Source organism: Paenibacillus sp. FSL W8-1187 (genome assembly GCF_037965485.1).
In the GTDB taxonomy this organism is placed as follows: domain Bacteria; phylum Bacillota; class Bacilli; order Paenibacillales; family Paenibacillaceae; genus Paenibacillus_O; species Paenibacillus_O pasadenensis.
In genome coordinates this window covers 687,802-777,500 of the sequence record NZ_CP150181.1, presented here as the reverse complement: position 1 = coordinate 777,500, position 89,699 = coordinate 687,802, and the positions used below count along the sequence as shown (strand labels likewise).

The window sequence follows — 89,699 nt, the reverse complement described above, 5'->3', positions numbered from 1 at the left end:
GCGCTGACCTCTCCCCCCTCGCCTTGGAAGCTCGGCCAAGCTTCGATGGAGGTCACGACGATCATGAGGAACAGCGTCGGGATGAATGCCTTGTTGTTGGTCAAGCGGGTCTTCCAGTAGCCGACGCCCCAGGCGACGGCCGCCAGCACGATCGGCAGCGCCCAGAACAGCACCATTCCGGTCTGCTCGCGGGATTGGTACAGCACATAAACGAGGAATCCCAGCGCGAACACGGTCGTATACGCTTGCAGAGCGCTCCAGAGATAGGATTTGCGGAAAACGCTGAGGGCGATGTAATTGACGGTCAGATACGCGAAAAAGCCCATCTGGCTGAACGCGCCGATCAGCAGTCCGACGAGCACCATATTGAAGGTATTGAAGCCTGCGCCCGACCAGCCGTAGGCTCGGAGCGTCTGATCCATGAGCTGCATCGCAAGGCCGGTGACGAGCGTGGCGCCCGCTCCGATAGCCATCGTCGTCCAGAACAGGAAAAACCACTTGCGGATTGTCATTGTTGCTGCATCCTCCCAAACCGAGTTCGATCTGATCATTATCTTACCATGAACGGGTGAAAAAGCTAAGGCTTGGCCCTGATATTCCCCCGCTCCTCCGCACATACTGTACCTATCCCCGCCGGCTCCAAGCTCCACCCGGACCGGCAAGCGAAGGAAAGGAGCCTCAAGCGCATGAACGTGAAACGGGCCTTGTACGGTATTTTACTCGCTGCCTTGTCCGCAACCCTTCTCTCCGGCTGCGGCGCCGAACCGCAAAGCGGAGGCGGGCAGCAGCTGAGCTATAAAGACATGAAATCGATGGTGATCGACATCCTGAAAACCGAGGACGCGCAAAAAGCGCTTCAAGAAAGCCAAATGAGCGCCTCAGGCACGAGCGAGAGCGGCATCAAGATGCTGTCGATGCAGGACGCCGAAAGCGTGCGGATGGCGGTGAAAGAGACAATTACGTCGCCGGACTACGACAAGGTCATCAAGACGATGATGACCGATACGCGCTTTGCCGGCGAATTCGCCAAGGCGGTCAACAAGCAGAACAAGGATATCCATAAGGAGCTCATGAAGGACCCGGCATATCAGAAAGAGCTCATTGCCGCCATGAAGACGCCGGAAATGGACAAGATGATCCTTGAGGTGCTGATGAGCGGCCAGTATCGCAAGCAGGTCATGACGATCATGCAGGAGTCGATGTCCAATCCGCTCTTCCGCGTGGAGATTTTGGATCTGCTGAAAAAGGCGGTTCAGGAAGAGCTGCGCGTCAAGCCGGAGGAGAAGGTCGATACGAAGTCCTCTTCGGGAAGCGGCCAGGAAGGCGGGAGCGGCGGAGAAGAGGGCGGCGGCGAGGAAGGCAGCGAGGAGAGCAGCGAAGAATCATCGACGTAGGCTCATGCGGGCTCGAATGCAAAAGCAGTCCCCTACCCGAGGGGACTGCTTTTTTTACGATATAGGCGGGCGGGCTTACCAGGTCCGGGCGATGACCCGATCGGCCAGCTCCAGGTAGAGCTGTCCCGTTTCGGTTTCGGCTTTGTAGACGGAAGGGGAGAAGTCCCGCTCCGACACATGGTTGTCCGGAGCGCCAAGCGGAATCTGCGCCAGCAAATCGGTGTGGAGGTTTTCCGCGAGGCGGGCTCCTCCCCCTTTGCCGAACACATATTCCTTTTCGCCCGTCGATGGGCTCAAGTAATACGACATGTTCTCCACGACGCCGAGAATCTCATGCTCCGTGTGCAGCGCCATCGCGCCGGCACGGGCAGCGACGAACGCCGCTGTCGCATGCGGAGTCGTCACGATGATCTCCTTGCTCTGCGGGAGGATCTGATGCACGTCGAGAGCGACGTCGCCCGTGCCCGGCGGCAGGTCGAGCAGCAGGTAATCCAGCTCTCCCCACTCGACTTCTTGGAAAAAGTTGCGCAGCATGCGGCCGAGCATCGGCCCGCGCCATACGATCGGGCTGTTGTCCTCGACGAAAAAGCCCATCGAGATGACCTTGACGCCGAAGCGCTCGATCGGCTGAATGCGGCCGTCGACGACTTCCGGCCGCTCCTCGATGCCCATCATGTCAGGCACGCTGAAGCCGTAGATGTCGGCGTCGACGAGTCCGACGCGCTTGCCCCTGCGGGCCAGCGCCACCGCGAGGTTGACGGTGACGGTCGATTTGCCGACGCCGCCCTTGCCGCTGGCGATGGCGATGAATTCCGTGCCGCTCTCCGCGGAGAGCAGCGGCACGCCCTCCAGGCCCGCCCCGTGGCCTCGCACGGGGGCGGCGCCTGCAGCGCCTGGCGCGGCGGCAGCGCTCGGCGCCGCGCCAGGGGAGGCCCCGGCAGGGGCGGCAGGCTGCGCCGCCGCTGCCGGGGCTTCCAGGGGCCGGAACCGCAGATGCGCGGTCTCGGCCCCTGCCTGCGCGAGCGCTTCGCGCAGCGCGGCTTCCAGCGGCGCGCGCTCGGCGCCGCTCGGGACGAGGACCGTCAGCGAAGCTTGACGGTCCTTGGCCATAATGTCGCGGACGGACGTTCCGTCCGCGAAGCGAGCCGTGACAGCATTCACGGCTTCCAATACTTGTTCGCGTGTGAGCATAGTTGCGGTCTCCACCTTCCGGCATGCATCGAAGCGGCGGGACTTTCGCGCCGGCCGCTTCGAATGGGTATGCTCCTAGTATAGCATACCGGAAGCTCCGCTTTCCTTACGGCCGCGCCGCCTTGTCCGTCGTTCCGGCTGGACGCTCGCCGCTGCTGTAACGCAGGATCCCCTTGTAGATGGAGGCCGCGACCTGCCGCTGGTACGTGCCGTCGGCCAGCCGCGCCGCTTCTCCGGGATGGGAAAGGAATCCGACCTCGACAAGAGCGCTTGGAGCCGTCTTGACCGCCTTGAGGAGATAAACCGTATTCGGCGCCTTGGCCGCGGAACGATTCGTATTGGCCAGATTGAGCCTGATCTCGTCTTGGATCAGATAGGCAAGCGCCGGGTTGCCCTCATGGTTCGGATAATAGAACGTCTGCGCCCCGGACCATCTGGGCGAGGGGATGCTGTTCATGTGGATGCTGACCATGAGATCGGCCTTCTTCTCCTCCACGAAGCGCGCTCTGGCGACGAGATCTTCCGTCTTGCGGCTTTTGTATCCTTTGGTCTCCGCTCCCGCCAGATCCTGATCCCCTTCCCTCGTCACATAGACGATCGCGCCGGCTTGCTGCAAATAATCCCGCAGCTGAAGCGCGATCGCCAGATTGAGGTCTTTTTCGATCAGCCCGCTCTTGCTGACCGCCCCGCCGTCAGGACCGCCATGCCCGGCGTCAAGCACGACCGTCTTGCCGCTGAGCGGAAGCGTCCAAGTCGTTCCGATGCTGGCCGAAGGCAGCTGCGTCAGCAGCAGTCCCCCGAGAACAAGCAGCATCAGCGAGGCGAGTCCGATTCGGGACCAGCCGCGCGAGCTGATCCAGACGACGAGCCGTCGACGAGTCGGATACAGTCCATGCCTTCCTTCCCGGCCTTTTTTATCTCGAACGTCCTGCATAATAAAAAACACCCCATCCCGCGTCGATGATCGGCTCAGGCTTATCCAAGCCTATCGCTATCATCCACTATATGGGACAGGGTGCTGCTTCATGCCTCGAACAGGGGCGCTGCCGCTTTAGGAATGCGCCGGCTGCTCCTGCATGCCCTCGATCAGGATCTGCGCGACCTCGGGCCGGGAGAACTCCGGAGGCGGGCAAATGCCGGCACGCAGCATCTCGCGGACTTTGGTGCCGGACAGCGCGACATGCTCCGACTTGTCATGCGGACACGTTTTGCTGGTCGCCATGTTGCCGCATTTCCTGCAGAAGAAGCTGTGCTCGAAATAAAGCGGCGTAATGTCGAGATCCTCGGCCGCGAACGTCTTGAGCAGCTCCTGCGCCTCGTACGTGCCGTAGTAGTCGCCTACGCCCGCATGATCGCGTCCGACGATGAAATGCGTACATCCGTAATTTTTGCGCACGAGCGCATGGAAGATCGCTTCGCGCGGCCCGGCATAGCGCATCGCTGCAGGAAAGACGCCAAGGAACGTGCGGCTCTCCGGATAGTAATTTTCCAGAAGCGCCACATAGCTCTTCATACGGACGTTGGCCGGCACGTCATCCGACTTCGTCTCTCCGACGAGCGGGTTCAGGAATAGGCCGTCTACGATCTCCATCGCGCATTTTTGAATGAATTCATGGGCGCGGTGGACCGGGTTGCGGGTTTGGAAGCCGACGACGGTTTTCCAGCCTTTTTCGGCGAAGATGCGACGGGTATCGCTCGGATCGAAATAAAACTCGCCGAACTTCTCCGGCTGCGGACGGTTCAGGACGGTGATCGGACCGCCCACGTACGTGCTGGAGCGGGAGAACAGCTTTTTGACGCCGGGATGCTCCAGATCGTCCGTCTTGAACACCTGCACCGCTTCGCGGCGCTGATCGACGGTGTAGATGCTTGCCACGTCGAGCAGGCCATAAACGACGCCATCCTCGCCCTTCAGCGCGACCCGCTGGCCGATCTTCAGCTCGGCTGCCGTCTGCTCGTCGATCGGAAGCGTAATTGGAATGCTCCAGACGATGCCGCTTTCGAGCCGCATCCGTTCGACGACTGAATGGTAATCGGCCTCCGACAGGAAGCCCTCCAGCGGGGAAAAGGCTCCGACGCCGATCAGATCCAGATCGGAGACGGTCCAGCTGTCTACCGTCAGGCTTGTGAGCTGACTTGCTTCCTCGAGCAGTTGCTCCCGCTGCTCGCCGGCGGCGATCCGGTTGACGAGTACTCCGCCATGGGGCTTGATGCTAGACATGATTCCGTTATCCTCCCTTGGGCTCACTTGTGCAGGCCGCATTCGGTTTTGTCGCTGCCCGACCAGCGTCCCGCGCGCGGGTCTTCGCCCGGCGCGACCTGACGCGTGCACTGCTCGCAGCCGATGCTCGGGAAGTTGCGGTCATGGAGCGGGTTGTAGATGATGTCGTTGCTGCGGATATAGTCCCATACATCGTCCGAAGTCCAATGGGCGATCGGATTGAACTTGACGAGGCCGAATTTCGTGTCGTATTCGATCTTTTTCGCGTTGGCGCGAGTCGGAGCCTGGTCACGGCGAATGCCGGTAATCCACGCCTCGTATTGCGAAAGGATGCGCGTCAGCGGCTCGACCTTGCGAATGTTGCAGCAGGCGTTCGGATCGCTCTTCCACAGCTCCTCGCCATGCTGAGCCGCTTGCTCCTCCGGCGTGAGCACCGGCTTCACCTGGACGAAACGGATCCCGTAGCGCTGCTCCATGCGATCGCGCGTTTCATACGTTTCCTTGAAGTGGTAATCCGTATCGAGATAAAAAACATCCGTCTTCGGGCTTACTTTGTGCAGCATGTCGACCAGCACGACATCCTCCGCTCCAAAGCTGCAAGCAAACGTTATATTGGGAAACGTCTCGACGGCAAATTTCAGGATCTCCTCCGGCGATGCGGTTTCAAGCTTCACGGCTTGTTCGGCGATCAGCGCCTCTTTTTCCAGCAAGTTCAATGTCCGGTCCCCTCCCCTATGTTAAAACCAAGTAAGTCCGTATGGTTTTAATTATACGGGGTAGACCTCTAATGTTCAATTGCTTAATTGAGGGCAAAATGGCCGAATTTCCGCGTCAGATAAGGATTCTTTATCCTCTGGATAAGGCGTCCTTATACGATTCGATACACTCCGTCACGGTCGGCGCCCCGAGCCAGATCGGTCAAATAACGGAAGAAGGCCTCCGGATCGACATCGTCGACGACGGTTACGATTCGTCCGCCCTCGGAAGGGATGGTCCTTCCCTGCGATGGACCATCCGCCAGGACATCGCAAGCCACTTCATGAGAAGAGACCAGCTCGGGCTTGCCGATGATGGCGGTCGTCAGCACATCCCACAGGTAGTACGTGGAATTGGTCGCGAAATGCACGAGCGGCGGAACGGTCGCGTAGCATTGGCCGAGGAAATCGATGCCCTCGAATCGGCGCAGCTGCGCCCACTCTTTGCGCGTGTCTACTGTCAGCGGAACTTTGTTCGTGCTTTCCAGAGCGACCATCTCGATCTTGATGCCGCTATCCCATACGCGCTTGGCCGCCTCCGGATCCCAGAACGCGTTCCACTCCGCCGTTCCGTCATGCTCCGGTTCATGCACGTTCCCGTCCGGGAGGAACGTTCCGCCCATCCAGTACAGCTTCTCGATCTTGGCTTCGATCGAAGGATCGGCGTCCAGCGCGCGAGCCAGGTCGGTAAGCGGGCCGGTGAACAGCAGCGTCGCCTTTTCCGGGCACTTCGACACCTTTTCGATCAAATCCAGATGCGCCGGCTTGGCGGCTTCCTTCGTCACGACATCGGAGCGCTCGTTGAGCAGCGGCAGCGCGTCGACATAGAACGCATGCATCCTCCAGTCTTTCGGAAACGGATTTTTCCCCCTCGAATTGCTGCGCGCCACTTCAAGTCCCTTGAGCTCGGCACGCCCGTAACGGTCGATGATCTTGCGACTGGCGGAAACGGCTGGCTCGACATAACAGTCCGCATCAATGACCGACACTCCGATCAGGTCGACTTGCTCCATCTGCAGCAAAAGAAAAAGCGAGACGAGGTCGTCTACGCCTCCGTCATGGTTGAAATAAACCGGCAAAGCTTTTGTCATCGTATGTACCTCCCGTGATGTTGGTCGTTCGCAAAAGGACAAGACTGCATCCTGTCTTATTATAGCCTGCCCATAAAACCCTGTCGAAAAAGAAAAAGCCTTTCCCGATGAATCGGGAAAGGCTGTACGTTCGATTAACGTTTGGAGAACTGAGGAGCACGGCGAGCTGCTTTCAGGCCGTATTTCTTCCGTTCTTTCATACGTGGGTCGCGCGTCAGGAAACCAGCGCGCTTCAGAGATGGACGGAACTCCGGATCTGCCTTCAGCAGAGCGCGGGAGATGCCGTGACGAATCGCGCCAGCTTGGCCGGAAGTGCCTCCGCCATGCGCAAGTACGATGATGTCGTATTTGCCGACAGTTTCGGTCAGAACGAGCGGTTGCTTCACGATCAGCTTGAGCGTTTCGAGACCGAAGTACTCGTCCAGCTCGCGCTTGTTGATGATGATGCGTCCTTCACCCGGCACGAGACGTACGCGTGCTACGGAGTGTTTACGACGACCAGTGCCATAGTATTGGACTTGAGCCATTGTAGGGTCCTCCTTCGATTAACCGCGCAGCTCGTAAGCTACCGGATTTTGAGCTTGGTGCGGATGCTCCGAACCAGCGTATACTTTCAGCTTCAGCTTCATTTTGTCGCCCAGACGGTTTTTCGGCAGCATGCCGTGTACCGCATATTCCACAAGGGATTCCGGCTTCTTTTTCAGCTGATCTTTGGCAGGCGTAACTTTCAGGCCGCCCGGATGCATGGAGTGACGGTAGTAGTTCTTGTCATTCCATTTGTTGCCCGTCAGGACGATCTTCTCTGCGTTGATGACGACGACGAAATCGCCCGTGTCAACGTGAGGCGTGAATTGAGGCTTGTGCTTGCCGCGGATCAGGCTGGCGACTTCGCTGGCCAGACGGCCGAGCGTTTGGCCGGATGCGTCGACGACGTGCCAGTTGCGTTGGACTTCGTTCGTCTTCGCCATATAAGTGGTGCGCATGGGAGATCCTCCTTCAATGGTTGGCTTTCGTTTATGGTCAATCTTCGGTTACAGTTCGTAGTCATGTTGGATGCTGCTTGTCTTGCCTATTTCATGGATGTAGGTGCAATTCTTATGCGGGGCTGTGGGAGAGCCAATAAGAAAGCACAAGTTATATATTACAATAAAGGAGAGCCCAGCGCAAGGATTTTTACTTCTCCGCATCGCCATATTCGACATTGATCAACGTCAGTCCGTGAGCGACCGCAGTCGGTCCCGCCAGCAGACGATTCCGTCCCTGCAGCATGCCTGGAATCGCAGCCGGGGCAATCTTGCCTTGTCCGACATGGATGAGCGTGCCGGCTATGATCCGCACCATATTGTAAAGGAAGCCGTTGCCCGTCAAATAAAGCTCCAGCCGCTTTTCCTCTTCCTTCAGCACAGCGCTGTATATCGTCCTCACGTGAGACTTCTCGTCGGCATGATTGGTCGTGAACGAGGTGAAGTCATGCTCGCCTTGCAAATGACGGAGAGCCTCGCGCATCGCAGCGACATCCAGCTTGGGGGAAGGATGATGGAATTCGAAGTTCCGGCGAAACACGTCGTGGAACTTTCCCGTGCAGATCGAGTAGCGGTACGTCTTGCGCTTGGCCGAAAACCGGGAATGAAAAGCATCGGGAACTTCCGCCGCCGACTCCACGACCCGAATATCTTCGGGCAGACGGCTGTTGAGCGCAAGCGCCCACCGTTCGACCGCGATTCGGGAGTCGGTATGGAAATTGAAAACTTGGCCCTCCGCATGCACGCGCGCATCCGTCCTTCCGGATCCGATGATCCTCGTCCGGGTTCCGGTGAGCGTCTCGATCGCCGACTCGATGATGTCCTGGATCGTGTTGCCTCCCGGCTGCGTCTGGAATCCGTTGTAGCGAGTTCCATCGTAGGCGATCTTCATCCGAATGTTTCGCAAGCCGCATTCTCTCCTTGCTGCAATCTACTCCTTGAGCTTGTCCATGAACCCGATTATGGACAAAAGAAAAAAGGTGGCCTCATCGGTCCACCTTTTGCCTGCTGCCCGCGGGCGGCAGTCGCTGGATTAAGCGCGGTCAACCAGTTCCAGGTAGACCATAGGCGCAGAGTCGCCGCGACGAGGTCCCAGCTTGAGGATCCGGGTGTAACCGCCTGCGCGCTCCGTGTAACGGCCCGCCAGTTCGCCAAACAGCTTTTGGATTGCGTCCTGCTCTCCGTCGATCGTCTCGCGGCGCACGTAAGCGGCCACTTGACGACGAGCGTGGAGATCTCCGCGCTTTGCCTTCGTAATGAGTTTCTCTGCGATCGAACGCACTTCTTTGGCTTTCGCCTCCGTCGTTTGAATGCGCTCGTACAGGAAAAGGTCGGTCACAAGGTCACGGAACAGAGCTTTCCGAGCGCTTGCGTCGCGTCCCAGTTTCGAGTATGCCATCGATTTCCCCTCCTTGATGCTATTCTTCTGTGCGGAGGCCCAAACCGAGTTCTTCGAGCTTCTCCTGAACTTCCTCCAAAGACTTGCGGCCCAGGTTGCGGACCTTCATCATGTCTTCTTCGGTTTTCATGGTCAGCTCTTGCACGGTATTGATGCCTGCACGTTTGAGACAGTTGTAGGAACGAACGGACAGGTCCAGCTCCTCGATCGTCATCTCGAGAACCTTTTCCTTTTTGTCCTCTTCCTTCTCAACCATAATTTCCGCGTCTTTGGCTTCATCGGTCAGTCCGACGAACAAGTCCAAATGCTCGGTCAGGATCTTAGCGCCGAGGCTTACGGCCTCTTCCGGACGGATGCTGCCATCGGTCCACACTTCAAGCGTCAGCTTGTCATAGTTGGTGACTTGGCCGACGCGAGTGTTTTCGACGCTATAGTTGACACGGGTAATTGGCGTGTAGATCGAATCAACAGGAATGACGCCAATCGGCTGGTCTTCGCGTTTGTTGCGGTCGGCTTGCACATAACCGCGGCCGCGATTGGCGAAAATCCTCATATGGAGCCGTGCGCCGGAAGCTAAGGTTGCGATATGAAGATCAGGGCTGAGAATCTCGACATCGCTGTCCGCACGGATGTCGCCCGCGGTAACGTTCCCTTCGCCTTCTGCGTCAATTTCCAGTACCTTCTCTTCGTCGGAATGGATTTTGAGCGACAGGCCCTTCAGGTTCAGGATCATTTCGGTCACGTCTTCCATGACTCCTGGAACCGTGGAAAACTCGTGAAGCACTCCGTCAATCTGAACGGACGTCACTGCCGCGCCGGGAAGCGACGAGAGCAGAATGCGGCGAAGCGAGTTTCCGAGAGTCGTCCCGTAGCCCCGTTCGAGAGGCTCGACGACAAATCGGCCATATGCTCCATCGTCACTCAGCTCTACGGTTTCGATTTTCGGCTTTTCGATCTCAATCACTAGTGTACCCTCCTTCAAAACGTCGCTCCGTATCTATAACGTTCCATGGCGTCAAATCTTGTAGTATGCCAAAGCTTCACAACCATTATTCACAAGTTGTCGCAATTTGATACCACAGACTTCGACGAACTATACGCGACGGCGTTTCGGCGGACGGCAGCCGTTGTGAGGAACCGGCGTTACGTCTTTGATCAGGTTGACTTCAAGGCCAGCGGCTTGAAGGGAACGGATCGCAGCTTCGCGGCCTGCGCCCGGACCTTTAACCATAACCTCGACGGCTTTCATGCCATGCTCCATAGCGGCTTTCGCAGCGGCTTCGGCAGCCATTTGAGCGGCGAAAGGCGTGCTTTTGCGGGAGCCCTTGTAACCAAGGTTGCCGGAGCTCGCCCAGGAGATCGCATTGCCGTGCGGATCCGTGATCGTAACGATCGTATTGTTGAACGTCGAGCGGATGTGGGCAACGCCGGACTCGACGTTTTTCCGATCGCGACGTTTCGTACGTACGACTTTTTTAGCTTTAGCCATTGTTCGTTATCCCCCCTTGTTATTTCTTCTTGTTCGCTACCGTACGACGAGGACCTTTGCGCGTGCGCGCATTCGTCTTCGTGCGTTGTCCGCGAACCGGCAGGCCGCGACGGTGACGGATACCGCGATAGCATCCGATTTCGACGAGGCGCTTGATGTTGAGGGAAATCTCGCGGCGGAGATCGCCTTCCACTTTGACGGATTTGTCGATGACTTCACGCAGCTTGCTCACTTCGTCTTCCGTGAGGTCGCGTACGCGAGTCGCAGCGCTGACGCCCGTTTCGGCCAGAATTTTCTGAGCCGTCGTCTTGCCAATACCGAAGATGTATTGGAGCGCGATTTCAACGCGCTTGTCGCGCGGCAAGTCTACACCAGCAATACGTGCCATGAATCGTTTCCTCCCTTCTTAACCTTGTCTTTGTTTGTGCTTCGGATTTTCGCAGATGACCATAACGTTGCCTTTGCGACGAATGACTTTGCATTTTTCGCAGATCGGCTTAACCGAAGGTCTGACCTTCATTGTGAATTACCTCCCGAATCCTTCCTCTGCAGGCACGAGGCCTACTTCCGATAGGTGATGCGTCCTCTGGACAGATCGTAAGGCGACAACTGGATAACCACTTTGTCTCCGGTCAGAATACGGATAAAGTGCATTCTGAGCTTGCCGGATACATGAGCGAGAATCTGGTGGCCGTTCTCCAGTTCAACCTTGAACATGGCATTTGGCAACGGCTCGATTACCGTACCTTCGACTTCAATGACGTCTTCCTTGGCCATCCTCATTCTCCTTTCGGCTTGTGTACTTCTGTATGGCGAATCTTAGCTTGGCGTTGGTCACCCGGCCCGTCTCGGACATGCTGTCCGAAACTTCGCTGCTGAGAGCCGGAAGTAACTGAAGATGCTGCATGTTCTTCTTCTTCGGCGAGTCGAAGCGACGCCCGTCTCCATCCGCGATCAGGACGAATTTCTCGTCCAAGACGCCGATGATGACCGCATGGCTGCCCTCGTCCTTGCCTCGAAGCACTTTGACCAGGCGTCCGATCTGAGCAAGCGGATCCAAGACCCTACTTCGCCTCCGGCAGCTTCGTCAAAATCTCGCAACCGTTCTCCGTGACCGCTACCGTGTGCTCGTAATGAGCGCACCAGGAGCCGTCAACCGTTACAACCGTCCAATTGTCCGACAAGGTCTGGACGTAGCGCTCCCCGATGTTCACCATCGGCTCGATGGCCAGCACCATTCCAGGCTTCAGCCGGGGTCCGCGATCCGGAATGCCGTAGTTCGGAATTTGCGGCTCTTCATGAAGATCCTTTCCAATTCCGTGCCCGACATACTCGCGTACAATGGAAAAGCCCGCATCCTCCACCACTTTTTGAATGGCGTGCGAGACCGTATACAGCCGAACATCCGGTTTGACCAGCTCAAGCCCGGCGTACAGCGATCGTTCGGTCACTTCCAGCAGACGTCGAACTTCTTCCGTGACGTCGCCTACCGGATAGGTCCAAGCCGAATCTCCGTGGTAGCCCTCAAACTGGGCGCCGATATCCAGCGTGATGATATCTCCGTCCTTGAGCTTGCGGCTGCCCGGAATGCCGTGCACCAGTTCTTCGTTTACAGAAGCGCAAATGCTGCCAGGAAACTGATTGTAGCCTTTAAAAGATGGAATTGCGTCCTGACTGCGAATGTAGCGATCGGCGATGTCATCCAGCTCACGGGTCGTAACCCCGGCCCGTACCGCGTCCGCCATCAGGCGATGCGTTTCGGCCACGATGCGTCCCGCTTCTCTCATGAATCGCAGTTCGGCTTCAGACTTGCAAATTATCATTCGTTCGAACCCCGCAGACGACCGGCGATGTCGGCGGTGACTTGATCGATTTCCTGCTCTCCGTTCACTTCACGCAGCAGACCTTTGCCGCTGTAGTATTCCAGAAGCGGGGCCGTCTTGGAGATGTATTCGTCCAAGCGGGTGCCGACCTTTTCTTCCGTGTCATCCGAGCGCTGGTACAGCTCTCCGCCATCCTTGTCACAGATGCCTTCCACCTTCGGAGGATTGAACATCACATGATAGGTAGCGCCGCAGGTTTTGCAGATGCGGCGTCCGGTGAGCCGGGCGAGCAGAAGTCCGCGATCGACATGAAGATTGACGACATGATCGATGCTGCGGCCCATTTCGGCCAGCATGACATCAAGCGTTTCGGCTTGCTGAAGCGTCCGCGGAAAGCCATCCAGCAGGAAGCCCTTCTCGCAGTCGGCAAGCAGCAGTCGCTCGCGTACGATGCCATTCGTAATTTCATCCGGAACAAGCAGTCCTTGATCGACGAATTCCTTCGCTTTCTGACCAAGCGGCGTGCCCTGCTTCATCGCCAGCCGGAATGCGTCTCCGGTGGAGATGTGAGGAACGTTGAACTGTTCGACGATTCTCTCGGCCTGGGTACCCTTGCCGGCTCCCGGAGGGCCCATGAAAAGAATGTTCATCCTGTCGTCCTCGCTTTGGCACTATAGGCACGCGCGGGCTGACCTGCAGCTCCCCAAGTGGAGCCGTCAAGCCGCCCGTTCGAAGCCTCGTGTTATTTATTGATGAACCCTTTGTAGTGACGCTTGATCAGCTGGCTCTCGATCTGCTTCATCGTGTCGAGCGCGACGCCGACAACGATCAGCAGCGAAGTACCGCCGAGCTGAATCGTGCGGTCAAGACCGAACAACGAGCCGAAGAACACCGGCAGGATCGAGATGATGGCCAGGAACAGCGCCCCGAACAACGTGATTCTCGACATGACGCGGGTAATGTAGCTCGAGGTAGGCTTGCCCGGACGAACGCCAGGGATGTAGCCGCCATTCTTCTTCATCTGGTCCGCCATCTGTACAGGATTGATCTGCACGAAGGTGTAGAAGAAGGTGAAGCCGATAATCAGTATAACATAGATCACCATTCCAAGCGCCTTATCCGGTGCGAGGTGGGTGATGATCCATTGAGCCCAGTCGTGGCTGGCCCAGAACTGCGCAATTGTGGACGGGAACATCAGCAGCGAGATCGCGAAGATAACCGGGATAACGCCCGCGCCATTCACTTTGAGCGGAATGTGCGTCGATTGGCCGCCGTACATCTTGCGTCCGACAACACGCTTCGCGTATTGCACCGGGATTTTGCGAATCCCTTGCTGGACGATGATGACGCCGATAATCATGAGGATGATCCCAACCAGAATGGCCAGCACCTGGAGGACGCCCAGGAATACCTGGTCCGTCTTATCGACGAAGTACGTCGTGTAGATTTTGCGGATATGGCCCGGCAGGCCAGCGATGATACCCGCGAAGATAATCACCGAGATGCCGTTGCCGATGCCGCGTTCCGTAATCTGCTCTCCGAGCCACATCAGGAATGCCGTACCTGCCGTCAGGACAATCGCGATCATCGCGTATACCGCGAAGTTCGCGTCTTGAACCATCTGGTAGTTGTACATGCGGTTGAAACCAACTGCTGTTGCAAAACCCTGGACAAGACCCAACCCAATCGTACCGTAGCGAGTGATCTGCGCCAGCTTGCGCTTTCCGTTCTCGCCTTCTTTTGCCCATTCTGCGAACTTAGGAATGACATCCATCGAAAGCAGCTGGACAATGATCGACGCCGTAATGTACGGCATGATGCCGATCGCGAAGATCGAGAATTGGAAGAGCGCGCCGCCCGAGAACGTGTTCAGCAAGCCAAAAAGATCTGAGCCTGAGTTGTCAAGTTGGGTGAAGACGTCCTTGTCGATGTTGGGCACCGGAATGAAGGAACCGATGCGGTATACAAGCAAAATGAAAAGGGTAAAGAGGATTCTCCGCCGGAGGTCCTCCACTTTCCAAATGTTTGAAACCGTCTTGAACAATTAGATCACCTCGGTTTGACCGCCGGCAGCCTGGATTTTCTCTACCGCAGATTGAGAGAACTTGTTTGCTTTAACCGTCAGCTTAACCGTTACTTCGCCGTTGCCCAGGATCTTGATGCCGGCTTGAGGATTTTTTACGATCCCTTTAGCGACAAGAATTTCCGGAGTAACTTCGGAGCCAGCTTCAAATACATTGAGCTCTTCGATGTTGACGATCGCGTACTCTTTGCGGAAAGGATTGTTGAAACCACGCTTAGGCAGACGACGATAAAGCGGGTTTTGACCGCCTTCGAAGCCCGGACGGACGCCGCCGCCGGAACGTGCGTTTTGACCTTTGTGGCCTTTGCCTGCGGTTTTGCCGTTGCCGCTGCCGATACCGCGGCCTTTGCGGTATGGAGCTTTGCGGGAACCTTCAGCTGGTTTGAGTTCATGCAGTTTCATCGTTCGTTGCACCTCCTTGTTGCTCTTTGTAAATCTATGGATAGACGATGCTTGATCGTCTCTTATACTTCTTCCACTTTAACCAGGTGACTCACGTGGGTCACCATACCGCGAATCGCGGGGCTGTCGTTATGAACAACCGTTTGGCGGATCTTGCGAAGACCGAGCGACGCGACTGTAGCGCGTTGCTTCTCGTTGCGGCCGATCAGACTGCGGACGAGGGTGATTTGCAATTTAGCCATCGTGTTCCCTCCTTAACCCAGCAGCTCTTCAACCGTTTTTCCGCGAAGCTTGGCAACGTCCTCAGCGCGTTTCAGGCGGGAGAGCCCTTCGAGCGTTGCGTTGACCATGTTCATGGAATTGGAAGAACCGAGGGATTTGGTCAGGATGTCGCCGACTCCTGCCAGCTCGAGCACGGCACGCACAGGGCCGCCAGCGATAACGCCGGTACCTTGGGAAGCCGGTTTGAGCAGAACTTGACCAGCGCCGAAGTGACCGAGCACTTGGTGCGGGATCGTCGTGTTCACGAGCGGGATCGAGATCATGTTTTTCTTCGCATCTTCAATCCCTTTGCGGATCGCGTCTGGAACCTCTTGAGCTTTGCCGATGCCGGCGCCTACATGGCCTTTGCCGTCGCCGACAACGACCAGAGCGCTGAAGCTGAAGCGGCGTCCGCCTTTGACTACTTTCGCTACGCGGTTGATGTGAACCACTTTCTCTTGCAGTTCACCCAGCGCATTTGCATCAATACGCAAGTCGATATACCTCCCTTGTCAGAAAATTAGAATTGGAGACCAGCTTCGCGAGCTGCGTCAGCCAGTGCTTGAATCCGTCCATGGTACAGGTAGCCGCCGCGATCGAAGACAACCGCTTCGTGGCCTTTTTCCTTGGCACGTTTCGCGATCAGTTCTCCAACCAGCTTTGCGGATTCCACGTTGCCGCCGTTGCTCACTTTCTCAGCAAGCTCTTTGTCCAGCGTGGAAGCCGATGCGATCGTTACGCCAGCCACATCGTCGATCAGTTGAGCATAGATGTGCTTGGAGGAACGGTATACCGACAGACGAGGACGCTCTACCGTGCCGTTGATTTTCTTGCGGACACGCAGATGGCGTTTCAGACGGGCTTTGTTTTTGTCGCCTTTGGTGATCATTGAGGGATCCTCCCTTCTTCGTTCGTGGTGCTGCTATCGTCAGCATGCGATCATGCTTACTTTTTCTTGCCGGCCTTGCCTTCCTTGCGGATGATGCGCTCGCCTTCGTACTTGATGCCTTTGCCTTTGTAAGGCTCTGGCTCGCGTACGGCACGGATCTTAGCCGCTGTCGCGCCGACAAGCTCTTTGTCGATGCCGCGAACCGTGATCTTGTTGTTGCCCACGACTTCGAACTCGATGCCTTGTGCAGGCACGATTTCAACCGGGTGGGAGTAGCCGACGTTCAGGACGACTTTCTCGCCTTGCTTCGAAGCACGGTAGCCGACGCCGACGAGCTCGAGGTTTTTGGAGAAGCCATCCGTTACACCGCTGACCATGTTCGCGATGATGCTGCGGGTCGTTCCGTGCAAGGAGCGGTGCAGCTTGTTGTCGGAAGGACGCTCCACGAGGATCGTGCCCTCTTCCAGGTTAACTTTCATATCTTTATGGACCGGACGGCTAAGGGAACCTTTCGGTCCTTTTACCGTGATCACCGTATCGTCCAGGGAGACGTTCACTCCGCTAGGGACAGTAATGGGTTTTCGACCAATACGGGACATTGTTGCACCTCCTATCGCTGTAGCTTTAGATTACCAGACGTAGCAGACGACTTCGCCGCCAGCTTTGCCTTGACGAGCTTCCTTGTCGGTCATAACTCCCTTGGACGTGGAGATAATCGCGATGCCGAGACCGCCGAGTACGCGCGGGATTTCGCCCGATTTCGTGTAGACGCGCAGGCCAGGCTTGCTGATGCGCTTGAGGCCCGTGATGACGCGCTCGTTGTTGGAGCCGTATTTCAAGAAAATACGGATCATCCCTTGCTTGCTGTCCTCGATATATTCAGCGTCACGAATGAAGCCCTCACGCTTCAGAATATCAGCGATTTGCTTCTTGATTTTCGAAGCGGGCATTTCAACGGTTTCATGACGGACAAGATTCGCATTGCGGATACGGGTAAGCATATCTGCGATCGGATCAGACATAACCATTCTTGTGTACCTCCTTCCCTAACTAAGACGGATTACCAGCTGGCCTTCTTCACGCCAGGAATCTGGCCTTTGTATGCTAATTCACGGAAACAAATCCGGCAAATTTTAAACTTCTGCAGAACCGAGTGAGGACGTCCGCAGCGCTCGCAGCGCGTGTAGGCACGAACCTTGAACTTCGGCGTGCGTTGTTGCTTTATTTTCATCGAAGTTTTAGCCACTTTGGTATTACACCTCCTGATTGGCGATTACTTCGCGAACGGCATTCCCAGTTGGGTCAGCAGCTCACGGGATTCTTCGTCCGACTTCGCCGTCGTTACGATAACGACGTCCATGCCGCGGACTTTATCGACTTTGTCGTATTCGACCTCCGGGAAGATCAGCTGCTCTTTAAGACCGAGGGTGTAGTTGCCGCGACCGTCGAAAGCTTTGGTCGATACGCCGCGGAAGTCGCGTACGCGCGGAAGCGCGGTGTTGAACAGCTTGTCGAGGAAGTAGTACATGCGGTCGCCGCGCAGCGTTACTTTAACCCCGATCGGCATGTTCTCACGAAGCTTGAAGCCTGCGATCGACTTCTTCGCGCGCGTGATAACCGGCTTTTGACCGGAGATGAGGCGGAGATCTTCGACGGCCGTATCAAGCACTTTGGAGTTGGCGACTGCTTCGCCTACGCCCATGTTGATGACGACTTTCTCGATCTTCGGCACCTGCATTACAGTCGAGTAGTTGAACTTCTGCATCAGAGCAGGAGTCACATCGTTCAGGAAACGCTCTTTCATTCTTGCTGCCATGGTAAAGGGTCCTCCTTTCCGTAAAGAATAATTAGTCGATAACCTCGCCGGAACGCTTCGCAACGCGGACTTTCTTGCCGTTGTCCAGCACTTTGTAGCCGATGCGGGTTACGTTTCCGCTCTTCGGATCCACGTGCATCACGTTGGATACATGGATCGGAGCCTCTTGCTCGATGATGCCGCCCTGAGGGTTCGCTTGGGAAGGACGCGAATGCTTCTTCACCATGTTCACACCTTCGACCAGAACGCGGTTCTCACGAGGGTAAGCTGCGATGACGCGGCCTTTTTTGCCTTTATCTTTGCCCGTGATGACGATAACGGTATCGTCCTTTTTCACGTGCAGCTTGTTGTTGTGGGATTCCAGAACTTTTTTAACCTTTGGCATGTGTTACACCTCCTGCTCCTTGAATCACGCAGCTAGATTAGATAACTTCCGGTGCAAGCGATACGATCTTCATGAAGTCTTTTTCACGAAGTTCGCGCGCAACTGGCCCGAAGATACGGGTACCGCGAGGGGATTTGTCTTCCTTCACGACAACAGCTGCATTCTCGTCGAATGCGATGTAGGAACCGTCCTTGCGGCGAACCGTGCGCTTCGTGCGAACGATAACCGCTTTGACTACATCGCCTTTTTTGACAACGCCACCGGGTGTTGCTTGTTTGACCGAGCAAACGATCAGATCACCGATGTGTCCTACACGACGTCCCGTACCACCCAGTACGCGGATGCACATCAGTTCTTTCGCGCCGGAGTTGTCAGCAACCGCAAGGCGTGTAAAAGGTTGAATCATTGAAATGTCCTCCTTTCAAACTTGATGGTCGAATCGTATTAGAGGATTACGGCTTCTTCTACGACTTGGACCAGTCTCCAACGCTTGTCTTTCGACAGCGGGCGAGTTTCCATGATTTTAACCGTGTCACCGATTTTCGCGGTGTTGTTCTCGTCATGGGCTTTGAATTTCTTCGTGTACTTGATGCGTTTATGGTACAGATCATGTTTTTTGTAGGTTTCTACAGCCACCACGATCGTTTTATCCATTTTGTCGCTGACCACTTTGCCAATCTGAACTTTGCGGTTGTTGCGTTCGCTCATGTTCATCCTCCTTCCTCAGGCTGGGCGTGTATAAGCACGCGGCTGAATTAGCTGCTGATTCCCAGTTCTCTTTGGCGCAGTACCGTTTTGGCACGTGCGATTTCTTTCCGAACGGCGCTGATGCGCGTCGGGTTGTCCAGCTGGCCCGTAGCCAGTTGGAAGCGGAGGTTGAACAGCTCTTCTTTAAAGCCGGCAACCTTTTGGTTGAGCTCATCAGTGGTCAGGTTGCGGAATTCACTAGCTTTCATTTGCTTCACCACCCACTTCTTCGCGTTTCACAAACTTCGTTTTAACCGGGAGCTTGTGGGCCGCAAGGCGCATTGCTTCGCGAGCGATTTCCTCGGATACGCCGGCAAGCTCGAACATCACTTTGCCAGGCTTCACGACGGAAACCCATTTCTCAACGTTACCTTTACCGCTACCCATCCGCACCTCGAGAGGCTTTTGGGTGATCGGCTTGGAAGGGAAGATCTTGATCCAGACCTTACCGCCACGCTTGATGTAACGGGTCATAGCGATACGAGCGGACTCGATCTGACGGTTGGTGACCCAACCCGGTTCGAGCGCTTGCAGGCCGAATTCACCGAAGTGAACTTCCGTGCCGCCTTTAGCGCGACCTTTCATATGTCCGCGTTGTTCTTTGCGGTGTTTGACGCGTTTAGGTACCAACATGATTAGTTGCCTCCTTCCTGGACGGCTGCTTTCTTTTTAGAAGGAAGGATTTCACCGCGGTAGATCCACACTTTTACGCCGATGCGGCCGTAAGTCGTATGGGCTTCAGCCGTGCCGTAGTCGATGTCGGCGCGCAGCGTATGAAGCGGAACGGTGCCTTCGCTGTATCCTTCTTGACGAGCGATCTCTGCGCCGCCGAGACGGCCGCTGACCGAAGTCTTGATTCCTTTTGCGCCTGCGCGCATGGAACGTTGCAGAGCTTGTTTCATGGCGCGGCGGAACGAAGTCCGGCGCTCCAGCTGTTGAGCGATGCTTTCGGCAACGAGCGTTGCGTCCAGATCCGCTTGCTTGATTTCGGAGATGTTGATGTGGACTTTTTTGCCGCCCGTGATGCGAGTCAGCTCGCTGCGGAGGTTCTCCACCTCGGAGCCGCCCTTGCCGATGACCATACCCGGCTTCGCCGTGTAGATCGTGACGTTGACGCGGTTCGCCGCGCGCTCGATCTCGATGCGGGATACAGCAGCGTCTTTAAGTTTTCCTTTAAGGAATTCGCGAACTCGAACATCTTCCATGAGAAGAGTGCCGAAGTCTTTACCCGCGTACCATTTGGATTCCCAATCCCGGATGACTCCGATCCGGAGACCAACCGGATTTACCTTTTGACCCACTCGTTATCCCTCCTTATTTTTCGGATACGACCAGCGTAATGTGGCTGGTGCGCTTGTTGATGCGGCTTGCACGTCCCATAGCGCGCGGCATGAACCGTTTCATCGTCGGACCTTGGTTGACGAATACCTGGGATACGACCAGATTGTTCACGTCCAGCTGGTAGTTGTGCTCCGCGTTGGCGATTGCCGAGTTCAGCAGCTTCTCAACGATCGGGGACGCGGCGCGCGGAGTGTGGCGCAGGATCGCGATCGCTTCGCCGACTTGCTTGCCGCGGATCAGATCAACGACGAGCTGAGCCTTGCGTGGCGCGATGCGGACTTGGTTAGCATGTGCTCTTGCTTCTGCCATGACAGGTACCTCCTCTCAAACAGCTTGATTATGGAAAGGCAGCGGCTTAGCGTCTGCCCGTTTTCTTGTCGTCGTCGTGACCTTTGTAGGTACGAGTCGGTGCGAATTCGCCGAACTTATGTCCGACCATGTCTTCCGTCACATAGACCGGCACGTGCTTGCGGCCGTCGTAAACAGCCAGCGTGTGTCCGATGAATTGCGGGAAGATCGTGGAACGGCGGGACCAAGTTTTGATCACCGTCTTTTTGTTCGCAGCGTTGAGTTCTTCAACCTTTTTCAGCAGGTACCCATCGATGAAAGGACCTTTTTTCAAACTACGACCCATGAAGTGGTTCCTCCCTTCCTCGAGACGTTAGCGTGACGCAGACTTACGTCACGCGCAGTCGCTCAAGCGATTATTATTTCGTGCGGCGACGAATAATATATTGGCTCGATGCTTTCTTCTTCTTCCGCGTTTTGGCGCCGAGGGTCGGTTTGCCCCAAGGAGACATAGGCGATTTGCGTCCGATCGGAGCGCGGCCTTCACCACCACCGTGAGGGTGATCGTTCGGGTTCATGACGACGCCGCGAACTTCAGGACGCTTGCCCAGCCAACGGGAACGGCCGGCTTTACCGATTTTCACGAGCTCGTGATCCTCGTTGCCAACAGATCCGATCGTAGCGCGGCAAGTTTTCAGAATGCGGCGAACCTCGCCGGAAGTCAGACGGATAACCGCGTATGCATCCTCTTTACCGAGGAGCTGAGCTTCCGTACCGGCAGCGCGAACGAGTTGTCCGCCTTTGCCAGGCTTCATTTCGATGTTGTGGATCAGCGTACCGACCGGAATGTTTTCCAGTGGAAGCGCATTGCCCACTTTGATGTCGGCGGATGGACCGGAAACGATCTGGTCGCCGACTTTCAGGCCTTTAGGAGCGATGATGTAGCGCTTCTCGCCATCGACGTAGTGGATCAGCGCGATGTTCGAGGTGCGGTTCGGATCATACTCGATCGTCGCTACGCGTCCTACGATGCCATCCTTGTTGCGCTTGAAGTCGATGATGCGGTACTTGCGCTTATGTCCGCCGCCGTGGTGGCGAACCGTAATTTTGCCCTGGTTGTTGCGGCCGGCTTTTTTGAAAAGCGGCGCCAGGAGCGATTTCTCCGGTACGTTCGTTGTGATCTCTTCAAATGTCGAGACCGACATGCCGCGACGGGCCGGGGAAGTCGGTTTGTACTTCTTGATTGGCACTTTGTTTCCCTCCTTGTCTCGTCAGATTAGACCGACTCGAAGAATTCCAGCTCTTTGCTGTCTTCGCTCAGTTGAACGAAGGCTTTCTTCCACTCGGACGTGTAACCGGAATGACGGCCGTAGCGCTTCGGCTTAGCCGGCACGCGCAGCGTGTTTACGCTGCTGACCTTTACATTGAAGATCTGCTCGACAGCAGATTTGATCTCGGTTTTGTTCGCACGGATGTCGACTTCGAACACATAGCGTTTTGCTCCCATGAGCTCAGTCGTTTGTTCCGTGATCACCGGGCGCTTGATAATATCGCGTGGATCCTTCATTACGCAAGCACCTCCTGTACTTTCTCGACCGCATCCTTGGTGATGATGAGTTGGTCGTGCGACAGCACATCCAGAACATTGATGCCATCAGCTGCGACGAACTTCACTCCAGGAATATTGCGGGCGGACAGAGCCACGTTGTTCTCGAATTCAGCCGTAACGACAAGCGCTTTGCGGCCGACTTTGAGGTTGTTCAGCACGGCTTTGAACTCTTTCGTCTTCGGAGCTTCGAAGCTCAGTTGATCGAGAACGATCAGCTCGCTTGCGATGACTTTGGAAGACAGTGCCGAACGAATCGCCAGACGGCGAACTTTCTTAGGCAGCTTGAAGCTGTAGCTGCGCGGAGTCGGTCCGAAGACAGTGCCGCCGCCAACCCATTGCGGGGAGCGGATCGAGCCCTGACGAGCGCGGCCGGTGCCTTTTTGTTTCCAAGGCTTGCGTCCGCCGCCGCGTACTTCGGAGCGTCCTTTCGTCTTGTGCGTGCCAGCGCGCTCGGCTGCTTGCTGAAGCAGAACGGCGCTATGCAGGACATGCGAGTTAGGCTCGATGCCGAAGACATGCTCGGAAAGTTCGATGTCGCCGACTTGGGAGCCGCTCACGTTGAAGATAGCTACTTTAGGCATAGCTTGTTCCTCCTTTCTTCAGGCGGTGCTTATTTCTTCACCGTTTGTTTGATTTTTACGAAGCTGTTTCTAGGGCCCGGAATAGAGCCTTTAACCAGCAGGACATTGCGCTCTGCATCGACGCGTACGACTTCAAGCTTTTGAATCGTAATCGTCTCGTGGCCCATATGGCCTGGCAGGCGCTTGCCTTTTGGAACGCGGTTCGCTTGGATCGAGCCCATCGAACCAGGTCCGCGGTGGTAGCGGGAACCGTGCGCCATCGGGCCGCGGCTTTGTCCCCAGCGCTTGATTACGCCTTGGAAGCCTTTGCCCTTGGATACGCCAGTTACGTCAACGAATTCGCCTTCCGTGAATACGTCGGCTTTAATTTCTTGGCCAACTTCATATTCGCCCAGGTTAATGCCGCGAATTTCACGAATGTAGCGCTTAGGAGCCGTATTGGCTTTTTTCGCATGGCCGATAGCAGGTTTCGTCGCGTTTTTCTCCTTTTTGTCGGAGAAGCCGAGTTGAACCGCCTCGTAGCCGTCGTTCTCTTGGTCTTTCTTCTGCAGGATGACGCATGGACCGGCTTCGATAACCGTGACTGGCACGACGTTACCTTCAGCTGTGAACACTTGCGTCATACCGATCTTTTTGCCTAAGATACCCTTCATGTTGACACCTCTTTTCGTTCTCACTTAGCTTTCGCTTGTGGATAACTTACAGTTTGATTTCGATATCGACACCGGACGGCAGGTCCAGACGCATCAGCGCATCAACCGTTTGCGGAGTCGGGTTCACAATATCGATCAGACGCTTGTGCGTACGCTGCTCGAATTGCTCGCGCGAATCCTTGTACTTGTGTACTGCACGGAGAATGGTGATGATTTGCTTTTCCGTCGGAAGCGGAATCGGTCCAGAAACACCTGCTCCGGAACGTTTTGCGGTTTCCACGATTTTCTCTGCAGACTGGTCAAGAATGCGGTGATCGTATGCTTTCAAGCGAATACGAATCTTTTGCTTTGCCATATAAGTCCCTCCTTCTATCGCCCAATTTAGTATCGGACATACTCCGCGAGAACTCCTCCCACACGCTCCATGGCAAAGGAGCCGGGTGTGTCAGCAACCTCCCGCATCATCGCAACGTCACAGACCAACAGACAATAGTTTATCACGTTGGATGGGCGATTGCAACATGGAAATGCCAGCTTGCCGCGCTGCATTGCCTTTCCCATGCCGGAAGCCGTTTTCGCTCCATCCTCGATTCCTTCGATCGGATCGTGTTTCTTCTATAATAATGGAGTGAATCGAATCCAATCGTTCAAACAAAAATCCCCTGCCTGAGAGGCAGGGGATTTTGCAAGCTGCAGCTGACGCTGCAGAAAGCTTATTTTTGGATTGTTGCTACGGCGCCAGCGCCTACCGTACGGCCGCCTTCGCGGATCGAGAAGCGCGTGCCTTCTTCGATTGCGATTGGAGCGATCAGCTCAACCGTAACGGTGATGTTGTCGCCAGGCATAACCATTTCCGTACCTTCCGGCAGGTTGATGATGCCCGTTACGTCCGTCGTGCGGAAGTAGAACTGTGGACGGTAGCCCGTGAAGAAAGGCTTGTGGCGTCCGCCCTCTTCTTTGGTCAGGACGTAGATTTGAGCCGTGAAGTTCGTGTGCGGCTTAACGGAGCCTGGCTTGGCCAGAACTTGTCCGCGCTCGATGTCTTTACGGTCAACGCCGCGAAGCAGGGCGCCGATGTTGTCGCCAGCTTGAGCGGAGTCCATCAGCTTACGGAACATTTCAACGCCCGTAACGACGGATTTGCGGGATTCTTCAGCAAGACCGATGATTTCGACCTCGTCGGAGACTTTGACCGTACCGCGGTCGATACGGCCAGTTGCAACCGTACCGCGGCCCGTGATCGTGAACACGTCCTCGACTGGCATCAGGAAAGGCTTCGCCGTGTCGCGCTCAGGAGTCGGGATGTACGTATCAACTTGCTCGAAGAGCTCGATGATTTTATCAGCCCATGGACCGTCTGGGTTTTGCAGGGCTTCACGAGCAGCGCCGCGGATGATCGGCGTGTCGTCGCCTGGGAACTCGTACTCGTTGAGGAGGTCGCGAACTTCCATCTCAACCAGCTCGAGGAGCTCTTCGTCTTCAACCATGTCGCATTTGTTCAGGAATACGACGATGTAAGGAACGCCGACTTGGCGGGAGAGCAGGATGTGCTCGCGCGTTTGCGGCATAGGGCCGTCAGCTGCGGATACAACCAGGATCGCGCCGTCCATTTGAGCTGCGCCGGTGATCATGTTTTTAACATAGTCGGCGTGGCCTGGGCAGTCAACGTGAGCGTAGTGGCGGTTAGGCGTCTCGTACTCGACGTGTGCCGTCGAGATCGTGATGCCGCGCTCGCGCTCTTCTGGAGCTTTGTCGATTTGGTCGAACGCGATTGCCGCGCCGCCGTATTTTTTGGAAAGAACCGTCGTGATGGCAGCCGTCAGCGTCGTTTTGCCGTGGTCGACGTGACCGATGGTGCCAATGTTAACGTGGGGTTTAGTACGTTCAAATTTAGCCTTTGCCATTGAACTTAATCCTCCTTCAAGGTCAGGAAAGTTTATGTTAGGTGACAGACCGTTCACCGCTCGAGCGGCAGGCACGGCCTGTCACAGCGAACCTATCTTGAGATTACTCCGATTTGCTCTTGGAGACAATCTCTTCCTGGATCGATTTTGGAACTTCTTCATAGTGCGACAGCTCCATGGAGAACACGCCGCGTCCTTGAGTACCGGAACGCAGAGTCGTGGAGTAACCGAACATCTCGGCAAGAGGCACCTTGGCACGTACGATTTGCGCGCCACCGCGCGAATCCATGCCTTCAATGCGTCCGCGACGGGAGTTCAGCATGCCCATGACGTCGCCCATGTACTCTTCCGGAATCGTGACTTCGACCTTCATGATCGGCTCGAGAATGACAGGCTTACATTTGTCTTTCGCGGCTTTGAGGGCCATGGAGCCTGCGATCTTGAACGCCATCTCCGAGGAGTCGACGTCATGGTACGAACCGTCGAAGATCGTAGCTTTGATGTCGACGAGCGGGAAGCCGGCGAGGACACCGTTTTTCATGGCCTCTTCGATACCCGCTTGAGTCGGGCCGATGAATTCGCGAGGAACGACGCCGCCGACGACTTTGTTCTCGAAGACAAAACCGCTGCCTGGCTCGAGCGGCTCGAATTCGATCCATACGTGGCCGAATTGACCGCGGCCGCCGGATTGACGAACGAATTTGCCTTCGACTTTAGCCGCTTGACGGAAGGTCTCACGGTAAGCGACTTGCGGCTTGCCGACGTTCGTCTCTACTTTGAATTCACGGAGCATGCGGTCAACGAGGATCTCCAGGTGAAGCTCACCCATGCCCGCGATGATCGTTTGACCCGTTTCTTCGTCCGTATGAGCGCGGAACGTCGGATCCTCTTCCGAGAGCTTCTGCAGAGCGATGCCCATCTTGTCTTGGTCAGCCTTGGTTTTCGGCTCGACCGCGAGCTGGATGACAGGCTCAGGGAAGTTCATGGATTCAAGGATGACCGGATTCTTCTCGTCGCAAAGCGTGTCGCCCGTCGTCGTATCTTTAAGGCCTACGGCTGCGGCGATGTCGCCGGCGTAGACCGAGCTGATCTCCTGACGGCTGTTCGCATGCATTTGAAGAATACGGCCGACCCGCTCGCGCTTGTCCTTCGTGGCGTTGACAACGTAGGAACCGGAGTTCAATACGCCGGAGTAAACGCGGAAGAAGGTCAGTTTTCCGACGAACGGATCCGTCATGATCTTGAATGCGAGAGCCGCGAACGGCGCTTCGTCGGAAGACTCGCGAGTCGTCTCGGTTCCGTCTTCAAGGGTGCCCTTGATCGCTGGAACGTCGATCGGAGCCGGCAGGTAGTCGACTACGGCATCCAGCATCATTTGCACGCCTTTGTTACGGTAAGAGGAGCCAGCGATGACAGGGAAGATCTTCACTTCGACAACGCCCTTGCGGAGCGCTGCTTTAAGTTCTGGAACGGAAATTTCTTCGCCTTCCAGATACTTCATCATGAGTTCTTCGTCCAGCTCGGCCACTCTCTCAACCAGTTCCGCACGGAGTACTTCTGCTTGATCGACCAGATCGGCTGGGATCTCGACTTGCTCCGGATCTTTGCCGAGGTCGTCTTTGTATTTGTAGGCGACGCGTTCCACCAGGTCGACCACGCCGACGAAATCGTTCTCGGCGCCGATCGGCAGTTGGATCGCAACAGCATTGGCTTGCAGGCGTTCCCGCATGTCTTTGATGACATTCAGGAAGTCCGCGCCGATGATGTCCATTTTGTTGATGTAAGCAATCCGAGGAACGTTGTAACGGTCAGCCTGACGCCATACGGTTTCGGACTGAGGTTCTACGCCTTCTTTCGCACTGAATACACCAACCGCCCCGTCCAATACGCGCAGGGAACGCTCGACTTCAACGGTGAAGTCAACGTGTCCCGGGGTGTCGATGATATTGATGCGGTTGCCCTTCCACTGAGCAGTCGTCGCGGCAGACGTAATCGTGATGCCGCGCTCTTGTTCCTGCTCCATCCAGTCCATCGTCGCCGCGCCTTCATGCACTTCGCCGATTTTGTGGGTACGGCCTGTGTAGAACAGGATCCGTTCCGTGGTCGTGGTCTTGCCCGCATCAATATGCGCCATGATCCCGATGTTACGCGTATTTGCCAAGGAGAACTCTCTTGCCATTGGAATGTCTCCTTTCAAATTGGTACTGCTTTAGGATTCTACCAGCGGTAGTGAGCGAACGCCTTGTTCGCCTCTGCCATTTTGTGCGTATCTTCGCGCTTCTTAACCGCAGCGCCCGTGTTGTTGGATGCGTCGAGAATTTCAGCAGCCAGACGCTCTTCCATCGTTCTCTCGCCGCGATTGCGGGAGTAGTTCACGAGCCAGCGAAGACCGAGAGCGGTACGGCGCTCAGGCTTCACTTCGATCGGCACTTGGTAGTTCGAGCCGCCTACGCGGCGAGCTTTAACTTCCAGTACAGGCATGATGTTCTTCAGGGCTGCTTCGAACACTTCCATCGGATCTTTGCCGGAACGTTCTTGAATCAGTTTGAAGGCATCGTACAGCAGTGTTGCAGCAACACCGCGTTTGCCGTCGATCATGATGCGGTTAATGAGACGCGTAACGAGCTTGCTGTTGTAAATCGGATCCGGCAGTACGTCGCGTTTTGTTACAGGACCTTTGCGTGGCATGTAGCAAGTCCCCCTTTCCCTCATACTTATTGGTATAAATGAATCGAATCTTATTTCTTCACTTTCGGACGCTTCGCGCCGTACTTGGAGCGAGCTTGCTTACGGTTGTTCACGCCTGCCGTGTCGAGCGCGCCGCGAACGATGTGATAGCGTACGCCTGGAAGGTCTTTTACACGTCCGCCGCGGATCAGCACGACGCTGTGCTCCTGGAGGTTGTGACCGATACCCGGAATGTAAGCCGTTACCTCTACTTTGTTCGTCAGACGAACACGGGCATACTTACGAAGCGCGGAGTTCGGTTTTTTCGGAGTCATCGTACCTACACGGGTGCAGACACCACGTTTTTGAGGAGCGCTGATTTCCGTAGCCTCACGTTTCAGGGCGTTGAAACCCCGTTGCAGTGCTGGCGATTTGGACTTGACCACTTTAGCTTGACGGCCTTTGCGGACCAGTTGGTTGATAGTTGGCATGTCGGTTGCCACCCCCTTCCCATAATTCATGAAACGCTGAACTGCATTCTGCTCATTATTTAAGCCCACAGGTCCAGGCGGTTCATCTTTGGACAAACAAAAGTTTTTGCCTGCGCAGTCGTCCGAAATCTCGATCTTCCTGCCGGCAAAAACATCGTTCCTACTTTTCATCCAGTACGACTGCGGCCATCGCAGCGCCGACGTCGATCCCGCATTCCTTGCCGAGCTCCGCCATGCTGTCGAACCACCTGACCGGCACGCCGTCCTTCTCGCTCTGCGCGACAATGCCGCGAGTGAGCTTAGGATCCGCATCCCGAGCCACATAAACGCCGATCGCTTGACGCGATTCCAACGTCTTGGTCGTCTGTTTCGTGCCAATCTTGTAAGCCAAAGGATTCACCATCCCTAACCATGTACAAGAGTTCAGTCACAGGCACACTTCGATATACTACCACTAGTCGAATGTCCATGTCAAGAAGACTCGTCCATTCTTTCGCGCCGCATGTCAAGCCTCGCAGCAGCGGCAGCTGACCGCATGGCATGGTCAGCTGCCGCTCTGGAGAAGCTTGCCGCCTTGGGCTTAGGACTCGACCGCGACCGACTCGCCGAGCTCCTCGCCGGTCGTTTGGATTTCGTCCTCCTGGCCGACGAAGCGGATGCTGCGGTAACGGTTCATGCCCGTACCCGCCGGAATCAGCTTGCCGATGATGACGTTCTCCTTGAGTCCAAGCAGCTGGTCGACCTTGCCTTTGATAGCGGCGTCGGTAAGGACGCGGGTCGTCTCCTGGAAGGAAGCTGCGGAGAGGAAGGAGTCCGTCTCCAGCGAGGCTTTGGTGATGCCGAGCAGCACCGGCTTGGCGACCGCCGGCTCGCGGCCGGACAGAAGCACCTCGCGGTTGGCTGCCTCGTATTCATGCACGTCGACGAATGCTCCCGGCAGCAGCTTCGTGTCGCCCGCATCGACGATGCGGATCTTGCGCAGCATCTGCTTGATCATGACCTCGACGTGCTTGTCGTTGATTTCTACGCCCTGGTTCCGATAGACGCGTTGGACTTCCTGCAGAATGTAATTCTGCACTCCGCGGATGCCTTTGATGCGCAGCATTTCCTTCGGATCGATGGAGCCGTCCGTAAGCTCGTCGCCGGCTTCCAGATGCTGGCCCTCGATCACGCGGATCCGCGAGCCGTAGCTGACCGGATACACTTTCGACTCGGCTTCGCCTTGGACTTCGATCTCGCGGCGGTCCTTCGTCTCGCGGATGCTTTTGACGACGCCGTCGAGCTCGCTGATGATGGCCTGGCCTTTCGGGTTGCGCGCCTCGAACAGCTCCTGGATACGCGGCAAACCTTGCGTGATGTCGTCGCCCGCAACGCCGCCGGTATGGAATGTACGCATCGTGAGCTGGGTTCCCGGCTCGCCGATCGATTGCGCCGCGATGATGCCGACGGCTTCGCCGATCTCGACATGCTTGCCGGTCGCCAGGTTGCGGCCGTAGCAGATCTTGCAGACGCCGTGGCGGGCGCGGCAGCTCAGCACGGAGCGGATCTGCAGCTTCTCGATGCCGGCGTTCACGATCGCATCGGCTTTCGTAGCATCGATCAGGTCGTTGCGGGCAACGATGACTTCGCCGGTCTCCGGATGGCGGACGGTCTCGAACGAGTAGCGTCCCTCGATGCGGTCGAACAGGTCCTCGATGACTTCCTTGCCGTCCTGGATCTTGGAGACGGTGATGCCTTTGTCCGAGCCGCAATCGTCCTCGCGGACGATGACGTCCTGCGCGACGTCGACGAGCCGGCGGGTCAGGTAGCCGGAGTCGGCGGTACGAAGCGCCGTATCGGCAAGACCTTTACGCGCGCCGTGCGTCGAGATGTAGTACTCGAGGACGGTCAGGCCTTCGCGGAAGTTGGACTTGATCGGAAGCTCGATGATTCGGCCGGACGGGTTCGCCATCAGGCCGCGCATGCCGCCCAGCTGGGTGATCTGCGACTTGTTGCCCCGTGCCTTGGAATCGACCATGAGCATGATGGAATTGTAGCGGTCCATCGATTTCATGAGGATGTCCGTAATCTGGTCCTTGGTCTTGCTCCAGATCTCGATGACGCGGTCGTAGCGCTCTTCGTTCGTAATCAGGCCGCGGCGGTACTGATTCGTGACGATCTTGACCTTCTCGTCGGATTCCTTGAGAATCTCGACCTTCTCCGGAGGCACGATGACGTCGGAGACGGCGACCGTGATGCCCGCGCGGGTGGAGTAGGTGAAGCCGAGCTCCTTGATCTTGTCGAGGATCATGGACGTGCGCGTCGTATGGTACAGGCGGAAGCACTCGGCGATCAGCAGGCCGAGATATTCCTTGCCGACGGCGCCCATCTGCGGCACGTTGTCGAGGAACGTGTTCAGATCCGCGCCTTTTTCGTAGACGAAGTATTTATCCGGCGTTCCGTCCATCAAGTTGGTCTTGGTCGCCTCGTTGATGTACGGGAACGAGCTCGGGAAGATCTCGTTGAAGATGACCTTGCCGACCGTCGTCGAGATGAGCGAGCGGTTCTGCTCTTCCGTAAAGGCGTCCTTGCGAAGCACCTTCGCCGGAATGAAGATCCGCGCATGCAGCGAGACAATGCCGCGCTGGTAGGCGGAGATCGCTTCGTTGACCGTGCCGAACACGGAGCCGGAGCCGAGAGCTTCCTTGTTGTCCATCGTCAGATAGAAGGAGCCCAGGACCATATCCTGCGAAGGCGTGACGACCGGCTTGCCGTCCTTCGGGTTGAGGATGTTGCCGGCAGCCAGCATGAGCAGGCGCGCTTCGGCTTGGGCCTCGGCGGACAGCGGCACGTGGACGGCCATCTGGTCGCCGTCGAAGTCGGCGTTGTAGGCCGTACATACGAGCGGATGCAGCTTGATCGCCTTGCCTTCGACGAGGATCGGCTCGAACGCCTGGATGCCCAGACGGTGAAGCGTAGGAGCGCGGTTCAGCAGGACCGGATGCTCCTTGATGACTTCCTCGAGCACATCCCACACCTCGGCGCTGACGCGCTCGACCTTGCGCTTCGCACTTTTGATGTTATGCGCGAGGCCTTTGTTCACGAGCTCTTTCATGACGAAAGGCTTGAACAGCTCCAGCGCCATCTCCTTCGGAAGACCGCATTGGTACATCTTCAGGTTCGGGCCGACGACGATAACCGAACGGCCGGAGTAGTCGACGCGCTTGCCGAGCAGGTTTTGCCGGAAGCGGCCTTGCTTGCCCTTCAGCATGTGGCTGAGGGACTTCAGCGGACGGTTGCCCGGTCCGGTGACCGGACGGCCGCGGCGGCCGTTGTCGATGAGGGCATCGACGGCTTCCTGCAGCATCCGCTTCTCGTTCTGTACGATAATGTCCGGCGCGCCAAGGTCGAGCAGGCGCTTCAGACGGTTGTTGCGGTTGATGACCCGGCGATACAGGTCGTTGAGGTCGGAGGTCGCGAAGCGGCCGCCGTCGAGCTGGACCATCGGACGGAGCTCCGGCGGAATGACCGGGAGCACGTCGAGGATCATCCAATCCGGCTTGTTGCCGGAATGGCGGAACGCCTCGATGACCTCAAGACGCTTGATGGCGCGGTTGCGGCGCTGGCCTTGGGCCGTGCGCAGCTCTTCCTTCAGCTGGTCGAGCTCGCGCTCCACGTCGATGTCCTGGAGCAGCTTCTTGACCGCCTCGGCGCCCATGCCGGCATGGAAGCCGTAGCCGTACTTCTCGCGGTAGCTGCGGTATTCCTTTTCGGAGAGCAGCTGCTTCTTCTCCAGCGGCGTCTCGCCCGGATCGGTGACGACGTAGCTGGCGAAGTAGATGATTTCCTCGAGCGAGCGGGGCGACATGTCCAGCGCCAGCCCCATCCGGCTCGGGATGCCTTTGAAGTACCAGATATGGGAGACCGGAGCGGCGAGCTCGATATGGCCCATCCGCTCGCGGCGGACTTTGGCGCGAGTGACTTCTACGCCGCAGCGGTCGCAGACGACGCCTTTGTAGCGCACGCGCTTGTACTTGCCGCAATGGCACTCCCAGTCCTTGGTCGGTCCGAAGATCTTCTCGCAGAAGAGACCTTCTTTCTCCGGCTTGAGCGTCCTATAGTTAATGGTCTCGGGCTTCTTGACTTCTCCGCGGGACCAAGAGCGAATCTTTTCCGGCGATGCAAGGCCGATCTTCATGTACTCGAAGTTGTTCACGTCCAACAAGGAGCAACCCTCCTTCATTCAAGTATGGCTCTTATTCCACGCCTGCTTCGGCGCCTTCCAGGTTCAGGTTGAGCTTGTCGCCCGTGCCCTCTTCCTCGTCGTCGATTTCCTTCATCTCGATCTCGTCCTCGTTCTCGTTGAGGATCTTGACGTCCATGCCGAGGGACTGCAGCTCCTTGATGAGGACCTTGAACGACTCCGGAACGCCAGGCTCCGGCACGTTCTCGCCCTTGACGATCGACTCGTAGGTCTTGACGCGGCCGACGACGTCGTCGGACTTGACCGTCAGAATCTCCTGCAGGGTATACGCCGCGCCGTATGCCTCCAGCGCCCATACCTCCATCTCGCCGAAGCGCTGGCCGCCGAACTGGGCCTTGCCGCCGAGCGGCTGCTGCGTAACGAGGGAGTAAGGACCCGTGGAGCGGGCGTGGATCTTGTCGTCGACCATGTGCGCCAGCTTGATCATGTACATGACGCCGACCGTAACTTCGCGCTCGAAGCGCTCGCCGGTCCGCCCGTCGTACAGGACGGTCTTGCCGTTGCGCTGCATGCCGGCTTCTTCCATCGTGTCGAAGACGTCATACTCGCGCGCTCCGTCGAATACCGGCGTAGCCGCGTGGATGCCGAGGCGCTTGCACGCCATGCCGAGGTGGACTTCCAGCACCTGGCCGATATTCATCCGGGAAGGAACGCCCAGCGGGTTGAGAACGACCTCGACCGGCGTGCCGTCCGGCAGGAACGGCATGTCTTCTTCCGGCAGGATGCGGGCGATGACGCCCTTGTTGCCGTGGCGTCCGGCCATTTTGTCGCCTTCGGAAATCTTCCGCTTCTGCGCGATGTAGACGCGCACCAGCTGGTTGACGCCCGGCGGCAGCTCGTCGCCGTTCTCGCGGGTGAACACCTTGACGTCGACGACGATGCCGTCGGTGCCGTGCGGCACGCGCAGGCTCGTGTCGCGGACCTCGCGCGCCTTCTCGCCGAAGATGGCGTGCAGCAGGCGCTCTTCCGCGGTCAGCTCCGTCACGCCTTTAGGCGTTACCTTGCCGACGAGGATGTCTCCGGCGCTGATCTCCGCGCCGACGCGGATGATGCCGCGCTCGTCGAGGTTTTTAAGCGCCTCTTCGCCGACGTTCGGGATGTCGCGGGTGATCTCTTCGGGTCCGAGCTTCGTGTCGCGGGCTTCGGACTCGTATTCCTCAATGTGGATGGACGTGTATACGTCTTCCTTGACCAGCTTCTCGCTGAGCAGGATCGCATCCTCGTAGTTGTAGCCTTCCCAGGTCATGAACGCGACGACGACGTTGCGGCCGAGCGCGAGCTCGCCCTGCTCCGTGGACGGGCCGTCCGCGAGGATGTCGCCTTTTTTGACGATATCGCCTTTGCGGGCGAGCGGACGCTGGTTGATGCAGGTGCCTTGGTTGGAGCGGGTGAACTTGTGCAGCTTGTGCTTGATGAGATCTCCCGTCACCTGCTTGCCGTCGACGTTCTCGACGCGGCGCACCCAGATTTCATTGGCCGAGGCGCGCTCGATGACGCCGTCGTGCTTGGACACGATGCAGACGCCCGAGTCCTTGGCCGACTTGTGCTCCATGCCGGTGCCGACGAGCGGCGCCTTCGGAATGAGGAGCGGCACCGCTTGCCGCTGCATGTTGGAGCCCATGAGCGCGCGGTTGGAGTCATCGTTCTCGAGGAACGGAATGAGCGCCGTCGCGACCGAAACGACCTGCTTCGGCGAGACGTCCATGTAGTCGACGCGCTCGGTCGGCATCGTCAGGATGTTGTCGGCCTGCTTGTTGTAGCGGACGATGACCTGATCGTCGATGAACCGGCTGTCTTCTCCGAGCAGCGCGTTCGCCTGGGCGATGACGTAGTTGTCCTCTTCATCTGCCGTCAGATAGGCGATCTGCTCGGTGACGACGCCCGTTTTCGGATCGACCCAGCGGTACGGAGCCTCGATGAAGCCGTACTCGTTGATGCGGGCGAAGCTGGACAAGGAGTTGATCAGACCGATGTTCGGTCCCTCCGGCGTCTCGATCGGGCACATCCGGCCATAGTGGGAATGGTGGACGTCGCGGACTTCCATGCCGGCGCGCTCGCGTGTCAGACCGCCCGGTCCGAGAGCGGACAGACGGCGCTTATGCGTCAGCTCGGCCAGCGGGTTCGTCTGGTCCATGAACTGCGACAGCTGCGAGGAGCCGAAGAACTCCTTGATCGACGCGATGACCGGACGAATATTGATGAGCGCCTGCGGCGTGATGGCGTTGGCGTCCTGGATCGACATGCGCTCGCGCACGACGCGCTCCATGCGGGAGAGGCCGATGCGGAACTGGTTCTGCAGCAGCTCGCCTACGGAACGGAGGCGGCGGTTGCCGAGATGGTCGATGTCGTCCGTGCTGCCTACGCCGTGCAGCAGGTTGATGAAATAGTTGATCGACGAAATGATGTCCGCCGGCGTGATGTGCTTGACGGATTTGTCGATGACGTCGTTGGAGATGACTTTGATGATTTTGCCATCTTCGTTCGGCGCGAATACGCTGATCGTCTGGAGTGGGATACTATTCGCATCCATGACGCCGCCCGCGACCTGGTGCACCTTGCTGCTGAGCTTGTTCTCCAGATGAGGGAGCAGCTCGTCGAGCAGGCGGCGGTCGATCATCTGGCCGGCTTCGGCCAGAATCTCGCCAGTCGAGGTGTCCACAAGCGTTTCCGCCAGGCGCTGATTGAAGAGGCGGTTCTTGATATGAAGCTTTTTATTGATCTTGTACCGGCCGACGTTGGCCAGATCATAGCGTTTCGGGTCGAAGAAGCGCGCGACGAGCAAGCTCTTGGCGTTGTCCAGCGTCGGCGGCTCGCCCGGACGAAGGCGCTCGTAGATCTCGATCAGAGCTTTCTCCGTCGAGTCCGTGTTGTCCTTGTCCAGCGTATTCTTGATGTACTCGTCCTGTCCGAGCAAGTCCAGAATCTCGGCATCGGTGCCGAAGCCGAGGGCGCGAAGAAGCACCGTTACCGGAATTTTCCGGGTACGGTCGATGCGCACATAGATGATGTCCTTGGCGTCGGTCTCGAGCTCCAGCCAGGCGCCCCGGTTCGGAATGACGGTAGCCGTGTAGGTGCGCTTGCCGTTCTTGTCGACCTTCGTGCTGAAGTAGACGCTGGGTGAGCGTACCAATTGGCTGACGATGACGCGCTCCGCACCATTGATGATGAAGGTGCCCGTCTCGGTCATCAGCGGAAAATCGCCCATGAACACTTCCTGTTCCTTGACCTCGCCTGTTTCCTTGTTAAGGAGCCTTACCTTAACGCGCAGCGGCGCGGCATACGTAACGTCGCGTTCTTTCGACTCATCGACCGAATACTTCGGCTCTCCGAGACTGTAATCGATGAATTCCAACGAAAGATTTCCCGTGAAGTCCTGGATCGGCGAAATGTCCTGGAAGAGCTCCAGCAGATCGCTGTCCAAAAACTTCTCGTAAGACTTTTGTTGGATTTCAATCAAGTTCGGAACCTCGAGCACTTCGTGAATCCGGTTATAGCTCCTACGCGTGCGTCGACCATACTGAACAAGTTGTCCTGCCAACTTAACCTCACCCCTCATGTCTGCTTCTCAGCTTGATAAGCGCACTCATGACTAGACCGCACAGCCCGTTCACCATCGACTTCCTGCTTGAAATCAAGGATCGGCGTGGTAAATAAAGAAAAGCCCTTATCGAATAGGGTTCGAAAAAAGAGCATGCTTCCGGCCTGGAACCTCGGCCTCTCCACGGATGAGCCACCGCAGGAGAGACGGTCTCCTATCATGTAATTTTGCCCAAAATCTAAACATTATACGTCAAAAACCAGATTTGTATGCGCGCGGCATCAAATAAAAAATTCTTGACATTTTAGCGGACTAAAGAGATTCCGCCTATTTTAATGCTGACATTTTATAATATTAACACAACCGTTTGGGCGAGTCAAGAAAAATGAGAATAGGGTCTCTTTTCAAGTCACGCGCTTTCTGCTTGCGCCTGTCAGCCCTTGATCGCCTTGAAAATGCGGAAGCCTTTGTCCTTGCCGATCTCGACGACTTTGCCGAAAAGCTGCTGCAGCTTGGCTTCCGCCGACGGGGCTCCCTGTTTTTTCTGAATGACGACCCACATGCTTCCGCCGGGCTTCAGCAGCTCCGCCCCTTCTTCGAAAATACGGTGCACGACCGCCTTGCCCGCGCGAATCGGCGGGTTCGTCAAGATGACATCGAACTTTTCCAAGCCGGCTGCCGCTTCGTATAAATCGCTTTGCCGGATGTCGACGTTCGCAATTTCATTGCTGCGTGCATTTTCCCGCGCCAGCTCGACCGCCCGCTCGTTGATGTCGAGCAGCACCGCTTGTCCCTTCGGCGCAAGCCGGGCGGCAGTCAGTCCGATCGGCCCATAGCCGCAGCCGACGTCCAGCACCCGGTCCGCTTCTCCGATCTGCATCTGTTCGATGAGAAAGCGGCTCCCGTAATCGATGCCCCCTTTGGAAAACACGCCGTTGTCCGTCCAGAACCGGAACGAAAAGCCGCGCAGCGTCGTCTGATGCTGCTGCCGATTTTCCTTGGCATCGGGCGTTTTGGAATAGTAGTGCTCCGCCATGCCGGATGGCTCCCTTCGCGTTAATTAGAAAGAGAACCCCTTGGAGCCGGAAAGGTTCCAAGGGGTTCCGTGCTGCGCGGGGGCAGCTATTACTTCACTTCTACCGCAGCGCCAGCTTCTTCAAGCTTCGCTTTAACGGCTTCAGCGTCTTCTTTGGATACTTTTTCTTTGATTGCTTTTGGAGCGTTGTCAACGACTTCTTTCGCTTCTTTCAGGCCCAGGCCCGTCAGTTCGCGAACGACTTTGATGACGTTGATTTTGGAAGCGCCTGCGCTCGTCAGGATAACGTCGAATTCGGATTGCTCGGCAACTTCTGCAGCGCCGCCGCCAGCAGCTACAACCGTAGGTGCAGCAGCCGTTACGCCGAATTCTTCTTCGATTGCTTTAACGAGATCGTTCAGTTCCAGAACGTTCATGCCTTTGATGGCTTCAAGAATTTGCTCTTTGCTCATGGGTGAACCTCCATTGGGGTTTTATTTTTTTGGGTCTATCCGATTCCGGCTAAGCCGGCTTGCATTTGCGTTCGCTTACGCTTCCGCCTCTTGCTTTTCTGCGACTGCTTTGACCGCGAGGGCAAAGTTGCGCATAGGAGCTTGGAGGACGCTGAGGAGCATGGACAGGAGACCGTCGCGGGACGGAAGCTCAGCCAGCGCCTTGATTTGGTCCGCGCCTACGACTTGGCCTTCGAGCACGCCGCCTTTCAGTTTCAGGGCGTCGTTCTTTTTGGCGAAGTCGTTGAGAATCTTGGCCGGAGCGACAACGTCGTCGCCGCCGAAGGCGATTGCCGTCGGGCCCGTCAGAACTTCGTTCAGCGCGGCCATTTCAGCCGATTCCGTCGCACGGCGGACGAGGGAGTTTTTGAGAACCTGGAACTCGATGCCCGCTTCGCGAAGCTGCTTGCGCAGTTCCGTTACTTGAGCCACGTTCAGTCCGCGGTAGTCAGCCACAACCGTCGTCGTGCTAGCTTTCAGCTTGGAGGAGATCTCTTCCACCTGCTGCTGCTTGGACTCGATTACTTTTGCATTTGCCATTTTGGTGTACACCTCCCGTAGTAATATCTCGTGCATCCTTCGATCGGTCGACCTTCATCATGCCGGGCATGAATAAAGGCCTCCGCCAAGACAGCGAAGGCCATGATGGTCCGTTTCCGAGAAACGTTTATCATAACACCTCGGTAGGAGATTAAGCCCGGAGGGCGCCTACTGTCTTAGGCATGCGTGTTCTGAAGTTGGAATCGCAGCTCTTAGCGGAAGTTGGACACGTTGACGCGAGCGCCAGGTCCCATCGTCGAAGATACCGCGATGTTTTTCAGGTAAACCCCTTTGGCCGAAGCCGGCTTCGCACGGTTCAGCGCGTCAAGCAGCGCTTTGAGGTTCTCGTTCAGCTTTTCCGCATCGAACGATACCTTGCCGATTGGAGCATGGATTTGACCTGCACGGTCAAGGCGGTATTCGATCTTACCGGCTTTGATCTCCTGAACAGCCTTCGTCACGTCGAACGTTACCGTACCGGCTTTCGGGTTAGGCATGAGGCCCTTGCCGCCGAGGATCCGTCCGAGCTTTCCGACTTCGGCCATCATGTCAGGCGTAGCCACGCAGACATCGAATTCGAACCAGCCTTGCTGGATTTTGTTGATCATGTCCGCATCGCCGACATAGTCAGCGCCTGCAGCTTCGGCTTCCTTCGCTTTGTCGCCTTTGGCGAATACGAGGACGCGCTTCGTTTTGCCGGTACCGTGCGGAAGTACGACGACACCGCGTACGGCCTGGTCTTGTTTCCGCGGGTCTACGCCCAGGCGGACTGCCACTTCGACGGACTCGTCGAATTTGGCGGTTGCAGCTTTTTTCACGAGCTCGATCGCTTCGGCCGGCTCGTAAGTCGCTTCGCTGTCGATCAGCTTGGCGGCTTCCAGGTACTTCTTGCCATGCTTGGCCATGTTGAACTTCCTCCTTGTGTGGTAAGTAGCGGAACGCGCTGCTAGCAGGCGCTCCTCCCACAGCGAAACCGATCGTTCCGCTCAGGGCGGCGATCCGAGATCGCCGGACGCGATTAGTCGACGATCGTGACGCCCATGCTGCGGGCGGTACCTTCGACCATGCGCATTGCAGCTTCTACGGATGCAGCGTTGAGATCCTGCATTTTTTGTTCCGCGATCTCGCGAACCTTGGAACGGTTGACCGTAGCGACCTTCTTCTTGTTCGGCTCGCCGGAGCCCTTCTCGATGCCTGCTGCTACGCGGAGCAGTACGGCAGCTGGAGGAGTCTTCGTCTCGAACGTGAAGGAACGGTCTTCGAATACGGTGATGACGACCGGAATGATCAGGCCGGCTTGATCCGCCGTACGCGCGTTGAATTCCTTACAGAACGCCATGATGTTGACGCCTGCTTGACCGAGTGCAGGACCGATTGGCGGAGCCGGGTTGGCTTTGCCTGCCGGAACTTGCAGCTTGACCAGCTTGATGACCTTTTTTGCCATGAGTTACACCTCCTGCGATCCAACTATAACGCTGCGCGATCGCTCGCGCCCCGACCTCCAGAGAACCCCTGGAAAGCCGGAAACAACCGGTTCATTATACCTTCTCGACCTGCGTGTAGTCAAGTTCAACCGGGGTTTCCCGTCCGAACATGTTCACATGCACCTTGAGCTTGTTTTTGTCGAGCTGAATCTCTTCGATGACTCCGACAAAATTGGCGAACGGACCCACGGTCACGCGCACGGTTTCCTTGAGCTCGAACTCCATCTTCGGCTTCGGTTCCGACATCCCCATATGGTTGAGGATCGCGTCCACTTCCTCAGGAAGCAGCGCCGTCGGCTTGGAGCCGGATCCGGTCGAGCCTACGAATCCCGTTACGCCGGGCGTATTGCGGACGACATACCACGAATCGTCGGTCTGGATCATCTCTACCAGGACGTAGCCCGGGTAGACTTTGCGCATGACGGTCTTCTTCTTGCCGTCCTTGTTCACGATCTCTTCTTCCATCGGAACAAGCACGCGGAAGATCTTGTCCTCCATGCCCATGGATTCGACGCGGCGCTCGAGGTTGGCCTTCACCTTGTTCTCATAGCCCGAGTAAGTATGAACCACATACCATCGTTTTTCCATTCCAATCCACCTTTGGACCCTTCTTAAACGATCAGTTCAACCAATGACGAGATCCCGATGTCAAGAAGCCAAAAGTAAATCGTCACAAACACGATCGTCACGAGCACGACGAGCGTATAGCTTGTCAACTCTTTACGGTTTGGCCAGCGTACTTTCTTAAGCTCAGCCCAGCTGTCTGCGAAGAAACCGAATGTTGACCCGAAGTTCTGCTTGATCCTTGCAAGAAAAGCCATCTGGTCCCACCTCCATGACTATCTTGTCTCGCGGTGAGGAGTGTGTTCATTGCAGAACTTGCAGAACTTCCTCATCTCCATACGGTCGGGGTGATTACGCTTGTTCTTGGTGTTGGTGTAATTCCGCTGCTTGCAGCTCGTGCAAGCCAGGGTAATGATAACCCGCATTAAAGTCACCTCCCGATCGCATAAATGAATGCCGCACAACGTGCGAACGGACTCAAAGAGGCCTCAGGCCTGATCCGAGTCACTCTAAGTACCTTATCATACGGGATTCTTGCATGTCAACGCAATTCCTAGGGGCCGGCAGCGCCGGGAAGCCGCGCCGCGCGCGCGAAGTCGCCTCTCGCCCGCGCTCGCTCCGGGACCGGAAAATGAAAGCATCGGGTCTTCCGAATCCGCCCGCAGCTGTTCCTCGCCGTACCAGTATCGACAGTCTCATAGAATTCTATAACAAAAAAAGACCCCGCAGGGTCGTGCCGGCTCGAGGGCCGGCGGTTCAGATGCTGACGTCGCGCAGCTCCAAGTACTTCTCCAGCTTGCGCTTCACCCGTTGAAGGGCGTTGTCGATGGACTTGACGTGACGGTCCAGATCGACGGCGATCTCCTGGTACGAGCGTCCGTCGAGATACAGCATGAGCACCTTGCGCTCGAGATCGCTGAGAATCTCGGACATCTTGTCCTCCAGCCCGACGAACTCCTCCTGATTGATGAGGAGCTCCTCCGGATCGCTGACCCGCGTGCCGCAGATGACGTCCAGCAGCGTACGGTCGGAATCCTCGTCGTAGATGGGCTTGTCCAGAGAAACGTAGGAGTTGAGCGGAATATGCTTCTGGCGGGTCGCGGTCTTGATGGCCGTAATGATCTGCCGGGTGATGCACAGCTCGGCGAACGCCTTGAAGGAAGCGAGCTTGTCCCCGCGGAAGTCGCGGATCGACTTGTAGAGTCCGATCATGCCCTCCTGCACGATATCCTCCCGGTCGGCGCCGATGAGGAAGTACGAGCGGGCTTTGGCCCGGACAAAGTTCCGGTACTTGTTGATCAGATATTCCAGCGCTTCGCTGTCGCCTATGCGCACCGCCTCGACGACGTCCTCATCCGTTCGGCAGTCATAATCATGCGTACTCCATTCTCTGAGGTCGATGCTCACAAACAATCCCTCCGGCCTGCAAAGCGTGCACAGCTAGTCTATTGGTAGCATTTGATGGCGGTCATATTTCCCAAAAAAGAATAAGCCAAGTATACAAGACGTCTCTTGACATCGTCAACGCAAACGAGCGTTCTATAATGGATAAAAGTGGTTGGAATCGGGCTCGAATGGATTGAAACCGCTATCTCCGCGGCAATTTTATTTACATGTTTTTAACGCAATGACGATTGTCACTCTCCGCGCCTCATCCGTTCGAGCTTCATCCGGGCGTCCAGGCTGAGGTTTCCGTCGATCGTATTGCGGCTTTTGGGCGTATCGTCCTTCAGCGAGCGGGCGATCTGCCGCCGGTTCTGGTCGAGCTCCAGCTGCAGCTCCCGCGCGGACAGCCGGAGAGCGCCCTTGCCGAAGGCGACATGCTGCTCGACGGAGTCCGACGTCGCGACGTAGATGCTCCGGCTGCGCTTGCGCAGCTCCCCGGACAAGCGCTCGATGCATTCGTCAGCCGTCTCCTTTTCCTTGGTGAAGACGACCGTGATCTTATGCTGCTTGTAGGCGGAACGGCTGCCCGCAACCTGATGGGCGTCGAACACGACATAAACTTCCATGCCGGTGAAGCCCTGGTAATCGGCGAGCAGATGGAGCAGCCGCTCCCTCGCTTCCTCGAGGTTCGCTTCCTTGAGACGCTCCAGCTCCGGCCAGGCGCCGATGATGTTGTAGCCGTCCACCAGCAGGACGTCCGGCTGCCGTGCCACGGCGGACTAGACGCTCCCGCGCTGCCGCACGACCTCGTACATCAGCACGCCGGCGGCGACGGAGGCGTTGAGGGAATTGAGCTGGCCGAGCATCGGCAGCTTCACGAGGAAGTCGCATTTCTCCCGGATGAGGCGTCCCATGCCCTTCGCCTCGTTGCCGATGACGAGCGCGAGCGGCAGGTTGAAGTCGGTCCGGTACACGTCCTGGCTCGCGCTGACGTCCGCGCCCGCGATCCAGATGCCCTCCTCCTTGAGCGTCTCGATCGTCTGCGCCAGGTTGGTCACGCGCGCCACCGGCACATGCTCGGCCGCTCCGGCCGAGGTCTTCCACACGGTCGCGGTCAGGCCGGCGGAGCGGCGCTTCGGAATGATGACGCCGTGCACGCCCGTGCATTCGGCCGTACGGAGGATCGAGCCCAGGTTGTGAGGGTCCTCGATCTCGTCGAGGATGAGCAGCAGCGGCGGCCGGCCGCTCCCCTTGGCCCGCGAGAGCAGCTCGTCCACCTCCGCGTAGCGGTACGCCGCCGCCTGGGCGACGACGCCCTGATGCGCGACGCCGAGGCCAAGCTGGTCGAGCCGGCGCTTGTCGACGAACTGCACGACGATGCCGGCGTTTTTCGCTTCGGCGAGAATCGGACCGACCGACGGCTTCTGCACCGTATCGGCGATCCAGATCTTGTTGAGCTCGCGCCCGGAGCGGAGCGCCTCGAGCACAGGGTGCTTGCCGGCGATCCAGTCCTGCGCCGGCTCGGTTTCTTGATTCGGTTTGTCAGTGCTCATTCATGTTCTCCTTTTGGCGGTCCGCCTCGAGCGCTGCGAACACGGCCGCCATCAATTCCCGGAGCCTCTCGGTCCGGCCTTGATAGTATAGATAGCCGACCAGCCCTTCGAGGGCGGTGGCCAGGCGATAGTCGTGAGGATCGGCGTTGCGCGGAGGCTGGCCGGACTTGGCGTTGCGCGCGCGGCGCACGATGTCCTGCTCCTCCTCGTCGAGCATCGGCGCCCACAGCTCGAGCCAGCGGCGCTGCGCCTTGGCCGAGACGATGCCGGTCGCGGCGCGATGCAGCTGCTGCGGCTTGAGCCGGTCTCCGGCGACGAGATGCTGGCGGACGAGCAGCTCGAACACCGCATCGCCGGCATAGGCGAGCACGACGGGGTTCAGCAGCTCGGGCCGCTTGGAAGGCGCCTCATAAGGCAGCGGCTGGAACGTCTGCTCACCGAGCGGAGCGGCGCCGGCCGCCTTCGGATCGATGCCGCCGCTCATTTGCGCCGCCATCGGATGCCCTGCGGCGTATCCTCCAGCAGGATGCCCTGCTCCGCCAGCAGATCGCGGATCTCGTCCGCGCGCTTCCAGTTCTTGTCCGCGCGCGCCTGCGTACGCTCGGCGATGAGCGCGTCGACCTCGGCGTCCAGCAGTCCCGCCGCCTCGTCCGCCCGCGGCAGCAGGCCGAGCACGTCGTCCATGACGTCCATCAGGCCGAGCAGCGCGCGCAGCGCCGGGGCCGGGGCGACCGGCAGCTTGAGCAGCGCATTCGCCTCGGCGACGAGCTCGAACCAGACCGTGATCGCGTCCGGCGTGTTGAAGTCGTCGTCCAGCTTGGCGGCGAAGCGGTCGCGCAGTCCCCGCAGCCGGCCGTCGAGCGGCTCGTCTCCCGTCTGCGGCTCATAGCGCAGCGCGCCGACCGGCGCGTCCAGCCGCGCATGCCAGCCTGCTGCGCCGGAGCCGTCCGGATCGACGGCGCCGAGCCGATGCTCCAGGTTGACGCGGCAGTTGGCGATGCGCTCCACGCTGCCGAGCGCCTGCTCCACCGTGTCGTCGCTGAAGTTGAGCGGCGCGCGGTAATGGCCCGACAGCATGAAGTAGCGGATCGCCTCCGGCTTGATGCGCTTCAGCAGCTCGTTCACGGTGATGCCGTTGCCGAGCGACTTCGACATTTTCTGATTGTCGATGTTGATGAATCCGTTGTGCATCCAATAATGCGACAGCGGCTTTCCCGTCAGCGACTCCGACTGCGCGCACTCGCATTCGTGATGCGGGAACTGCAGGTCATGGCCGCCGCCGTGGATGTCCAGCGTATCGCCCAGGTATTCGCGGGCCATCGCCGAGCACTCGATATGCCAGCCCGGCCGTCCCGGTCCCCAAGGGCTTTCCCAGCTGATCTCGCCGGGCTTGGCGCCTTTCCAGAGCACGAAGTCCTGCGGGTCCTCCTTGCGCTCGTCGATGCCGATGCGGATGCCGAGCTGCAGCTCCTCGAGGTTTTGATGGGACAGCTGGCCGTATGCGGCGAACGACTTGGTGCGGAAATAGACGTCGCCGCCGCTCGGGTATGCCGCGCCCTTGTCGACCAGCTCGCCGATGAAGGCGACGATCTGCGGAATATGCTCCATGACGCGCGGATTGCGCGTCGCCCGGCGCACGCCCAGCCGCTCCGTGTCCTCGTAGAACGCCTCGATGAAGCGCTCGGCCACCTCCGGCACCGTCGTGCCGAGCTGCTCCGCCTTGCGGATCAGCTTGTCGTCGACATCGGTGAAGTTGACGAGGTAGTCGACCTCATAGCCGACCGCCTCCAGGTAGCGGCGAACGACGTCGAAAAAAATCGCCGGACGCGCGTTGCCGATATGGATATAGTCGTATACGGTCGGGCCGCACACGTACATCTTTACTTTACCCGGCTGCTGGGAGATGAACTCTTCCTGCCTCCGGCTCATCGTATTGTAGATCTGCAGACTCATCGCTGCTGCTCCCCTCCGCCTACCGGCAGCCTGACCTGCCGCTCATGATGCTCCCGGACGTCCCGCTCCGCCGCGCTCTCGCGCAGCTCGCTCACTTGCGTCCTCAGGAGATTGATCTCGTTCTGCATGCTTCGGAACATCTCGATGACCGGATCGGGCAGCTTCGCATGGTCCAGCCGATCCCCGACCTTGAGGCCGTTGCGCTTGACGATGCGCCCGGGGTTGCCGACGACGGTGCTGTTGTCCGGCACCTCTCTCAGCACGACCGAGTTGGACCCGATGTTGCAGTTGTCGCCGACCCGGAACGAGCCGAGCACCTTCGCGCCGGAGCCGATGACGACGTTGCTGCCGATCGTCGGATGACGCTTGCCCTTCTCCTTGCCCGTGCCCCCGAGCGTGACCCCCTGGTAAATGACGACATCGTCGCCGATCTCGCAGGTCTCCCCGATGACCACGCCCATGCCGTGGTCGATGAACAGCCGGTCGCCGACGCGGGCGCCGGGATGGATCTCGATGCCGGTCATGAACCGGCTCACCTGCGAGACGATGCGCGCCAGCGTGAACAGCCGGCGCTTGAACAGCGCGTGCGCGATCCGATGCGCCCAGATCGCGTGCAGGCCCGAGTACGTGAAGACGACCTCGAAAATGCTGCGCGCGGCGGGATCGTTGTCGAATACGGCCCGAATATCGGATTTGATGTGGCGAATCATGTCTCTACCCCCCATTCAGCCTTGACGACAGGACGTGCGTCAGGATGAAAAAAAGCCTCTGCAGCCCAAGGGCTGCAGAGGCGTCGATGGCGCGGTTCCACTCTGCGGTTCAGAACCGTCCGCGGCGCGGACAATCCTGACTCTCGGGCCTGTAACGAAGGCCGGACGTTGCCGCCTACCCCCGGCTCGCCTGTGTCGGCCGCGTGGCGGACCGCAGGGAGCGGGCTCGGAGCAAGGCTCGCAGGTGCAGCGGATTCGCCGCCGGGATGGACCTCTCGCAGCCGCCGCTGCACTCGGCGGCGCCGCGAAAACGGGCGGGCCGGCTGCATGGCGGAGGTCCTCTCTGCAATCCCGGGCATGGCGATCCGATCCTGTTCAAAGCCGGTCGGTATCGGTGCTTGAATTACCTTTAGTATACTCCATAAGCGGCAAAGCGCAAGGTGCCCGCTCCGGGCTCAGCCTTGCAGGCGCGCGCGCAGGCGGCTTTCCACTTTGCCGCGTCCGAGCAGCACGATCGTGCGGTTCAGGTCCGGACCGTGCGTCTGGCCGGTGACGGCGGCGCGGATCGGCATGAACAGCGCCTTGCCCTTGCAGCCGGTCTCCTTCTGCACGGACTTGATGAGCGCTTTGACGCCCTCCTCGCTCCAAGCCTCCGGCTCGATCGTCTGGATGCCCGCGAGGAACGCCGACAGCACCTGCGGCACCGTCTCCTCCGCCAGCACCTCGCGCGCCTCCGCCTCGTCCTCGTACGACTCGAGGAAGAACAGCTCGGTCAGCGGCACGATCTCCGCGCCCCAGCGCAGCTTCTCGCGGTACAGGGCGATCAGGTCGGCCGCCCACTCGCGCTCGCGCGCGTCCGGCTCGGCGCTGACGCGGCCCGCCTGCTGCAGATGCGGCAGGCACAGGTCGACGAGACGCGGCAGCTCGAGCTGCTTGATGTATTCGCCGTTCATCCAGGCGAGCTTGTTCGTGTCGAATACCGCCGGGCTCTTGCTCAGCCGGTCGGCGTCGAACGCCTCGACGAGCTGCTCGCGCGTAAACAGCTCCTGCTCGCCCTCCGGCGACCAGCCGAGCAGCGCGATGAAGTTGAACAGCGTCTCCGGCAAGTAGCCGAGCTGCTCGTACTGCTCGATGAACTGGATGATCGACTCGTCGCGCTTGCTCAGCTTCTTGCGCTGCTCGTTGACGATCAGCGTCATGTGCGCGAACAGCGGCGGCTCCCAGCCGAGCGCCTCGTAGATCATGAGCTGGCGCGGCGTGTTGGAGATATGGTCCTCGCCCCGCAGCACATGCGAGATCTTCATCCGATGGTCGTCGACCGCCACCGCGAAGTTGTACGTCGGAATGCCGTCCTTCTTGACGATGACGAAGTCGCCCGTCTCGCTCGTGTCGATGCGGATCAGGCCTTTTACCATATCGTTCCACTCGTAGGTCCGGTTCTCCGGCACGCGGAAGCGGATGCTCGCCACGCGGCCTTCCGCCTCGAAGGCGGCCTGCTGCTCCGGCGTCAGGTCGCGGTGGCGGCCCGAGTAGCGCGGCGTCTCGCCGCGCGCGGCCTGCTCCTCGCGCTCCTGCTCGAGCTCCTGCTCGGTGCAGTAGCAGCGGTACGCCAGGCCGCGGTCCAGCAGGTCCTGCCAGTATTCGCGGTAGATGTCGAGCCGCTCCGTCTGCCGATACGGGCCATAGCCGCCGCCGACATCGACGCTCTCATCCCAGGTAATGCCGAGCCAGGCCATGAACTTGAGCTGGCTCTCCTCGCCGCCGGCCACGTTGCGCTTGACGTCCGTATCCTCGATGCGCACGATGAACTTGCCGCCGTGGCGGCGGGCGTACAGGTAGTTGAACAGCGCGGTGCGCGCGTTGCCGATATGCAGATGTCCCGTCGGCGACGGCGCGTAGCGGACGCGGACTTCGTTTTGTGCCATGTCGGTTTCCCCTTTTCGTTCAGCCTCTTAAAATAAGTGCCATCATAGCACACCCTGCACGAGGCAGACAACCGCCTGCGCGGCGATGCCCTCGCCGCGTCCGGGGAAGCCGAGCTTCTCGGTCGTCGTCGCCTTGACGTTGACTTGATCCGGCTGCGCCTCGAGCGCGCGCGCGATGATCTCGACCATCGCCGGAATATGCGGCGCCATCTTGGGCGCCTGGGCGATGATCGTGCAGTCGAGGTTGCCGAGGCGCCAGCCCCGCTCCTTGATCAGCCCCCACACCTGCTCTAGCAGCTTCAGGCTGTCCGCGTCCTTGAACGCGGGGTCCGTGTCGGGAAAATGCTTGCCGATGTCGCCGAGCGCAAGCGCGCCGAGCAGCGCGTCCGCCACCGTATGCAGCAGCACGTCCGCGTCGGAGTGGCCGAGCAGCCCCTTTTCGAACGGAATCGTCACGCCGCCGATGATGCACGGACGTCCCTCCACCAGCTGATGCACGTCAAAGCCTTGTCCGATCCGAATCATGATTCCGCTCCCCTCTCCCGCCGCGCCAGCAGGAACTCCGCGTACGGGAGATCCTCCGGCGTCGTGATCTTGATGTTCGTATATTCGCCCTCGACGACCGACACCGGATCGCCGAGCCGCTCTACCGCCATCGCGTCGTCCGTGCCAAGAAAGCCGCTCGCAAGCGCCTGCTCATGGGCTTCCAGCAGCCGGACACGGCGAAAAGCCTGCGGCGTCTGGATCGCCCACAAGCTGCTTCGGTCCGGCGTGGCGACGATGACTCCGTGCTCGTCCGCTTGCTTGATCGTGTCCTTGACCGGCACGGCCAGCACGGCCGCTCCCGTCTGCTCGGCCCGTTGCAGGCAGGCCCGCACGGCGGCAGCGGTGACGAGCGGCCGCACGCCGTCGTGGACGAGCGCCCACTCCGTCCCGAGACCGCGCAGTCCGAGCCGCACGCTGTGCTGCCGCTCGCTGCCGCCCTCCAGCACCGCCGCCACCTTGGACAAGCGATAGGAGCGGCACCAGTCGCGGCACCGCTCCACATCCGAAGCTCCGGTCACGAGCACGATCTCGGCGACCTCGTCCATCCCCTGCAGCAGCTCCAGCGAATGGATCAGCAGCGGCTTGCCGCCGAGCTCGAGAAACTGCTTGCTCTCGGCCGTGCCCATCCGCGTGCCGCGGCCGGCGGCGACGACGACCGCTCCCCAGCGCGGCTCCGAAGCGTCCGGCGCTTCAGCCGCAGCCTCGCCGGCGGCCGCCCCGCTCTGCGGACGAAGCCCCGAAGCCCGCTTCGCCGGCTCCTTGCCGTCCTTCATGTTTGCTCACATCCCGCTGTAACGTTCATTTCCTTATCATACCTCGTTACAGCGCTTTTTCCAACAGCTTGGGCTTGGCGAAGATCATCCTTCCCGCCGACGTCTGCAGCACGCTCGTCACAAGCACCTCCATCGTCATGCCGATGTAGTCGCGTCCGCCCTCGACAACGATCATCGTGCCGTCGTCGAGATAGGCGACGCCTTGTCCATGCTCCTTGCCGTCCTTGATGATCTGCACGACGATCTCCTCGCCCGGCAGCACGACCGGCTTGACGGCGTTGGCGAGGTCGTTGATGTTCAGCACCGACACGCCCTGCAGCTCGCACACCTTGTTGAGGTTGAAGTCATTGGTCAGCACCTTGCCGCGCAGCAGCTTCGCCAGCTTCACAAGCTTGCTGTCCACCTCGCTCACATCCTCGAAGTCGCCCTCGTAGATGAGCACCTTGACGTCGAGCTCCTTCTGGATCTTGTTCAGGATGTCGAGGCCGCGGCGGCCGCGGTTGCGCTTGAGCAGATCCGACGAGTCGGCGATATGCTGCAGCTCCTCCAGGACGAACTCCGGGATGACGAGCGTGCCCTCGATGAAGCCGGTCTTGCAGATGTCCGCGATCCGGCCGTCGATGATGACGCTCGTGTCCATGATCTTATGCTCCTCGAAGTTGACCGGCTCGACCTTCTCCGGCTCCGGCGCCGCCTTCGGCTGCAGCAGCGCCGTCAGTCCGGCAGTCAGCTCCTCCTTCTTGCGAAGGCCGACCGTCAGCCCGACATAGCCGAGGCCGAGCGTAAGCAGCGCGGGGACGATCATCGCCGCCGACTCCGGCAGGCGCGAGACCGACGGGTAGAGCAGCGCCGACAGCACGAGGCCGCAGGTCAGTCCGGCCGCGCCGGCGAGCAGGTCGGCCGCAGGCAGCTCGGCGGCTCGCCGCGCGCCTTCCCCGAGTAGCCGCTGCGCCTGCCCGGCGAGCGCGGTCGCGAGCAGCAGGCCGCAGAACGCGCCGACCGCAAGTCCCAGGTAATAGCCCATGGAGCCGTAGCTCCCGGCCAAGGCGCTGTAGCCCATGCCAGCCGGGAGGCTGCCTCCGGCGCCGATGCCCGCCTGGGAGCCCAGCATGCCGCCAAATACAAGTCCGAGTAATTGCAGAATACGTTTTACCATAGCTTAGTCGCCACCTCCATTAGCCAGTATGTTCCAATCCGGCAAAGGCTAAACCGCCTGAGCGGCACGGCGCGCGACCGCATGGAAAAGGGAGGGCGGCAGCCGCTGCCTGACGTCATGAAGGATTTCTCATAATGGGCAAATGCTTTTTGTTTTCGGAAGGAGGCGCTGTATAATGGGGATAGCCTTTACTTCAAACGAAACCTTCGCGAAAGAGGTGGGTACGATGAGCGCACCAACGCTTCACGATTTTCAGGAGCAGGTATCGGAACTGATATTGCGCCACCGCAGCGTGCTGGACGTGCTGTCCAAGTTCGGCCAGACCGGAGCGGCGGTGAACCGCGCCGTGGCCAAGGCCGTCACGGAATGCGGCTGCATCGAGATCCAGGCGTCCAGGCAGCATTATTCCGAGGAGCCGGAGCTGGAGACGGCCAAGCGGCTGCTCGAGTCCCACATGGACGGCGCCGTATGCGAGAACTGCCGAGACGTGCTCAAGGCGGAGCTCGGCCGCAACCTGTTCTACATGTCCGCCCTCTGCAACCTGCTGGACATCGACCTGGACGAGGTCGTCAAGGCCGAATCCGACAAGTGCTCTACGCTCGGCGTCTTTAATCTCACCTAGATCCGCTTGAAAAGCAAAAAATCCAGGCCGTCCGCTTGCAGCGGATGCCTGGATTTTTTTCGTTCGAGGATCTCGCGATCCTAGACGCTGCGCCGCTTGCGGCGACGCTCCTCGAGGTCCTCGTCGCCCTGCGCGCGGCGGCGGCGGCGAAGACGTCCTTGGACATTAACGTTTTTTTTTAGGCCGTAGAGCGCGTACAGGAGCAGCGGCACGAAGATGATCTTGCTCAGCTGGTCCGGGAACGCGATGCCCAGCACGACGGCGATGCCGACGACGACCGGGATGCTCCAGATCGCGCTCTTGGGCAGGCCGATCTTCTTGAAGTTCGGGTACTTGACCGTGCTGACCATGAGCAGCGCCAGGCCGAGCGTGCTCGCCATGAGCACCCATGGCTGGATGTCGTTGTGGAACAGCGCCAGCGTCGCCAGGATGCCGCCCGCGGCCGGAATCGGCAAGCCGATGAAATAGCCCGGCGCGACGTTGCTGACGACGTTGAAGCGAGCCAGCCGGAGCGCGCCGCAGATCGGGAAGATCGCGGTGACGATCCATGAGGCCGCGTCGGAGTTCAGCTCCTGGAAGGCGACGACGTACATGATGAAGGCCGGCGCGACGCCGAAGGAGATGACGTCCGACAAGGAATCGAGCTCCTTGCCAAACTCGCTCGTCACGCCCAGCGCGCGGGCGACGCGTCCGTCCACGCCGTCGAGCAGCATGGCGATGATGACCATCATCGCCGCCATCTCCGGTTTATCATTGAACACGAGAATGATCGACACAATCCCGAGGAACAGGTTTCCTATCGTAAAAAGGCTCGGCAACGACTTTGCGAACACTTGCTTCCACCTCATCTCTACTATGCCCGGCGAAGCTTGAAGTCAGGCATGGAAATTTTTCCACGTTCATCCATTCAGGCCGCATGGCATTCCCCCATTCTAGGGGAATCAGATTTGCCTGTCAATGAACATTTGATCCTGGATGCGGCGCAGCCCTTCCTTGATCGCGCGGGCGCGCACTTCGCCGATGCCGTCCACCTCGTCGAGCTCGGCGATCGTCGCCATGACGATGTTCGGCAGGTTGCCGAAGCGCTCGATCAGGTTGTTCATGATGACCAGAGGCAGCCTCGGGATGCGGTACATCTGGCGATAGCCGCGCGGCTGCACCGCCTCGTCGGCGATCGCGGCGCCCTGCGGATAGCCGAGCAGCCGGATCACATGCGGGGCGTCCATCAGCTCGTCGTTGCTCAGCTTCTTGAGCCCCGCGCGCACCTCGCGCAGCCGCTCGTCGCTGTTGTCGCGCGCGTAGTCCTTCAGCAGGAACCAGGCGTCCTCCTCGACGCCGCCGATCAGCTCCTCCATCTGCATGCTGATGAGGCGGCCTTCCGTGCCGAGCTCGTTGACGTAGCGCTTGATCTCCATCTTGATGCGCAGCACCATCTCGACGCGATGGATGACATGCGCGACCTCCTGCAGCGTCACGAGCTCCTCGAACTCCAGCGCCGACAGGTTCGTGAACGACTGCTTGAGCACCGCCTTGTACTTCTCGAGCGTCTGGATCGCCTGGTTGGCCTTCGTCAGGATGACGCCCATGTCCTTGAGCGAATAGCGCAGGCTGCCCATGTACAGCGTGATGATGTTGCGCCGCTGCGAGATCGAGACGACAAGCCGTCCGGTCTGCTTGGCGACCCGCTCCGCGGTGCGGTGGCGGATGCCCGTCTCGATCGACGGAATCGACGAGTCGGGGATGAGCTGGGTATTGGCATAAAGGATGCGCTTCAGGTCCTCGCTGAGGATGATCGCGCCGTCCATCTTGGCGAGCTCGTAGAGATAGTTCGGCGAGAACTCGCAGTTGATCGAAAAGCCCCCGTCGACGACCTCCATCACCTCCGGGCTGTAGCCGACGACGAGCAGCGCGCCGGTCTTGGCCCGCAGCACGTTGTCGAGTCCGTCGCGGAACGCCGTTCCGGGCGCGACCAGCTGCAGCAGCTGGTTCGTGATCTCGTTCTCTTTGGTTTCCTTCATCGGTATGGTAGTCCCCCTATTCAAGCGCCGCGCGGAGCGCTTCCGCAACCGTATTGACGCCTACGATCTTGATATCGTCAGGCGGCTTCCAGCCCTTGAGGCTCTTTTCCGGCAGGATCACCCGCTTGAAGCCGAGCTTCTGCGCTTCCTTGACCCGCTGCTCCGCCCGCGACACGGCGCGCACCTCGCCGGTCAAGCCGACCTCGCCGAAAATGACGTCGTCCGGCTTCGTCGGCGCGTCCTTGAAGCTGGAGGCGATGGCGACCGCCGCCGCCAGGTCTACGGCCGGCTCATCGAGCCGCACCCCGCCGGCGGCGTTGAGATAGGCGTCCTGCGTCTGCAGGAACAGGCCCATCCGCTTCTCCAGCACGGCGATGATGAGCGCCATCCGGTGATGGTCGAAGCCGGCGGACATCCGCCGCGGCGACGGAAAATGCGTCGGCGCGACGAGCGCCTGCAGCTCCACGAGCACCGGGCGCGTCCCCTCCATGCTGGCGACGACGGTCGAGCCGGAGACGCCGAGCGGGCGCTCCGACAGGAACAGCTCGGACGGATTGGCGACCTCTCGCAGGCCGTCCTCGCCCATTTCGAAGATGCCGATCTCGTTGGTCGAGCCGAAGCGGTTTTTGACTGCCCGCAGCAGTCGGTAGGAATGATGCCGCTCTCCCTCGAAATAAAGGACGCAGTCCACCATATGCTCCAGCAGGCGCGGACCGGCGATGGCGCCTTCCTTGGTCACATGGCCGACCAGCACCGTCGCGATGCCGCCGATCTTGGACGAGCGCATGAAATGCGCCGTGCATTCGCGCACCTGGGCGACGCTGCCCGGAGCCGAAGGCACGCTCGGATCGTAGACGGTCTGGATGGAGTCGATGACGAGGAAATCCGGTCCAACCGACTCGATCGCCTCGTTAATATGCTCCATATTGGTCTCGCACAGTACATACAGCGACTCGGCGAGCGCGCCGAGCCGGTCGGCGCGCAGCTTGGTCTGACGGATCGACTCCTCGCCCGAGATGTACAGCACCTTGAGTCCGGCCGCGGCCAAGGCATGGGATGCCTGCAGCAGCAGCGTCGACTTGCCGATGCCGGGATCGCCTCCGACGAGGATGAGCGAGCCCGGCACGACGCCGCCGCCGAGCACGCGGTTCAGCTCGCCGATGGTGCTCTCGATGCGGGGCTCCTGACCCGTATTGATATCTATGATGGAACGCGGCTTTTCTTTCGTCCCGCGGGACATCGGGGCGGACAAGCCGACCCCGGCCGTCTTGACAACCGTTTCCTTTTCCTCTACCATCGTGTTCCATTCGCCGCAGCCAGGGCACTTGCCCAGCCACTTGGGCGATTCCGTGCCGCACGACGTGCAGGCGAACTTGATTTTTACCTTGGCCACATCAGGCTCCTTGAACGTATGACGTATCCTTCAAAGTTTACCATTTCAAGCCCCTTCCATAAAGGCGAACGGGCAAAAAAGCTGATCGAGCCGCGGAAAAGGCGGCCGATCGAAAGGAAGTCGAACGCCTATGAACGAGCAGACGGTGCTGATCATCGACGACGAAGCCGAGATCATCAAGCTCATCAGCCTCTATCTCCAATCGGAAAAGGTGCGCCTGCGGACCGCCTCAAGCGGGGAGGAGGCGCTGGCGATCATCGAGCGCGAGCCGGTCGATCTCGTCGTGCTCGACATCATGATGCCCGGCGCGAGCGGCATCGAGATCTGCCTCGCGATCCGCGAGCGCCGCCAGATGCCGATCATCTTCCTGTCGGCCAAAAGCGAGGAGATCGACAAGATCCACGGCCTGAGCGTCGGCGCCGACGACTATGTGACCAAGCCGTTCAGCCCGCTCGAGCTCGTCGCGCGCATCAAGAGCCAGCTGCGGCGCTATGCCGCCCTCCGTCCGGCGGAGCCCGGCGCCGCGGCGCAGCCGTCTACGGTGCTCCGCCATGACGGCATCGCGCTCGACACGATGACGCGCGAGGTGACCGTCGAGGACGAGGAGATCCGCCTCACTCCGCGCGAGTTCGGCATCCTGGAGCTGCTGCTGCGCCACCCCGGCCGCGTCTACAGCATGGAGCAGCTGTACGAGCTCGTCTGGCAGGAGCCGTTCTACGAGTCGGCCAACACCGTCATGGTGCATATCCGCAAGCTGCGCGAGAAGATCGAGGCGGACCCGAGGCAGCCGCGCTACATCAAGACCGTCTGGGGCGTCGGCTACAAGCTGGAGAAGCTCGGCCGATGATGACCCGCATGCTGCAGACGTTCCTGTGGAAGCTGCTGCTGCGCTTCGCGCTCAGCCTGGCGGCGATGGCCGCGCTCGTCTGGCTCGGCTATTTCCTCTCGGAGCTGCTGCTGCGCTACAACCCGAGCCGCTCCTTTCCCATTACCCGCCTGCTCGTCGCCGCCATCAACGGCATCGGATCCTTGCCGATCATGCTCGCCGCCGGAACGGCGCTGTTCCTCGGCCTGTTCTTCTGGATGTCGCGCCGCTTCCTGCAGCGGTTCGACGCCATCACGGACGGGCTGCAGCAGATCGCCGGCGGCGACCTGGCGCATCGCATCAAGGACAACAGCGCCGACGAGCTCGGGGCCGTCTCCCGCAGCGTCAACGAGATGGCTCGCCGGCTCGCCATCGCCCAGCAGGAGGAGCGGTCGGCCGCGCAGGCCAAGAACGACCTCATCACCGGCGTCTCGCACGACCTGCGCACGCCGCTCACGTCGATCCTCGGCTTTCTCGAATATATCCAGAAAGACCGCTACCGCGACGAGCTGGAGCTGCGCCAGTACGTCGACATCGCCTACGACAAGGCGCTCGTGCTGCGCAAGCTCATCGACGACCTGTTCGAGTACACGCGCGTCGCGGGCGGGTCGATGCCGCTGCAGGCGGAGCCGGTCGACTTGAATCCGTTCCTGCGCCAGCTCGCCGACGAGTACGAGCCGCTGCTGGAGGAAGCCGGCATGGCCTGCCGGGTCCATCCGTCCGGACAGCCGCTGCTCGTCCAGGCCGATCCGGAGCTGCTGCTGCGCGTATTCGAAAATCTGCTGACCAACGCCATCCGCTACGGAGCCTCCGGCGGCGCAGTCGATATTTATGTACGTCCGGCAGCCGGATCGGCTTCGCCGGATGAAGAAGAAGCTGACGCAGCGGCGGACCAGGCGGCGATGCCGAACGAAACCGCAGCGCCGATGGCCGAGGTCGTCTTCCGCAATTACGGAGAGCCGATCCCGCCGAGCCATCTGCCGCGGCTGTTCGACCGCTTCTATCGCGTCGACGCCTCCCGCTCGCGGCAGACCGGGGGCAGCGGCCTCGGCCTCGCCATCGTCAAAAGCATCGTCGACCTGCACGGCGGCGTCATCGAGGCCGCCAGCTCGAAGCGCAGGACCGAATTCATCGTGCGCCTGCCGCTTTAAGAATTTCCTAAGAACTTCAAAAGCCTCCCGTTAAGAAGCGCCGATTAGACTGGATCTATCGACGCTTCTTGACGGGAGGTTTTCTGCATGCAAGCTTTTCTGCTCTTCTCCGCCATCCTGCTCGGGATCGGCGCGGCGCTGCAGCTGCGCAGCCGGCGCCGTCCGCTCGCGGCCGGCCTGCTCTGGGCCGCCGTCGCCGCCGCGCAGCTGCTTGGAGCCCTTTCTCCGCTATGGCTGCCGGGCTGAGGCGCCCTCATCGGCCCTTTGGCGTGCGCCTCGACCAGCGCCAGCTTCCGTCAGCCGCCGCCGGACGCTGGCCGGGCTGCGGGCTGGACTGCGGGCTGCGGGCTGGACCAGCAGCAGCGCACGCCAAAAGGCCGGCTGGAGAGCTCCCCTTCAGGGGCCCTCCAGCCGGCCGCAAGCCAGCTCGGCTCAGCCGGCGCTCGCGCTGCTGCCGGCCGACTTGACGGCGAAGCTGTTGTCCGGACGCCGCAGGCCGAGGCGGTCGCGCAGCGTCTCGCCTTCGTATTCCGTCCGGAACAGGCCGCGCCGCTGCAGCTCCGGCACGACGAGGTCGACGAAGTCCTCCAGCCCGCCCGGCAGGTAAGGAGGCATGATGTTGAAGCCGTCCGCCGCCTCGTTCTCGAACCATTCCTGCAGCTGGTCGGCGATCTGCGCCGGCGTGCCGAGAATCTCGCGATGGCCGCGCGCCCCGGCGATGCGCTGGTACAGCTGGCGGATCGTCAGCCCGTCGCGGTCGGCGATATCCTTGAGCAGCAGGAAGCGGCTCTTGCCGCCGTTCACCTGCTCCAGCTGCGGCAGCTCCGGCAGCGGCCCGTCGACCGGGTACGGGCTCAGGTCGAAGCTGATCAGCCCCGACAGCAGCGCGACGCCGGCCTCGACCGGAATCAGCTCCTCGAACCGGGCCTTTTTCTCGCGCGCCTCCTCCTCCGTGCGGCCGATGATCGGAAAGACGCCCGGCATGATCTTCAAATCCGCCGGCTGCCGGCCGTAGCGGGCGAGCCGGCCCTTTACGTCGCGGTAAAACGCCTGCGCCTCCTCCAGCGTCTGCCAAGCGGTGAAGATGACCTCCGCCGTGCGGGCGGCCAGCTCCTTGCCCGGCTCCGAGGCGCCGGCCTGGATGACGACCGGATGGCCCTGCGGCGGACGGGCGACGTTGAGCGGTCCCTGCACCTGGAACCACTTGCCCTGATGGTCGGTCCGGTGGATTTTCGAGCGGTCGGCGAAGCGCGCTCCTTCCTTGTCCGCCAGCAGCGCGCCGTCCTCCCAGCCGTCCCACAGCCGGCGCACGACGTCGACGAACTCCTCGGCCCGCTCGTAGCGCAGCTCATGCAGCAGATGCTTGTCGCGGCTGAAGTTGCGCGCCTCGTCCTCGGTATTGCTCGTCACCACGTTCCAGGCGGCCCGCCCGCGGCTGATGTAGTCGAGCGAGGCGAACTTGCGCGCGACGTGAAAGGGCTCGTTGTACGTCGTCGACACGGTGCCGGCCAGCCCGATCCGCTCCGTGTCCGCGGCCAGCGCCGACAGCAGCGTCAGCGGCTCCAGCCGCACCTGCACCGCCTGCTCCAGCGCCTGCGGGAAGCGCTCGTGGACGGCATAGCCATCGGCCAGGAACACCATGTCGAACTTGCCGCGCTCCGCCGTCTTCGCCGCCTGCCGGTAGAAGCCGTAGTCCAGCACGCCCTCGGCGTTGCTGTGCTCGTATCTCCACGAAGCGACATGATGACCCGGAATCATCAGGAATGCGCCGAGGCGCAGCTTTTCTTTTCTTGCCATATCTATCGTTCCTCCTCGTTCGATGGCTTGCATGACGACGCGCCGGCCGTCCATCCCGTCCGCTTCTTCAGCGCTCGGCATTCGCCTTCCAGCCGGAGAAGCGGCGCTCCAGCAGCACGAGCCCGTGGTTGATGAGCAGCCCGAGCGCGGAAATGGTCAGGATGCCGGCGTACATCTCCGGAATCTGAAAGTTGTACTGCGTATAGTTGATCAGGTAGCCGAGCCCGGCCTTGGCCCCGACCATCTCGGCGGCGATCAGCACGAGAATCGACGAGGCGCCCGCCAGCCGGATGCCTGTGAACACCGACGGCAGCGATGCCGGCAGGATGACCTTCCAGAACAGCTGGAACGGCGGCAGCCCGAGCGAGCGCGCCGACTTGACGAGCAGCGGATCGACGCCGCGCACGCCGCTCACCGTATTGAGCAGGATCGGCCAGGTGCAGGCGAACAGCACGATCGAGATCTTCGACGTTTCTCCGATGCCGAGGATCAGGATGAATACAGGCAGCAGCGCCAGCGCCGCCGTGTTGCGGAACAGCTCCAGCACCGGCCCGAGCAGCAGCGCCGCCGTCCGCGAGTAGCCGATCGCCAGCCCGAGCGGGATCGCGATCGCGACCGCCAGCAGCAGCCCGCTGACCGACCGGACGATGCTCGCCTGGAAGTTTTCCAGCAGCGAGCCGGAGACGGCCAGCTCTCCCCACGCCCTCAGCACCTCCGACAGCGGAGGCAGGAACGTCGCATCCACCAGACCGAGGCGGGGAGCCGTCTCCCAGACGAGAGCCAGCGCGGCGATCGCCGCCGAGCCCCGCAGCGCCTTTGCCGCCGCCTTGCCGATCGTCCATGCGGCCGATCGCCGCGCCGCCGCAGGCCGGGACGCTCCGACCGCAGCCGCAGCCTTTTCGGCCGTCGCCGCTGCTCTGCTCCCGCCCGTCCGGCTCGCCTCCAGCCTCTCGGCCGCAGGCCGATCCGCCGCAGCGGCGCGTCCGGCCCCGGCCGTCTCCCGGCCCGCAGCCGCAGCGCCTTCCGGCGCTGTCGCAGCCCGGGACGGGATGCTTCTTGCCGCCGCTTTGTTCACGCTCATTGCCATCGCTCCCTTCGCTTGTCGGCGCGTCCGCAGCGGTCCGCGCCCTTATCCGCTCCTCCGTCAGCCGGTCCGCCCGAAAATCCGCTCTGGGCAAGCCTCCGGCACTCGGCCGCCGGAGGCTACCTGGCGGCGCGCTCCTCCGTCGGCGCGCCGTCCTGCGACTGCGAGAGCCGCACCTCCTCGCGCAGCTCGCTCCAGATCTCGTGCCGCAGCTCGCCGAACGCCGCCGCGGAGCGCGTATCCTCCTCCTCGGAGCGCCGCCCGAGCGGGATGTCGACGATCCGCTTGATGCGCCCCGGCCGCGCCGTCATGACGGCGACCCGCTGGCCGAGATAGACCGCCTCGTCGATCCCGTGGGTGATGAACAGGATCGTCTTGCCCGTCTGCTCCCAGATGCGGAGCAGCTCCGCCTGCAGGCTCTCGCGCGTCTGCGCGTCGAGCGCCGCGAACGGCTCATCCATGAGCAGCACCTCCGGATCGAAGGCAAGGCTGCGCGCGATCGCCACCCGCTGCTTCATGCCGCCGGACAGCTCATGCGGATAGCGTCCCTCGAAGCCGCTCAAGCCGACGAGGGCCAAATAGTGACGGGCCCGCTCGCGCCGCTCCCTGGCTCCGATTCCTTTCGCCTCCAGGCCGAACTCGATGTTCGCCTGCGCGGTCCGCCACGGAAACAGCGCATATTGCTGGAAGACGATGCCGCGGTCCATGCCCGGTCCCGTCACCGGCCGCCCGTCGAGCAGGATCTGCCCCGAGGTCGGGCGGGACAGGCCGGCGAGCAGGTCGAGCAGCGTCGACTTGCCGCATCCGCTCGGCCCGACGACCGCCATGAACTCGCCCGGCCGCACGTCCAGATCGAGCCCGTCGACGGCCGTGAACTCCTTGACCTCCTTGCCTTCGCGCACGAGAAACTTTTTCGTCACGTCCTGAAACCGGATCTTGGCCGCTTCCCGGACCGGTTCCGATGTCGGGGACGCTCCGTCCGCTCCCCGGCTCTCCGCTTCCCGGTCCAGTCCCGGTGTCGCCGCCGCCCCTCTCGCTCCCGCTTCCGACGCTTCGCCCTGCCCTTCCGTCTGCCCTTCCGCCTGCCGAGCCTCCCGCTTGCCGTCTTCCCGCCGTTCGCTCATCCGCATCCCTCTCCTTTTTCGGCTTGGGCCGTTTTACTTGCCGGTGTCCTTCTCGTCTTCCTCCGCGTAGGGATTGAACTCGTTCGTGTACAGGTCCTCGAGCTTCACGCCGGCCGCCTTCTTGTCGCCGCTCGCCTCCAGCCATTTGCGCCAGATCTCGAACTCCTCCGGACGGATCGTGCCGCCCTTGCCGGCGACGCTCGTCGATTTCCAGAACTTCAGGTTGTCTCCGCTCTCCTCCCGGCCGCGCTTCGCCACGATGTCCTGAGCGCGCTGGATGACCGTCTCCCTCGGCTGCGTGCGCGCCCATTCGATCGCCTTGGACGTGCCTTCGACGAATTTGCGCACCGTGTTCGGATTGTCCGCGATGAATTTTTTCGTAAAAACGATCGTGCCTGCGCTCTGCGCCCCGAACAGCTCGAAATCGCTGAACAGCTTGCGCACTCCGCCCCGCTCCAGCGCATGGTCGCGCAGGATGCCGCCAAGCACGGCGACATCGATCTGCCCCGCGCGCAGCGACTGCTCTGTATTGACCGGCGGCAGCGCGACGAGCGTCACCTGCTTGATCTCGTCGTCGCTGAGCCCTCCGCGCTTCAGGTACTCCTTGAGCACGAATTCGGCATGGGCGCCGAGCGTATTCATGCCGACCTTCTTGCCGATCAAGTCGCGGGCGCTGCGGATCGGGCTGTCCTCCAGCACGAAATACCCGTTGTACGTCAATTCGTCCATGCCGTAGTAGCTGATGACCGAGCGGATCGGCGCGCCCGCCGAGATCAGCTTGATGATCGCGCCGTTGAACGCTCCGCCGAAGTCGGACTGGCCCGTCGCCGCCGTCTGGATGTCCTGCGGGCCGCTCGTCGTATTGCCGATCCACTTGAGCTTGACCGGGGCCAGATAGCCGAGATCCTCGGCCAGCTCCGGAAACGTCACCGATCCGACCGAGCCCTGGTACCTCAGCTCCAGCGTCTCCGGCTCTCCGTCCTTGCCGGCGGCGACAGCCTTCTTCTCCTCGTTGCCGCCGCATCCGGTCAGCAGCACCGCGGCCGACAGCACCGTGGCGAGCGCGGCAGCCGTGCGGCTCCTTCTGCGGTTCCTCTTTTCAACAGCCGCTCCCTGAACCGCCGCGTTCCATTGCATTTGCTTCTGCTCCATCCCCAAGCTCCTCTCTCCCGCAAGACCGGCCGGAAAACGGCAAAAGCCTCCGCGGGCGCGGCCGCATCCAAGCAGCCGTACTCGGGAGGCCTCCTCAGCATAGGGTCGGCTCCGCTTCCGATAAGCAAAAAAGACGCATAGCGGCAGGCTTCTCGCGCTGCAGGCTTGCGTCTCCGGTTGCTCCGGTCGATTGTTTATAATTCCTATATAATTACTATGAAAAGAATCATAGCACCGCTTTTCCGTTTCGTCAATACGAATATTTCGCTCTGCGTTGGGCCATGCTGATAGCAAATGGCCGCCCGACCGTGCCCGCACGGCAGCGGCAACAGGAGGAATGCGCTCATGTCCGATCTGCTTCAGCTCGCCCTTATCGCTCTGACGCTTCTTTTTATCGGCCTGGTGCTTCATTGCATTCGCAAAGGCGTCCTGCGCGACCGCTACGCCCTGCTTTGGCTCAGCATCAGCGGAGGCTTCCTCGGCATGCTGGCGCTGCCGTTCCTCGTCTAGCGGACCGCCGATCCCCTCTGCCCTAGGATCGCCAAAAAGGCCGCTCTCATTCCTCGGAAACGGGAATGAGAGCGGCCTTTTCGATTCGTCTTGACCTTGTTCCGCCCGAAGCGCCTTTCGGCGATCCGGGCGCCAGGCCCCGCCAGCCTTCGCCGCCGCTTATTTCGCGGCCGGCTCCTCCTCCGGAAGCTTATGCTCCGGATGAGGCTTGACGGTCAGTCCGCCGTCTTCCTCGTCGATGACGAGCATGTAGCCTTTTTTGATCGTGCCCATCAGCAGCTCCTCGGACAGGCGGTCCTCGATGTGCTTCTGGATCGCGCGGCGCAGCGGGCGTGCGCCATACGCCGGATCGAAGCCTTCCTTGGCGAGGAACTCCTTCGCCTTGTCGGTCAGCTCGAAGTCCACCTCCTGCTCGCGCAGCCGCTTGCGCAGCTCGTCGGACATGAGCGTCACGATCTGGGCGATATGCTCCTGATCGAGCGAGTGGAACACGATCGTCTCGTCGATCCGGTTCAGGAACTCCGGACGGAAGCTTTTTTTCAGCTCGCCCATCACTTTGTCCTTCATCTGGTTGAACTCGCGGCCCGCGTCATGGCTCGCCGTGAAGCCGAGCGTCGAGTTGCGCTTGATCTGATCGGCGCCGACGTTGGACGTCATGATGATAAGCGTGTTGCGGAAGTCGACGACGCGGCCTTTGGAGTCGGTCAGACGCCCGTCCTCGAGCACCTGCAGCAGAATGTTGAACACTTCCGGATGCGCCTTCTCGATCTCGTCGAGCAGGACGACGGAGTACGGCTTGCGGCGCACCTTCTCGGTCAGCTGGCCGCCCTCTTCATAACCGACGTATCCCGGAGGCGCTCCGACCAGACGCGACGTCGAATGCTTCTCCATGTACTCCGACATGTCGATGCGAATGACCGCGTTCTCGTCGCCGAACATCGCCTCGGCCAGCGCGCGGGCGAGCTCCGTCTTGCCGACGCCCGTCGGGCCGAGGAAGATGAAGCTGCCCATCGGGCGCTTCGGATCCTTGAGTCCGGCGCGCGAGCGGCGCACGGCGCGGGAGACGGCCTTGACCGCATCGGATTGCCCGATGACGCGGTCGTGCAGGATCTCCTCCATCTTGAGCAAGCGCTGCGTCTCCTCCTCCGCCAGCTTGACGACGGGGATGCCGGTCCAGCCGGCGACGACCTGAGCGATGTCGTCCGGCGTTACTTCGGAATCGGTGCGCCCCTGCTTTTCCTTCCAGCTGTTCTTCGTCGTATCGAGCTCCTCGCGGATCTTCTGCTCGGTATCGCGAAGCGCGGCCGCTTTTTCGAACTCCTGGCTCTGCACGGCGGCGTCCTTCTCCTTGCGCACTTCGTCCAGCCGGCCTTCGAGCTGCTTGAGATCCGGCGGAATCGTGTACGTATGGAGCCTTACCTTGGAGCTCGCCTCGTCGATCAGGTCGATCGCCTTGTCCGGCAGGAAGCGGTCCGTGATGTAGCGGTCCGACAGCTTGACGGCCGCCTCGATCGCCTCGTCGGTAATTTTCACGCGATGATGCGCCTCGTAGCGGTCGCGCAGGCCATGCAGGATCTGGATCGCCTCGTCCGGCGTCGGCTGGTCGACCGTGATCGGCTGGAAGCGGCGCTCGAGCGCGGCGTCCTTCTCGATGTACTTGCGGTATTCGTCCAGCGTCGTGGCGCCGATGCACTGCAGCTCGCCGCGCGCCAGCGCCGGCTTGAGGATGTTGGAGGCGTCGATCGCGCCCTCCGCTCCGCCTGCGCCGATCAGCGTGTGCAGCTCGTCGATGAACAGCACGATGTTGCCGGCCTGGCGGATCTCATCCATGATTTTCTTCAACCGGTCCTCGAACTCGCCGCGGTACTTCGTGCCCGCTACGACCGAGCCCATATCGAGCGTCATGACGCGCTTGTCGCGCAGCGTTTCGGGAATCTCGTTGGCGACGATCTTCTGGGCGAGGCCCTCGGCGATCGCCGTCTTGCCGACGCCGGGCTCGCCGATCAGCACGGGATTGTTCTTCGTGCGGCGGCTGAGCACCTGGATGACGCGCTCGATCTCCTTGCTGCGGCCGATGACCGGATCGAGGTTGTTCTCGCGGGCGGATGCCGTCAGGTCGCGCGCCAGGCCGTCCAGCGTCGGCGTGCTCACGTTCGCCGGAGCGCCGTGATTGCTGGAGACGGCCTCGCTGCTGCCGAGCAGCTGCAGCACCTGCTGGCGCGCCTTGTTGAGGCTGATGCCGAGGTTGTTCAGCACGCGGGCGGCGACGCCCTCGCCCTCGCGGATCAGGCCGAGCAGGATATGCTCCGTGCCGACGTACGTATGGCCGAGCTTGCGGGCTTCGTCCATCGACAGCTCGATGACCTTTTTGGCGCGCGGCGTATAAGCGATGTTGCTCGGCTGCTCCTGCCCGCGTCCGATGAGCGACTCCACCTCGTCCTGGATCTTCTCGAGACCGAGGCCGAGCGCGATCAGCGCCTTGGCGGCGATGCCCTCGCCCTCGCGGATCAGGCCGAGCAGGATGTGCTCCGTGCCGATATTGTTATGTCCAAGCCGCACCGCCTCTTCCTGGGCCAGTGCCAGCACCTTCTGCGCGCGTTCCGTGAATCGTCCAAACATCATTCGTAAGCACCTCCGTCTTGGGATCGGGATGCCAGCTGCCCGCGGATAAGCTCCGCGCGCCGCATGTCCCGCTGCTCCGTATTCATTTTCTCCTCGAATGCCTGCTGCAGGAAGCCCGGCTGCGTCATGACCATCAACTCATTCATAACCTGCGGGGATACGTGGCCAATCAGTCCCAGGTCGATGCCGAGCCGCACGTCGGACAGCCGCTGCGCGGACTCCTTGGAATCCATGATCGCGGCATGCGACAGGATGCCGTAGGAGCGCTTCACGCGGTCCTCCAGGCGGAGCCTGGATTCCTGCAGCAGCCGCTGCCTCGCCGCCTTTTCATGCTCGATGATCTGACGCACGACGCCGTGCAGGTTGTCGATGATCTCGTCCTCGGACTGGCCGAGCGTGATCTGGTTCGAGATCTGGAACAAGTTGCCCAGCGCCTCGCTGCCTTCGCCGTACAGCCCCCTTACCGCCAAGCCGACCTGCGTGATCGCCGACAGAATGCGGTTGATCTGCTGGGTCATGACGAGCGCCGGCAGATGCATCATGACCGACGCCCGGATGCCCGTGCCGACGTTCGTCGGACAACTCGTCAAGAAGCCGCGCTTCTCGTCGAAAGCATATTCCGTTGCCTCTTCATAGATGTCGTCGATCCGGCTGGCAAGCCGCCACGCCTCCTGCACCTGGAAGCCCGGATATAGACATTGAATGCGAAGATGGTCTTCTTCGTTAATCATGATGCTGATCGCCTCGTTGTCGCTGACGACGACGGCTCCCGCTCTCGACTCGCCGGCGAGCGCCGGGCTGATCAGATGCTTCTCCACCAGCACGCGGCGCTCCAGCTCGCTCAGCTCGGCCAGATCGACCGTCTCGAACGTGCCGACGGCATCGAGCTTTCCTTCCTTGGCGACGGCGATCAGCTTGTTCTTGACCTCCGCCGCATGCTGGCCCGTAGCCAGGATCGGGAATGGAAAGCCCTTCAGGTTGCGAGCCACCCGCACCCTGCTGCTGAAAACGATATCGGAGTCCGGGCCTTCGCCCTTCATCCATTCACTCAGCGCGTTTTGCGCAAAGCGGCCTGCTGCCACATCCCATCCTCCTCTCGACTTCGCGAATTCGAGATCGAATCCGCCTCTGCTCCATGCGCTCAGCCGGGCTCGGCGCTCTGCAGCTGCTTCTCCAGCAGTCGAATCTCGTCCCGGAGCTTGGAATCCGCCTCTGCTCCATGCGCTCAGCCGGGCTCGGCGCTCTGCAGCTGCTTCTCCAGCAGTCGAATCTCGTCCCGGAGCTTGGCCGCCGTCTCGAATTCTTCATTCTGGATCGAGCTCTGCATCTCCTGCCGCAGCCGGTCGATTTCGCGCCGGGTCTTGATCCGTCCGCCCGAGCGCTGCGGAATCTTGCCCACATGCGCCGTGCTGCCGTGCACCCGCTTGAACAGCGGATCGAGCCGATCTCCGAAATGCTTGTAGCACGAGCTGCAGCCGAAGCGTCCGAGCTTCTTGAACTGCGGATAGGTCAAGCCGCACTCCTCGCAGCGGGGCGGCGGAGCGGGCGTCTGCCCCTGCAGGCTGCCTTTGCCGGCGGGATCGAAGTCCATCAGCCCCGACAGCAGGCTATGGATCGAAAAGCCGTTCGGCGATCCGGGCAGCCCTTCTCCCCGCTCGCGGGCGCAGGATTCGCAAATATGGAACTCGTTCTTGTCGCCGTTGATGATTTTCGTAAAATGAAGCGTAGCCGGCCTTTTGCCGCATTCCTGACAAAGCATGCCGTCATCCCCTCCTTGCGCTCCCTATTCCTTACCCAAAAGCGAGATCAGCATCGCCTTCAGCAGCCGGGCCCGCAGCTCGTCGCGCTGCGGCAGCTTGACGGCGATCGTCTCTCTGCAGACGGCCGCCCGCAGCAGATTGCCCTCGCGCCTCGAAATGATCGTCGCTTCCTCCAGCTGGTAGATCAGGCCGTCTGCCGCATTTTGGTCGACCTGCGAGCCGATCGTATGATGGATATGGCCATGAATCGCCTTCATCGCCGGCAGCTCGATGCGCTGGATGCGGATATAGCCTCCGCCTCCTCGCTTGCTCTCGACAAGATAGCCCTTTTCGAGCGTGAAGCGCGTGCTGATGACGTAGTTGATCTGGGACGGCACGCAGGAAAACCGGTCCGCAAGCTCGTTGCGCTGGATCTCGACCGCGCCGTCGGGACTTTCCTGCAGCAGCAGCTTCAAGTGCTGCTCCAGGGCATCGGAAATATTTCGCATATCACCAACCTCCCTATGCTGGCACCTGTACGATGAAAAATGGCGGTAAGCCAAAAAGCCAATGCCCGAATTGCATCCCTGTAGCATTCCCCTGAAAGCGTGACGAAACATCCGCTGGTACGAGAAAGCTCCGCTAGCTCGCCGGAATCTGATCCGGAAAGGCGGGGCGCCGCAACTGACTTTGACTTTCTTTGACTTATGACTTAATTATACGCTTTTTCTCTGAAACGTCAAGCGCTCCAGGCAAGGAAGCCGCACGGCGGAAAACCGGCTTGTCCCATGCCTTTTACCAGCTTGGGACAAGTCGTTCCTCTTTATACCTAGAAAAAGTCCATCAAATTCGGCATGCGCGGCTCCATGCGCTCGGCCAAAGCCTTCAGCTCCGCCGCCGGCCCCGTCAGGCCGCCCGCCGCCAAGAGCTCCCGCGGACCGGCGTAGCCGGTGAACAGCGCCGTCCAGCTGCCGATGCCGCCGCGCAGCGCAACTGCCGCAGCGCTCTCGGCAAATGGCGCCCCGTTGTCCGCCGGCTGTCCGGAGAGCTTGCGCAGCGAGCCTTTTCCCCGCTCGTCGACCGCCAGCTCCCAGCTGCCGTCGTTCCATGGCGCATGCTCATCCTCCACGATCATCGTCCACGATCTTGCCGGTCCCGGCAGGAACGGATACGCTTCGATGAACGCCTCCGCATCGACGATCCGCGCCATGAAGTAGGGTTGCACGGCTTGCTCGATGCGCGGATCCGGCAGCAGGAACGGCAGCGGGTCACCTTTGTAGCTTTCGAACTGGACTTGGTCGATCATCGAGTCATGCTGGCCGAAAAAGGTCCAAAGCCCCTCTCTCGCTTCCTCGCTCAAGTAGACAAGCTCATGTACGGTCAGCTTGCGCTCCTTGACCTGGTACAGCGCATAGCCTTCGGCCGCCCCGCCTTCGGAGCGGTAAATCGCCGCATGTCCCGACTTGCGCCGCAGCACCGAGTCGTCCCACCAGTCGGACTCCCGGGAGAGCGCGATTTGAAAGCCGGAGGCATACTCCTCGTAAAGCTCCTGCAAAGACTGCCGGATGTCCGGCTGAGCCGGATCGACCCGCTCGATAAAGCCCGGCGTGAGCTTGCGCGGAGGCAGCTTGTCCCTCGGGATCGTAAACCGGATCCGGTCGGCGCACAGCTCCCAGCCGAAGCGCCGATAGAACCCGATGCTGAACGGAGCGAGCATGGACAGCGTCTGCCCCCGCTCCTTCATCTCTTCCAGCGAACGGCGCAGCAGCTGCGCGATATGGCCCTTCCGGCGCTCCTCCGGCCAGCTCGCGACGGCCGCCACTCCGCCCATGGCGAACTTGCGTCCCTGCACGTATGCCGTCAAGGGCAGGACAAGCACTTGCGAGCGGATCCGCCCTTCCTCGACCGCTACCCACAGCTGCTCAGGCTTTCTTGTCCGATGCGCCCTCTCCAGCTCCTCCGGCGACATGACGTATTGAAAGGCGTACTGGCTCAGCTTCAGATGCTCGTCCATTTCCTCCGGACGCAGCTTGCGAATTTCCATGCTCGCTCCTCCTTTTTTGGTCCATGTTCTTCCTTACGACGAGCCTCATCTGAATATGGCTCTTGCGTTTCGCTGCCTATATGTGTCCGGTCACGCCGGACACGGCATGTCGCCCGTTCCTTCGACTCGGAGCCCGCCGCGCAGCCCGCATCTGTTAATTGGACTCCGAAGCCTCGCAGCCGGCCTCCCGGAACAGCAGATCGAGCAGCGACAGCGCCTGCTCTAGCTTTTCCGGCGGCACGTCCTCGTATCGGTCTCCGATCGACAGCTCGCTGACGCAAGAGGTGGCCGTTTTTTCTTTGACATATCCGACCAAAGCTACTCCCGTCTCCCGAGCGGCCTGCTCGAACAGATCGGCAGCCTGCTGCGCCGGCAGCTCCGCATGGAGATGGAACATGTTCGACACCGGCGTCTCCGGTACGGTGCGAAGTCCCGTCACGCCGTTCAGGCGGCGGGCCAGATCCTTGGCGCCCTCATAATACCGGCTCATCCTCGGCCGACGTAGATCCAGATAGTAGTCGGAGCTGACGATATACGGATAGAGGCTGATTAGATCGCCGCCATGCCGGCGCTTCCACACCTTGGCCTCGGCCGCGAGCTGCGTATCTCCGGCCAGCACCGCGCCCGCGATGCCTCCGAGACCTTTGTAAAAAGAGACGTACACGCTGTCGAACAAGCGGCAGATCTCCGCCTCCGAGCGTCCGTAATACGGAACGATCTCAAACAGGCGCGCCCCGTCCAGATGAAGCGGAATGCCGTTTTCCCGGCACCAGGCCGAGATCGCCTCCAGCTCCTCAAACGGAGGCAGCTGCCCGCCGATTTCCCGCTGCGGCAGCTCAAGCAGCAGGCAGCCGACGTTCCCCATCTCCTGCACGTCCTGCAGCGTGATGAGCCGGTCCGCATCGCCCAGCAGCACCGGCTCGATGCCATGCAGCTCATGCAATCCTTTTTCCTCATGAATCTCCAGATGGCATAGCGGATGGTAAGCCGCCTTGCGAATGCCTTTGCGATCGCACCAGATCCGCAGGGCGATCTGCTGCGCCATCGTACCGCTTGGGAAAAAGACCGCCGCTTCCTTGCCCAGCAGCTTCGCCAGCTTCGTTTGGAAAGCTTCGATCACCTCTCCTTTCCCGTACATGTCGCTTGCCTGGTCGACGTCCATCTCGTCGAAAGCCTGCGTCAGCATCCGCATCGAGCGCTTGCTGCTGCCGGTGACGACATGCGCGGCCTGAGCGAAGCTCTCTGCAAGCCCGTTCGTTGTTCCCATGCTGACTCTCCTTTCAAATTGAAACCCTTGATGCAGGTATACCAGAATCAGACGGCAAGAAGCAAGTATAGCGGTTACATTTCGACCCAATGCAAAAAGCCGCCGCATCCGAAGATGCGGCGGCTCGTGATTGCAAGTGCTTGGCGACGTCCTACTCTCCCAGGACCCTGCGGTCCAAGTACCATCGGCGCTGGAAGGCTTAACGGTCGTGTTCGGGATGGGTACGCGTGGTTCCCTTCCGCCATCGCCACCAAACGTCCTGCTTGCTCAAGGCGTAGGCTTGCGCCCTGAAAACTGGATCGAACGAAATGCCGTGCTGACCGGCTGGTTCTTGCTTGAATAGGATAAGCCCTCGACCGATTAGTACTCGTCAGCTGCACACGTTGCCGCGCTTCCACCTCGAGCCTATCGACCTGGTCGTCTTCCAGGGGTCTTACATACTGGGAAATCTCATCTTGAGGGGGGCTTCGCGCTTAGATGCTTTCAGCGCTTATCCCGTCCGTACGTAGCTACCCAGCGGTGCTCCTGGCGGAACAACTGGTACACCAGCGGTACGTCCATCCCGGTCCTCTCGTACTAAGGACAGCTCCTCTCAAATTTCCTACGCCCACGACAGATAGGGACCGAACTGTCTCACGACGTTCTGAACCCAGCTCGCGTACCGCTTTAATGGGCGAACAGCCCAACCCTTGGGACCTACTTCAGCCCCAGGATGCGATGAGCCGACATCGAGGTGCCAAACCTCCCCGTCGATGTGGACTCTTGGGGGAGATAAGCCTGTTATCCCCAGGGTAGCTTTTATCCGTTGAGCGATGGCCCTTCCATTCGGTACCACCGGATCACTAAGCCCGACTTTCGTCCCTGCTCGACTTGTTGGTCTCGCAGTCAAGCTCCCTTATGCCTTTGCACGCTTCGAATGATTTCCAACCATTCTGAGGGAACCTTTGGGCGCCTCCGTTACATTTTAGGAGGCGACCGCCCCAGTCAAACTGCCCGCCTGACACGGTCCCTTCACCGGCTTCACGGTGACAGGTTAGAACTCCGATACGATCAGGGTGGTATCCCAACGGCGCCTCCACCGAAGCTGGCGCTCCGGCTTCCTAGGCTCCCACCTATCCTGTACAGATCGTACCAAAGTCCAATATCAAGCTGCAGTAAAGCTCCATGGGGTCTTTCCGTCTTGTCGCGGGTAACCTGCATCTTCACAGGTAGTAAAATTTCACCGGATCTCTCGTTGAGACAGCGCCCAAGTCGTTACGCCATTCGTGCGGGTCAGAATTTACCTGACAAGGAATTTCGCTACCTTAGGACCGTTATAGTTACGGCCGCCGTTTACTGGGGCTTCGGTTCACAGCTTCGGGTTACCCCTAACCGCTCCCCTTAACCTTCCAGCACCGGGCAGGCGTCAGCCCGTATACTTCGCCTTACGGCTTCGCACAGACCTGTGTTTTTGCTAAACAGTCGCTTGGGCCTTTTCACTGCGGCCCCCTCGGGCTATTCACCCTACCGAGGCACCCCTTCTCCCGAAGTTACGGGGTCATGTTGCCGAGTTCCTTAACGAGAGTTACTCCGCGCGCCTTAGCATGCTCTGCTCGCCTACCTGTGTCGGTTTGCGGTACGGGCACCTTCGCCTGGCTAGAAGCTTTTCTTGGCAGCCGGAGATCATGACCTTCGGTACTGTAAGTTTCCCTCCCCATCACAGCCCAGCCTTACGGTTTGCGGATTTGCCAACAAACCAGCCTCACTGCTTGGACGGACACATCCATCGGTCCGCGTCACTACCCTTCTGCGTCACTCCATTGCTCATAACGGCTTACGGTGGTACAGGAATATCAACCTGTTGTCCTTCGACTACGCCTTTCGGCCTCGCCTTAGGTCCCGACTTACCCTGAGCGGACGAACCTTCCTCAGGAACCCTTAGGCTTACGGCGGATCAGATTCTCACTGATCTTTTCGTTACTCATACCGGCATTCTCACTTGTGTACCGTCCACCAGTCCTTGCGGTCTGACTTCAACCTATACACAACGCTCCCCTACCCAATGCTGCCAAGCTTGCGCTTGCAGCTTTGCCATAGCTTCGGTGGTGTGTTTAGCCCCGTTACATTTTCGGCGCAGAGTCACTCGACCAGTGAGCTATTACGCACTCTTTAAATGGTGGCTGCTTCTAAGCCAACATCCTGGTTGTCTGGGCAACTCCACATCCTTTCCCACTTAACACACACTTGGGGACCTTAGCTGATGATCTGGGCTGTTTCCCTCTTGACGATGGATCTTAGCACTCACCGTCTGACTCCCGGTTATACATGACTGGCATTCGGAGTTTGACTGGACTTGGTAACCCTTGGCGGGCCCCGCACCCAATCAGTGCTCTACCTCCAGCATGCTCAACACCGAGGCTAGCCCTAAAGCTATTTCGGGGAGAACCAGCTATTTCCGAGTTCGATTGGAATTTCTCCGCTACCCCCACCTCATCCCCGAATTTTTCAACATTCGTGGGTTCGGGCCTCCAGTGCGTGTTACCGCACCTTCACCCTGGACAGGGGTAGATCACCCGGTTTCGGGTCTACACCCACGTACTCAAGCGCCCTATTCAGACTCGCTTTCGCTGCGGCTCCGTCTTCCCGACTTAACCTTGCACGTGAACGTAACTCGCCGGTTCATTCTACAAAAGGCACGCCATCACCCCTATAACGGGCTCTGACTTTTTGTAAGCGCACGGTTTCAGGTTCTATTTCACTCCGCTCCCGCGGTGCTTTTCACCTTTCCCTCACGGTACTGCTTCACTATCGGTCGCCAGAGAGTATTTAGCCTTGGCAGATGGTCCTGCCGGATTCCCACGAGGTTTCACGTGTCTCGCGGTACTCGGGATCCGTCTCGGAGGGAGCAGGCTTTGAGCTACAGGGCTTTTACCTGCTATGGCGGGCCTTTCCAGACCTCTTCGCCTAACCTGCTCCTTTGTAACTCCGTGTGAGACGTCCCACAACCCCAGGAGGCAAGCCCCCTGGTTTGGGCTAATCCGCGTTCGCTCGCCGCTACTGACGGAATCACTATTGTTTTCTCTTCCTCAGGGTACTTAGATGTTTCAGTTCCCCTGGTATGCCTCACGCAGCGCTATGAATTCACGCTGCAGTAACTGGGCATTACCCCAGCTGGGTTTCCCCATTCGGAAATCCCCGGATCAACGCTTGCTTACAGCTCCCCGAGGCCTATCGTGGTTCGCCACGTCCTTCATCGGCTTCTGGCGCCTAGGCATCCTCCGTGCGCTCTTAGTAGCTTAACCATCACCGATCCGAAGACCGGCGTCAGCTAAGAAACAGCTATCGGATGTTTCAGCATTTCATTTCGTTCGTATCCAGTTTTCAAGGAACAAGATTGATGGTGGTTGCATGGTGGAGCCAAGGAGGATCGAACTCCTGACCTCCTGCTTGCAAGGCAGGCGCTCTCCCAGCTGAGCTATGGCCCCAGGCAAATTCCATCAAAGCTGAACAAATGAGGACAAGCCAGTCCTTTTGCAGAACCTTACATTCGACGTTTTTGAAACCCGAGGGTTTCGTAGGGCATCTGGCGATGCCCCAGATTTCGAAAGTCCGTTGCAGGAAGCAAGCGGATGCTTTCGATTTGAATGCTTCCGTTGCAGGAAGCGATTCTCCATAGAAAGGAGGTGATCCAGCCGCACCTTCCGATACGGCTACCTTGTTACGACTTCACCCCAATCATCTACCCCACCTTCGGCGGCTGGCTCCCTTGCGGGTTACCCCACCGACTTCGGGTGTTGTAAACTCTCGTGGTGTGACGGGCGGTGTGTACAAGACCCGGGAACGTATTCACCGCGGCATGCTGATCCGCGATTACTAGCAATTCCGACTTCATGCAGGCGAGTTGCAGCCTGCAATCCGAACTGAGACCGGCTTTTAAGGATTGGCTCCGCCTCGCGGCTTCGCGGCCCGTTGTACCGGCCATTGTAGTACGTGTGTAGCCCAGGTCATAAGGGGCATGATGATTTGACGTCATCCCCGCCTTCCTCCGGTTTGTCACCGGCAGTCAATTCAGAGTGCCCACCCTTACGTGCTGGCAACTGAATTCAAGGGTTGCGCTCGTTGCGGGACTTAACCCAACATCTCACGACACGAGCTGACGACAACCATGCACCACCTGTCTCCTCTGTCCCGAAGGCCGCCGCTATCTCTAGCGGATTCAGAGGGATGTCAAGACCTGGTAAGGTTCTTCGCGTTGCTTCGAATTAAACCACATACTCCACTGCTTGTGCGGGTCCCCGTCAATTCCTTTGAGTTTCACTCTTGCGAGCGTACTCCCCAGGCGGAATGCTTATTGTGTTAACTTCGGCACCAAGGGTATCGAAACCCCTAACACCTAGCATTCATCGTTTACGGCGTGGACTACCAGGGTATCTAATCCTGTTTGCTCCCCACGCTTTCGCGCCTCAGCGTCAGTTACAGCCCAGAAAGTCGCCTTCGCCACTGGTGTTCCTCCACATCTCTACGCATTTCACCGCTACACGTGGAATTCCACTTTCCTCTTCTGCACTCAAGCCTTGCAGTTTCCCGTGCGACTTGGGGTTGAGCCCCAAGATTAAACACCGGACTTACAAAGCCGCCTGCGCGCGCTTTACGCCCAATAATTCCGGACAACGCTTGCCCCCTACGTATTACCGCGGCTGCTGGCACGTAGTTAGCCGGGGCTTTCTTCTCAGGTACCGTCACCTTGGGAGCAGTTACTCTCCCAAGCGTTCTTCCCTGGCAACAGAGCTTTACGACCCGAAGGCCTTCCTCACTCACGCGGCGTTGCTCCGTCAGACTTTCGTCCATTGCGGAAGATTCCCTACTGCTGCCTCCCGTAGGAGTCTGGGCCGTGTCTCAGTCCCAGTGTGGCCGATCACCCTCTCAGGTCGGCTACGCATCGTCGCCTTGGTGAGCCGTTACCTCACCAACTAGCTAATGCGCCGCAGGCCCATCCCCGAGTAACAGATTGCTCCGTCTTTCCCGATCTCCCCAGGAGGGAAGACCGCGTATCTGGTATTAGCATCCGTTTCCGGAGGTTATCCCAGTCTCGAGGGCAGGTTGCCTACGTGTTACTCACCCGTCCGCCGCTAACCTCACCCCGAAGGATGAAGTCCGCTCGACTTGCATGTATTAGGCACGCCGCCAGCGTTCGTCCTGAGCCAGGATCAAACTCTCCATAAAGGTAGTTCGATGACTCATGGTTAAAACGTTGTCGAATGTATAGCTTGTTCATTTGTTCAGTTTTCAAAGAACTTGTCGGTCACAAGGTGATACTTTATCATGCGAAGCATCTCTTGTCAACAGCTTGTCTTTCTTTTCGATTCGTTTCGCTGTTTTTCAACCGCGCCGCCGAAGCGACAAGAAGTAATATACCACATACGCCAAAATGAATGCAAGGGTTTTTTCAAAAAAACTTTGGATGCTTGAAAAGGGCAGGACGAAAGCCGAAAAAGGCCGGCAGCTCCAGGCTGCCGGCCCTTCCTTTCCGACCCGATCCAACCAGCCGCCGCCTAGTCCTCGAATCCGAGCAGCCGCCGCAGCTCCTGCTCGTCCTCGATGATCTCGATGCCGAGATCCCGTGCCTTGACGAGCTTGCTGCCCGCGCTTTCGCCGGCGATGACGAAGTCCGTCTTCTTGGAGACGCTGCCCGACACCTTGGCGCCAAGCTGCTCCAGCCGCTTGCCGGCCTCGTCCCGCGTCATCGTGGACAGCGTGCCGGTCAAGACGACCGTCTTGCCGCTGAAGGGACTTGCGGCCGCCTCGGCCGCGAGAGCGGGACGGTCGGCCTCCGCCCGCACGCCCTTCTCCCGCATCCGCCGGATGCTCTCCTGGATGATCGGCTCCTGGAAAAACGCCGTGATGCTCTCGGCGACGATGCCGCCGACATCCGGCAGCTCTGTCAGCTCCTCGGCCGGAGCCGCCATGATCGCGTCCAGGCTGCCGTAATGGTCGGCGAGCATGCGCGTCGTCGCCTTGCCCGTATTCGGAATGCCGAGTCCGTTCAGGAACGAGGCGAGATCGCGCCCTTTGGACTTCTCGAGCGCGTCCAGCAGGTTGCGCGCCTTTTTGTCCCCGAAGCGCTCCAGCCCGATCAGATCGTCGTAGCCGAGGTCGTACAGGTCGGCCGGATCGCTCACGCGTCCGCTCTCGTAGAGCTGATCGGCCGTCATGACGCTGAACGTCTCGATGTCCATCGCGTCGCGCGAGGCGAAATGCGTGATGCGCGCGATGATCTGCGGCTTGCAGCCGAGCCGGTTGTCGCAGAACAGATGCGCTCCGCGCTGCACGAGCGGCGTGCCGCAGGCCGGGCAGCGGTCCGGATAGACGATCTCCTCGCCCTGCTCGTCTTCGTCGGCCTTGCCGAGAATCTCGGGAATGACGTCGTTGGAGCGGCGGATGAACACGCGCGTGCCGAGCGCGTGCTTCAGTCCCTTGCGCTCGATGTCGCCGGTATTGTTGAGCGTGCAGTTCTGCACCGTGACGCCGGCGAGCTCCACCGGCTCGACGCGCGCGAGCGGCGTCACCTTGCCGGTGCGGCCGACGTTCCAGGAGACAGACTCCAGCACGGTCGTGCTCTCCTCCGCTTCGAACTTGAAGGCGACCGCCCAGCGCGGAAACTTGTCCGTATAGCCGATCGCCGCGCGCGTGCGCATGTCGGTGACCTTGACGACCGCGCCGTCGATCAGGTAATCGAACTCGGGCCGCTTGACGGCGATATGATGCAGCTCCGCGATCACGTCCTCGATGTCGCTGAAGTAGGCGAGGTACGGATTGACCTTGAAGCGGCTGTCGCGGAGAAAGGCGATCATCTCTTCATGGGTAGCGAATTCCAGCTCGTCGGCATAGCCGATATTATAGAAGAACGCGTCCAGCCGCCGCTCCGCGGTCACCTTGGGATTAAGGTTGCGCAGCGCTCCGGCCGCGCCGTTGCGGGCGTTTTTGAGCGGCTCGGGCGCCGTCCTGTTGTACGCCTCCAGCACGGACAGGAACATCATCCCCTCGCCCTGCACCTCGATCAGCCCGTCCCGGTACGGAATCGTCAGCGGAATCGAACGGATCGTCTTGACCTGCGCCAGGATGCTCTCGCCGACCGTGCCGTTGCCGCGCGTCGCCGCCTGCACCAGCTGTCCGCCTTCGTAGGTCAGGTTGAGCGTCAGGCCGTCGAACTTCAGCTCGACGACGTAGGCCGGATCCGGCAGCGGCTCCTCGTCGGGATGCTTGGCGTTGTAGTCGCCGATCGCCCGCAGCAGCCGCTGATTCCAGGCTCGGACGCCCTCTTCGTCCTTGGCTTTGTCGAGGCTCCAGAGGCGCGCGCGGTGGCGATGCGGCTCGAAGCCCTTGAGCACGTCCCCGCCGACGCGCAGCGAGGGCGACTCCGGCAGCACGACGCCGCTCTCCTGCTCCAGCCGGAGCAGCTCGTCGTAGAGCCGGTCGTACTCCGCGTCGCTGATGACCGGCTTGTCGAGCGTATAGTAGTTGTAGTTATGTACGGCAAGCTCTCCGGCGAGCTCGCGCATGCGCTCGATGGCCGCAGGGTCTGCTCCTGCCTTGAGCTCCTCCTGCTGCTCCGTGCGGTTGTCCACTCGTCATCCCGTCCTTCGTCGAAAAAATAAATCATGATATCGGCTGTGAAGCAGGCTTCCTTACCAGTCTATACCAACGGCTGCGGATGCAACCGTGCCCGGGCGCTGAACCGTTCAGAACCCGGGCACGGATGCGATGCCGTATGAATATGGACAGGCCTAGCTAAGGGATGAGTACAGGATCAGCCGTCGACCTTCTCGACCGGCGCGAAGCTGGCGAGCAGCTTCTTGAGGCCGGTCGGCGCCGGAAAGGCGATCTGGATCTCCGTGTCGTTGCCGGCCCCCTTGACCGACACGATCGTTCCGACTCCCCATTTCTTGTGGGAGACCTTGTCGCCGGCGACGAAGCTGCGGGCTGCGTCGCCGATGCCCGCAGCAGGAGCGCCCGGCGTGCTGACCCGCACGCTGCTGCCGCCTGCGGCGGAGCCGGCCGCGGGGGACCCGGCCGGGCGTCCGTAGCGCGAAGCGCCGGAGCCGTAGGCCGGCGCGGAGGCGCCTGCGGAGCTGCCGCCGCGGTAGCCGAAGCCTCCGGCTCCGCCGGCAGCGCCGCCGTACCGCCCGCCGCCGCCGATCGTGCGGCCGGGCGAGGCGATCTCTTTGACTTCGTCCGGGATCTCCTTGAGGAAGCGGGACGGAGGGTTGCTGCTCGTGCGGCCGAACAGCGTGCGCATGCGGGCGCAGGTCAGGAACAGCCGCTGCTCGGCGCGCGTGATGCCGACGTAGGCGAGGCGCCTTTCCTCCTCGAGCTCCTCGTTGTCGGTGAAGGCTCGGCTATGCGGGAAGACGCCCTCCTCGCAGCCGATGATGAAGACGACCGGGAACTCCAGTCCCTTGGCGCTGTGCATCGTCATGAGGATGACCGCGTCCGCCGGAGCGTCGTCCTTGTCGACCGAATCGATGTCGGCGATGAGCGCGAGGTCGGTCAGGAACGAGACGAGCGACTTGTCGTCGTTGCGCTGCTCGAACTCCTGCGTGACGGACAGGAACTCCTCGATGTTCTCGATGCGGGCCTTGGACTCGAGCGTGTTCTCCCGGTGCAGCTCCATCGTGTACTCCGACAGCTCCAGCACCTTCTCGGTCAGCTCGGTGACGGACAGGTAGTCGCGCATCGCCTCGAGGCTGGAGATCATCGAGCGGAACGACTCCAGCAAGGAGCGGGTGCGCCCGTTGATCTCGACGCCGTTCAGGTCGCCGAGCACCTGGTAGATGGACGTCCCGCGCCGGCCCGCCTCCTCGGCGAGCTTGGCGACGGTCGTGTCGCCGATGCCGCGCTTGGGCACGTTGATGATGCGCTCCAGGCTGATGTCGTCGTCCGGGTTGGAGACGAGCCGCAGGTAGCCGAGCAGGTCCTTGATCTCCTTGCGGTCGTAGAACTTGATGCCGCCGACGATCTGGTACGGGATGTCCGACTTGATGAGGATCTCCTCGATGACGCGCGACTGGGCGTTCGTCCGGTACAGGATCGCGTGGTCGGAATAGTTGCGCCCGCCGTTCCGGCCCGAGCGGATCTCGCCCGTGACGAAGTAGCCCTCGTCATGCTCGGACTCGGCCTGGTACAGCGTGATGCTGTCGCCGGCGCCGCGCTCGGTCCAGAGCCGCTTGTCCTTGCGCCCGGTGTTCTGGCCGATGACCGCGTTCGCCGCGTTCAGGATGTTGGAGGTGGAGCGGTAGTTCTGCTCCAGCAGGATCGTGCGCGCCTCCGGGTAGTCCTCCTCAAAGTTGAGGATGTTGGTGATGTCCGCTCCGCGCCAGCGGTAGATCGACTGGTCGCTGTCGCCGACGACGCAGATGTTGTGATGCTTGTCGGCCAGCATGCGGCAAAGCATGTACTGGGCGCGGTTCGTATCCTGGTACTCGTCGACATGCAGGTAGCGGAACTTGTTTTGGTAGAAGTCGAGCACCTCGGGCACGTCCTGGAACAGCTGGATCGTGCTCATGATGAGGTCATCGAAGTCGAGCGAGTTGTTGCTGCGCAGCCGCTTCTGGTACATCTTGTAGACGTCGGAGACGACTTTGTTGAAGTAGTCGGCGCCGGCCTTCTGCTCGAAGCGCGCCGGATCGATCAGCTCGTTCTTGGCGCTGCTGATGACGGACTGCACCGCCTTGGGCTCGAACTTCTTGGTGTCGAGGTTGAGGTCCTTCATGCAGCCGCGGATGACCGACAGCTGGTCGCCGGAGTCGAGGATCGAGAAGTTGGAGGTGAAGCCGATCCGGTCGATGTCCTTGCGCAGGATGCGCACGCACATGGAGTGGAACGTCGACACCCAGATGTCGCTGCCGGAAGGTCCGACGAGCTTGGACACGCGGTCGCGCATCTCGCGGGCGGCCTTGTTGGTGAACGTGATCGCCAGGATGCTCCACGGCGCCACGCGCCGCTTCTCGATCAGCCAGGCGATGCGGTGCGTCAGGACGCGCGTCTTGCCCGAGCCGGCGCCGGCCATGATCAGGAGCGGCCCGTCGGTCGCCTGCACCGCCTCGCGCTGCGGCGGGTTGAGCTTGGCCACCGCCTCTTCGATGCCTATCGGATTCATCATCATAGGTAAGTTGATCTCCTTGTTCGCCTTGTGTTCGCTTCTTTCAGTCTAGGGCAACGAGGCCAGCCGTGTCAATCGGCTGGAACGGTTTCCCGCACCGCCGCCACCGTCGCCAAAGCGGCCTCCGGATCGGCGTACAGCACGTTGCCGACGACGACGGTCGACGCGATCCGCGCGGCCTCGGCCGCGCGCTCCGGCCCGTCGATGCCGCCGCCGTAGACGAGCCGGGCGCCGGACAGCGCCCGCTTGACCCGCCGCAGCAGCGCCATGTCGCCGAAGCGGCCGCTGTACTCCACATACAGCAGCGGCAGCCGCAGCAGCCGGTCGGCAAGCCGCGCATAGGCGGCCGCCTGCAGCTCCGTGAGCGAGGCGTCCGCCCCGCTCACCTTGGCCGCCTCGCAATCCGGGTTGAGGATGAGGTAGCCTTCCGCCCATGTTTTGTCCCAAGGAATGAGGCCGCCCCACTCCTCCAGCGCCTGCGCCTGGCGCCCGGTGATCCAGCTCCCGTCCGGCGTGTTGAGCACGACCGGGACGAGATAGGCGTCGAAGCCGGGCATCGCCAGCTCCGGACGCGTCACCTCCAGCGCCACCGGCATCGGAGCGGCGGCGAGCCGCTCGAGCAGCGCCGCGGTGTTGTCATAGGTGAGGCCGCTCGAGCCGCCGACCAGGATCGCGTCCGTGCCGGAAGCCAGCACGGCGTCCAGCTCCCGCTGCCCGAGCCCGCGGTCCGGATCGAGCTTGAACACATGCCGCCAGCCCTCCATCGCTTCCGTCATAACCGCCTTCTCTCCCGTCTGTCGCGAAGTCTGTTTTTCCAGTCTAGACAAGGGCCTCCGCGGTGTCAACGCAAGCCGGCGCGCGAGCCTGGAGCGGGCTGCATGCAAGGGCCGGAGCCTGTTTCAAAGCAGGCGCCTCGTTGGTAAGGGTGGATACGACAATCGACGAACCGGCCGCTCAGGCCGAAGGAGGAATCGAGCATGCATAAACCGAACGCAAGCGCTGTAGAGACGGAAGCCGGAGCGATCCTGGACGAGCAGCGGGCCAAGCAGGAGCTGAGCCGCGCGGAGGGACGGACCGGGCCGGCGGCGACGGACGGCAAGCCGCATAGCGGCCATGAGCCGCAAGGCGTCGTGGAAGCCGAAGGAACGGTGCATCCGCCGGCGGTCAAGGGCGGCGACGGCCCTGTCCACCAGGACCCTCCCGCCGATGAGGAAGAGGAGCCGGACAGACGACGCGTGCCGAGCGGGAAAGAGCTGACGCCGGACGGAACCCGACGCCCTTATTTCATCTCCATCACGTCCAAGACGATCGAGCATGACCGCTCCAACACGGACCAGCTGGAGATCCTCGCCACGCCGGAGGAGCTGGAGAAGCTGGAGATCCTGCTCGGCGAGATGGAGTCGACGGACGACGTCAGCTCGCTCGTGGCGGCGATTCCCTATAAGTCCAACGACCGCAGCCCGACGCAGAAGAGGTTCCAGAGCTCGGTCAACGACCTCTACAGGACGATCCATTCGCTCGGCACGCCCGAGACGCGGGCTTTCATCGAAGACACGAACCTGTTCCGCGAGCTCAACAACACCGACTTCGACCTGCCGGGCTACGACAAGGAGCCGAAGATTTGAGCGATGCCAGCCATGGAACGAGCAAAAAGCTTCCCATCCGTTCGCGAAGAACGGATGGGAAGCTTTTTTGGCGTTGGTGAAAGCAGCACCCCGCTTAGGAGTAGATCTGGCTGACCTTGCCGTTCGTGAACACGACGTATTGCAGCCAATTGCTCGTGTAGGAGCCGTATCTCCACGTCTCCACGGAGATGCTGCCGGCGTACGCGCTGCTCGTATGGGACGGGCTGCCCCAGCTCATCTTGACCTGCTCCTTGGTCATGCCGATGCTGATCTTCCCGCTGGCGATCTTGTCCCACACCGCGTTCGACCACTTGTACGTCTTGCGCGGATCGGCCGTCAGGAACTGGTCGCTGCTGGCCAGGTTGGAGCGGATCGCCTCGGCGCTCGTGAAGGCCGTATGGAGCAGCTCGCCGGTCGACGCCAGCTTGAACACGACCGTAAATCCGCCGTCGTCATCCGGCCTGATGTCGTAGATCGCCACTTTCTTGAACCGGTACTTGCTGTCGAAGTTGTTGACCCAGTAGCTTTTGCCGATCAGCTTGGTCAAGGTGCCGAGCTTCTCTTTCTTGACGATCTGCTCCGTCTGCGGCGTCGAGATCGCCAGGTCGGCCTTGCCCTGCCATACCGTCATGTACTGGTAGTCGGAGTTCCATTCGAGATTGGCCCCGATCGCCGAGCGCAGCAGGGAAGCCGGGAATACGGCCGCGTCGCCGTACGTCTGCACGGGCCCGGCCATCGCGGTCTTCGCGCCGTTCACGACCGCGGTCGCGCTGCCCTTCTGCAGCTGGATGGAATCGTTGCCGAGCTTGACCTGGAACGTCTTGGAGGCATCGAGGTAGGTCACCTGCGCCCCGAGCTCCGCGAAAAAGGCCTTGATCGGCAAGTACATGACGCCCTTGAGCTGAACGCCGCCGCCGATGTAGTAATCCGCCGAAATGGACACGCGCAGCGTCAGCTTCTCCTCGCCCCAGCTCGCCGTCACGTCCGTCTCGCCGACCGCCAGCGCCTTCATCGTGCCGTCCGGCAGCTTCTGCAGCAGATAAGGCTTCTCGATCACGACATCCGCCTCGGACAGCGGCACCTTGCGGATTTGGCCGTAGCCGTCCGGAGCCTGAACCTGCACCGGCGTCTTTTCGCCGACGACCAGCTCCTTCTTTTCGATCGTGAAGCGGAGCGCGCCGGCCGTTTCCTCTGCGCCAGCCTGTCCCGGCGCCGCAAGCGCCAGCAGGAAGGCGACGGCTGCGACAGCCAGCCATGTCCATCGTTTCATTTTCTTTATCCCCCTATGACTCTATCAAATGACATGGGAAGATAATACCATATGCGACGATCTGTAACCAGACTATTGAACGGGGTCGGAAGCCTTAAAGACGGAGAGCAGCTCCTCCACGACGGCAGGCGCGTCCACCTCGAGCGCGAACGAGACGGGATGGCCGACGCTTGGCTTGACCCGCCGGTCGGTGACGACCATGCCGGCGGTCAGCGGATCGCCGCAGGCGATCGAGGCGAGCAGCGTGCGGCTCGTCACCAGCTCGGGACGGACCGCCGCGATGACGGCGAGCGGATCATGCAGCGGGCAGCTGTCCTTGAAGTCGTTGACGCGGCCGTAGAAGTCGAAGTAGATGCCGAAGCAGTCGTGCAGGAAGCGGGCGACCGGAAGGCCCTCCTCGCCTCCCTGGCGCTCCAGCCGGTCGAGGTCGTCTCGCGTCAGCAGCGTCTGCAGCGTCACGTCGAGGCCGACGACGGTCAGCGGCAGGCCCGCCGCGAACAGCACCTGCGCCGCCTCGGGGTCGCCCCAGAAGTTCGCCTCGGCGGCCGGCGTGATGTTGCCCGGCACGAGCGCGGCTCCGCCCATGACGACGACGCTCCTCAGCTTGGAGGCGATGCCGGGATCCTTTTGCAGCGCGAGCGCGAGGTTGGTCATGCGGCCGGTCAGCACGAGCGTCAGCTCGCCCGGGCGCTCGTTCGCGATGCGCACATAATAGTCTGCCGCATGCTCCGCCTCCGCTTGCTGCGACGACGGCGGCAGCACGGCGCCGCCGATGCCGTTCTCGCCGTGCACGTCGCTCTTGGCGCCGGGGAATTCGCGCGCGAGCGCTTTGTCCGCGCCGGCGTAGACCGGCACGCGTCCTTCCGCGCCGGCGAGCTTCAGCAGCCGCAGCGTATTGTCCGTCGCCTGCTCCACGCCGATGTTGCCGAAGCAGGTGCCGATCGCCTCCAGCGAGATGAGCGGCGACTTGACCGCATAGAGGATGGCGAGCGCATCGTCGATGCCGGTATCGGCGTCGATGATCATCGGCAGCGGGCGGGGATGGGTGCGGTTGAAATTACTTTCGGAAAGGTTCATCGGGTTCATGGGCTCCAGCTCCTGTTTCGGCTTGTTGGTCGGACTTGTTGCGATTGTTTGTCTTGTTGCGCTTGTTGCGCTTGTTGCGCTTGTTGCGCTTGTTGCCTGCGGACTGCCGCAGGCGCAAAAAAAGCTCCCCGGCCTCCCATCGGGAACCGGGGAACGAAGCCGTCCCTCCGCTCAAGGCGGATGAGGGACGGCCGGAATCACTTCGCCAGCTGGCCGCGGGTCACGCCGAGCTGGTTGGTCGCCTTGAGGCTCCGCCACACCTGCGTGCCGCTGATGCGGCCGTCGAGGGCGTCGCGGTACAGCCGCAGCACCTCGCCGACCTTTTCGGCCGGCTCCTCGAGAAACTCGATGCGGTAGGAGCGCACCCCGAGCTCGAGGAAGTTCTTGACGTATTCGGCGCCGGACTGCTCGATGGCGTTGTACACCGTGTTGCGGCAGCCCTCGTCCACGCGTACCGGATGGCTCATGCCGATCCGGTCCTGCAGGCTGATGTCATGCTCCTCGCACGGACGGCCGCAGTTGGTGAAGTCGGTGCCTTCGCTGATGAACGTGCAGTAGACGCAATGCTCGGTATGGAACATCGGCAGATGCTGATGGAGGACGACCTCCAGCGCCTCCGGCTCCGCCGTGCGGCCGAGCAGGTCGACCATCTGCTGGATGTTGAGGTCATAGGACGGCGTCAAGACGTCGCAGCCGGCCTCGCGGAACAGCTCGACCGCCTTGTGGTTGGCGACGTTGAGCGAGAAGTCGCCGATCAGCTGCGGGAACGGCTCGCCCGGACGCTCCATCCGCGCCTTCAGGTAGTAATAAAGCGCGCCGGTGTTGCGCACGAGCACCGCGTCGGGCTTCAGCTTCAGGATGTTGGCGTGGTAGCCGTTCTCCCCCGGCATATGGATGCGCGGCGTCGCCAGCGCGATCGGCTTGCCCGCCGCGCGGGCCGTCTCGATCGCCGCCGGGAACTGCTTGATGAACTCGAAGTCGGCGTAGATCATCGCGACGTCGGTCTCGCAGGCGGCGCGCACCTGCTCGAGCGTGCGGCAGAGCGCCGTCAGGCGCGCCTCGCCGGGCGCGGCCGGAGCGGCGGCCGCCTGCTCCGGCGAGCGCGAGCCGGCCAGCGGATCGGCTTCGCGCTTGACGTAGACCGGCGGCTTGGGCCGCTCGCCGTCGAGCCGCTCGACCGCCTCGCGGCGCAGCCGGTTCAGCTCGCGCACCGGCACGATCAGCTCGCCCTCCAGCTCCACCTCCAGCAGGTCGAGCTGGAACAGCGTGCCGCCGAGGCGGCCGAGCTGATCCTCCAGCAGCTGGCGGTCCATCGGCCGCTTGAGCGCCTTCTCCAGCGGCAGCTCGCTGTCGACCTGCACGGTGTTGCCCTTTTGCACGTCCGTCCACCAGGTGCGCAGCGGCTCGCCCTCGCGGCCTTCGACGCGCAGCGCGAGCGGGAAGACGCGGTACGGCTTGTCGGTCTCGAACGTCGCGCGCAGGCGGCGGTCCAGCGCCGGATCGCTCGTCTTCCAGATGCGGTCGCCGGCCTTCACGCGCTGCAGGTTGACGTCATTGCGTCCCGGCACGATGTCGATGACGACGCCTTCGGCGGCTTCGCCCTCGATCTTGACGCCCTGGCGGCGGATGTCGTAGACGCGGCCGCCCTCTTCCTTTTGCGTCGGGTCGCCGGCGTCGAACACGATGCCGTCTCCGCGCTTGAGCGGAGCCTCGATGCGGCAGACGACGCCGTCGCGCAGCACGCGCTCCACGCGGCCGAGGTAGACGCCGCGGCTTTTGGGGAAGGAGCCGTCGACGAGCTTCTTGTTGTTGGTGCCGTCCAGGAAGCCGTGCGTGAAGCCGCGCGAGAAGCTCTGCTCCAGCTCGCGGATCTCCTCCCGCGTCGGGCCGCTGCGGTCGCCGTCGAAGTAGGCGTCGATCGCCTTGCGGTACTTGGAGACGACGTTGGCGACGTACTCCGGCGTCTTCAGGCGGCCTTCGATCTTGAAGGAGGTGACGCCCGCCTCGATCAGCTCCGGCACGAGGTCGATGGCCGCCAGGTCCTTGGGCGAGAGCAGATAGGCGATGTCGCCCATCGGCTTCTGCTCGCCGTCGACCATCAGGTCGTACGGCAGGCGGCAGGCCTGCGCGCATTCGCCGCGGTTGGCGGAGCGCCCGCCCCACATTTCCGAGGTGAGGCACTGGCCGGAGTAGCTGACGCACAGCGCGCCATGCACGAACACCTCCATCGGCAGCTTGGCCTGCTCGCCGATCTTGCGGATCTGCTTAAGGTTGTTCTCCCGACCGAGCACGACGCGCTCGAGGTCGAACGGCTTGGTGAACTCGACCGCCTCGGGCGAGGTGATCGTCATCTGCGTGGAGCCGTGGATCGGAAAGTCGGGCGAGATCTCGCGGATCAGCTTCACGAGGCCGAGATCCTGCACGATGACCGCGTCCACGCCCGCGTCGATGCAGGCGTCGATGAGCGCCTTGGCGTCCCGCAGCTCGTCCTCGAATACGAGGATGTTGAACGTCAGGAAGCCCTTGACGCCGTAGCGGTGCAGGAAGCCCATGATTTCCGGCAGCTCGTCCATGCGGAAGTTGTTGGCTCGCGCCCGCGCATTGAATTTCTCGACGCCGAAAAAGATCGCGTCCGCGCCGTTGGCGACGGCGGCCCGCATGCAGTCCCAATCGCCTGCCGGGGCGAGCAGCTCGATGTCTTGCCGTTGCACGCTCCGGAGGGCTGCTGCGGACGGCTCCGCTTGTGCTTGTATCGGTAAGGTCATGCCTATAATAAGCCTCCATATCTCGTACTTGCTTCTACTATAATAGCGCCTTGGTTCCAGCATGGCCGCCGGAAGCGGCCCGCATACTGCTAGTGTAGCAGAGTGGCCGCCGGTTGACCAAGCCTTCGCGGGGATTCGACCGCTGGCAACTTCAGGCCGGCCGCAGAGCTTCCCAACTGCCATACAAGTATGGTAGGATGAAGGCGAGATTGACCGCAGTTCGTCTTATAAGGAGGTGAGGACCCATGTCCGGAGCGACGCCATCTGCCAGCCCCGCTTCCGCCCGAGAGGCGGCGTACCGCCGGCTGCGCGCGGAGATCCTGTCGCTGGAGCTGCCCCCGGGAACGGCCATCAGCGAAAAGGACATCTCGCTGCGCTTCGGCGTCAGCCGCACGCCGGTGCGCGAATGCTTCGTCCGGCTCGCGCAGGAGGGGCTGCTGGACATCTATCCGCAGCGCGGCACGTATGTCAGCCGCATCGACGCCCATCTCGTCGAGGAAGCCCGCTTCCTGCGCGAGCAGCTGGAGGCGGCGGTCGTGCGGCTCGCGGCGGCGGACGGACTCGATCCGGTCAGCCTGGCCGAGCTCGAGGCCAACCTGCTGCTGCAGCAGAGCTGCCTCGACGACGGGCAGGACGGCAGCCGCATGTTCCGGCTCGACGAGGAGTTCCATGCCCGGCTGTTCGCCGCCTGCGGCAAAAGCCATACCTGGTCCGTCATCGGCTCGGCCGGCGTGCATCTGAACCGCAGCCGCCGGCTGCGGCTGGCGGCCGACCCGGACTGGCGGCATCTGCTGGAGCAGCATCGCGCGATCCTGCAGGCGATCCGCGAGCGCGCGCCGGAACGCGCGGAGCGCGTCATGCGCGAGCATCTGCAGCTCGTGCGGCTCGACCGGGCGCGGCTCGCGGAGCTTTACCCGGACTATTTCCGGATGTAGCCAGCTGCGGCGGCCGGTCCGGAACGCCGGGCCGCTTCGCTTGACGCTAGACGCTTGGCCGCAACAAGCAACCGGCAGGAGCCGATCCTGCCGACTTTCAGGGGAGAGGGGCGACGATAGCGGTGAAAATGGTATTCCGCTGGTTCGGAGCAGGCAACGATACGGTGTCGCTGGAGCAGATCCGGCAAATTCCTGGCGTCGAAGGCATCGTCTGGGCGCTGCACGACGTGCCGGCCGGAGACGAGTGGCCGATGGAGAAGATTCTGGAGGTGAAGCGCGCCGCAGATGCGGCCGGGCTGCATATCAAGGTGGTCGAAAGCGTCAACATCCACGAGGACATCAAGCTCGGCCTGCCGTCGCGCGACCGCTGGATCGCGAACTACAAGCGCACGATCGAAAAGCTCGCGCAGGTCGGCGTCGAGGTCATCTGCTACAACTTCATGCCGGTGTTCGACTGGCTGCGCACCGACCTCGGCCGGCTCATGGACGACGGCTCGACGGCGCTGTTCTACGAGGCCGCGCGCGTGCGCGACATCGACCCCGCCGAGCTCGTGCGCGAGATCGAGTCCGACTCGACGCTGACGATGCCCGGCTGGGAGCCGGAGCGATTGAAAGCGTTATCCTCGCTATTCGAAGCGTACCGAGGCGTGACGGAGGACGATCTGTTCGAGCATGCGAAATATTTTCTGGACGAGATCATCCCGGTCGCGGAGCAGCACGGCATCCGCATGGCGATCCACCCGGACGATCCGCCGTGGCCGATCTTCGGCTTGCCGCGCATCATCACGTCGCAGGACAATCTGCGCCGCTTCCTGGCGCTGCACGACAGCCCGGCGAACGGCGTGACGCTGTGCAGCGGCTCGCTCGGCGCGAATCCGGCGAACGACATCCCGGCGATGGTGCGCGAGTTCGCGGACCGCATCCCGTTCTGCCATATCCGCAACGTGCGGGTGTACGACAACGGCGACTTCATCGAGACGTCGCATCGGACGCAGGACGGCACGGTCGACATCGCCGGCATCGTGCAGGCGTATCATGACGTCGGCTTCACGGGCTACGCCCGTCCGGACCACGGGCGCCATCTGTGGGCGGAGCAGGTCCGTCCGGGCTACGGGCTGTACGACCGCGCGATGGGCATCATGTACCTGTGGGGGCTGTGGGACGCGCTGGAGCGCCAGCGGGGCCCGCTCGCCCGCGGCTTGGCCGGAGCGGCGGGCCATGCCGAGCCGCCGCTGCGCCGCGAGCGTCCGGCCGCTGTCGCCGCGAGCGAGGCGGCGGCCGCCGGCGAGGCAGCCCCGGCCGGCCGAGAGGAGGCGCGCCCATGAGCGCAGGCAACCGCGAGCAGCTGCTGCGGCCGTCCCTGAGCGGCAAGGTCGCCGTCGTCACCGGCGGCTCCGGCGTGCTCTGCCGGGCGATGGCGCTGGAGCTCGGCCGCCAGGGCACGGCGGTCGCCGTGCTCGGGCGCACGCTGGAGCGCTGCGAGGACGTCGCCCGTGAGATCCGCGAGGCCGGCGGCCGCGCGGTCGCCGTCCGCTGCGACGTCACCGACCGCGCCAGCGTCGAGGCGGCGGCCGAGCAGGTCGAGCGCGAGCTCGGCCGGCCCGACATCCTCGTCAACGGCGCCGGCGGCAACCATCCGAGCGCGATTACCGGCGCGGAGACGTTCCAGCCCGGCGATCTGGAGCGGGACGGCTTCCAGAGCTTCTTTTCGCTGGATCCTGCGGGATTCCGCCATGTGCTCGACCTCAACTTCATGGGCTCGCTGCTGCCGACGCAGATATTCGCCCGCGGCATGCTGGAGAGAGGCGGCAGCATCCTCAACATCAGCTCCATGAGCGCCCCCTCCCCGATGACCAAGGTTCCTGCGTACAGCGCGGCCAAGGCGGCCATCGAGAACTTCACGAAGTGGCTGGCCGTGCATTTCGCCGAGACCGGCATCCGCGTCAACGCGATCGCGCCGGGCTTTTTCGAGACGGCGCAAAATGCCCGGCTGCTGCGCGCCGAGGACGGATCGCTCACCGAGCGGTCCCTCAAGATCATCTCGCATACGCCGATGCGCCGCTTCGGCAAGCCGGACGATCTGCTCGGGACG

General features: G+C 60.7%; 94 protein-coding genes, 1 tRNA gene, 3 rRNA genes and 1 other annotated feature (2 of these 99 only partly in view). Of the genes, 10 read left to right on the top strand and 88 right to left on the bottom strand.

All coding sequences use genetic code 11. The annotated features are described in order from the left end of the window. Positions 1-512 carry the 5' portion of a KinB-signaling pathway activation protein gene (locus tag NYE40_RS03480; protein WP_028598231.1) on the bottom strand. 130 nt of this gene lie to the left of the window's left edge, so the window shows 512 of its 642 coding nt (coding positions 1-512); it begins with the start codon at positions 510-512; its stop codon lies off the left edge, out of view. A gap of 174 nt (positions 513-686) precedes the next feature. Here NYE40_RS03480 and gerD point away from each other — a divergent pair, with 174 nt between their 5' ends. After that, positions 687-1,394, top strand: a complete 708-nt coding sequence (gene gerD / locus NYE40_RS03475) for a spore germination lipoprotein GerD (protein WP_028598230.1) — start codon at positions 687-689, stop codon at positions 1,392-1,394. 75 nt (positions 1,395-1,469) lie between these two features. Here gerD and NYE40_RS03470 read toward each other — a convergent pair whose 3' ends face one another. The 64 genes from NYE40_RS03470 to NYE40_RS03155 all read right to left on the bottom strand — a co-directional run bounded on the left by NYE40_RS03470 (position 1,470) and on the right by NYE40_RS03155 (position 50,400). Then, the gene (locus NYE40_RS03470) at positions 1,470-2,585 is read right to left on the bottom strand and encodes an Mrp/NBP35 family ATP-binding protein (protein ID WP_339279301.1); all 1,116 of its coding nucleotides are present in this window, start codon (positions 2,583-2,585) and stop codon (positions 1,470-1,472) included. 106 nt (positions 2,586-2,691) lie between these two features. Further along, positions 2,692-3,519, bottom strand: a complete 828-nt coding sequence (gene cwlD, locus NYE40_RS03465) for an N-acetylmuramoyl-L-alanine amidase CwlD (RefSeq protein ID WP_339279300.1) — start codon at positions 3,517-3,519, stop codon at positions 2,692-2,694. Between the two features lie 117 nt (positions 3,520-3,636). Beyond that, positions 3,637-4,806, bottom strand: coding sequence for a sulfate adenylyltransferase (gene sat / locus NYE40_RS03460; protein WP_339279299.1), 1,170 nt, complete (start codon positions 4,804-4,806; stop codon positions 3,637-3,639). Between the two features lie 23 nt (positions 4,807-4,829). After that, positions 4,830-5,522, bottom strand: a complete 693-nt coding sequence (locus tag NYE40_RS03455) for a phosphoadenylyl-sulfate reductase (protein WP_339279298.1) — start codon at positions 5,520-5,522, stop codon at positions 4,830-4,832. 152 nt (positions 5,523-5,674) lie between these two features. Beyond that, complete coding sequence (locus tag NYE40_RS03450) at positions 5,675-6,652, bottom strand: nucleoside hydrolase (protein ID WP_028598226.1); 978 nt, start codon at positions 6,650-6,652, stop codon at positions 5,675-5,677. 134 nt (positions 6,653-6,786) lie between these two features. Next, positions 6,787-7,179: a 30S ribosomal protein S9 gene (rpsI, locus tag NYE40_RS03445; protein WP_028598225.1), complete on the bottom strand. Its 393-nt coding sequence runs from the start codon at positions 7,177-7,179 to the stop codon at positions 6,787-6,789. An 18-nt stretch (positions 7,180-7,197) separates the two neighbouring features. Then, entirely contained in the window at positions 7,198-7,635 is a 438-nt protein-coding gene (gene rplM, locus NYE40_RS03440; RefSeq protein WP_028598224.1) for a 50S ribosomal protein L13, read from the bottom strand. A 190-nt stretch (positions 7,636-7,825) separates the two neighbouring features. Then, entirely contained in the window at positions 7,826-8,581 is a 756-nt protein-coding gene (truA, locus tag NYE40_RS03435; protein WP_028598223.1) for a tRNA pseudouridine(38-40) synthase TruA, read from the bottom strand. 126 nt (positions 8,582-8,707) lie between these two features. Further along, entirely contained in the window at positions 8,708-9,073 is a 366-nt protein-coding gene (gene rplQ / locus NYE40_RS03430) for a 50S ribosomal protein L17 (RefSeq protein ID WP_028598222.1), read from the bottom strand. 19 nt (positions 9,074-9,092) lie between these two features. Continuing rightward, positions 9,093-10,037, bottom strand: a complete 945-nt coding sequence (locus tag NYE40_RS03425; protein ID WP_028598221.1) for a DNA-directed RNA polymerase subunit alpha — start codon at positions 10,035-10,037, stop codon at positions 9,093-9,095. Positions 10,038-10,166: 129 nt separating this feature from the next. Next, positions 10,167-10,562, bottom strand: coding sequence for a 30S ribosomal protein S11 (gene rpsK / locus NYE40_RS03420; RefSeq protein WP_028598220.1), 396 nt, complete (start codon positions 10,560-10,562; stop codon positions 10,167-10,169). 19 nt (positions 10,563-10,581) lie between these two features. Next, on the bottom strand, positions 10,582-10,950 hold the full coding sequence (gene rpsM, locus NYE40_RS03415) for a 30S ribosomal protein S13 (protein ID WP_028598219.1): 369 nt from the start codon (positions 10,948-10,950) through the stop codon (positions 10,582-10,584). 18 nt (positions 10,951-10,968) lie between these two features. Further along, positions 10,969-11,082 carry a 50S ribosomal protein L36 gene (rpmJ, locus tag NYE40_RS03410; RefSeq protein WP_021296640.1) on the bottom strand — a complete coding sequence of 38 codons (114 nt, stop codon included), beginning with the start codon at positions 11,080-11,082 and terminating at the stop codon, positions 10,969-10,971. Positions 11,083-11,123: 41 nt separating this feature from the next. Further along, a complete protein-coding gene (gene infA, locus NYE40_RS03405) occupies positions 11,124-11,339 on the bottom strand; it encodes a translation initiation factor IF-1 (RefSeq protein ID WP_015847200.1) in 216 nt (71 codons plus the stop codon). Then, positions 11,317-11,622: a KOW domain-containing RNA-binding protein gene (locus NYE40_RS03400; protein WP_028598218.1), complete on the bottom strand. Its 306-nt coding sequence runs from the start codon at positions 11,620-11,622 to the stop codon at positions 11,317-11,319. Before NYE40_RS03400 ends, infA begins: the two co-directional genes overlap by 23 nt. A 4-nt stretch (positions 11,623-11,626) precedes the next feature. After that, positions 11,627-12,385 carry a type I methionyl aminopeptidase gene (gene map, locus NYE40_RS03395; RefSeq protein ID WP_028598217.1) on the bottom strand — a complete coding sequence of 253 codons (759 nt, stop codon included), beginning with the start codon at positions 12,383-12,385 and terminating at the stop codon, positions 11,627-11,629. Then, positions 12,382-13,035: an adenylate kinase gene (locus tag NYE40_RS03390; protein ID WP_028598216.1), complete on the bottom strand. Its 654-nt coding sequence runs from the start codon at positions 13,033-13,035 to the stop codon at positions 12,382-12,384. Before NYE40_RS03390 ends, map begins: the two co-directional genes overlap by 4 nt. A gap of 92 nt (positions 13,036-13,127) precedes the next feature. Further along, complete coding sequence (gene secY / locus NYE40_RS03385; protein WP_028598215.1) at positions 13,128-14,429, bottom strand: preprotein translocase subunit SecY; 1,302 nt, start codon at positions 14,427-14,429, stop codon at positions 13,128-13,130. After that, entirely contained in the window at positions 14,430-14,870 is a 441-nt protein-coding gene (rplO, locus tag NYE40_RS03380) for a 50S ribosomal protein L15 (RefSeq protein ID WP_028598214.1), read from the bottom strand. It lies immediately after the preceding gene. 62 nt (positions 14,871-14,932) lie between these two features. Beyond that, positions 14,933-15,112, bottom strand: coding sequence for a 50S ribosomal protein L30 (gene rpmD / locus NYE40_RS03375; RefSeq protein ID WP_028598213.1), 180 nt, complete (start codon positions 15,110-15,112; stop codon positions 14,933-14,935). A 12-nt stretch (positions 15,113-15,124) separates the two neighbouring features. Continuing rightward, a complete protein-coding gene (rpsE, locus tag NYE40_RS03370) occupies positions 15,125-15,625 on the bottom strand; it encodes a 30S ribosomal protein S5 (protein WP_028598212.1) in 501 nt (166 codons plus the stop codon). A 26-nt stretch (positions 15,626-15,651) separates the two neighbouring features. After that, on the bottom strand, positions 15,652-16,020 hold the full coding sequence (gene rplR, locus NYE40_RS03365; RefSeq protein ID WP_028598211.1) for a 50S ribosomal protein L18: 369 nt from the start codon (positions 16,018-16,020) through the stop codon (positions 15,652-15,654). 56 nt (positions 16,021-16,076) lie between these two features. Continuing rightward, positions 16,077-16,619, bottom strand: a complete 543-nt coding sequence (rplF, locus tag NYE40_RS03360) for a 50S ribosomal protein L6 (protein ID WP_028598210.1) — start codon at positions 16,617-16,619, stop codon at positions 16,077-16,079. Positions 16,620-16,649: 30 nt separating this feature from the next. Then, complete coding sequence (gene rpsH, locus NYE40_RS03355; RefSeq protein ID WP_028598209.1) at positions 16,650-17,048, bottom strand: 30S ribosomal protein S8; 399 nt, start codon at positions 17,046-17,048, stop codon at positions 16,650-16,652. 32 nt (positions 17,049-17,080) lie between these two features. Beyond that, the gene (locus tag NYE40_RS03350) at positions 17,081-17,266 is read right to left on the bottom strand and encodes a type Z 30S ribosomal protein S14 (RefSeq protein ID WP_084136923.1); all 186 of its coding nucleotides are present in this window, start codon (positions 17,264-17,266) and stop codon (positions 17,081-17,083) included. Positions 17,267-17,293: 27 nt separating this feature from the next. After that, positions 17,294-17,836, bottom strand: coding sequence for a 50S ribosomal protein L5 (gene rplE, locus NYE40_RS03345; RefSeq protein WP_028598208.1), 543 nt, complete (start codon positions 17,834-17,836; stop codon positions 17,294-17,296). A 31-nt stretch (positions 17,837-17,867) separates the two neighbouring features. After that, complete coding sequence (rplX, locus tag NYE40_RS03340; RefSeq protein ID WP_084136920.1) at positions 17,868-18,221, bottom strand: 50S ribosomal protein L24; 354 nt, start codon at positions 18,219-18,221, stop codon at positions 17,868-17,870. Between the two features lie 37 nt (positions 18,222-18,258). After that, the gene (gene rplN, locus NYE40_RS03335; RefSeq protein WP_028598206.1) at positions 18,259-18,627 is read right to left on the bottom strand and encodes a 50S ribosomal protein L14; all 369 of its coding nucleotides are present in this window, start codon (positions 18,625-18,627) and stop codon (positions 18,259-18,261) included. Between the two features lie 38 nt (positions 18,628-18,665). Next, positions 18,666-18,929, bottom strand: coding sequence for a 30S ribosomal protein S17 (gene rpsQ / locus NYE40_RS03330; protein WP_028598205.1), 264 nt, complete (start codon positions 18,927-18,929; stop codon positions 18,666-18,668). Positions 18,930-18,976: 47 nt separating this feature from the next. Beyond that, positions 18,977-19,177, bottom strand: coding sequence for a 50S ribosomal protein L29 (gene rpmC, locus NYE40_RS03325; protein ID WP_028598204.1), 201 nt, complete (start codon positions 19,175-19,177; stop codon positions 18,977-18,979). Further along, complete coding sequence (gene rplP / locus NYE40_RS03320) at positions 19,167-19,601, bottom strand: 50S ribosomal protein L16 (RefSeq protein WP_028598203.1); 435 nt, start codon at positions 19,599-19,601, stop codon at positions 19,167-19,169. The genes rpmC and rplP overlap by 11 nt, the downstream gene beginning before the upstream one ends. Before the next feature lie 2 nt (positions 19,602-19,603). Continuing rightward, entirely contained in the window at positions 19,604-20,269 is a 666-nt protein-coding gene (gene rpsC, locus NYE40_RS03315; protein WP_028598202.1) for a 30S ribosomal protein S3, read from the bottom strand. A 13-nt stretch (positions 20,270-20,282) separates the two neighbouring features. Beyond that, a complete protein-coding gene (gene rplV, locus NYE40_RS03310; RefSeq protein WP_028598201.1) occupies positions 20,283-20,618 on the bottom strand; it encodes a 50S ribosomal protein L22 in 336 nt (111 codons plus the stop codon). Between the two features lie 46 nt (positions 20,619-20,664). Next, a complete protein-coding gene (gene rpsS / locus NYE40_RS03305; RefSeq protein ID WP_021878327.1) occupies positions 20,665-20,943 on the bottom strand; it encodes a 30S ribosomal protein S19 in 279 nt (92 codons plus the stop codon). 73 nt (positions 20,944-21,016) lie between these two features. Beyond that, on the bottom strand, positions 21,017-21,847 hold the full coding sequence (rplB, locus tag NYE40_RS03300; protein WP_028598200.1) for a 50S ribosomal protein L2: 831 nt from the start codon (positions 21,845-21,847) through the stop codon (positions 21,017-21,019). 26 nt (positions 21,848-21,873) lie between these two features. Continuing rightward, positions 21,874-22,164, bottom strand: a complete 291-nt coding sequence (gene rplW / locus NYE40_RS03295; protein WP_028598199.1) for a 50S ribosomal protein L23 — start codon at positions 22,162-22,164, stop codon at positions 21,874-21,876. Next, positions 22,164-22,787, bottom strand: a complete 624-nt coding sequence (gene rplD / locus NYE40_RS03290; RefSeq protein WP_028598198.1) for a 50S ribosomal protein L4 — start codon at positions 22,785-22,787, stop codon at positions 22,164-22,166. Before rplD ends, rplW begins: the two co-directional genes overlap by 1 nt. A gap of 29 nt (positions 22,788-22,816) precedes the next feature. Further along, complete coding sequence (rplC, locus tag NYE40_RS03285; RefSeq protein WP_028598197.1) at positions 22,817-23,440, bottom strand: 50S ribosomal protein L3; 624 nt, start codon at positions 23,438-23,440, stop codon at positions 22,817-22,819. Between the two features lie 46 nt (positions 23,441-23,486). After that, the gene (gene rpsJ / locus NYE40_RS03280; protein ID WP_017692074.1) at positions 23,487-23,795 is read right to left on the bottom strand and encodes a 30S ribosomal protein S10; all 309 of its coding nucleotides are present in this window, start codon (positions 23,793-23,795) and stop codon (positions 23,487-23,489) included. 358 nt (positions 23,796-24,153) lie between these two features. Further along, the gene (tuf, locus tag NYE40_RS03275) at positions 24,154-25,344 is read right to left on the bottom strand and encodes an elongation factor Tu (RefSeq protein ID WP_028598196.1); all 1,191 of its coding nucleotides are present in this window, start codon (positions 25,342-25,344) and stop codon (positions 24,154-24,156) included. A gap of 103 nt (positions 25,345-25,447) precedes the next feature. Next, positions 25,448-27,523, bottom strand: coding sequence for an elongation factor G (fusA, locus tag NYE40_RS03270; protein ID WP_028598195.1), 2,076 nt, complete (start codon positions 27,521-27,523; stop codon positions 25,448-25,450). Between the two features lie 38 nt (positions 27,524-27,561). Then, on the bottom strand, positions 27,562-28,032 hold the full coding sequence (gene rpsG, locus NYE40_RS03265) for a 30S ribosomal protein S7 (protein ID WP_028598194.1): 471 nt from the start codon (positions 28,030-28,032) through the stop codon (positions 27,562-27,564). Between the two features lie 50 nt (positions 28,033-28,082). After that, positions 28,083-28,502: a 30S ribosomal protein S12 gene (rpsL, locus tag NYE40_RS03260; RefSeq protein WP_028598193.1), complete on the bottom strand. Its 420-nt coding sequence runs from the start codon at positions 28,500-28,502 to the stop codon at positions 28,083-28,085. 160 nt (positions 28,503-28,662) lie between these two features. After that, positions 28,663-28,893 carry a 50S ribosomal protein L7ae-like protein gene (locus tag NYE40_RS03255; RefSeq protein ID WP_028598192.1) on the bottom strand — a complete coding sequence of 77 codons (231 nt, stop codon included), beginning with the start codon at positions 28,891-28,893 and terminating at the stop codon, positions 28,663-28,665. A gap of 189 nt (positions 28,894-29,082) precedes the next feature. Further along, the gene (rpoC, locus tag NYE40_RS03250) at positions 29,083-32,706 is read right to left on the bottom strand and encodes a DNA-directed RNA polymerase subunit beta' (RefSeq protein ID WP_028598191.1); all 3,624 of its coding nucleotides are present in this window, start codon (positions 32,704-32,706) and stop codon (positions 29,083-29,085) included. A gap of 31 nt (positions 32,707-32,737) precedes the next feature. Then, positions 32,738-36,283, bottom strand: a complete 3,546-nt coding sequence (gene rpoB / locus NYE40_RS03245; RefSeq protein ID WP_028598190.1) for a DNA-directed RNA polymerase subunit beta — start codon at positions 36,281-36,283, stop codon at positions 32,738-32,740. Positions 36,284-36,716: 433 nt separating this feature from the next. Further along, positions 36,717-37,319, bottom strand: a complete 603-nt coding sequence (locus tag NYE40_RS03240) for a class I SAM-dependent methyltransferase (RefSeq protein WP_028598189.1) — start codon at positions 37,317-37,319, stop codon at positions 36,717-36,719. A gap of 89 nt (positions 37,320-37,408) precedes the next feature. After that, positions 37,409-37,771, bottom strand: a complete 363-nt coding sequence (gene rplL / locus NYE40_RS03235) for a 50S ribosomal protein L7/L12 (protein WP_028598188.1) — start codon at positions 37,769-37,771, stop codon at positions 37,409-37,411. A 75-nt stretch (positions 37,772-37,846) separates the two neighbouring features. Next, positions 37,847-38,350 (bottom strand): 50S ribosomal protein L10, encoded by a 504-nt coding sequence (gene rplJ, locus NYE40_RS03230; RefSeq protein WP_028598187.1) that lies wholly within the window; start codon positions 38,348-38,350, stop codon positions 37,847-37,849. 62 nt (positions 38,351-38,412) lie between these two features. Next, positions 38,413-38,549, bottom strand: a sequence feature (ribosomal protein L10 leader region). Positions 38,550-38,562: 13 nt separating this feature from the next. Continuing rightward, a complete protein-coding gene (gene rplA / locus NYE40_RS03225) occupies positions 38,563-39,255 on the bottom strand; it encodes a 50S ribosomal protein L1 (protein WP_153782746.1) in 693 nt (230 codons plus the stop codon). Between the two features lie 113 nt (positions 39,256-39,368). After that, positions 39,369-39,794 (bottom strand): 50S ribosomal protein L11, encoded by a 426-nt coding sequence (rplK, locus tag NYE40_RS03220; protein WP_021878535.1) that lies wholly within the window; start codon positions 39,792-39,794, stop codon positions 39,369-39,371. 94 nt (positions 39,795-39,888) lie between these two features. Next, a complete protein-coding gene (gene nusG, locus NYE40_RS03215) occupies positions 39,889-40,422 on the bottom strand; it encodes a transcription termination/antitermination protein NusG (RefSeq protein WP_028598185.1) in 534 nt (177 codons plus the stop codon). Positions 40,423-40,445: 23 nt separating this feature from the next. Continuing rightward, positions 40,446-40,655 (bottom strand): preprotein translocase subunit SecE, encoded by a 210-nt coding sequence (gene secE / locus NYE40_RS03210; protein WP_028598184.1) that lies wholly within the window; start codon positions 40,653-40,655, stop codon positions 40,446-40,448. Between the two features lie 18 nt (positions 40,656-40,673). Beyond that, positions 40,674-40,823, bottom strand: coding sequence for a 50S ribosomal protein L33 (gene rpmG, locus NYE40_RS03205; protein WP_084136916.1), 150 nt, complete (start codon positions 40,821-40,823; stop codon positions 40,674-40,676). A 331-nt stretch (positions 40,824-41,154) separates the two neighbouring features. Continuing rightward, entirely contained in the window at positions 41,155-41,805 is a 651-nt protein-coding gene (gene sigH, locus NYE40_RS03200; protein WP_028598183.1) for an RNA polymerase sporulation sigma factor SigH, read from the bottom strand. A 230-nt stretch (positions 41,806-42,035) separates the two neighbouring features. Continuing rightward, positions 42,036-42,557: an NYN domain-containing protein gene (locus tag NYE40_RS03195; RefSeq protein WP_028598182.1), complete on the bottom strand. Its 522-nt coding sequence runs from the start codon at positions 42,555-42,557 to the stop codon at positions 42,036-42,038. 6 nt (positions 42,558-42,563) lie between these two features. After that, on the bottom strand, positions 42,564-43,337 hold the full coding sequence (gene rlmB / locus NYE40_RS03190) for a 23S rRNA (guanosine(2251)-2'-O)-methyltransferase RlmB (protein ID WP_052333083.1): 774 nt from the start codon (positions 43,335-43,337) through the stop codon (positions 42,564-42,566). Next, positions 43,327-43,833 (bottom strand): ribonuclease III domain-containing protein, encoded by a 507-nt coding sequence (locus NYE40_RS03185; RefSeq protein ID WP_228551246.1) that lies wholly within the window; start codon positions 43,831-43,833, stop codon positions 43,327-43,329. Before NYE40_RS03185 ends, rlmB begins: the two co-directional genes overlap by 11 nt. Next, positions 43,818-45,290: a cysteine--tRNA ligase gene (gene cysS, locus NYE40_RS03180; protein WP_339279297.1), complete on the bottom strand. Its 1,473-nt coding sequence runs from the start codon at positions 45,288-45,290 to the stop codon at positions 43,818-43,820. The genes NYE40_RS03185 and cysS overlap by 16 nt, the downstream gene beginning before the upstream one ends. Beyond that, positions 45,287-46,000, bottom strand: a complete 714-nt coding sequence (gene cysE / locus NYE40_RS03175; RefSeq protein ID WP_052333082.1) for a serine O-acetyltransferase — start codon at positions 45,998-46,000, stop codon at positions 45,287-45,289. Before cysE ends, cysS begins: the two co-directional genes overlap by 4 nt. 455 nt (positions 46,001-46,455) lie before the next feature. Beyond that, positions 46,456-47,925: a glutamate--tRNA ligase gene (gene gltX / locus NYE40_RS03170; RefSeq protein ID WP_153782744.1), complete on the bottom strand. Its 1,470-nt coding sequence runs from the start codon at positions 47,923-47,925 to the stop codon at positions 46,456-46,458. 42 nt (positions 47,926-47,967) lie between these two features. Beyond that, a complete protein-coding gene (ispF, locus tag NYE40_RS03165) occupies positions 47,968-48,450 on the bottom strand; it encodes a 2-C-methyl-D-erythritol 2,4-cyclodiphosphate synthase (protein WP_028598178.1) in 483 nt (160 codons plus the stop codon). After that, complete coding sequence (ispD, locus tag NYE40_RS03160) at positions 48,447-49,097, bottom strand: 2-C-methyl-D-erythritol 4-phosphate cytidylyltransferase (RefSeq protein ID WP_339280011.1); 651 nt, start codon at positions 49,095-49,097, stop codon at positions 48,447-48,449. The genes ispF and ispD overlap by 4 nt, the downstream gene beginning before the upstream one ends. 193 nt (positions 49,098-49,290) lie before the next feature. Next, positions 49,291-50,400, bottom strand: a complete 1,110-nt coding sequence (locus tag NYE40_RS03155; protein WP_339279296.1) for a PIN/TRAM domain-containing protein — start codon at positions 50,398-50,400, stop codon at positions 49,291-49,293. Positions 50,401-50,626: 226 nt separating this feature from the next. On the opposite strand from NYE40_RS03155, the gene NYE40_RS03150 reads away from it, so the two are divergent. Continuing rightward, positions 50,627-51,022: a hypothetical protein gene (locus tag NYE40_RS03150; protein WP_028598176.1), complete on the top strand. Its 396-nt coding sequence runs from the start codon at positions 50,627-50,629 to the stop codon at positions 51,020-51,022. Between the two features lie 80 nt (positions 51,023-51,102). Here NYE40_RS03150 and pssA read toward each other — a convergent pair whose 3' ends face one another. The 3 genes from pssA to radA all read right to left on the bottom strand — a co-directional run bounded on the left by pssA (position 51,103) and on the right by radA (position 54,433). Next, on the bottom strand, positions 51,103-51,855 hold the full coding sequence (pssA, locus tag NYE40_RS03145) for a CDP-diacylglycerol--serine O-phosphatidyltransferase (protein WP_028598175.1): 753 nt from the start codon (positions 51,853-51,855) through the stop codon (positions 51,103-51,105). A 108-nt stretch (positions 51,856-51,963) separates the two neighbouring features. Continuing rightward, entirely contained in the window at positions 51,964-53,040 is a 1,077-nt protein-coding gene (gene disA, locus NYE40_RS03140; RefSeq protein WP_028598174.1) for a DNA integrity scanning diadenylate cyclase DisA, read from the bottom strand. A gap of 16 nt (positions 53,041-53,056) precedes the next feature. Further along, complete coding sequence (gene radA / locus NYE40_RS03135) at positions 53,057-54,433, bottom strand: DNA repair protein RadA (RefSeq protein WP_028598173.1); 1,377 nt, start codon at positions 54,431-54,433, stop codon at positions 53,057-53,059. A gap of 130 nt (positions 54,434-54,563) precedes the next feature. Here radA and NYE40_RS03130 point away from each other — a divergent pair, with 130 nt between their 5' ends. The 3 genes from NYE40_RS03130 (at position 54,564) to NYE40_RS03120 (ending at position 56,695) form a co-directional block, all read left to right on the top strand. Continuing rightward, positions 54,564-55,280 carry a response regulator transcription factor gene (locus tag NYE40_RS03130; RefSeq protein ID WP_339279295.1) on the top strand — a complete coding sequence of 239 codons (717 nt, stop codon included), beginning with the start codon at positions 54,564-54,566 and terminating at the stop codon, positions 55,278-55,280. Then, complete coding sequence (locus tag NYE40_RS03125; RefSeq protein WP_339279294.1) at positions 55,277-56,449, top strand: HAMP domain-containing sensor histidine kinase; 1,173 nt, start codon at positions 55,277-55,279, stop codon at positions 56,447-56,449. The genes NYE40_RS03130 and NYE40_RS03125 overlap by 4 nt, the downstream gene beginning before the upstream one ends. Positions 56,450-56,536: 87 nt before the next feature. Next, the gene (locus NYE40_RS03120) at positions 56,537-56,695 is read left to right on the top strand and encodes a hypothetical protein (protein WP_153782741.1); all 159 of its coding nucleotides are present in this window, start codon (positions 56,537-56,539) and stop codon (positions 56,693-56,695) included. 186 nt (positions 56,696-56,881) lie between these two features. Here the strand turns inward: NYE40_RS03120 and NYE40_RS03115 are convergent, their stop codons facing one another. The 4 genes from NYE40_RS03115 to NYE40_RS03100 all read right to left on the bottom strand — a co-directional run bounded on the left by NYE40_RS03115 (position 56,882) and on the right by NYE40_RS03100 (position 61,606). Further along, positions 56,882-58,246, bottom strand: a complete 1,365-nt coding sequence (locus tag NYE40_RS03115; protein WP_028598170.1) for an LLM class flavin-dependent oxidoreductase — start codon at positions 58,244-58,246, stop codon at positions 56,882-56,884. A gap of 67 nt (positions 58,247-58,313) precedes the next feature. Further along, positions 58,314-59,327 carry an ABC transporter permease gene (locus tag NYE40_RS03110; RefSeq protein WP_339279293.1) on the bottom strand — a complete coding sequence of 338 codons (1,014 nt, stop codon included), beginning with the start codon at positions 59,325-59,327 and terminating at the stop codon, positions 58,314-58,316. Between the two features lie 122 nt (positions 59,328-59,449). Further along, positions 59,450-60,454 (bottom strand): ABC transporter ATP-binding protein, encoded by a 1,005-nt coding sequence (locus tag NYE40_RS03105; protein ID WP_153782738.1) that lies wholly within the window; start codon positions 60,452-60,454, stop codon positions 59,450-59,452. 33 nt (positions 60,455-60,487) lie between these two features. Then, positions 60,488-61,606 carry an ABC transporter substrate-binding protein gene (locus NYE40_RS03100; RefSeq protein WP_228551245.1) on the bottom strand — a complete coding sequence of 373 codons (1,119 nt, stop codon included), beginning with the start codon at positions 61,604-61,606 and terminating at the stop codon, positions 60,488-60,490. A 345-nt stretch (positions 61,607-61,951) separates the two neighbouring features. Between NYE40_RS03100 and NYE40_RS03095 the strand changes: the two genes are divergently transcribed. After that, positions 61,952-62,116 (top strand): hypothetical protein, encoded by a 165-nt coding sequence (locus NYE40_RS03095; protein WP_153782737.1) that lies wholly within the window; start codon positions 61,952-61,954, stop codon positions 62,114-62,116. Positions 62,117-62,275: 159 nt separating this feature from the next. Here NYE40_RS03095 and clpC read toward each other — a convergent pair whose 3' ends face one another. The 13 genes from clpC to NYE40_RS03030 all read right to left on the bottom strand — a co-directional run bounded on the left by clpC (position 62,276) and on the right by NYE40_RS03030 (position 80,702). Continuing rightward, on the bottom strand, positions 62,276-64,738 hold the full coding sequence (gene clpC / locus NYE40_RS03090) for an ATP-dependent protease ATP-binding subunit ClpC (RefSeq protein WP_028598167.1): 2,463 nt from the start codon (positions 64,736-64,738) through the stop codon (positions 62,276-62,278). Beyond that, positions 64,735-65,820 (bottom strand): protein arginine kinase, encoded by a 1,086-nt coding sequence (locus tag NYE40_RS03085; protein ID WP_028598166.1) that lies wholly within the window; start codon positions 65,818-65,820, stop codon positions 64,735-64,737. The genes clpC and NYE40_RS03085 overlap by 4 nt, the downstream gene beginning before the upstream one ends. A 143-nt stretch (positions 65,821-65,963) precedes the next feature. Next, positions 65,964-66,497 (bottom strand): UvrB/UvrC motif-containing protein, encoded by a 534-nt coding sequence (locus tag NYE40_RS03080; RefSeq protein WP_028598165.1) that lies wholly within the window; start codon positions 66,495-66,497, stop codon positions 65,964-65,966. A 24-nt stretch (positions 66,498-66,521) separates the two neighbouring features. Further along, positions 66,522-66,986 carry a CtsR family transcriptional regulator gene (locus NYE40_RS03075; RefSeq protein ID WP_028598164.1) on the bottom strand — a complete coding sequence of 155 codons (465 nt, stop codon included), beginning with the start codon at positions 66,984-66,986 and terminating at the stop codon, positions 66,522-66,524. A gap of 320 nt (positions 66,987-67,306) precedes the next feature. Continuing rightward, positions 67,307-68,521 carry a GNAT family N-acetyltransferase gene (locus NYE40_RS03070; protein WP_028598163.1) on the bottom strand — a complete coding sequence of 405 codons (1,215 nt, stop codon included), beginning with the start codon at positions 68,519-68,521 and terminating at the stop codon, positions 67,307-67,309. A gap of 154 nt (positions 68,522-68,675) precedes the next feature. Beyond that, positions 68,676-69,788: a beta-eliminating lyase-related protein gene (locus NYE40_RS03065; RefSeq protein WP_028598162.1), complete on the bottom strand. Its 1,113-nt coding sequence runs from the start codon at positions 69,786-69,788 to the stop codon at positions 68,676-68,678. Between the two features lie 138 nt (positions 69,789-69,926). Further along, positions 69,927-70,043: ribosomal RNA gene (rrf, locus tag NYE40_RS03060) — 5S ribosomal RNA — on the bottom strand. A gap of 85 nt (positions 70,044-70,128) precedes the next feature. Further along, positions 70,129-73,069, bottom strand: a 23S ribosomal RNA gene (locus NYE40_RS03055). A 107-nt stretch (positions 73,070-73,176) separates the two neighbouring features. Further along, positions 73,177-73,252: transfer RNA gene (locus NYE40_RS03050), tRNA-Ala, on the bottom strand. Between the two features lie 191 nt (positions 73,253-73,443). Next, positions 73,444-74,990, bottom strand: a 16S ribosomal RNA gene (locus NYE40_RS03045). Together the 16S, 23S and 5S rRNA genes with 1 tRNA gene alongside form the textbook arrangement of a ribosomal RNA operon. A 329-nt stretch (positions 74,991-75,319) precedes the next feature. Further along, entirely contained in the window at positions 75,320-77,326 is a 2,007-nt protein-coding gene (ligA, locus tag NYE40_RS03040) for an NAD-dependent DNA ligase LigA (RefSeq protein WP_339280009.1), read from the bottom strand. A gap of 248 nt (positions 77,327-77,574) precedes the next feature. Continuing rightward, positions 77,575-79,926: a DNA helicase PcrA gene (gene pcrA, locus NYE40_RS03035; RefSeq protein ID WP_153784646.1), complete on the bottom strand. Its 2,352-nt coding sequence runs from the start codon at positions 79,924-79,926 to the stop codon at positions 77,575-77,577. A 71-nt stretch (positions 79,927-79,997) separates the two neighbouring features. Continuing rightward, positions 79,998-80,702, bottom strand: a complete 705-nt coding sequence (locus tag NYE40_RS03030; RefSeq protein WP_028597931.1) for a heptaprenylglyceryl phosphate synthase — start codon at positions 80,700-80,702, stop codon at positions 79,998-80,000. Between the two features lie 201 nt (positions 80,703-80,903). Between NYE40_RS03030 and NYE40_RS03025 the strand changes: the two genes are divergently transcribed. After that, complete coding sequence (locus NYE40_RS03025) at positions 80,904-81,551, top strand: hypothetical protein (RefSeq protein WP_028597932.1); 648 nt, start codon at positions 80,904-80,906, stop codon at positions 81,549-81,551. 94 nt (positions 81,552-81,645) lie between these two features. Here NYE40_RS03025 and NYE40_RS03020 read toward each other — a convergent pair whose 3' ends face one another. The 3 genes from NYE40_RS03020 to NYE40_RS03010 all read right to left on the bottom strand — a co-directional run bounded on the left by NYE40_RS03020 (position 81,646) and on the right by NYE40_RS03010 (position 86,672). Then, entirely contained in the window at positions 81,646-82,821 is a 1,176-nt protein-coding gene (locus tag NYE40_RS03020) for a stalk domain-containing protein (RefSeq protein ID WP_028597933.1), read from the bottom strand. A 72-nt stretch (positions 82,822-82,893) separates the two neighbouring features. Then, complete coding sequence (locus NYE40_RS03015) at positions 82,894-83,907, bottom strand: nucleoside hydrolase (protein WP_228551244.1); 1,014 nt, start codon at positions 83,905-83,907, stop codon at positions 82,894-82,896. Between the two features lie 197 nt (positions 83,908-84,104). Next, positions 84,105-86,672, bottom strand: a complete 2,568-nt coding sequence (locus NYE40_RS03010) for a U32 family peptidase (protein WP_052333033.1) — start codon at positions 86,670-86,672, stop codon at positions 84,105-84,107. Between the two features lie 245 nt (positions 86,673-86,917). On the opposite strand from NYE40_RS03010, the gene NYE40_RS03005 reads away from it, so the two are divergent. The 3 genes from NYE40_RS03005 to NYE40_RS02995 form a co-directional block, all read left to right on the top strand. Then, positions 86,918-87,607 carry a GntR family transcriptional regulator gene (locus NYE40_RS03005; protein WP_339279292.1) on the top strand — a complete coding sequence of 230 codons (690 nt, stop codon included), beginning with the start codon at positions 86,918-86,920 and terminating at the stop codon, positions 87,605-87,607. A gap of 122 nt (positions 87,608-87,729) precedes the next feature. Then, positions 87,730-88,932, top strand: a complete 1,203-nt coding sequence (uxuA, locus tag NYE40_RS03000; protein ID WP_339279291.1) for a mannonate dehydratase — start codon at positions 87,730-87,732, stop codon at positions 88,930-88,932. Next, positions 88,929-89,699 carry the 5' portion of an SDR family oxidoreductase gene (locus NYE40_RS02995; RefSeq protein WP_043111030.1) on the top strand. The gene runs 93 nt beyond the window's last position, so only the first 771 of its 864 coding nucleotides appear in the window; the start codon lies at positions 88,929-88,931; its stop codon lies off the right edge, out of view. The genes uxuA and NYE40_RS02995 overlap by 4 nt, the downstream gene beginning before the upstream one ends.

Bases quoted from the DNA above. Each gene is read 5' to 3' on its own strand.
- gerD (WP_028598230.1), top strand. From the start codon at position 687: ATGAACGTGAAACGGGCCTTGTACGGTATTTTACTCGCTGCCTTGTCC.
- NYE40_RS03470 (WP_339279301.1), bottom strand. From the start codon at position 2,585: ATGCTCACACGCGAACAAGTATTGGAAGCCGTGAATGCTGTCACGGCT.
- cwlD (WP_339279300.1), bottom strand. From the start codon at position 3,519: ATGCAGGACGTTCGAGATAAAAAAGGCCGGGAAGGAAGGCATGGACTG.
- sat (WP_339279299.1), bottom strand. From the start codon at position 4,806: ATGTCTAGCATCAAGCCCCATGGCGGAGTACTCGTCAACCGGATCGCC.
- NYE40_RS03450 (WP_028598226.1), bottom strand. From the start codon at position 6,652: ATGACAAAAGCTTTGCCGGTTTATTTCAACCATGACGGAGGCGTAGAC.
- rpsI (WP_028598225.1), bottom strand. From the start codon at position 7,179: ATGGCTCAAGTCCAATACTATGGCACTGGTCGTCGTAAACACTCCGTA.
- rplM (WP_028598224.1), bottom strand. From the start codon at position 7,635: ATGCGCACCACTTATATGGCGAAGACGAACGAAGTCCAACGCAACTGG.
- rplQ (WP_028598222.1), bottom strand. From the start codon at position 9,073: ATGGCATACTCGAAACTGGGACGCGACGCAAGCGCTCGGAAAGCTCTG.
- rpsK (WP_028598220.1), bottom strand. From the start codon at position 10,562: ATGGCTAAAGCTAAAAAAGTCGTACGTACGAAACGTCGCGATCGGAAA.
- rpsM (WP_028598219.1), bottom strand. From the start codon at position 10,950: ATGGCACGTATTGCTGGTGTAGACTTGCCGCGCGACAAGCGCGTTGAA.
- rpmJ (WP_021296640.1), bottom strand. From the start codon at position 11,082: ATGAAGGTCAGACCTTCGGTTAAGCCGATCTGCGAAAAATGCAAAGTC.
- infA (WP_015847200.1), bottom strand. From the start codon at position 11,339: ATGGCCAAGGAAGACGTCATTGAAGTCGAAGGTACGGTAATCGAGCCG.
- map (WP_028598217.1), bottom strand. From the start codon at position 12,385: ATGATAATTTGCAAGTCTGAAGCCGAACTGCGATTCATGAGAGAAGCG.
- NYE40_RS03390 (WP_028598216.1), bottom strand. From the start codon at position 13,035: ATGAACATTCTTTTCATGGGCCCTCCGGGAGCCGGCAAGGGTACCCAG.
- rplO (WP_028598214.1), bottom strand. From the start codon at position 14,870: ATGAAACTGCATGAACTCAAACCAGCTGAAGGTTCCCGCAAAGCTCCA.
- rpmD (WP_028598213.1), bottom strand. From the start codon at position 15,112: ATGGCTAAATTGCAAATCACCCTCGTCCGCAGTCTGATCGGCCGCAAC.
- rplR (WP_028598211.1), bottom strand. From the start codon at position 16,020: ATGATCACCAAAGGCGACAAAAACAAAGCCCGTCTGAAACGCCATCTG.
- rplF (WP_028598210.1), bottom strand. From the start codon at position 16,619: ATGTCCCGTATTGGTCGAAAACCCATTACTGTCCCTAGCGGAGTGAAC.
- rpsH (WP_028598209.1), bottom strand. From the start codon at position 17,048: ATGGTTATGTCTGATCCGATCGCAGATATGCTTACCCGTATCCGCAAT.
- rplE (WP_028598208.1), bottom strand. From the start codon at position 17,836: ATGGCAGCAAGAATGAAAGAGCGTTTCCTGAACGATGTGACTCCTGCT.
- rplX (WP_084136920.1), bottom strand. From the start codon at position 18,221: ATGCCAAAGGTTAAAAAAGTTCTGGAATCCCACAACAACAAGCTGCAC.
- rplN (WP_028598206.1), bottom strand. From the start codon at position 18,627: ATGATTCAACCTTTTACACGCCTTGCGGTTGCTGACAACTCCGGCGCG.
- rpsQ (WP_028598205.1), bottom strand. From the start codon at position 18,929: ATGAGCGAACGCAACAACCGCAAAGTTCAGATTGGCAAAGTGGTCAGC.
- rpmC (WP_028598204.1), bottom strand. From the start codon at position 19,177: ATGAAAGCTAGTGAATTCCGCAACCTGACCACTGATGAGCTCAACCAA.
- rplP (WP_028598203.1), bottom strand. From the start codon at position 19,601: ATGTTGGTACCTAAACGCGTCAAACACCGCAAAGAACAACGCGGACAT.
- rplV (WP_028598201.1), bottom strand. From the start codon at position 20,618: ATGGCAGAAGCAAGAGCACATGCTAACCAAGTCCGCATCGCGCCACGC.
- rpsS (WP_021878327.1), bottom strand. From the start codon at position 20,943: ATGGGTCGTAGTTTGAAAAAAGGTCCTTTCATCGATGGGTACCTGCTG.
- rplW (WP_028598199.1), bottom strand. From the start codon at position 22,164: ATGAAGGATCCACGCGATATTATCAAGCGCCCGGTGATCACGGAACAA.
- rplD (WP_028598198.1), bottom strand. From the start codon at position 22,787: ATGCCTAAAGTAGCTATCTTCAACGTGAGCGGCTCCCAAGTCGGCGAC.
- rplC (WP_028598197.1), bottom strand. From the start codon at position 23,440: ATGAAGGGTATCTTAGGCAAAAAGATCGGTATGACGCAAGTGTTCACA.
- rpsJ (WP_017692074.1), bottom strand. From the start codon at position 23,795: ATGGCAAAGCAAAAGATTCGTATTCGCTTGAAAGCATACGATCACCGC.
- tuf (WP_028598196.1), bottom strand. From the start codon at position 25,344: ATGGCAAAGGCTAAATTTGAACGTACTAAACCCCACGTTAACATTGGC.
- fusA (WP_028598195.1), bottom strand. From the start codon at position 27,523: ATGGCAAGAGAGTTCTCCTTGGCAAATACGCGTAACATCGGGATCATG.
- rpsG (WP_028598194.1), bottom strand. From the start codon at position 28,032: ATGCCACGCAAAGGTCCTGTAACAAAACGCGACGTACTGCCGGATCCG.
- rpsL (WP_028598193.1), bottom strand. From the start codon at position 28,502: ATGCCAACTATCAACCAACTGGTCCGCAAAGGCCGTCAAGCTAAAGTG.
- NYE40_RS03240 (WP_028598189.1), bottom strand. From the start codon at position 37,319: ATGGCGGAGCACTACTATTCCAAAACGCCCGATGCCAAGGAAAATCGG.
- rplL (WP_028598188.1), bottom strand. From the start codon at position 37,771: ATGAGCAAAGAGCAAATTCTTGAAGCCATCAAAGGCATGAACGTTCTG.
- rplJ (WP_028598187.1), bottom strand. From the start codon at position 38,350: ATGGCAAATGCAAAAGTAATCGAGTCCAAGCAGCAGCAGGTGGAAGAG.
- rplA (WP_153782746.1), bottom strand. From the start codon at position 39,255: ATGGCCAAGCATGGCAAGAAGTACCTGGAAGCCGCCAAGCTGATCGAC.
- rplK (WP_021878535.1), bottom strand. From the start codon at position 39,794: ATGGCAAAAAAGGTCATCAAGCTGGTCAAGCTGCAAGTTCCGGCAGGC.
- nusG (WP_028598185.1), bottom strand. From the start codon at position 40,422: ATGGAAAAACGATGGTATGTGGTTCATACTTACTCGGGCTATGAGAAC.
- secE (WP_028598184.1), bottom strand. From the start codon at position 40,655: ATGGCTTTTCTTGCAAGGATCAAGCAGAACTTCGGGTCAACATTCGGT.
- rpmG (WP_084136916.1), bottom strand. From the start codon at position 40,823: ATGCGGGTTATCATTACCCTGGCTTGCACGAGCTGCAAGCAGCGGAAT.
- rlmB (WP_052333083.1), bottom strand. From the start codon at position 43,337: ATGAGCACTGACAAACCGAATCAAGAAACCGAGCCGGCGCAGGACTGG.
- NYE40_RS03185 (WP_228551246.1), bottom strand. From the start codon at position 43,833: ATGGCGGCGCAAATGAGCGGCGGCATCGATCCGAAGGCGGCCGGCGCC.
- cysS (WP_339279297.1), bottom strand. From the start codon at position 45,290: ATGAGTCTGCAGATCTACAATACGATGAGCCGGAGGCAGGAAGAGTTC.
- cysE (WP_052333082.1), bottom strand. From the start codon at position 46,000: ATGATTCGCCACATCAAATCCGATATTCGGGCCGTATTCGACAACGAT.
- gltX (WP_153782744.1), bottom strand. From the start codon at position 47,925: ATGGCACAAAACGAAGTCCGCGTCCGCTACGCGCCGTCGCCGACGGGA.
- ispF (WP_028598178.1), bottom strand. From the start codon at position 48,450: ATGATTCGGATCGGACAAGGCTTTGACGTGCATCAGCTGGTGGAGGGA.
- ispD (WP_339280011.1), bottom strand. From the start codon at position 49,097: ATGGGCACGGCCGAGAGCAAGCAGTTTCTCGAGCTCGGCGGCAAGCCG.
- NYE40_RS03155 (WP_339279296.1), bottom strand. From the start codon at position 50,400: ATGGTAAAACGTATTCTGCAATTACTCGGACTTGTATTTGGCGGCATG.
- NYE40_RS03150 (WP_028598176.1), top strand. From the start codon at position 50,627: ATGAGCGCACCAACGCTTCACGATTTTCAGGAGCAGGTATCGGAACTG.
- disA (WP_028598174.1), bottom strand. From the start codon at position 53,040: ATGAAGGAAACCAAAGAGAACGAGATCACGAACCAGCTGCTGCAGCTG.
- NYE40_RS03130 (WP_339279295.1), top strand. From the start codon at position 54,564: ATGAACGAGCAGACGGTGCTGATCATCGACGACGAAGCCGAGATCATC.
- NYE40_RS03125 (WP_339279294.1), top strand. From the start codon at position 55,277: ATGATGACCCGCATGCTGCAGACGTTCCTGTGGAAGCTGCTGCTGCGC.
- NYE40_RS03120 (WP_153782741.1), top strand. From the start codon at position 56,537: ATGCAAGCTTTTCTGCTCTTCTCCGCCATCCTGCTCGGGATCGGCGCG.
- NYE40_RS03115 (WP_028598170.1), bottom strand. From the start codon at position 58,246: ATGGCAAGAAAAGAAAAGCTGCGCCTCGGCGCATTCCTGATGATTCCG.
- NYE40_RS03110 (WP_339279293.1), bottom strand. From the start codon at position 59,327: ATGAGCGTGAACAAAGCGGCGGCAAGAAGCATCCCGTCCCGGGCTGCG.
- NYE40_RS03105 (WP_153782738.1), bottom strand. From the start codon at position 60,454: ATGAGCGAACGGCGGGAAGACGGCAAGCGGGAGGCTCGGCAGGCGGAA.
- NYE40_RS03100 (WP_228551245.1), bottom strand. From the start codon at position 61,606: ATGGAGCAGAAGCAAATGCAATGGAACGCGGCGGTTCAGGGAGCGGCT.
- NYE40_RS03095 (WP_153782737.1), top strand. From the start codon at position 61,952: ATGTCCGATCTGCTTCAGCTCGCCCTTATCGCTCTGACGCTTCTTTTT.
- clpC (WP_028598167.1), bottom strand. From the start codon at position 64,738: ATGATGTTTGGACGATTCACGGAACGCGCGCAGAAGGTGCTGGCACTG.
- NYE40_RS03080 (WP_028598165.1), bottom strand. From the start codon at position 66,497: ATGCTTTGTCAGGAATGCGGCAAAAGGCCGGCTACGCTTCATTTTACG.
- NYE40_RS03075 (WP_028598164.1), bottom strand. From the start codon at position 66,986: ATGCGAAATATTTCCGATGCCCTGGAGCAGCACTTGAAGCTGCTGCTG.
- NYE40_RS03070 (WP_028598163.1), bottom strand. From the start codon at position 68,521: ATGGAAATTCGCAAGCTGCGTCCGGAGGAAATGGACGAGCATCTGAAG.
- NYE40_RS03065 (WP_028598162.1), bottom strand. From the start codon at position 69,788: ATGGGAACAACGAACGGGCTTGCAGAGAGCTTCGCTCAGGCCGCGCAT.
- ligA (WP_339280009.1), bottom strand. From the start codon at position 77,326: ATGCGCGAGCTCGCCGGAGAGCTTGCCGTACATAACTACAACTACTAT.
- pcrA (WP_153784646.1), bottom strand. From the start codon at position 79,926: ATGATGAATCCGATAGGCATCGAAGAGGCGGTGGCCAAGCTCAACCCG.
- NYE40_RS03030 (WP_028597931.1), bottom strand. From the start codon at position 80,702: ATGACGGAAGCGATGGAGGGCTGGCGGCATGTGTTCAAGCTCGATCCG.
- NYE40_RS03025 (WP_028597932.1), top strand. From the start codon at position 80,904: ATGCATAAACCGAACGCAAGCGCTGTAGAGACGGAAGCCGGAGCGATC.
- NYE40_RS03020 (WP_028597933.1), bottom strand. From the start codon at position 82,821: ATGAAACGATGGACATGGCTGGCTGTCGCAGCCGTCGCCTTCCTGCTG.
- NYE40_RS03015 (WP_228551244.1), bottom strand. From the start codon at position 83,907: ATGAACCCGATGAACCTTTCCGAAAGTAATTTCAACCGCACCCATCCC.
- NYE40_RS03010 (WP_052333033.1), bottom strand. From the start codon at position 86,672: ATGACCTTACCGATACAAGCACAAGCGGAGCCGTCCGCAGCAGCCCTC.
- NYE40_RS03005 (WP_339279292.1), top strand. From the start codon at position 86,918: ATGTCCGGAGCGACGCCATCTGCCAGCCCCGCTTCCGCCCGAGAGGCG.